Source organism: Streptomyces sp. NPDC005799 (genome assembly GCF_040630525.1).
GTDB classification, from domain to species: domain Bacteria; phylum Actinomycetota; class Actinomycetes; order Streptomycetales; family Streptomycetaceae; genus Streptomyces; species Streptomyces griseorubiginosus_B.
On record NZ_JBEXXQ010000001.1, the window covers coordinates 57,672 to 173,014 of the forward strand.

Below are 115,343 nucleotides of genomic sequence, written 5' to 3' on the forward strand. Positions count from 1 at the left end.
CGGGCGCGGCCGAGCTGATCCGCCGCAGCGCCGCCGAGGCGAAGGCGGTCGGCGGCCGCATCGCCTGCGGCGTCGGCACCGACCAGATCACCGCCGGGTCCCTCGTGGAGGTCAGGGCGGCCTACGAGGAGCAGCTGGCCCTCGTGGAGGAGTCCGGCGCGCAGGCGATCCTGATGGCCTCCCGCGCCCTGGCCGCCGCCGCGTCCGGCCCCGAGGACTACCTGGAGGTCTACGGCCATCTGTTGCGCCAGGCCGCCGAGCCGGTGGTGCTGCACTGGCTGGGCCCGATGTTCGACCCGGCGCTGGAGGGCTACTGGGGGTCGTCCGACCTGGACGCGGCCACCGACACCTTCCTGGAGGTCATCGCCGCGCACCCCGACAAGGTGGACGGCATCAAGGTGTCACTGCTGGAGGCCCGGCGGGAGATCGACATCCGCCGCCGCCTCCCGCAGGGCGTGCGCTGCTACACCGGCGACGACTTCAACTACCCCGAGCTGATCGCCGGCGATGAGCAGGGCTTCAGCCACGCGCTGCTCGGCATCTTCGACCCACTGGGCCCGCTGGCGGCCGAGGCGGTACGGGTGCTGGACACCGGCAACGTTGACGGTTTCCGTGAACTCCTCGATCCCACGGTCGAGTTGTCCCGTCATCTGTTCCAGGCACCGACCCGTTTCTACAAGACGGGAGTGGTCTTCCTGGCCTGGCTGGCGGGCCACCAGTCCCACTTCACCATGGTCGGCGGCCTGCAGTCGGCCCGCTCCCTCCCGCACTTCGCCCGCGCCTACCAACTGGCCGACGGACTCGGCCTGTTCCCGGACCCGAAGCTGGCGGAGGAGCGGATGCGGAACCTGCTGTCCCTGTACGGGGTGGACCGGTGACCGACCTGACGCGTTTCTCCATCAACCAGATGACGGTCAAGCAGCTGTCGATGCCGGAACTGGTCGACGCCTGCCTGGAGTTGGGCGTCCCGGGCGTGGGCCTGTGGCGGGAACCCGTCCAGTCGTACGGCGTGGAGGCGACGGCCAAGCTGGTCCGCGACGCCGGTCTGACCGTCACCACGCTGTGCCGCGGCGGCTTCTTCACCGCGATCGACCCGGCCGAACGGGCCGCCGCCCTGGCGGACAACCGGCGGGCGATCGACGAGGCGGCCACGCTCGGCACCGAGGTCCTGGTCCTGGTCTCCGGTGGTCTGCCGGCCGGTTCCAAGGACCTGCACGGCGCGCGGGAGCGGATCGCCGACGCGCTGGGGGAGCTGGGGCCGTACGCAGAGCGGCACGGGGTCCGGCTGGCCATCGAGCCGCTGCACCCGATGTACGCCTCGGACCGCTGCGTGGTCTCCACCCTCACCCAGGCGCTCGACATCGCGGAGCGCTTCCCGGCGCACCAGGTGGGCGTCACGGTGGACACGTACCACATCTGGTGGGACGACAACGCGCCCGCGCAGATCGCCCGGGCCGGCGCGGGCGGTCGTATCCACACCTTCCAGCTCGCCGACTGGACCACCCCGCTGCCGGCCGGCGTCCTCAACGGCCGCGGCCAGATCGGGGACGGCTCGGTCGACATGCGGGAGTGGCAGGGGTACGTGGAGGCGGCCGGGTACACCGGCCCCATCGAGGTCGAACTCTTCAACGACGACCTGTGGGCCCGCGACGGCCGCGAGGTGCTCGCCGAGACCGCCCGGCGCTTCGTGGAGCACACCGGTTGACCCCCGACGCACACCTCCGCCCCGCACCGAGCGGCGAACGGTGCGGGGCGGAGCCGTGGGGATCAGGCGGTTCCCCGGATCCTGGCGAGTCGCGCTCGCCGTTCCTCGATGAGCGGGACGATGTCGTCGACCGTCTCCAGAGTCAGGTCCCCCGGCGTACCCCGGCCGTTGACCAGGATCTGGTGCTCGCCGACGGCCGTCCGCAGCTGCCACACCCCGGAGCCGCGGCGCAGCAGGGCGGGGACCGTCCGCTCGTCGACGCCGACCCGCAGCTCCTCCTCCGGGGCGGCGGCGAGGCCCGGCAGGACCTCCGGCTCGAAGTTCTGGCCGGGTAGCTCGCGCCAGGTGGTGACGCGGATGTGGTCCTCGCCGGTCTTCCACGAGCCGTGGACGATCGTCGCGGACTGCCAGACACCGTTCACCTGGTGGCTCTCGGCCAGGGCGCTGGGCGTGTGCCACGGGGAGCGCAGGCGGTGGAGCACCAGCCGGCCTTCCCCGAACGCCTCGGTCATTCTGCGGTACAGGCGCTCCTGCAGGTCCTGCGCGCGATCATCGGATTCGACGCGATGCATGACCGCGAGTCTGGCAGGCATCCGCGGCGGAGGGCAGTGGCCGAGCCCGGAAAAAAAAATTCTCGCGGACCGTACAACCCTTCCCTGACCTCGCGGGTCGTACTTGGTGTCAGGACCGCTGGAGGGGGATCCGGGGGGATCGCGGGGGTTCTGATGTTGGAGGGGAAAAGCCGAGGGGGCCCGGTCGACGGATCGGGCCCCCTCGAATTTGTCCGCCGCGGCGGCCGGGCCGCTCGGCGATCGCACCGGAGAGATGCCGGTTCAGGATCCCTTCCTTCTTCACAGCGCCTCGACCTCCTCGGCCGTGGGGAAGGACACCTGCGCCCCCTCCTTGGTGACCGCGGCCGCGCCCACCCGGGCCGCGTACCCCGCCGCCTCCGCGAGCGACGCGCCCGACCCCAGCCGGAACGCCAGCGCCGCCGTGAACGCGTCCCCCGCACCCGTCGTGTCCACCGCGTCGACCTTCACCGACGGCACCCGGGTGACCCCGGCCGAGGAGGCGACCAGCGCGCCCTCGGCGCCCAGGGTGACCACCACCGACCGGGGGCCCTTGGCGAGCAGCAGCCGCGCCCAGTCCTCCGGCCGGTCCGACACGCACGCCTCACCGAGGATCACCCGCGCCTCGTGCTCGTTGACGATCAGGGGATCGCAGGCCGCCATCACCTCGCCCGGCAGCGGCCGCGGCGGCGACGGGTTCAGCACGAAACGGTTGTCGGGAGTCAGCTCGCGCACGACCTCCACGACCGTCTCCAGCGGGATCTCCAGCTGCGTCGAGACCACCCGGGAGGCATGGAAGAGACATGCGGCGGCCTTGACGTCCCCCGGTGCGAGCTTCCCGTTCGCTCCCGGCGACACCACGATGCTGTTGTCCCCGGACGGATCGACGGTGATCAGCGCGACCCCCGTCGGCGCCCGGCCCACCAGCACCCCCACCGTGTCCACGCCGGCCGCCCGCTGGGAGTCCAGCAGCAGCCTGCCGTACGCGTCGTCCCCGACGCGGGCCAGCAGCGCCGTACGGGCGCCGAGCCGGGCCGCCGCGACGGCCTGGTTGGCGCCCTTGCCCCCCGGATGGACGGCCAGGTCGGAGCCGAGCACCGTCTCGCCCGCCCCCGGCCGCCGTTCGACGCCGATCACGAGGTCGGCGTTGGCCGAACCCACGACCAGCAGGTCGTAGTCGTACAAGAATAAGACTCCCCAGATGAGTGCCCCGGGGCGGGCGGTCCCCCTGACCGCCCGCCCGTTCCCCTGTGCCGGCCGCTGACGACCGTCTCCTCGACCTTCTTGCCCTGCAGCGCCCTCAGCGCGTTGTCCACGGCGATCCTGCCAAGTTGTGAGGGCTGCTGTGCCACGGACGCGTACAGCGTGCCCCTCTCAACCGCCTTCTGGCCGTCCGGGGTGCCGTTGAACCCGACGACCTGGACCGACTTTGGAGAATCAGCGGTGGTCGACGTAGGCGACGAGTCCGCCGATGGTCAGGCCCACCGCGCATCCGAGGCGGAGGGCTTCGCGGCGCATGCGCGGGGTGTGCTGCGCGTCGGTCATCCCGTACGGGGCGCGGACTCCCAGTGTCACGCCGCACAGGCACACGACGTAGCCGTAACGCAGGGCGGCGGCCGCCCACTCGGGGTCGTGTGCGACCCAGGTCCGGGAGTAGATCTCACCGAGGGGCGTCCGCAGTTCCAGCCGGGAGTAGGTGTATCCGAGGCGCTCCGCCAGTTTTGGCTGGTCATCGGGTATCTCGTGCAGCTCCCATCCAGGGATCGAGAGCAGGTCGACGTGGCCGGACAGCCGGCGTCGCATGCAGAAGCAGATCTCGTCGAGGCAGCCCCCGTCGTCGTCGGGCTCTGGGCGGTAGGGCAGGCGCAGGTCGGCGAAGTCGGGCGGTAGGCGCCTCATGCCGAACAGGATGGCGCCTTCGATCTGCGGTTCCTCGGGTATGCCCTCGGTCGAGGCTCTCTCCGGCACGACGTACCCGAAGTCGCCCACGCCCACGGCCTGCCTGAACTCGAAGAGGGCGGTGGGCATGTGACAGGTCTGCGTGGGATCGAGCATGACCGTGCCGTCCGTGGTCTGCAGACCCATCAGCACGCACTGGAGCCGCAGCGCGGGGTCGTTGCTGAACAGGATCTCCCCGAGGTCGTCGACGTCTTCGAACTGATACCGGCTCATCTCCTGCAGCCCTCCGGTTGGTTACCGTTCCGCGTCCGCGAAGCGACGGCTGGATGTTCAACCATTCTATTGAGGGATCGTTGAACAATCTATACGTTGGGGCAGGGCGGAGCGGGGCTACTACGCCGCCGCGAGTTCGCACCACACGTACTTGCCCCGGTTGCCGTGCCGGGACAGTGGGTGCCAGCCCCAGACCTCCGAGCAGGCCCGCACCAGCACCAGCCCCCGCCCTTCCTCCGCCTCGCCGAGCCGCCCCAACGGCACCGGTGGCTCAGGCGGTTCGGGGTCGGCGTCCCACGCCCCGATCCGCAGCGTGCCGGGCGGCGCCCAGCGGACGCGCAGGGCGGCGGGTCCCTTCGTGTGCCGTACGGCGTTGGTGATCAGCTCGGTGGCGAGCAGTTCGGCGACGTCGACGAGGCCGATCAGTCCGTGCGCGGTGAGGATCAGCCGGAGGGTGCGGCGACTGATGGTGACGGCACGGGGGTCGTTGGGGATGGAGAGGCAGTACTCCCAGGGTTCGGGGGTGTTTTCGGGCATGCGGCAACTCCGGTGGGGTGGTGGGAGGTTGGCGGTGGCTTCGCCGCGGCCGTCCGGGTGGGCAGGACGGGGCGGTGCGCTTCCGCAGAGTGTGCGTTGCGTCACCGACGGTAGACCTTTGATTTAAGACGCGGCAAGTCGATCCCGTAATCTGACCTCGAACGAGGCGCTCTCGTGGGCGCGTTGAATCGAGGAGCAGTTGATGGGGACCAGGCGCGAACCAACTGCACGACAACTGCGGCTGGCGGCCGAACTGCGCAGGCTGCGGGAGGCGGCAGGGCTCAGCGCTCGCCAAGCGGCGGCGCTGCTGGGCGTGAACTCCGTGCAGATCAGTCAGATCGAGTCCGGCATCTCGGGGGTGAGCGAGGAGCGCCTACGTCGACTCGCCTCCCACTACGGCTGCATCGACGGAGACTTCGTCGACGCGCTGGTCGCCATGGCCGTTGGCCGGACACGAGGCTGGTGGGAGGAATTCCGCGGAGTGCTTCCCAATTCCTTCTTGGACCTAGCCGAACTGGACCACAACGCCACGTTCTTGCGTGAGGCGGCGATCCTGTACGTGCCTGGCCTGCTTCAGACGGAGGAATACGCCCGTGAGGTGTTCTCGGCAAGGATCCCCGAACTCACGCCTGCCGAGCTTGAGTTGCGGGTGCGACATCGAATGGCACGCCAGAGCGAGGCCACCTTCCCTCACGAGGTAGTGATCCACGAATCGGCCCTGCGCATCAGGGTCGGCGACCGTGCCGGCGCTCGGGCTCAACTCGTTCGGTTGCTTGACCTGTCGGAAGCGGACCGCCTCACCTTGCGCGTGGTCCCTTTCGACCTGGACGGTTTCGCCGCGGCTTCCAGCACCATGGCATATGTGGGCGGCCCGGTGCCCAAGCTGGACACAGTGGTGCGCGACGCGCCTCATGGCTCGCTCTTCATCGACTCCGAGGCTCAGCTCAACGTCTATCGAACACGCTTCCGTAGAATTGCGGCTCTATCACTCGAACCCGAGCGGTCGCGTGACTTCATCCACAGGCTGGCGAAAGAGCTGTGAGGCACCCAATGGACACCTGGCGGAAGTCGTCTTACTCCGGCGAAGGTGACGGCAACAACTGCGTGGAGCTCGCCCCCACCCCCACCTACATAGCCCTCCGTGACTCAAAGGCCCCCACCCGAGCCACCCTCACTTTCCCCGCCCCGGCCTTCACCGCCTTCCTCGAAGCCCTGAAGAAGTCCCCCCACCCCCAACCCTGACGTGGGAGCTGTGAGGTACCCATGGACAACTGGCGGAAGTCGTCCTACTCAGGCCCCGACGACGGCAACAACTGCGTAGAGCTCGCCTCCACCCCCACCCACATAGCCCTCCGTGACTCAAAGGCCCCCACCCGAGCCACCCTCACCTTCCCCGCCCCCGCCTTCACCACGTTCCTCGAAGCCCTCAAATCCACATCCCTTCGCTGACTGTCAGTCCCCACCAGTACCGTCGGATCATGGCTGAACAGGCTGGGAACGCGACGGGTGAACGGCGGCTCGCCGTGCTCGAAGGCGTGCTGGAGCGCATCACGTACGCCAACGAGGACAACGGCTACACGGTCGCCCGCGTCGACACCGGCAGAGGCGCCGGCGACCTCCTCACGGTCGTCGGCGCGCTGCTCGGCGCCCAGGTGGGGGAGTCCCTGCGGATGGAGGGCCGCTGGGGGTCGCACCCCCAGTACGGCAAGCAGTTCACCGTGGAGAACTACACGACCCTGCTGCCGGCCACCGTCCAGGGCATCCGGCGCTATCTCGGCTCCGGCCTGGTCAAGGGCATCGGGCCGGTCTTCGCCGACCGCATCACCCAGCACTTCGGCCTGGACACCTTGAAGATCATCGAGGAGGAGCCCAAGCGGCTCATCGAGGTCCCGGGCCTCGGCCCCAAGCGCACGAAGAAGATCGCCGACGCCTGGGAGGAGCAGAAGGCGATCAAGGAGGTCATGCTCTTCCTCCAGACCGTGGAGGTGTCCACGTCGATCGCCGTGCGCATCTACAAGAAGTACGGCGACGCGTCCATCTCGGTCGTCAAGAACCAGCCCTACCGCCTGGCGGCCGACGTCTGGGGCATCGGCTTCCTGACCGCCGACAAGATCGCCCAGTCCGTCGGCATACCGCACGACAGCCCGGAGCGGGTCAAGGCAGGCCTGCAGTACGCGCTGTCGCAGGCCACCGACCAGGGCAACTGCTATCTCCCGGAGGAGCGGCTGATCGCGGACGCGGTGAAGCTGCTGCAGGTCGACACCGGGTTGGTCATCGAGTGCCTGGCGGAACTGGCGGAGGTGCCCGAGGACGGCGAGGACCCCGGTGTCGTACGGGAGAAGGTGCCCGGGGAGCACGGCGAGCAGGTGACCGCGATCTACCTCGTCCCCTTCCACCGCGCCGAGCTCTCCCTCTCCGCCCAGCTGCTCAGACTCCTGCGCACCGGCGAGGACCGGATGCCCGGCTTCCGGGACGTGGCCTGGGACAAGGCGCTGGCCTGGCTGAAGGGCCGTACGGGGGCCGACCTCGCGCCCGAGCAGGAGGCGGCCGTCAAGCTGGCGCTGACCGAGAAGGTGGCTGTCCTGACCGGTGGTCCCGGCTGCGGCAAGTCCTTCACCGTCCGGTCGATCGTCGAGCTGGCACGGGCGAAGAAGGCCCGCGTCGTCCTCGCCGCCCCCACCGGACGGGCCGCCAAGCGGCTGGCCGAGCTGACCGGCGCCGAGGCCTCCACCGTCCACCGCCTGCTGGAGCTCAAGCCCGGCGGTGACGCGGCCTACGACAAGGACCGGCCGCTGGAGGCCGACCTGGTGGTGGTCGACGAGGCGTCGATGCTGGACCTGCTGCTCGCCAACAAGCTGGTGAAGGCCGTACCGCCCGGCGCTCATCTGCTCTTCGTCGGGGACGTCGACCAGCTGCCCAGCGTCGGCGCCGGCGAGGTGCTGCGGGACCTGCTGGCCGAGGACAGCCCGATCCCCGCGGTGCGCCTCACGCGCGTGTTCCGGCAGGCCCAGCAGTCCGGCGTCGTGACCAACGCGCACCGGATCAACTCCGGGCAGCATCCGGTCACCGACGGCATGAAGGACTTCTTCCTCTTCGTCGAGGACGACACGGAGGAGGCCGGGCGGCTGACCGTGGATGTGGCCGCTCGTCGGCTTCCGGCCAAGTTCGGGCTGGACCCGCGCCGGGACGTGCAGGTCCTCGCACCGATGCACCGCGGACCGGCCGGCGCCGGCACCCTCAACGGACTGCTCCAGCAGGCCATCACCCCGGGCCGCCCGGAGCTGCCGGAGAAGAGGTTCGGCGGCCGGGTCTTCCGGGTCGGCGACAAGGTCACCCAGATTCGCAACAATTACGAGAAGGGGGAGAACGGTGTCTTCAACGGCACCGTGGGCGTGGTCACCTCGCTCGACCCGGTCGACCAGCGCCTGACGGTGCTGACGGACGAGGACGAGGAGGTGCCGTACGAGTTCGACGAGCTGGACGAGCTGGCCCACGCGTACGCGGTGACCATTCACCGCTCGCAGGGGAGTGAATATCCCGCCGTGGTGATCCCGGTCACCACCGGAGCCTGGATGATGCTCCAGCGGAACCTGCTCTACACGGCGGTCACCCGGGCCAAGAAGCTGGTGGTGCTGGTCGGTTCGCGCAAGGCGATCGGTCAGGCGGTGCGCACGGTGTCGGCGGGCAGGCGCTGTACGGCGCTGGACTTCAGACTCATCTCGAAAAATGATCGATCAAATGAGTCGTGAAGGTCACAGAGCACTTCCGGATCGGGAAGACAGGGGGCAGGATGGGCAAGTTGGCGGCACTCAGTGCCGCCGATAGGCCCGATGGTCGACCCCGAGTGCACTCTCCTGAGCCAATTGGGGGAAGGTAGAGACAGTCAGGGCAACCTCGAAGATGAGGCACTACGTCGGTGAGGGAAGACGTGAGCGACAACTCTGTAGTACTGCGGTACGGCGACGGCGAGTACACCTACCCGGTGATCGACAGCACCGTCGGCGACAAGGGCTTCGACATCGGGAAGCTCCGCGCCCAGACCGGGCTGGTCACCCTGGACAGCGGCTACGGCAACACCGCCGCCTATAAATCCGCCATCACCTACCTCGACGGCGAGGCGGGCATCCTGCGGTACCGCGGCTACCCGATCGAGCAGCTGGCCGAGCGCTCCACCTTCCTGGAGGTCGCCTATCTGCTGATCAACGGGGAGCTGCCCACCGTCGACGAGCTCACCGTGTTCAAGAACGACATCACCCAGCACACGCTGCTGCACGAGGACGTCAAGAACTTCTACCGGGGCTTCCCGCGCGACGCCCACCCGATGGCGATGCTGTCCTCGGTGGTCTCCGCGCTGTCCACGTTCTACCAGGACAGCCACAACCCCTTCGACGAGAAGCAGCGCAACCTCTCGACGATCCGCCTGCTCGCCAAGCTTCCGACGATCGCCGCGTACGCGTACAAGAAGTCGATCGGTCACCCGTTCGTCTACCCGCGCAACGACCTCGGCTACGTCGAGAACTTCCTGCGGATGACCTTCTCGGTGCCGGCGCAGGAGTACGACCTCGACCCGGTCGTCGTCTCCGCCCTCGACAAGCTCCTCATCCTGCACGCGGACCACGAGCAGAACTGTTCGACGTCGACGGTGCGCCTGGTGGGTTCGTCGCAGGCCAACATGTTCGCCTCCATCTCGGCCGGCATCAACGCCCTGTGGGGCCCGCTGCACGGCGGTGCGAACCAGTCGGTGCTGGAGATGCTCGAGGGCATCCAGGCCGGCGGCGGCGATGTCGACTCCTTCATCCGCAAGGTGAAGAACAAGGAGGACGGTGTCCGTCTGATGGGCTTCGGCCACCGGGTCTACAAGAACTTCGACCCGCGGGCGAAGATCATCAAGGCCGCCGCGCACGACGTCCTCTCGGCCCTCGGCAAGTCCGACGAGCTGCTGGACATCGCGCTGAAGCTGGAGGAGCACGCGCTCTCCGACGACTACTTCGTCTCGCGCAGCCTCTACCCGAACGTGGACTTCTACACCGGTCTGATCTATCGCGCGATGGGCTTCCCGACCGAGATGTTCACGGTCCTGTTCGCCCTCGGCCGGCTGCCGGGCTGGATCGCCCAGTGGCACGAGATGATCAAGGAGCCGGGCTCGCGCATCGGCCGCCCGCGCCAGATCTACACGGGTGTCGTCGAGCGCGACTTCGTTCCCGTCGAGGAGCGCTGACGCCTCCGGCGGGAGAGCCGATCGCCGAGGAGTTCGTTGCTGAAGGAGCGTGGGCGGCTGCGGGCCGGTCGTGGCTGGTCGCCGCCCACGCGGCGGAGCCGCATATGGAGACAGCCCCGCGCCCCTGGCGGGCGTTGCGCTTGGCGAACCTCGGAATGTGACGCAAAAGCGGAAGGCGCCCCGACGCCGGTCCCCCCACGGGCCGACGACCAGGGCGCCTTCCCATGTCCCGGTGCGGATTCCCCCCACGGGATCCGGCCGGGCGCCTGAGAGACCAGCGCCTGAATCGCTGTTCTTTCGGTACTGCTGGTACTGCGGTTGAGCAGAACGAGCAGGACTCGTCGTACTCATGGGTGATGTGCGGTCTGCCGGGACAGCGCACCCTCGGGAGGGCCGCTCAAAGCTTCCCGAAGTACGTGCCCCGGCAACGCATCTCTGGAGAAGTCCCCCAAGACATCCCCAGATGCCGGTTCGCGCCCCCCAAGACGCTCTCCGACATCGCCAACTTAGACCTTCGAACCCCTTCGATGGTTACGTTCACATCACTGTGATCTGGGTCTCTTGCATTTGTCCGTTTGATACGCAAGAGCCCCGACGCGTTGATCGGGACCCCAGCGTAAGGATGATGCGCGAGCCTTGTGAAGAGCTTATGTGAGCCCGGCGCCGGACTCTAGGGGTGCTCTTACTTCGACTGCCGGTAACCGGCAGTAACTTGGCCGGAGTTCAGTGAAACGTCCGCAATCTGAGACTGTTGGTGACCACGAAGACGGATGAGAAGGCCATCGCGGCCCCGGCGATCATCGGGTTCAGCAGCCCGGCGGCGGCCAGCGGCAGCGCCGCGACGTTGTATCCGAACGCCCATACGAGGTTTCCCTTGATCGTGGACAGCGTCCTGCGCGACAGCCGGATGGCGTCCGCGGCCACCCGCAGATCCCCGCGCACCAGCGTCAGGTCGCCCGCCTCGATCGCCGCGTCCGTCCCGGTGCCCATCGCCAGCCCCAGATCGGCGGCGGCGAGCGCGGCCGCGTCGTTGACGCCGTCGCCGACCATCGCGACGACCCGCCCCTCCTCCTGCAGCCGGCGTACGGCGGCCACCTTGTCCTCGGGCAGGACCTCCGCGATCACCTGTCCGATCCCGACCTCCCGGGCCACCGCCTCGGCCACCGTCCGGTTGTCCCCGGTCAGCAGCACCGGCGTCAGGCCGAGCGCGCGCAGCCCGCGCACCGCCTCGGCGCTGGTCGGCTTCACCGCGTCGGCGACGGCGACGACACCGCGTGCCACCCCGTCCCAGCCGACCGCGACGGCCGTACGACCGCCCCTCTCGGCCTCGTCCCGGGCGCGGGTAAGTTCCTCGGACAGAACGTCGTAGAGGCGCCCCACGGCCACGTCACGGCCGTCCACGCGGCCGCGCACGCCCCGCCCCGGCACGTTCTCGAAGCCCTCGACCTCGGGGAGCCGTCCGAGCCGCTCCTCGGCGCCCGTGGCGACCGCCCGGGCGACCGGGTGCTCGGACGCGTGCTCGACGGCGCCCGCGAGCCGCAGCACCTCCTTCTCGTCTGCGCCGTCGGCGGCGTACACCTCGTGGAGGGTCATGCGGCCCGTGGTGACCGTGCCGGTCTTGTCGAGGACGACCGTGTCGACGCGGCGCGTGGACTCCAGCACCTCGGGGCCCTTGATCAGGATGCCGAGCTGGGCGCCCCGCCCCGTGCCGACCATCAGCGCGGTCGGCGTGGCCAGGCCCAGCGCGCACGGGCAGGCGATGATCAGGACCGCGACGGCCGCCGTGAACGCGGCGGCGGTGTCACCGGTGACGCCGAGCCACGTCCCGAAGGTGGCGAGGGCGATGAGGATGACGGCCGGCACGAAGACCGCCGAGATCCGGTCGGCGAGCCGCTGCACCTGCGCCTTGCCGTTCTGCGCGTCCTCCACCAGCCGCGCCATCCGCGCGAGCTGCGTGTCCGCGCCCACGCGCGTGGCCTCCACGACCAGCCGTCCGCCGGCGTTGACCGTGGCCCCGGTGACCGTGTCGCCGACGCCGACGTCCACCGGCACCGACTCGCCGGTCAGCATGGACGCGTCCACCGCGGAGGCGCCCTCGACGACGATGCCGTCGGTCGCGATCTTCTCCCCGGGCCGCACGACGAAACGATCCCCCACGGCCAGCCGGGACACCGGGACGCGCACCTCGCGCCCGTCGCGCAGCACGGACACGTCCTTGGCGCCCAGTTCCATCAGCGCCCTGAGCGCGGCCCCCGAGCGCCGCTTGGCGCGGGCCTCCAGATAGCGGCCCAGCAGGATGAGCGCGATCACTCCGGCGGCCACCTCGAGGTAGATCGAGGAGGCGCTCTCGGTGCGCGAGACGGTGAACCGGAACTCGTCGTGCATGCCGGTCATGCCCGCGTCGCCGAGGAACAGCGCCCACAGGGACCAGCCGAACGCGGCCAGCGTGCCGACCGAGACCAGCGTGTCCATGGTCGCGGCGCCGTGCCGGAGGTTCGTCCAGGCGGCCCGGTGGAAGGGCAGACCGCCCCAGACGACGACGGGGGCGGCGAGGGTGAGCGCCAGCCACTGCCAGTTGTCGAACTGCAGGGCGGGAATCATCGACAGCGCGACGACCGGGACCGCGAGGAGGACGGAGACGGTGAGGCGCTGACGCAGGGAGACGAGTTCGGGATCGTCCTCGGCGGCCTGCGGCTCCTCCTCGACGGGCTGCGGCGGCGCGGGCTCCTCGGCGGTGTAGCCGGTCTTGACGACGGTGGCGATCAAGTCGGCGACCTGGATGCCGGCGGGATAGCTGACCTTGGCCTTCTCCGTCGCGAAGTTCACCGTGGCGGTGACCCCGTCCATGCGGTTGAGCTTCTTCTCGACGCGGGCCGCGCAGGAGGCGCAGGTCATGCCGCCGATCAGCAGTTCGACCTCCGCCGCGTCGGCCGGTGGTGTCTCGGTGGGCGTACTGGTCATGTCCGGACTCCAGACATCGGACCGGACCACGCGGAGCCAGTATCAGCTGGTCGGTGCGGCCCGGTCGGAGAACAGAACGGAAGAGCGGCCGCTCAGGCCTGGCCGACGAGCTCGAAGCCCGCCTCGTCCACCGCGGCGCGCACCGCGGCCTCGTCGAGCGGGGCCTCGGAGACGACGGTGACCTCGCCGGCCGAGGCGACGGCCTTGACCGAGGTGACACCGGGGAGCTCCGAGATCTCGCCGGAGACGGAGCCCTCGCAGTGTCCGCAGCTCATCCCGCTCACCTTGTAGACGGTGGTGACGGAACCCTGGGTGTCGGACTGGGCGGTCATGTCGTTCTCCTCGTGGAGGCGTGTGGGGCCTGCGGGACCCACGGTGGGGCCCCGCCCCTCACACTATACCCCTAGGGGGTATGACTCAATGAGGGGTCGCCCGTGGTTCGGCCCAGCCGGTCGCCCACCAGCGGCTCGAGATAGCGGATCAGTACGTTCTTGATCTCCCGGGTGTACGCGTCGCGCTCGGCGCCCTCATGGGCCAGGACCAACTCCAGTCCCGCCTTGTACATCCCGAGGCAGACCTGCGCGGTGCGGGTGAGGTCGGCGGCGGAGGCGTCGGGCAGGAGGCTGGAGAGCAGTTCCTCGATCCGGCCGAGCAGGGTCGCGTGCAGCGCGTCGTGCTCCTCGGCGATCCGGCCGGGCACGTCCGGGCCGTGCATCAGCGCGAAGAAGACCGGGTGGTCGCAGTTGAACGCGATGAACCGGTCGACGGCGGCACCGACCGCCTGCTCCAGGGGGGTCGCGGGGTCTATCGGGGCGAGCGCCTCGCCGTAGGTCTCCCGCATCTCGTGCATCAGCCGGTCGCCCAGCTCGATCGCGATCGCTTCCTTGTTCGGGAAGAACTGGTAGAGCGTGCCGGGTGAGACGCCGGCCTCGCGGGCGATGGCGTTGGTGCTGGCCGCCGTGTAGCCGGTCGTGCTGAACACGGTCGCGGCCGCTTCGAGGAGCTGGGCGACCCGGCGCTCCCCGCGGGCCTGCCGACGGCGCGGCTGTTCCTGCTGCTGGTTGTCGGGCACGTGTTATCCCCAGCTCTCCGAACACGATTGACAAACACGAGCGGTCGCTCGCATTCTGGGGGTGGATCAAATGCGAGCGATCTCTCGTGTTTGTCAGTTTACGGTTTCCACGGTGAAGGGGACACCGCACCATGACCGAAGTCAACAGCCCACCCAGCAGCACACCCCGGCCCGGCGGATGGACCCGGCTCGTGACCGCCCGACCGCGACTGTCGCTGCTGGTCGCGCTGGTGATCACCGCTCTCGCCGTGCTCGCCGGCAGCGGGGTCGCCGACCGGCTGGGCAGTGGCGGCTGGGAGGACCCGGCAGCCCAGTCGACCTATGCGACCAAGGCCCTGGAGCGCGAGTTCCCGGACTCCCAGCCCAACCTCCTGCTCCTCGTCGACTCGGGCGGCGCCTCGGTGGACGCCCCCGCGGTCGCCGCCGAGGCACAGCGCCTCGCCACCCGCCTCACCGCCGAGAAGGGCGTCATCGGCGTCGGCTCCTACTGGCAGACGAAGTCGCCCGCCCTGCGCGCCGAGGACGGCCATGAGGCGCTGATCGCCGCGCACATCAGCGGTGACGAGAAGACGGCGAGTGACACCCTGGACCGCATAGCGCCCCACTACCGCGGCACGCACGGCCCGGTTCAGGTCAAGGTCGGCGGCATGGTCGCGGTACGCGGCGAGATGCAGACGATCATCAAGGAGGACCTCGCCCGCGCCGAGATGATCGCCCTGCCGGTCACGCTCCTGCTGCTGGTGATGGTCTTCGGCTCGGCGATAGCGGCCCTGCTGCCGCTGGGCATCGGCATCGTCGCGATCCTCGGCACGAACGCGGTGCTGCGCGGCCTGACGGAGTTCACCGACGTCTCGGTCTTCGCCCTGAACCTCACCACGGCCCTCGGCCTGGGCCTCGCCATCGACTACGCCCTGTTCATCGTCCGCCGCTTCCGGGAGGAACTGTCCGCCGGGGCCGAGCCGCCCACGGCCGTCGCCACCACCCTGCGCACCGCCGGCCGCACGGTCCTCTTCTCGGCCCTCACGGTCGCCGTCTCCCTCGCCGCGATGCTGGTCTTCCCGCAGTACTTCCTGCGGTCCTTCGCCTACGCCGGGATGGCCGTGGTCCTGCTGGCCGCGGCGGCCGCCCTGATCCTGCTCCCGGCGGCCCTCCTGCTGCTCGGCCACCGCGTCAACTCCCTCGACCTGCGCCGGGTGTTCCGGCGCGGGCGCCCGGCCAGGACGTCCGGCGAGGAGGGCACCGCCTGGGCGCGCACGGCGGCCCTGGTGATGCGCCGCGCCCCGTTCTTCGCGCTGGCGACGACGGCCGTGCTGGTCCTGCTCGGACTGCCCTTCCTGGGCGTGAAGTTCGGCACCGCGGACGACCGCCAGCTCCCCTCGACCGCCGAGTCGCACGTCGTCCAGCAGCACATCCGCGACGGCTTCCCCGGCAACCCCGGAGGCGGCCTCGAAGTGCTCGCGGAAGGCCGGGCGACAAAGGCGCAGTACGCCGCCTACAAGGACCGGATCGCGAGCCTCCCCGGTGTGCTGAGGGTGGACGGCCCGCTGGTCAGGGGCGCCTCCGCGTACTTCACGGTGCTGCCCAAGGGCGAGGCCGTGGACGACACGGCCCAGCGCCTGGTGGGTGAGGTGCGTGCCGCGGACGCCCCGTTCGCCACCAAGGTGACCGGCACGGCGGCCGTACTGGTCGACTCCAAGCACGCGATAGCCGAGCGTCTGCCGTGGGCGGCCGCCGTCATCGCGGTCGTCACCCTGCTCCTGGTCTTCCTGCTGACCGGCAGTGTGCTGATACCGGTCCAGGCCGTGCTGCTCAACGCGCTCAGCCTGACCGCGATGTTCGGCGCGGTGGTCTGGGTCTTCCAGGACGGCCACCTCTCGGGGCTGCTCGGCTTCACCAGCCCCGGCTCCATCGAGACGACCCTCCCGGTCCTGATGTTCTGCGTGGCCTTCGGCCTCTCCATGGACTACGGCGTCTTCCTGCTCTCCCGCATCAAGGAGGAGTACGACAGAACGGGCGACCACAACGCCGCGGTCCGCCACGGCCTGCAGCGCACCGGCGGCCTGATCACGGCGGCGGCGGTGATCCTGGCGGTGGTGATGGTGGCGATCGGCACCTCGCGCGTCACCAACACCAAGATGCTGGGCCTGGGCATCGCACTGGCGGTCCTGATGGACGCGATGATCGTCCGCAGCCTGCTGGTACCGGCGGTGATGAGACTGACGGGCGCGGCGACATGGTGGGCACCGGCCCCGCTGCGAAGGTTCCACGCACGGTTCGGACTGACCGAGGGCGAGAATGAGCGCCCCGACAGGGGCGCGGGGCTGTGTCCAGGTGCGGCTCCGCCGCGGGGCGCGACCAGCCACGATGGACCCGCAGCGAACGACGGCGAGGGGATGGCAGATGCGAGCGGTGGTCTTCGAGCAATACGGTGAACCCCCCGAGGTGCGTGAAGTCCCCGACCCCCACCCGGCGCCCCACGGAGTGACCGTCCGCGTGGAAGCCACCGGCCTCTGCCGCAGCGACTGGCACGGCTGGCGGGGCCACGACCCGGACATCACCCTCCCTCACGTTCCCGGCCATGAACTCGCCGGTGTCGTCGAGTCCGTCGGCGCCCGCGTGAGCAACTGGCACCCCGGCGACCGTGTCACCGTCCCCTTCGTGTGCGCCTGCGGAACCTGCGGCGCCTGCGCGGCGGGCGACCAGCAGGTCTGCGAGCGCCAGACCCAGCCCGGCTTCACGCACTGGGGCTCCTTCGCCCAGTACGTGGCGCTGGACCACGCGGACGTGAACCTCGTGGCCGTGCCGCGGGAGCTGTCGTTCGCCACGGCGGCGGCGCTCGGCTGCCGGTTCGCGACGGCGTTCCGGGCGGTGGTGCAGCAGGGCCGGGTCGCGGCGGGGGAGTGGGTCGCGGTGCACGGCTGCGGTGGCGTGGGACTGTCCGCGGTGATGATCGCGGCGGCGTCCGGGGCACGGGTGGTCGCCGTCGACGTGTCACCGGCGGCGCTGGACCTGGCGCGGAAGTTCGGGGCGTCGGAAGCGGTGGACGCCACGCGGGTGCCGGACACGGCGGCGGCGATCCGCGACCTGACCGGCGGCGGCGCCCATCTGTCCCTGGACGCCCTCGGCTCACCGGTGACCTGCGCCGCATCGGTGAACGGCCTGCGCCGCCGCGGCCGCCACGTCCAGGTGGGCCTGCTGCCCTCCCCGGACGGCACGACCCCGGTCCCCATGGCCCGTGCCATCGCCCTGGAACTGGAACTCCTCGGCAGCCACGGCATGGCCGCGCACACCTACCCGCCGATGCTGGAGCTGGTCCGCGCGGGCGTCCTGCGTCCCGACCTCCTGGTCACCTCCACCATCACCCTGGACGCGACCCCGGCCGCCCTGACGGCGATGGGGAGGGCACCGGCAGCCGGCGTCACGGTCATCGAACCGTGGGGCTGACGGCGGCGGGCCGTCCGCGGTGGGCGGCCCATTCACGGTCGAGGAGACCCATGACCACCTCGTCGACCCACACCCCGTCCCGCCACGCGGCCTCCCGCCGCACTCCTTCCAGCACGAACCCGACCTTCTCGTAGACGTGCAGAGCACGGCGATTGTGACCGTAGGCCTCCAACTGGATGCGATGCAGTCCCAGTTGCTCGAATCCGTGTGCGACGACGAGCCGGGTGGCCTCCGTGCCGACACCCCGACCACGCCCCCGGGGCCCGATGAGCGTGCGGAACGTACAACTGCGGGCCCCTGGGTCCCACTCGTACAGGACGACCTCGCCGAGGAGTTCGCCGGTGACGGGGTCGGTGACGGCGAGGTCGAGGCGGTCGGGGGCGGTGGCCCGGGAGCCGTACCAGGACCGCAGCCCGCTCAGGGTCAGCTCGGTGGACGGTTCGAAGGTGAATCGGATGATCTCGGGGTCCTGGACGATCTCCCGGACGGCCTCGGCATCGGCCTCGGTGAAGGGGCGCAGGACGGCCTTCTCACCGGCCAGGACGGGTTTCGTGGAGAAGTCGCTCATCGGACGACTGTGCCCCACGGGACGGGGTGGGGCACAGGCTGGTTTTCGTAGGAGAGGGGGGTCAGCCCTCTCGGCGGCCCCGGTTGCCGGGGCGGGAGGCGACCCAGGCTCGGACCGTGTCGGCGTACCAGAAGGGCTTTCCGCTCTCGACGTGGTCCGGCGGGGGCAGCAGCCCGTGCTTGCGGTACGAACGCACGGTGTCCGGCTGCACCTTGATGTGCGCCGCGATCTCCTTGTACGACCAGAGCCGTCGGTCGGTCATGAGGTGCACCTCCCTGCGCGCACCACGGGGGCGGCCGGGGGCGGCCGTCGGGGGAGCCGGGCGCTGCGCTGGCGATCACAAAGCCTGTGACCCGTGAACGACATGGCTCGGGAACGGGTCAGGGCCTGTGCGCGGGGTGTGACGCAGGACCCGCGTACACGCGACATGTGTGACATGAGGGGGGCGTTTGTGACACGAATGCCACAAACGCGTACGCGGGCTCACAGGCGCGGCGCGTTGACTTCACCGGAGTTTTCCGTGCCCCGCGCGAGCGGTCTGCGCGAGGTGGGCCGGACCCGCTGCGCCGGGCCCGGCCCACCGGCTCCCCCGCTTCCCCCTCTGCGGGTGCCGTCGGCGGTGATCTCCCCCCGAGGACCGGTCGCCGGACGATCAGCGTGCAGTCAGCGCACCCTGCCGGTCTTGGAAAAAACCGAACTGCGGGCCGACGTCAGCAACAGACTCGTCGCCTCGCCGGTCATCCGGTCGGCCGTCGGAACCCCGGGCTGCGACACCGGCGGCAGTCCCCGGGCCGTCGTGAACTCACGCGGCGTGCACCCGGTCATCGCCCTGAACTCACCGCTGAGATGGGCCTGGTCGTAGAACCCGCAGATCGCCGCCGTCTCCGCCTGCCCGCGCCCCTGCGCCAGCAGCCGCCGCGCCCGCTGCAGGCGCAGCACCCGCGCCGCCACCTTGGGCCCGAGCCCGATCTGCTCCCGGAAACGGTTCTCCAACTGCCGTACGCTCCAGCCCACGTCGTCGGCCAGGTCCCGTACCGGCATCGCACCGCCCGTCCGCACCAGCTCCGACCAGGCCCGCACCACCCGTGCCGAACTCGGTGTCCCCGCCCCCGACCAGCGGACGAAGCTGTCGTCCAGCAGCCCGAACCGGGCCTCCCAGGTCGGCAACGAGGCCAGTGCGGCGGCCAGTTCGGCGATGGTGTTGCGCCGGCCGCCCACCGCGCGCGTGCCCAGCACATGCGGCAGCTCGTCGGGATCGACGGTGCGGTCCGTCAGCTCGTACTGCGGGGTCCCGAACAGCGTGAACGCCGCCCAGGGCGTCAACAGCACCTCGATCCCCGACAACCGCCCACCGTGCTCCCCGACGGCCGGCGTGGTCGTGGGCCCGCAGTACACCGACACGAGCGTCGACGTCGGCCGCCCGGCCCGCGTGATCCGCACCGGCTGCTCGAACCCGAGCAACAGGGTCGCGGCCCCGATCGGCACCTCCAGCCGCCGCCGGGGCCGGTCAAGGGCGAGCCGCAGGCCCCGGTAGCTGATCACCCCGGGCCGCAACGACGGATGCGGCCGAGCAAGAACGGTTTCCCACGACCCCCAGGCCCCATGCCCCGACCGAACGGCTCTTGTCATGCCCCCATGCTGCAACCCCTTCAGGGGTGCGGGACAGTGTCAATTTGCGGCTACGCCGCGTGGGCGCGACAACCACAAACAGCCTGCAGCCGCGAACGGACCCGAGCCGGCAGACGAGCAGGCGCTCCCTACGCCCCGCACGACCTCAAAAACGCCCTGGTCCGCTGGGCGATCGGCAGCGGCTTGTCCGGATCGCACGGGTACATGTCCTGCTCGACGATCGCGAACAGCTCCACGTCCAGCTTCTGCGCCGCCTCCAGCACCGGCCCCAACGCCGGTACGCCGGCGGGCGGTTCGCACATGACGCCCTGCGCCACGGCCGGTCCGAACGGCGTCCCCTTCGCCCGTACGTCCGCCAGGATCTCCGGATCCACCTGCTTCAGATGCAGGTATCCGATCCGCTCCCCGTACGTCTCGATCAGCTTCACGCTGTCGCCGCCGCAGTACGCGTAGTGCCCCGTGTCCAGACACAGCGACACCAGCGAGGAGTCGGTCCCGTTCAGGAACCGCTCCACGTTCTCCTCGCTGTCGATGTGCGTGTCGGCATGCGGGTGCACCACGATCTGCAGCCCGTACCGCTCCCGCACCTCACGGCCCAGCCGCTCGGTCAGAGTGGTCAGATTGCGCCACTGCTCGGCCGTCAGCGTGTCGGACTCCAGCACCTCGCCGGTCTTGTCGTCCCGCCAGAAGGACGGGATGACCACCAGGTGGGACGCCCCCATGGCCTGCGCGAGCACCGCGTTGTCCGCGACGTGCGCCCAGGTCTTCTCCCACACCGACTCGCCGTGGTGCAGGCCCGTGAACACGGTTCCGGCGGAGACCTTCAGGCCACGCCGTGCGGTCTCCTCGGTGAGGACCGCGGGGTCGGTCGGCAGGTACCCGTACGGGCCCAGCTCGATCCACTCGTAGCCGGAGTCCGCCACCTCGTCGAGGAACCGCTGCCACGGAACCTGCTTCGGGTCGTCCGGGAACCAGACGCCCCAGGAGTCGGGAGCCGATCCGATCCGGATGCGGGACAGTGAGGACTGGGGTGACAGGGAGCTCATGCCGGTCAGCTTCCGGGGACCGGTAAGCGCTGTCAAGGTCTCGTCCGAATGTCTGGACAAAACATTGACAGGGCTCCTCGCGCGGGGCTACAAACGCGGGGAGAGCCGCAACGAAGGGAAGCCGATGGCGTACGACCTGATCACCATGGGGCGGATCGGTGTGGACCTGTATCCGCTCCAGACCGGCGTACCGCTGCCGCAGGTGACGAGCTTCGGCAAGTTCCTCGGCGGCTCGGCGACGAACGTCGCGGTGGCCGCCGCCCGCCTGGGCCGGAACACCGCGGTGATCACCCGCACCGGCGACGACCCGTTCGGCACCTACCTGCACGAGGCCCTTCAGGGCTTCGGCGTCGACGACCGCTGGGTCACCCCGGTCCCTGGTCTGCCCACGCCGGTCACGTTCTGCGAGATCTTCCCGCCGGACGACTTCCCGCTGTACTTCTACCGGCAGCCCAAGGCGCCCGACCTGGAGATCGACGCCCATGAGCTGGACCTCGACGCCATCCACGAGGCGCGCGTCTTCTGGGTGACCGGCACGGGCCTGAGCGAGGAGCCGAGCCGTACGGCGACGCTCGCGGCCCTCGCGCACCGCGCCAAGGCCGGCACGACGGTCTTCGACCTCGACTGGCGCCCCATGTTCTGGACGGACCCCGCCTCCGCCCGCCCCTTCTACCAGGAGGCCCTGCGTCACACGACCGTCGCGGTCGGCAACCTCGACGAGGTGGAGATCGCGACCGGCGTGCGCGAACCGCGGGCCGCCGCGCAGGCGCTGCTGGACGCCGGTGTGGAGCTGGCGGTCGTCAAGCAGGGCCCCAAGGGCGTCCTCGCCGTCAACAGCAAGGGCGAGTCCGCCGAGGTCCCGCCCCTCCCGGTCCAGGTCCTCAACGGCCTCGGCGCCGGTGACGCGTTCGGCGGCTCCCTGTGCCACGGGCTGCTGGAGGGCTGGGACCTGGAGACGATCATGCGGCACGCCAACGCGGCCGGCGCCATCGTCGCCTCCCGCCTGGAGTGCTCCTCCGCCATGCCGACCCCGGCCGAGATCGAGGCCGCGCTCACCGCGGGAGCCGTCCTGTGACCGTCGACGTGACGGAGCTGGTCCGTCTGCGCACCCACCGCCCCGAGGCGATCGCCGAGGCCGCCGCCCGCCGTGCGCGGCGGGAGCTGGTGGGGGCGAGCGGCCGCCTGATGATCGTGGCCGCCGACCATCCGGCCCGCGGCGCGCTCGGGGTGGGGGACCGCAGGTTCGCCATGGCCAACCGCGCCGAACTCCTCGAACGTCTGTGCCTTGCGCTCTCCCGGCCCGGCGTGGACGGAGTCCTCGCGACCGCCGACATCCTGGACGACCTGCTGCTGCTCGGCGCGCTGGAGGGCAAGGTCGTCATGGGCTCGATGAACCGCGGGGGCCTGCAGGGCGCCAGCTTCGAGCTCGACGACCGCTTCACCGGCCACCGCCCCGAGGACATCGAGCGGCTGAACTTCGACGCGGGCAAGCTGCTGCTGCGCATCGACTACGACGACCCCGGCTCCCTGACCACGCTGGAGTCCACCGCCCGCGCCATCGACGCCATGGCGGCCCGTCGGCTCCCCGTGTTCGTCGAGCCGTTCATCAGCCGCCGCACCGACGAGGGCCGGCTGAAGAACGACCTGTCCGCCGAGGCCGTCACCAGGTCCATCGCCATCGCCTCCGGCCTCGGCGGGACCTCGGCCTACACCTGGCTGAAGCTCCCGGTCACCGAGAACCCCGACGACATGGCCGAGGTCATGGAGACCTCCACGCTGCCCGCCGTGCTGCTGGGCGGCGAGGTCGGAGACGACCAGGACGGGGCGTACGAGAAGTGGCGCGGCGCCCTCCAACTGCCCACCGTGCAGGGGCTGGTGGTCGGCCGTTCGCTGCTGTACCCGGCGGACGGCGATGTGGCCGCCGCCGTGGACACCGCCGTAGGACTGCTGTGAGGGCCGCATGAGCAGCAACGGGCTGTACATTCCGCGGGGCGCCACCGCCGACGCCGACTACGCGTTCGACGTGGATCCCAAGCGCGCGGGCTGGGATTACTGCAGCCTGCGGATCGTGGAGCTGGCGCCGGGCGGTACACACACGTTCACCACCGGTGACAGCGAGTGGATCGTGCTTCCGCTGGAAGGCGGATGTACGGTGCAAATGGCGGATGAACAGTTCCAACTCCTGGGCAGGGCAAGCGTTTTCGAGTCGGCTACCGACTTCGCGTACGTTCCCCGTGACGCCCGGGTCCAGATCGCCTCCGGCGCGGGAGGCCGCTTCGCCCTGGCAGGAGCGAAGTGCGAGCGACGACTCCCCGCCCGCTACGGCCCCGCGCCGGAGGTCCCCGTCGAAGAGCGCGGCAGCGGCACGCAGCTGCGGCACGTCCGCAACTTCGCCTCCGCCGACGCCTTCGACTGCGACAAGCTCATCGCCGTCGAGGTGATCACCCCCGGCGGCAACTGGTCGTCGTATCCGCCGCACAAGCACGACGAGCACCGGCCCGGCGTGGAAGCGGAGTTGGAGGAGATCTACTACTTCGAGATCGCCGGCCCGAACGGTTTCGGCTATCAGCGCGTATCTCCCTCCCGTGAGGGCGGATCCGACGTCCTCGCCGAGGTCCGCTCCGGCGACGCCGTCCTCGTCCCCGACGGATGGCACGGCCCGTCCATCGCCCAGCCCGGCCACGACATGTACTACCTCAACGTCATGGCGGGACCGGGTGAGACACGGGAGTGGCGGATCTGCTTCCACCCGGACCACACGGAGGGGTACCGATGACGATCCGGCTGACCGTGGCACAGGCGCTGGTCCGCTTCCTGTCCGCCCAGTACACCGAACGCGACGGCGAGCGGCGGCGGTTGATCGGCGCCACCTGGGGCATCTTCGGCCACGGCAACGTGGCGGGCATCGGCCAGGCGCTCCTCGAACACCGCGAGGACATGCCGTACCACCAGGGCCGCAACGAACAGGCCATGGTGCACGCGGCCGTCGGCTACGCGCGTCAATCGGGCCGGCTGTCCACCCACGCGGTGACGACGTCCATCGGCCCCGGCGCCACCAACCTCGTCACCGGCGCCGCCCTCGCGACGATCAACCACCTCCCGGTCCTGCTGCTGCCGGGTGACGTCTTCGCCACCCGCCCCGCCGACCCGGTCCTCCAGCAGCTCGAAGTGCCGTACGCGGGCGATGTGTCGGTCAACGACAGCCTGCGCCCGGTGTCGAGGTACTTCGACCGGGTCACCCGGCCGGAAGCCCTGATCCCGTCGGCCCTCAACGCCATGCGGGTGCTCAGCGACCCCGTCGAGACCGGCGCCGTGACCCTCGCCCTCCCGCAGGACGTCCAGGCCGAGGCCCACGACTGGCCCGAGGAGTTCTTCGCCGAGCGGACCTGGGCCGTACGCCGTCCTGGTGCCGATCCGGCCGAACTCGCCGAAGCCGTCCGGGCGATCAGGTCCGCGCGCCGGCCCCTCGTCGTCGCCGGCGGCGGTGTCCACCACAGCCGGGCCGAGCGGGCCCTCGCGGAGTTCGCCGAGACCACCGGCATACCGGTCGCCTCCACCCAGGCCGGCAAGGGCTCCCTGCGGTACGACCATCCCCAGGACGTGGGCGGGATCGGCCACACCGGCACGGCCACCGCCAACGAACTCGCCCGCACGGCCGACCTGGTGATCGGCGCCGGCACCCGCTACACCGACTTCACCACCGCCTCCGGCACCCTCTTCGGCGGCGAGGGCGTCCGCTTCCTCAACCTCAACATCGCGCCCTTCGACGGCCACAAGCTCGCCGGACTGCCGCTGATCGCGGACGCCCGCAGCGGCCTGGAGGAGCTGACCCAGGCCCTGGAGATCCACGACCACCGGGTCGCCGCCTCCTACGTCACCGAGTACACCGAGGACAAGGAGCGCTGGGAGCAGCGCGTCGACGCCTGCTACGAGGCCGACGAGCCGGACGTACGGCCGACGCAGCCGCAGGTGCTGGGCGCGCTGGACGCGATCGTCGACGAGAGCGACATCGTCATCAACGCGGCCGGCTCCCTCCCCGGCGACCTGCACAAGCTGTGGCGGGCGCGCTCGCGGGACCAGTACCACCTGGAGTACGGCTACTCCTGCATGGGCTACGAGATCCCGGCCGCGATCGGCGTGAAGACGGCCGCCCCCGACCGGCCCGTGTGGGCGCTGGTCGGCGACGGCACCTATCTGATGATGCCGACGGAGATCGTGACCGCCGTGCAGGAGGGCGTCGCGATCAAGGTCCTGCTGATCCAGAACCACGGGTACGCCTCGATCGGCGGCCTGTCCGAGTCGGTCGGCGGCGAGCGGTTCGGCACCGCCTACCGCTTCCCGTCCGACGACGGCACGTACACGGGGGCGCCGCTGCCCGTGGACCTGGCCGCCAACGCCGCCAGCCTGGGCATGCGCGTCCTGCGCGCGAAGACCGTCGCGGGCCTGCGCGAGGCGCTCGCCGAGGCCCGCGCCGCCGACACGCCCACATGTGTCTACGTCGAGACCGCAACGGCAGACACAGTGTCGGGGGCGCCTCCCGCGCAGGCCTGGTGGGATGTACCTGTGGCCGAGACCGCGACCCGACCGTCGGCGGTCAAGGCACGAGAGCTCTACGAACGGCACGTCTCCACCCGACGCCGCCATCTGTGAAGGAGAAACCGGGCATGACGAAGATCGTCAACCACTGGATCGGCGGCAAGACCGTCGAAGGTGCGTCGGGCAACCACGGGCCGGTCACCGACCCGGCCACCGGCGCGGTCACCACGCAGGTCGCCTTCGCCTCCGTCGAGGAGGTCGACGCGGCGGTCGCGGCCGCCAAGGACGCCTACGCGACCTGGGGCCAGTCCTCGCTGGCCAGGCGCACGGAGATCCTGTTCAAGTTCCGTGCGCTGCTGGACGCCAACCGGGACGCGATCGCCGAGCTGATCACCGCCGAGCACGGCAAGGTCCACTCCGACGCGCTCGGCGAGGTCGCCCGCGGTCTGGAGATCGTCGACCTGGCCTGCGGCATCAGCGTGCAGCTCAAGGGCGAGCTGTCGACGCAGGTCGCCACCCGGGTCGACGTGGCCTCGATCCGCCAGCCGCTGGGTGTCGTCGCGGGCATCACGCCGTTCAACTTCCCGGCGATGGTCCCGATGTGGATGTTCCCGATCGCCATCGCGTGCGGCAACACCTTCGTGCTGAAGCCGTCCGAGAAGGACCCGTCGGCGTCCCTCAAGATCGCCGAGCTGCTGGCCGAGGCCGGTCTGCCCGACGGCGTCTTCAACGTCGTGCACGGCGACAAGGTGGCCGTCGACCGGCTCCTGGAGCACCCGGACGTCAAGGCCGTCTCCTTCGTCGGCTCGACCCCGATCGCCCGCTACATCCACACCACCGCCTCCGCCAACGGCAAACGGGTGCAGGCCCTGGGCGGCGCCAAGAACCACATGCTGGTCCTCCCGGACGCCGACCTGGACGCGGCGGCCGACGCCGCCGTCTCCGCCGCCTACGGCTCGGCGGGCGAGCGCTGCATGGCCATCTCCGCGGTCGTCGCGGTCGGCGCGATCGGCGACGAGCTGGTGGAGAAGATCCGTGAGCGCGCCGAGAAGATCAAGATCGGTCCCGGCAACGACCCCACTTCCGAGATGGGCCCGCTGATCACCGCCGCCCACCGCGACAAGGTGGCCTCCTACGTCTCCGGCGCCGCAGCCGAGGGCTGCGAGGTCGTCCTCGACGGCACCGGCCACACCGTGGACGGCTTCGAGGACGGCCACTGGATCGGCATCTCCCTGCTCGACAAGGTGCCGACCACCGCCAAGGCCTACCAGGACGAGATCTTCGGCCCCGTGCTGACCGTGCTGCGCGTGGACACCTACGAGGACGGCGTGGCCCTCATCAACGCCTCCCCGTTCGGCAACGGCACCGCGATCTTCACCCGGGACGGCGGCGCCGCCCGCCGCTTCCAGCTGGAGATCGAGGCCGGCATGGTCGGTGTCAACGTCCCGATCCCGGTCCCCGTCGGCTACCACAGCTTCGGCGGCTGGAAGGACTCCCTCTTCGGCGACCACCACATCTACGGCAACGACGGCACGCACTTCTACACCCGCGGCAAGGTCGTCACCACCCGCTGGCCCGACCCCTCCGAGGCTCCGGCGGGCGTCGACCTGGGCTTCCCCCGCAACCACTGACGACGCCGTCCGGCACCCCCTGCCCGGGATCAGCCCTGCTGCTCCCGGGCCTTCTTCATCTGCTCGGTGAGATCGTCGAGCCGGACCGGAAGGTCCGGCAGTGAGTCGGCCGGGTTCCGCCGCTGCCGGCGCCGCTGATGGCCTGTGCGCCCTTCTCGCCGAAGGGCGCCGAGGTGTCGATCCGCATCCACTCCTTGCCCTTGAGCGGGCCGGAGCGCTGCGGGTCGAGGTCGTAGTAGTAGGCGCTGTCCGCCATCCGTACCCGGGTCGTCGGCGCGGCGTGCAGTTGCTGCACCTCATCCTCACCTCGGCCGACCCACCCAGGCGACGGTGTGGCCGCACTGACAGCCCGGCCGGGCCGTGTCCCCACGTTTTTTTCGCCGCGGCATTGCGGTTCCCGTACGGCTCATTACTGCGGAACGAGCCGCATCGGAATGCCGTATGCGCACGTTGGAAGGCTTTCGATCTACGGATTTCGTAGGCAAACGCCTATTGACGCGTCGGTTTTCGTTGGGATTCCATTCAGCGCAATCTGCTGCCCCTGGCGATCGGAACCGCGCATGACCGACACGCTCCGCCCCGTCGACACCGTCGTCGACGCGCCCCACGGCTCACAGAAGCTCAAGCGCTCCATCGGCGTGGTGGGCGGAACCCTCCTCACCCTCTCCTGCGTCACCCCGGCCTCCACGCTGTTCGTGGTCGTGCCGGACCTCTTCGGCTCGCTCGGCACCGCCACCGCCCTGACGATCGCCATCGGCTCCCTCCTCTGCATCGCCGTGGCGTTCTGCTACTCCGAGCTGGGTACCCTCGTCCCCAGCGCGGGCGGCGAGTACGCCATGGTCTCGACGATGGCGGGCCGGCTCGCGGGCTGGCTGGTCTTCGTCCTGTCGCTGCTGGTCGTCATGATCGTGCCGCCGGTGATCGCGATGGGCACGGCCGACTACCTCGCCCCGGTCGTCCACCTCGACCCTGCCATGACCGGCGCCGGTGTGATGCTCCTGGCCACCCTGGCGGGCCTGCTCGACCTGCGCGCCAACGCCTGGATCACCGGCATCTTCCTGGTCCTGGAGGTCATCGCGGCCGGCGTCGTCGCCCTGCTGGGCTTCACCCACAGCCACCGCGGCCTCGGCAGCCTCACCTCGATGCAGGTGACGGGCGCGCACGGCCACACGGACACGGTGACCGCCATGCTGGTGGTCTCGGGGCTGGCCATCGCCCTCTTCGTCACCCAGGGCTTCTCGACGGCCGTCTACCTCTCCGAGGAGCTGGAGCACCCGCGCCGCAACGTCGCCCGCACCGTCCTGGCCACCCTTGCCATCTCGACGGTGATCATCCTGGTGCCGGTGGTGGCGATCACCCTGGGCGCCTCGGACCTCTCCGAGCTGACCGGCGGCGACATCAGCTCCATGGTCACCGCCTGGTCCGACTCCGCGGTCGGCACCTTCGTCAGCCTCTGCGTGGCCCTCGCGATCATCAACGCGGGCATCGTCATGGTCATCCAGAACTCCCGCGTCCTGTTCGCCTCGGCCCGTGACAAGGCCTGGCCCCAGCCGGTCAACGACGTCTTCGCCAAGCTCGGCCGCTTCGGCTCCCCCTGGGTCGCCACGCTCGCCGTCGGCGTCCCCGGCGCCCTGCTCTGCTTCGTCAACCTGGACACCCTGTACGGCGTCACGGGCGTCTCGGTGACCGGCATGTACCTCCTGGTCGCGGTCGCCGCGCTGCTCTCCCGCCGCGGCGCCCACCAGCACACCCCGGCCTGGCGCATGCCCCTGTGGCCCGCGATGCCGGTCCTCCTCATCGCGGTCCTCGCCTACATCCTCACCCAGCAGGAGACGACCTACCTGCTCTGGACGGGCGGCATCACGGCGGCCGCGACCCTGTACTGGGCCCTGTACCTCCGCCCCCGCAAGGAGACCCGCTGGCTGGTGTCGATCCCGGAGGACCAGCGGACCTGATCGCCCCCCAGGATCGCCCCGCAGGTGCGTCCCAGGGGCGCGGGGACCTGCGCGACAAGCCACGACGCACCCGCAGTCGGCGAACCGCACAAGGTCCCGAGCTCTTCCGCACGGCTTCGGCCGCAGCAAGCAGGACATACGGCAGCAGGCGGAGGACCTCGCCAGGGGCGGCTACGCGGTACCGACCAGGTCCGCCCGGGGCTTCGGCAGGCCACGGGCAGGATCCGCAGCCGCCGGGCACCTCCCCGGCAGGGGCGAGCGTGTGACGGGCCGTGCGCTTCAGGGAGCGGGCACCATCTCGTCGCAACTCACGAGGGGTGGTTTGGCGACGCGTTCCCACAGGACCAGAGGCGGAACGCTGAGGGAGCGTCGGTGCCGCCCGGTCGGTGAACTCGCGGACACCAGGGCGGTCCATCGCGCGTCCCAGGTGCCCGGGACCATCCGGCCGCGGGCCCGCCACTCTCTGACCAGGGCGGCGTAGATGGGTGGGTCTTCCTGGCCCGCCCGGGGCCGTTCACGGTACGGCGGCTGGTCTTCCCACTCGAGGAAGAGACATCCGGTGGTGACGGTGTAATCCATGCATCGGCAACGCGCCGGCGTATGCCGGTGGTACGCCCTGTGTACGGGCATCGCCCGTATTGGATGAGATTGCATCCCCCGTTCGGGGCCATGCGGTTATCGGACAGAGCCCTGCGCCGCGCCGTTTCGACGAAGACGGTCAGCGTGATCCGGTCGGCTGGACGAGGCGGCGAGCGGGCAAGGTGGCGGTGGACATCGGGAGGCTGTCGCGCCAGGTGCCGCGCAGGTTTCGCACGTACTGCTCGCGCGGTACGAGAGTGGCGCCCAGGCCGCGGACGTGCGGGCTGTCCCGCTGTGCGTCGAGCAGTACACCGCCGGCCTGTGCGAAGCGCGCCGCGAGGTCGGTCACCGCGACCTTCGAGGCATCGGAACGGTGGAAGAACATCGAGTCCATGCTGAAGACCGCTCCGATCTGGAGGCCGAAGACGCCGCCGATCAGATCGCCGTCCTCCCACACCTCGACGCTGTGAGCATGCCCCAGCTCGTGCAGGCGGACCAGGCTTTCGATCAGCTCGTCGGTGAGCCACAGGGGGACGCGGCCGGCGCGGCATTCGCGGACGACTCGCTCGAAGCTCCGGTCCAGGCTGGTCGACCACGGCAGCCGGTTGCGCAGCCGTCGGGCGAGGCTGCGACCGAGGTGAGTGGTCGAGACGGGCAGCACTGGCCTGGGATCGGGAGACCACCAGGAGACGGCGTAGGGATCGGCCGAATCCGCCCCCACGAGCCGGATACGGCCGGCCTGGACCTGATCGTCGAACAGCACCTCGTTGAGCGCGCGGGTGTATTCGTCGGCCGCCGGGAACGGATAGACCCCGGCGCGGTAGGCCGCCAGGAGGCCGGTGGGACTGAGGTCGGCGGAGAAGGCCACCGGACGGTCGGGTGCTGCTTCCAGCACGTCCAGCGCCTCCCAGTCGGGGCATCGGCTCACCACCGTGACCCTCCGCGTTCTCGCCTGAGCACCGGCTGGACGTCGTCGTGTTGGAGGTAGTCGACGTAGCGGTCCAGCATCTCCGCGTCCACCGGAGGAACGTCGATCCCGGCGTCCCTCAGCCCCCGTTCCGCGTTGTTGCGGGTGAACTCGGGGAAGACGTCCTGGAAGTACATCTCGCTCACGGTGATGTCGGCGCGCGCGCAGCGGTCGACGAAGAGCGGGACGAACGCGGTCATCGGGTCGGTGGGGTGCCCCGCCGCGTACCTCACCAGCATGGCGATCCACTCGGTGTACGGGATCTCCTGGATCGGGTAACCCCGTCCGCGCAGGCGCTCGACGAGCGAGGCCAGCAGCGTGGAACGGGGGTTGGTGAGGTGGTAGACCTCGCCGCACGCGGGATGCCGGGTGGAGATGTGTCCGATGGCGCGGGCGAGGCAGTCGGCCGGCAGGAAGTCCAGCGGCAGCCGGATGTCGGGGCACAGCCCGGTTCGCGCGATGAAGTCGATGAGGGCGGCCATCTCGCTGCTGGTGTTCATCACGCCGGTTCCGCTGCCGCCCGTGATGTCCATCAGGCGGTAGACGGTGACCGGCAGGCCCGCGTCGGAAGCCTTCTTGAGCAGCGCCTCGCCCACCCATTTGGTCTCCACATATCCCACCGACAGGTACTCCGGGAAGCGCAACGGCGTGTTCTCTGTCACCTCGCGCACCCCAGCCGGCCCGAAGCCGGCGAGCACGGCCATGCTGGAGGTGAAGTGGACGGGGACCGCCCGTCGGGCGGCGAGGCGGATGATCTCGTATGTGCCGTCGACATTGGACGCGCGCAACTCGTGGTACGGGTAGATGAAGTTGACCTGGCCGCCGAAGTGGTAAACAGCGTCGATGGTCGCTGCCAGCTCCTCGAACCGGCCTGAAGACAGCCCCAGTCCGGGCTTGGCCAGATCGCCGACGACCGGCTGGACGCGCTCGCTGGACAGGTCGCTGAGGACGTACCGCTGGTGGCTCGCGCGGATCCTCTTCATTCCTTCCTGTTCGTCGGAGGCCCTGACCAGGCAAAGGACCCGTCCCGTCGTCGTGCGCAGCAGTTCGTCGATCATGTACGCGCCGCAGAACCCGGTCGCCCCCGTGAGAAGCACGTCCCCGGGGTGTTGGGGATGCGGAGTCGGCCTGTCGCTGCCGACCGCCGGAACGGGCCGATCGGTCTCGGCGGCGAAGTCGACACTCCCGCCGTCCGGGTGCGCCAGCGTGCCGGCGCGCGCCTGGCGCACCGATTCGGCGAACGCGGCGAGCATCGGTTGCCGCAGCAGTGACCGGGTCAGGTCGCGGATCTGTGTGACGCCGATTCCGAAGATGACGCGGGTCCGGGCGAGCATCTCCATGGCCAGCAGCGAGTTGCCGCCCAGTTCGAAGAAGTCGTCGTGCGGACGGACGTAGTCCACACCCAGGATCTGACACCACAACTGGGCCATTCCCTGCGGCACCGGACGCTCGTGGGTGTCTGTGACGGCCGTGGTCGCCGCGATTCCGGGTTCCGGCACGGCCCTGCGGTCGAGCTTTCCGCTGGGCGCGACGGGCAGCCGTTCCATCACGCGGAAGGCTGCCGGGATCATGTAGCCCGGCAGGACCTCGGCGAGTGCCGACCGCAGCCGTGCGGGCAGCGCCGTCTCGGCGCCGGCGGACGGCGAGGCCGGCGTGCAGTACGCGATGAGCTCCAGCTCGCCGTGGTCGCGTGCCCGGGCCACCACCATCGCTTGGCCGACCTCCGGGCGGGAGACGAGCGCGGCCTCGATCTCGGCCGGGTCGACCCGGAATCCGCGGATCTTCATCTGGTCGTCGACCCGGCCCAGGATTTCCAGATTGCCGTCCGAGCGCAGGCGGCCCAGGTCCCCGGTCCTGTACATCCGGTCGCCCGGCGCGGAGCCGTGCGGGTCGGGGAGGAACTGTTGTGCGGTCAGGGCGGGTTGCCGCCAGACACCGCGTGCCAGCCCCCGGCCGCCGAGGTAGATCTCGCCGCGCTCGCCCGGCCGCACAGGGTGCAGTTCGGCGTCGAGCAGATGGATGTGAGTTCCCTCCAGGGGCCTGCCGACCGGGGCGACCGCGCTGTCCGGCGCCGCGAGCACCTCCTCGTTCAGTTCGCAGAGCGTGGAGGTGATGGTGGTCTCGGTGAGCCCGTAGGCGTTGACGAGCCGCGCGCCGGGGATCCGGCGCAGAACGGCGCGGCAGTCCTTCGCGGTGACGATCTCGCCGCCGACGATGGCGAGCCTCAGCGACGCGAGGCTCTCGCCACGGTCCGCTACGGAGAGGATCTGCTGCCAGTAGGCGGGGGTGAGGTCGGCGACGCTGATCCCGTACTCCGGGAGGCGGTGCAGCAGTTCGGTGGGCGCCCACGTCCGGGTGCCCGCGAGGACCAGCGTCGCGCCGCTGATGAGCGTGGCGAAGATCTGCTCCAGGGAGGTGTCGAAGCCGAGCGCCGCGGCGTGCAGCACCCGGTCGCCGGGCCTCAGTTGGTATGCCCGGGCCACCGCCGTGAGGGAGTGGGCAAGTGAGCGGTGGGTGATCATCACACCTTTGGGAGGGCCGGTGGATCCGGAGGTGTAGATCACGTAGGCGAGGTCGTCCGGGCGGGAACCGTATGCCGTTCGAGCCGGGGTTCGCGTCGCCGGTTCCCCGGCGGCCCCGGGGTCGAGGATCAGGGCCCCGCAGTCGGCGAACATCGGGGCATGCTCGTGGCTCGAGACGATGAGACGCGAACCGGTCTCCCCTACCAGCCCGACGATCCGTTGCCGCGGAGTCGCCGGGTCGAGGGGCAGGAACGCGCCGCCGGAGCCGAGCACCGCCAGCAGCGCGACGATCAGCTCGGGCACACGGTCGAGGCACACGGTGACGACGGACTCCGCCTCGACGCCGGACTCCCGCAGTTCCTGGGCCAATCGGTCGGCGCGGTCGGTCAGTTCGAGGTAGGTGAGCCGGCCCTCGTCCGAGAGCACGGCCAGATCGGACGGGGCCCGTCGGGCCCGCTCCCGGACCAGTTCGGGCACCGTACCCGGCCCGGATCCCGGGGGCTGCCGCTCGGTGCGGGCGCTCAGGGGCCGCAGGTCGGTCCACAGGTGCTCGACCAGCTGTCCACATCTCGCGGCGGACGCCGGTCCGTCGATCTTGCACCACCCGGCGGGAATACGACGCCCGGCGGGCCAGATCGCGTACTGGTCCTCGTCGTTGCGCAACACGAGGCACAGCTCAGCCGGCTCTGCCGACGGGTCCTCAGGTTCCAACACCTTGGGTCTCCTGCCTCGCGCGGCGTTGTGCTGAGCACGACCCGAACCCCTCGCGGGAGAGGCCCCACGCCATCACGGGTTCCGTTCCTCGGGCACCGCGGGCAGCGCGGCCAGGCGGCCGAGCGGCGGTGCGAGGACGAGCTGTTCCGCCTCCTCGGCGCTGATCGGCTCGGCGAAGAGGTATCCCTGGCCGAGCGGGCAGCCCATGGAGATCAACAGCTCCTGCTGTCTCACGTTCTCCACCCCTTCGGCGATCACCGTCAGGCCGAGCGAGTCCGCGAGATGCGTGATGCCCTCGACCAGGGCGTAGTGTTCGGGCGAGTGCCCTAGTTCGTCCACGAACGACTTGTCGATCTTGAGGATCGAGATGGGGAACTCACGCAGATAGCTCAGTGACGAGTAGCCCGTTCCGAAGTCGTCGATCGCGATGCGGATCCCGAGGTCGGTGAGCGAACTCATCTCCCGCAGGATACGTTCGTCGTTGTACAGCAGGACACTCTCGGTCAGTTCCAATACCAGGGACGACGGTTCGATGCCGGAGAGATCCAGGGCGCGCCGGACGACGTTGTAGAACTCCTCGTCCCGGAACTGACGCGGTGACACATTCACGCTGACGTAGGGTTCCTTGCGGCCGGCTGTCAGTTCGCGTCGCACGGAGCCCCGCCACCGGACAGCCTCGGTCGCGGCCTGATCGAGCACCCAGGCGCCGAGCGGGACGATCTGCCCGCTCTCCTCGGCCAGTGTGATGAACTGCTCCGGCAATATCATGCCGTGCGGGGAGTGGGGCCAGCGAACGAGCGCCTCGAAACCGGCGATCCGACCGCTGGTCAGTTCCACGATGGGCTGGTAAAGCACCATGAACGACGTCTCGATCGAGGAACTGTCCAGCCCTTCCTGCAACCTGGCCCGTTCGGCCATGCCGCTCTGCAGTTCCGGGCGGTAGTGACGCCACTGGCGTTTGCCTGCCGTCTTCGCCGCGTACAGCGCGAGATCGGCGTGGGTGAGCAGTTCGACCGAGTCGATGCTGTCCTCCGTCGTCGCCACGCCGACGCTGGCGTAGGTGCTCACCGGCCCCACGCTGAGCCGGAACGGCTCGACGAACACGGACATCAGGTTTTCGGTGAACCGCTCCACGCCGTCCTGGCTGGCGGAACCCTCCACCAGGAGTGCGAACTCGTCTCCGCCGACGCGCGCGGCGGTGTCGGAGGCACGGACGGCGGTCTGCAGCCGGAGCGACAGCGCGACCAGGAGCTCGTCGCCCACACCGTGGCCGTGTATGTCGTTGACGACCTTGAAGTCGTCCACGTCGAGGAAGAGTACGCCGACCACCGTGCCATCGCGCTGAGCCTGTACCAGGGCATGGTTGACCCGCTCCTGGAAGAGCACGCGGTTGGCCAGGCCGGTGAGCGAGTCATGGAAGGCCTGGTGGGTGAGCTGGCGTTCGAGCTTGCGCTGTTCGGTCACGTCCCGCAGGGTGAGCACCACCCCGCCTACGGTCGCCTCCTCGCGCAGGTCGCTCCACCTCACCTCGACCTCGATGGACGCCCGGTCGACGCGGATCATGCGCCAGTGCTCGCGCCTGGTCTGGTACTCGCCGCTGCGTATCCGGCCGAGCGTCTCGACCACCCTGCGGCTGTCCTGCGGCGGCACCAGGCCGATGAGGTGGGTGCCCTCCAGCTCCGGAACGCCGAGCAGCTGGTCGGCGGAGGGACTGGCGTAGCGGACCCGGTCGTCGTCGTCGAGGATCAGGATGACGTCAGAGGCGTTCTGCACCAGCGTGCGGAAGTACGCCTCGCTGTTGCGCTGGTTGACCTCTTCGGCGAGGGAGATCCGTGCCACGGTAAGTGCCGCCTGCGCGGCGAGAGTGGCCAGCGTCTGACGGACCAGGAGCAGGTTCTGCTCGGGCCCGGCCAGGACGAGCGCCCCGATCAGCGGATCTCCCGAAGGGTGATCCTGCGAGATGAGCGGGCAGACGAGCGCGGGGACCGTGTGGGGCGGCTCCTCGCCCAGATCCGTGAGGCGGGCGGCGAGATCGGGCCCCACACCGTCCAGGGCCACCAGGCGGCTCTCGCCGGGCGCGGTCAGTTCGCGTACGGCCGCGGTCACCTGCTCGGACACGGGCCCGGCCGCGCCGCCGGGCTCCCCGTTCACCCAGAGGGCGTCGTCCGGCACGATGAGGAGCGCCGAACGCGGCGGACCGTGCGGCACCAGTTCCGTCACCGCGGAGTGGACGACGGCTGCCACGTCCCCCAGATCGCTCGCGCCGCCCAGCGACGACACCGTGATACGCAGTACCTTCTCCCGGCCGACCGCCTGCCGGTGGGTCGTCGCCACGCCTGCCAGCCGGTAGAGCACGAGAAGGAAGAGCACTGCGGAGAACACCCCGATGACGCCGATGTTGGCTCTCTCCCCCCGCACCGCCTCGACCAGGAGGATGGCCGGCGCGATGAGCGATGCCAGCGTGAGCAGGCTGAGTCGGCCGCCCACGCCGGTCTCGGCCCGCCATGGCACGAACCGCGTCACCGACCGCATGGAAGGATGGAGCGCGGCGGCCGCCCAGGCGCCGTACAGGACGACCCAGCCGAGTTCGACCGCGGTACCCGTGCGCCACGTCCCGTGCAGCTGAATCAGGCCGTACAGCACGTCCGCGGTGAGCAGACCGACGGTGCCCGCGGTCAGGAGCACGAGTGAGGGGCTCTTGCCGCCCCGGCCGGCGAGCAGGCGCAGCAGCATCGCCAGGACGAGGATGTCGCCCAGCGGATAGGCCATGGAGAACGCCTTCTGCACCCAGGTGAGGCCTGCCGCGTGGGCGTACGGCTCGATGAGGAAGAGCCACGCCAGCAGTGCCAGGCCGACGGTCAGCGTCAGCGCGTCGACGAGGCTCCCGCGGTCGCGACGCCCCGTGCGCCAGTGGATGAAGCCCAGCAGCCCGGCCGCATAGAGCGGATATGCCGCGAGATAGAAGCCGTCGGCGACCGACGGGAATGCGGTCTGGTTGAGCTGGATGAGAATGACTTGGGTGGCCTCGCCCGCGGCGAAGGCGAAGTTTCCCGCGGCGAGCAGCAGCCAGGGGAGTCTATGCGGGGGATCGTTGATAACGACACCAAGAATAATGCCGATGACACCGGCCGCGCCTATGGCGACGAAGATCATCCGTTGCCCCGGAAATGCGTAATAGAACGCTGTCAGCGCGACGATGGATGCGCAGACCGCGGCCGCCACGGCCTGGCCTCGCAAGTGCGGGGTCACCCCAACTCACCTCCCGGTAGGGCAACGTGACGGGGCGGACGGAGCTGGGCGAACAGCACCCGGCTGCGACGGAGAAACCCGTAGGACCAACTGGCAATTGAGAATTCTCTGGGTCCGGGAATCGGTACGCGCCGCCTGCGAATCGCGGGCGCCGGTATCGCGGGCGCCGCTTGGTGCGGGCTCCTTCTCGCCGAGACATCGACGTGTCTTCCATCAAGCTAACCCGGCTCGCCATTTCACGCACTCTCACGCGCACCGGGACGGCCGGATTCCGGGTCGCGAGTCACCGTCGCATGCCTGAAGATGGAGGCCGCACAAACCGCACCGGATCGCTCAGTGACGATCGGCTCCTGACGGAGCGTGGAGTCTCATGCTCTCCGATTACCGTCGGATCTTCTCTCCTGCGGGCAGTCTTCTCTTCTCTGCCGCGGGCTTCATTTCACGCCTTCCGTTGTCGATGATCGGCGTCGGCATCGTCACCATGCTGTCGCAACTCGGCGGTGAGTACTGGCTCGCCGGCTCCGTCTCCGCCACGCAGGCGCTCGCCGCCGCCGCTGTCGGACCTCAGATCTCCCGGCTCGTCGACCGGCATGGTCAGCGTCGCGTCGTCCTCCCGGCCATGGCCGTGACGGTAGCCGCCATCTGCGCCCTCCTGCTGTGTGCCCACTTCGCCGCCCCGGCCTGGACGCTGTTCGTGGCGGCGGCGGTGGCGGGCTGCATGCCCAGCATGGGTGCGCTGGTCAGGTCCCGCTGGGCGGAGATCCATCGGGACTCACCGCGGCTACTGCACACCGCGTACTCGCTGGAGTCGGTTCTCGACGAGTTGATCTACGTCGTCGGCCCGATCCTGGCGATCACACTGTCCACCAGGGTCCGTGCCGGGGCCGGGCCGCTGGCGGCCGCGGTCCTGCTCGCCGTCGGCGTGTCGCTGTTCGCCGTCCAGCGGCGTACGGAACCGCCGGTGCGCTCCGGGCCGCGACACACCAGGGGCTCGGCGCTGCGCACTCCGGGCCTCGGCCTGCTGGTGCTGACGCTTACGTCGGTGGGCGTGTCCTACGGTTCGGTGGACGTCGCGACGGTGGCGTTCGCCGGCGCGCACCACCACAAGGCGCTCTCCGGACTGTTGCTGGGCCTGTACGCACTCGGCTCGGGCCTGGCAGGCGCGGTCGTCGGCGCGATCGGGCCGCGGGGGACGCTCACGCTGCGGCTGCTGCTCAGCGTCGGCGCGATGGCGGTGACGACGGCGCCGCTGCTGTTCGCGCCGAGTCTCGCTGCCCTGGCGGGGATGCTCTTCGTGGCGGGCATGGCCGTCGCGCCGACCCTGATCACCGCAGTGGGTCTGGTGGACCACCTGGCGTCGGCAGCCCAACTCACCGAGAGCATCACCTGGATCGTCTCCGGGCTCTCCGTCGGTGTGGCGCTGGGCTACGCCACGGCCGGGTGGGTGGTGGACGCCGCGGGGGCCGCCGCGGGCTACCGGGTGCCGTGCGCGGCGGCTCTGCTCGCCGCCTCGACGGTCGGTCTCGCCCTGCCACGGCTGACCCGTGCAGGCGCACGGTGAGCAGGCCGAGCACAACCGCTCGGCCAACGCATATGTGGTGGAAGTCGACTATTGACCCTAATTTGTCTATGACGATCTGATCCACCCCCTTCCGGCTGCCGGCCGCGGTGCGCCCCCCGGGGTCGTACCGGAGTTCCGTGGCCCAGGAGCCCCAGGGAGAACAATGGCGCATGTCCTGATAGCCGACGACGACGCGGACATCCGGGATCTGGTGGCCTTCAAGCTGACGCAGAACGGTCACCGGGTCACGGCCGTCGAGGACGGCATGGCCGCGCTCCGCGCGGTGCGCGAACAGCCGGTTGAACTGGCCCTGCTCGACATACGCATGCCGGGGATGTCAGGTCTGGACGTCTGCAGGGAACTGCGCGCCGCCCCCGAGACCGCCTCGCTCCCCGTCATCATGATCACCTCCCGGTCCCAGGAAGGAGACATCGAGGTCGGATTCGCGGCGGGTGCCGACGACTACATCATCAAGCCGTTCAGCCCACGGGAGTTGTCCAGCCGGGTCATCGCCGTGCTCAGCCGGGTTGAGCGATGATCCCCACGGGGTTCGTCATCAGGGCGCTGCTGTGCCTCACGGCCGTCATCCTGACGATGTGTCTGCTGATCGTCTGTGTCCGCGGCATCCGCAAGCACCGGCAGGCCAGACGTCGGCGGGTCGTGGCACCTGTGCGCGGTCTCCTGCTGCGGCTCCTGTGTGCCGAGGAGGACGAGCAGCCCGAGCTGCTGCACCAGCTGACTGAGATCGACAAAAGGACCTGGATCGCTCTGGAGCCGACTTTGACGGCGCTGCTGGAGAAAGTCTCCGGAGGAGCCCGCACCGCGCTGATCCGGCTGTACGAGCTGCGTGGGGCCGCCGTGGACGCAGTCGCCGACCTGGGAAGCCGCAGTGCGGTTCGGCGGGGGCGCGCAGCACAGGTGCTCGGGCAACTCTCCCACCGCCCGGCGGCCGAGTCGCTGTGCCGACTGCTGACCGACCGTGACCCGGATGTACGCCTGGCCGCCGCACGGGCGCTGGGCCGGTGCGGGGGACCGGTGGCGGTCCCGCACCTTCTGGAGTCCCTCTGCGGCGCGCGGAGGCAACCCCCCGGTGTCATCACCATGGCGCTGGTCTGCCTGGGCCCGGAGGCACAGCGGAATGTCGCGGCTGGACTGGAGCACCGGGAGCCGCTCGTCAGGGCCGTGGCGATCGAGGTTCTCGGCGCGACCGGCGCGGTTTCCCACACCTCCCGGATCGCTCGCGCGCAGCACCAGGACCCCTCCATCGAGGTGCGGATCAAAGCCGCACGGGCGTTGGGCAGGCTGGGCATGCCCGAGGGCCTGGAGCCGCTGCTCGCGGCCGTCCGGCCGGGACGGCCGGCCGCCCTGCGCATGGTGGCCGCGGGGGCACTGGGCAATTTGGGTGCCGTCGCCGCGACCGGCCCGCTCGCGGACCTGCTCGACGACCCCGACCCGCATGTGGCCGGCACCGCGGCCCGAGCGCTGCTACGGCTCGGCCCGACAGGTCGTGCGGCGCTGCGCGCGGCGGCGGACGATCCATCCGGTGGTCCGGCCGCCGCCCAGGCCAGGGCCGTGCTGGCCGAATCGGCGGTCGGTGGGGCACACCACGACGTCCGTGCGGAGGTGGCGCTGTGAGTACGGTGGCCGCGGACCTGTGGGCGTGGCTGACCGGCCCGGCGCACAGCCTGATCGCCGTCTGCGACGACGTAGTGATCGTCTACTTCCTGACCATCAACACCTCCTACCTGGTGCTGATCCTGATCGCAGTCGTGGAGTTCGTCAGACGGCTGCGGCGGGCGTCCTTCGCCGGGTACGACGACGCGTCCAGCAGCCCCTTCACCCCGCCCGTGTCCGTGATCGTGCCCGCCCACAACGAGGCGGTCGGCATCGTCGAAGCGATCCGGGCCATGCTGCTGCTGCGCTACCCCATGTTCGAGGTGGTCGTGGTCGACGACGGCTCCACCGACGGCACGCTGGACGCCCTGCGGGACGCCTTCGACCTGGTTGAGGTGGAGTACGTGGTGCCCGACGACGTCCCCGTACGCGGCAGGATCACCTCGGTCCATCTGCCCAGAGGCGGGCCGGTGCCCCTGGTGGTGGCCCGCAAGGAGAACGGAGGCAAGTCCGACGCGCTCAACCTGGGGATCAACCTGGCACGCTATCCGCTGCTGTGCATGGTGGACGCCGACTCGATCCTCGACTCACAGGCGCTGCTCGCGGTTGCCAGACCCTTCAGCGACGACCCCATGCGGGTGGTGGCCACGGGCGGTGTAGTGGGCCTCGCCAACGGCTGCACCGTCATCGCCGGACGGGTCGTCGAGCCGCATGTGCCCCCGAACCTCCTTGGACGGGTTCAGGTCGTCGAGTATCTGCGCGCCTTCTTCCTCGGCCGCACCGGATGGTCCAAGGTCGGCAGCCTGCTGATCATCGCCGGCGCCTTCGGTCTCTTCCGCAGGGACGCGGTCGTGGCGGTCGGCGGGATGGACGGGGACTGCATCGGGGAGGACGCCGAACTGGTCATCCGTCTCCACCGGTACATGCGCGAGCAGCGCCGCGACTACCGCATCGTCTTCGTCACCGAGCCGATCTCCTGGAGCGAGGCGCCCTCGACGCTGAGGGTTCTGGGCCATCAGCGGCGGCGATGGCACCGGGGCCTGACGGAGATCCTGCTCAAGCACCGTGGCATGATCTGCAACCCGCGCTACGGCCGTATCGGCCTGGTGGCCCTGCCCTTCTACGTGGTCTTCGAACTGCTGGCCCCGGTGGTGGAGCTCGCGAGCCTCGTCCTGGTCCCCCTCGGCGTGCTGATCGGCGCGGTCGACGTGGGCTTCCTGTGGCGCTTCCTGCTCGCCGCCTACGCCTACGCCATCGTGGTCAGCCTGGTCTCGGTCGCGGTGGAGGAGTACGCCTTCCACCGCTTCACACGATGGCGGGACGTCTGGGGCGCCCTCGTCGGGGTGGCCGCGGAGAACATCGGATACCGCCAGCTGACGGCGTGGTGGCGGTTGCGCGGCCTGTGGGACGCGCTGTGCCGGACTCCCCAGGTGTGGGGCTCGATGACCCGCTCCGGATTCGACACCTCCGGTCCCGTGAAGGAGCGCGGAGGCGATCGCGCGTGAGCGGTCCGCGGAACTGAATCACCGCCAGGGAACTGGTCCACGACGCCGCGGGCAAGGGCGGGGACGGGCAACCAGTCACCCGAATGCCGCAGCCGGCCGGTAACTCCTGGCCGGGGCCACCCACTCCGCCCAAGGGCGCGGCCCTTGGCTCGATTTGCGATCTTCCCTCGTTCGTCCTTGTCTTGAAGAGTCCGACGCAACCGCTGGGCAGGTGGCTGACCTTGTGATTCGGGGTCGTCCACCGTGAGCGGACGCTGCTGGTCACACGTCGCTCGCAGACGCCGTACCGACGAGATCGCGACCGGTCTGTCGGCAGTCCCGGCCGCAGCATGCGGTCGTGCACGACATGTGGAGGCGGATGATGGAACCCAAGCCCCCGGACGCGCCAGGACAATACGCGGCGGACGACGAGGAGCGGTTTCGGATTCTGGTGAAGAACTCCGCGGACATGGTCTTCCGCCGCACGGTACCGGGCGTCTACCAGGAGGTGTCCGCGTCGGCGTCGGCGTTGTTCGGGCGGCCGGCGGAGGAGATCGTGGGGACGGCGGTCGGATCCTGGGTGCATCCGGGCGACGTGGAGGAGTTCGAGTGGGCTGAGCGGGATCTGCTGCGCGACGGCCGGGTGGTGGTGTGTCTGCGGCTGCGTCGCGCCGACGGGCATTGGGTATGGACCGAGACGACGTCCTGGGTGGTGCGGGACGCCTCGGGCGAGCCTCTCGAAGTGCGCGGGTTCGTCCGTGAGGCGGAGGGCCAGCGGCGCAGGGAGGAAGCCCTGCGGTTGTTGCAGGAGCAGGCCCGCTCGGTCATCGAGACCGCCCGAGACGCCTTCGTCTCCATCGACGAGGACGGCTTGGTCATCGACTGGAACCACAGTGCCGAGCGGTTGTTCGGGTTCAACCATCGCGAGGTGATGGGGCGTCCGCTGAGCGAGACGATTCTCCCTGAACGGTACCGCGCTGCGCACATCGCAGGTCTGAAGCGGGTGCTGGCCGGTGGTGAGGCTCATGTGCAGGGCCGCCGCATCGAGCTCAGCGCCCTGCACCACGACGGCCACGAGATCCCGGTCGAACTGACGGTGTGGCGGATGAAGTCGGCGAAGGCGCGCTGCTTCAACGCCTTCGTCCGTGACATAAGCGAGCGCAAGTATGCCGAAGTCGCCCTGGCGGAGGCGCGCGACCAGGCGATCGCCGCGTCCCAGGCGAAGTCTCAGTTCGTCGCCTCCATGAGCCATGAGATCCGTACCCCCATGAACGGCGTCATCGGGCTGAGCGACCTGCTGCTGGGGACCACGCTGGATGCCGAGCAGCGCCGCTATGCCGAGGGCATTCAGGCCGCCGGCTCGGCATTGCTGTCGCTCATCAACGACATCCTGGATTTCTCCAAGCTGGAGGCGGGCAAGATCCAACTGGACAGCGTCGCCTTCAGCCCTCAGGCGCTGGTGGAAGAGGTCGTCTCACTGGTGGCGCAGACCGCCCAGGCCCAGGGCCTGGAACTGCTCAGCGACTGCCATCCCGAACTGCCCGCGACGGTGCTCGGGGATGCCGGCCGACTGCGGCAGATACTGCTCAACCTGGCATCCAACGCGGTGAAGTTCACCGAAGCCGGCGAGGTCGTACTCAGCGTCCGCCCCGACCGGCCCCGGCCGTCCGCAGGGCCCGTGCCATGGCTGCGCTTCGAGGTGGCCGACACCGGCATCGGCATCGCCGAGGCCGATCAGGAGCGGATGTTCGACGCCTTCTCCCAGGCCGATGCCTCAACCACCCGCCGCTACGGAGGCACCGGTCTCGGCCTGGCCATCTGCCGCAGGCTCACCGAGGCGATGGGCGGCTCCATCGGCGTCAGCAGCCGGCCCGGACAGGGCAGCAACTTCTTCTTCGACGTACCCGTGCGCACACCGGACACCCCCGAACCATCCCCGGCCCCTCTGGACTCCGGCACGCTTCGCGGGCTGCGGGTTCTGGTCGTCGATGACAACGACACCAACAGGCTGATCCTTGATGCTCAGCTGCGCAGATGGCACATGCAGCCGACGACGGTCTCCAGCGGCCCCCAGGCCCTGGTGGCCCTGCATGAATCAGCGGCTGCGGGCCGCCCCTTCGCCCTGGCCCTCCTGGACATGCACATGCCTGGCATGGACGGCCTGGAACTGGCCCGCCGGATCACCACCGATCGGACCTTCGCCCGTGTGCGGCTGATGTTGCTCACCTCCGGCGCCCAACTGCCCGCTGCCGAACTGCAGGCTGCCGGCCTCGCCCGCAGTCTGGCCAAGCCCGTCCAGCAGTCCCAGCTCATGGATGCCCTGGTCGAACTCACCACCCGGACACTTCCCGTGACGACCGCAGCAACGGCGCCCGCTCCCACCACCCCCCGGCCACCCCGGCGCGGCCATCTGCTGCTGGTCGAGGACAACGAGATCAACCAGTTGGTGGCCCAGGGCATGCTCGCCCGCCTCGGCTACAGCACGGATACCGCTGCCGACGGCATCGAGGCCCTGCGGATGGCCGAGGAACACTCCTACCAGGCTGTGCTGATGGACTGTCAGATGCCCCGGATGGATGGTTACGCCGCCACCCAGGAACTGCGTCGCCGCGAGGCACGGGGAGACCCGCACCTGCCGGTGGTCGCGATGACCGCCAGCGCTCTCGCCGAGGACCGCGAGAGATGCCTGGCCGCGGGCATGGACGACTACGTATCCAAACCCGTCGCTGCCGACGAGCTGGAAGAAACCCTCGCCCGCTGGGTCAACCCGGCCGACCAGCAGACAGACGACGAGGCGCCGCGCGACTGCATCGAGCAGCGGCTGAACGAACTGCGCGGCGTCGGCTCCCCGGCCGAGAACGAACTGGTGGACCGGCTGGTGGACCACTTTCTCGTCCGTGCCCCCGAGATGACCAGCGCACTTTTCCACGCACTGGACCGCCACGACAGCGAGGAGATCGCAGAGGTGGCACACAGTCTCAGAGGCGCTGCCGGCAACATCGGAGCCCAGGGCCTCGCTGACTGCTGCACAGAGTTGGAACAGTACGCCGAGGCCGGAGACCCGGCCCCGCTGACTCGGGCCGCCCCCCGCCTTCAGGAGGAGCTCGACCGAGCCTGCCGCACCCTGGAGACGCTCCGCTCCCGTCCTCGCCGACGCGGACCTGGATGAGGACGTGGTCAAGGTTCAGGCCGGGCTGCTCGCCGGCCGTGAGGCTGCGGCCTGGACGTACGCGACAACGGGGACCGCAGTGATCGTCACCTTCCTGCTCACCTCCTCCTCGGCGCGTTACATGCTGGCCGTGTTGATATCTGCCTCGGTCGTCGTCGCGATCCTGGTGGGCGTGGCCAGGAACAGGCCGCCGTCGGCCCTTCCGTGGTACCTGTTCGCGGCAGCCATGGCGCCGTACGCGGTGGCGGACACGATCTGGGGTCTCTACCAGGTCCGCGGCGCCGACGTTCCGTTCCCCGGCGTGGCCGACCTGCTCTACCTCGGCAGCTACGTGCTGTTCACCGCCGGTCTGGTGACCCTGGCCCGGAAGCACGCGGGCCGGCTGCACTGGGCGGGGCTGCTGGACGCGGGAATCGTCACGTTGGGATTCGCCACTCTGGCATGGACGTTCATCATCGCCCCCTACCTGCGCAGCCGGCTTGCCGCGTGGCCGATGGCGGTGTCCATCGCCTATCCCGTCACCGACCTGGTGCTGTTGTCCCTGGCCGCGTGGCTGATGTTCACCACCGGCACCCGCACACCGTCGTTCCTGATGTGCATCGGATGGCTGCTCGTCCTGCTCGCCTCCGACGGCCTCTACTACGGGACCGAGGCGACGCATGGGACCGCGCTCGCGGAGAACGTGTCCGAAGTGGGGTGGATGGTCTCGTCCCTCCTGCTGGGGTCGGCGGCGCTGCACTCCTCCGTTGCCCGACCGCCGCAACTCGCCGAGACCCAGGAGAGGATGCCCCGGCGGCGACTCTCGATCCTGATCGCGCTCATCCTGATGGGGCCGTTGATCGTGCTCGCCGACATCGGTGGCATTCGGGATCAGCCGATGCATGTCACCGTGATCGTCGGCATGATGGCGGGGCTGTCGCTGCTGCTGGTTCTGCGCATCGCGTTCCTGGCCCAGTACGCCCAGGAGACGGCCACTGCCGCGAGCACGCGAGCCTTGGCACTCACCGCCTCGTTGCAGGAGCAGGCGGAGCTCCAGAAGCTTCTGAGTCATCAGGCGACCCACGACCCGTTGACGGGTCTGGCCAATCGAGCGCTCCTGAACGAACGTCTGGAGACCGCCCTCGAGCAGTGCTCCACCACTGCCTGCGCAGGACTGCTGATGCTGGATCTCGACGGCTTCAAGGACGTCAACGACACGCTGGGACACTCGGTCGGAGACGAACTGCTGGTGGACATCGCACGGCGGCTGACGGGCAAGGTCCGCGAGCAGGACCTGGTGGCCAGACTCGGCGGCGACGAGTTCGCGCTCCTCGTGGAAGGCGTGGACGCGAGCACGCTGCACGAATACACCACGCGGATTCTTGACTCCATCACGGCCCCCTTCACCCTCGCCCACGGCCATTCGGTGCACGTGACGACGAGCATCGGAGTCAGGAGAATCACCAGACCGATCACGCCTGCAGAAGCGTTGCGGGACGCCGACACCGCTCTCTACAGAGCCAAGACGGCAGGCAAGAACCAGGCCGCGTTCTTCGAATCGACGCAGTAGACATTCTCATCCCCGGGCCTGACCGCGGACCACGACGCGGCCGGACTGCCGGACTGCCGGACTGCCGGACTGCCGGACTGCCGGACTTCACGAGTCAACCTGATAGGCCGTTCGGACCGACTTTCCCACCACGTGGCGCGGTGAAGTTTGCAACGGTCTCAGTGACTGTCATTACTGATCCAATCCAAATGCTTGGTTCCGGTGGCCCCTTCGATTCATGGGTAGGCAATGAAGGCAGGGAAGGCAGGGGAGGCAGGAAAGGATCCGGGTCGCAGCCGGAAGGGCGCTGTGGCGAGGGCGCGGGCATGCGCCGCCGTGATGCTACGACGCCGCCACCGAACCCTCCTCTGGGGTGCCGGAGCTGTCGGTCTGTTGTCCGCCGCGTCGGCCGGTTTCCTGGTGTGGGAGGTCCGCGCGGTCCAGAACAACCTTGCTGCGGCTCAGGTGGCCACCGACCGACTGCAGACGGAGATGGCCGCTCATCGTCAGCCCTCGGCCGAGATGCTGGGCGACATCCGGAAACACACGGCGGCCGCCCGGAGCGCGGCCGGCACGCCGGTGTGGAGCGCAGCCGAGAGCCTTCCACTGATGGGCCCCCCGCTCCGTTCTGCCCGGGGGCTGAGTGTCGCCGCCGACGAGATGGTCACCGGGGTGCTGCCGGAGGCTGTGCGACTGCAACAGATGCTCGCGTCCGGCCAGATGATGTACCAGGGGCGCGTCGACCTCCGCCGACTTTCGGCTGTCACGGACCTGCTGGGGGGCGTGCACCGTCAACTGGCCGGAGTCCGGACGACGTTGAATGGCCTGCCCGGCTCGACGGTGGTCAGTCGCCTCGACCTGGCACGGCAGCGGCTGTCCGACCGGGTGGCGCGCCTTTCCGACTCGGTCTCCGAGGCGGAGTCGACGACGCGGCTGCTGATGCCTGTTCTGGGGGGTACGGCGCCACGCTCCTACTTTCTCGCCTTCCAGAACAATGCCGAGGCCCGGGGGACCGGTGGCCTCGTAGGCGCCTTCGGTATCCTGACCGTCGACCGTGGTGGCATCACTTTGCACGACTTCGCGTCGGACGACACGCTGCCGCGTACCGACACCCCCGTGGCGAACTTCGGACCGGCGTTCGACCGCCGGTACAGCGGTACCGAGAGTACCCAGGGGCTGGCCAATTCCAATCTGTCCGCTCATTTTCCGTACGCGGCGCAGATCTGGGTGGGCCTGTGGCAGCGACTTACGGGACAACGTCTCGATGGGGCCATCGCAACCGATCCTGTAGGACTCGCCCGTGTCCTCAAGGCCACGGGCCCGGTCCGACTTCCGGACGGAAAGAAGCTGACGGCGGAGAACACCGTGGAGCTCACCGAGAGCACCCTTTATGCGTCGTACAGTAATATCGAAAGAAAACGTTTCCTGGTACAGGTCGCGCAATCAGTAGCTGCTGCCTTGCTGCGCCACGGGCACGATTCGGTGGCCCTCCTCCACGCACTGGGGCAGAACGCCGGCGATGGCCGACTACGTGTGTGGAGCAGAGATGCCTCCACCGAGTCGGCACTCGGAAAAGCCGGGCTGGCCGGCGACGTCCCCGAGAGAACAGGGCCCTTCGCCTACCTCGTGGTCAACAATTCCGCGGGCAATAAAATGGACTACTACCTGGGGCGGTCGCTGGCCTACGAGCTAGGCCCTTGCCATGGCGGTGCCCGTTCCAGCGTGGTGCGGATCAGACTGAATAACGGCGCTCCCGCTGTGGGCCTGCCTCCCCTCGTCGCTCTCCGTTCCGACGATCCCCGGCACTCACATCCCCCGGGATCAACAAGCATCTGGCTTTCGCTGTACGCCAGTTCCGGTGCGCGGTTCACCGGTGCGACGCTGGACGGGCGGCGACTTCTGTTGTCGTCGACCGAGGAGCGGGGTCACCCGGTGCTCGGGACGCAGGTGGAGCTTTTGCCCGGTCAGACGCGAGAAGTGGACGTTCGTCTGCTGGAACCGGCTTCGGAGCGGCCCCCCGTGGTGCCCTCGCAGCCGTTGGCACGGCCGCAGACCACCAAGGTGCGTATGCAGCCGTGCGTGAAGTAGTCAAGGGGAGTCGTTCAAGCGGGCGGCGAAATCGTTACCCACGGAAAATCAGGTCCGTGAGATCGCAAGAAACATTCTGATCCACCCAGAAGGACGCGGCGGCGTCCGTGGACATGCCGTCAGTGAAGTGCCGAAATAGGTCTTCGGCAATTGACGTCCTGCTGATCGGGGTTCACCTTGCGTGGGGAATGCGCGGGCAAAGAGAAGCTGACAGCGGTTCATCCTGCGGTGCTCCACACCGCAGAGAAAAGCCGCGCCCGGCCGGGTGGCTGGTCCGGCGTTGCCGCCCGGTGTCGCCGACCGGCGGTGGCCGCCATGGACGCGGTCGCCTGGACATGCGGCCTCCTGATCGCAGGCATGACCAGCAGCGGCGCTTCCGACCTGCTCGTCGGACCCGGCGATCTGGTCGTCGGCTGTGCTGTCACGGGGGCAGCAGCGGTGCTGGCCGGGGCCGTGTGCGGGCTCTACTCCGGGCGCTATCAGGCGGAGACCGGCCCGGAACTGAGCGCGGTACTGGTCTCCGCGGGGCTGACCGGGCTCCTTCTGGTGGGTATTGGTCAGGCGGGACTGCCCCTGGTGGGCGACAGGCCGGCCGTGGCCGGACGGGCCGCTCTGGTCGGCGTGCTTGCCATGATCACCGTCAGGGCCGCGGCGGCGACCGTCCGGCGCAGGCCTCGGCGGCCCGCGCCGAGCGCCATCAAGGTGATCGTGTTCGGCGCGGGCAGTGCCGGAGCGCAACTGGTGCAGCGGCTGATCGGTCAACCTGGCGCGCAGTACCAACCGGTCGCCCTGCTGGATGACGACCCGGCCAAGCGCCGGCTGCGGATCTGCGGGATCCGAGTGCGCGGCGGGCGGGAGCGCCTGGCGCAGGTCGCCGCGGAGACCGGGGCGACGGTCATGGTGATCGCGATCGCCGGCGGGTGCCGGGACGGCCGGGTGATCCGCGATTTGATCACCCTGGCCGAGTCGGTGGGTCTGGTCACCAAGGTGATTCCGCGCATCGAGGAACTGGTCGCCGGACCGGCGCGGATCGACGACGTCCGCGACCCGCGGATCACCCAGCTGCTGGGTCGCGATCCGGTCCGCCTGGACCTGAAGTCGGCCGCCGCTCAATTCACGGGACGCCGCATCCTTGTCACGGGCGCCGGTGGCTCGATCGGCGCGGAGCTGTGCCGCCAGCTGCACCGTCTGGATCCCGCGTCGCTTGTGATGCTCGACCGAGACGAATCAGCTCTGCACGCGATTCAGCTCGCGCTACACGGCCGTGCGCTGCTCGATTCCGACGAGGTCGTGCTGGCCGACATCAGGGATGCCTCCCGCATCCGCGATGTCTTCGCGCAGGCCCGCCCCGAGATCGTGTTCCATACGGCGGCGGTGAAACATCTGCCGCTGCTCGAGCGGTATCCGGCCGAGGCGCTGAAGACGAACGTGACCGGCACGTTGAACGTGCTGCGAGCGGCAGCGGATTGCGGTGTGCGGTCGTTCGTGAACGTCTCCACGGACAAGGCGGCCGACCCGGTGAGCGTCCTCGGTACCTCCAAGCGGATCACCGAGCGGCTCACCGCGCACATGGCCGGTGAGTTTCCCGGGACCTGGGTGTCGGTCAGGTTCGGCAACGTCCTGGGCAGCCGGGGTTCGCTGCTCGGCTCGCTGTCCGCGCAGATCGCCGCGGGCGGCCCCGTCACCGTGACTCATCCGCACGTCGCCCGCTACTTCATGACGGCCACCGAAGCCGTCCAGCTGGTGCTGCAGGCCGTGACGGTCGGGGAGAGCGGCGAGGTCCTCGTCCTCGACATGGGAGACCAGGTCCGTATCGTCGACCTCGCCCGCCGGATGGCCGCCGCAGCGCCACGGCGCGTGGAGATCGTCTTTACGGGGCTGCGGCCCGGCGAAAAGCTGTCCGAGGATCTGCTGGGCGCCGGGGAACGTGATCACCGGCCGAGGCATCCGCTGGTCAGACAGGTGCCGGTGCCCGCACTCGATGCCGCTGAGGTCACCGGCATCGCTCACCTCACCGATCCGGAAGAGGTACGCGCCGCGCTGGCGCTCCTCGCCGCGGCGGTCGGTCCCGAGGAGTCGGCCGACCAGGCCGTGCTGCCCGGCCAGCCCGGAAGAGCGGAGGCCAGCAGGTGACCGCCCCGCCCGTACCGGGCCGGCACCGGGCGGGCCCGGCGACCGCGAAGGTGTCCACCGCGCGGCCCGGCGACAACCAGGTGCCTCACCGCAGGCCGTACCGCGGCAAGCGACTACTGGACCTGGTCGTGCTCGGCCTGATCATCGTGCCGGCCGCGCTGCTCTGCGCGGTCGCCGCGCTGACGCACCTGCTCGCGCACGGCAGACCCGTCCTGTTCCGGCAGCAGCGCGTCGGCCGCGGCGGCCGCCCGTTCGTCCTGCTGAAACTGCGCACGATGCGGAACGTCCCGGACGGACCGGACACACCGGATGACGCCGACGTCACCCGGGTGACCGCAGTCGGACGGGTACTGCGCCGCACGTCTCTCGACGAGTTGCCCCAGCTGGTCAATGTGCTGCGCGGACAGATGAGCCTGGTCGGGCCCCGGCCGACGCTGCCCTACCAGGTACGCCGGTACACCGATCGTCAGCAGTTGCGGCTGCTGGCCACCCCGGGCCTGACCGGCCTGGCGCAGGTGCACGGGCGGCAGCGGCTGAGCTGGCCGGAGCGCATCGAGTGGGATCTGCGGTACGTCCTGCGCCAGAGCTTCCGGCTCGACCTGGCCATCTTGTTCCTCACCGTCTGGACGGTCCTGGCCGGGCGTGGAGCCACCGCCAGCCACGACAACGATCCCATCGCCCGCAGATCAGAAAGGATGCTCTCAGGTGCCTGACAGCAACGTCCGGATCCGGCTTGCCAGTCCCGACCTCGGTGAGGAGGAGGCGGAGGCGGTATGCAGGGTCCTGCGCAGCGGTGTTCTCACCAACGGCGCGGAGAACGAAGCCTTCGCGCAGGAGTTCGCCGACCGGCATCAGGCGCGGTTCGGTGTGACGTTCTGCACCGGCACTGCCGCGCTGCAGGCGATGTTGCTCGCCGAGGGCATCGGTCCCGGCGACGAGGTGATCGTCCCGTCGATGACCTTCGTCGCCACCGCGACATCGGTGTGCCACGTCGGGGCCTCCCCGGTGTTCGCCGACATCGACCCCCGGACCTTCAACCTCGACCCGGTGTCGGTCGCCGCCCGCATCACCGGGGCCACCCGGGCCGTCATGACCGTGCACTACGCCGGGCAGCCCGGGGACCTCGACGGGCTGGCGCGGGTGTGCGCCGCGGCCGGCGTGCCGTTGCTGGAGGACGCCGCACAGGCGGCCGGTGCCCAGTACCGCGGCAGACCGGTCGGCACCGTCGGCCGGTCTGCCATGTTCAGCTTCACCCCGGCCAAGAACATCACCACTGGTGAGGGCGGCATCGTGCTGACCGACGACCCGGGGGTCGCGGAGCGGCTGAGACTGCTCCGCAACCATGGTCAGACCGGCCTCTACCAGCACGAGAGCCTCGGCTACAACTGGCGGTTGACCGAGATGCAGGCCGCGATCGGCCGAGTGCAGCTGCGCAAGTTGGACGGCATCCTCGCGCGCAAACAGCAGATCGTTCGATCGCTGACCCGGCGGCTGACCGGGCTGCCCGGCCTGACCACGCCCCATCAAGCATCCGACACCAGGGGCACCTGGGCGCTCTACACCTGCCTGCTTCCCGGCATCCGGGACCAAGTGCTCGCCGACCTGCTGGACCGGGGCATCGAAGCACGGATCTACTTCCCGCCCGTTCATCGGCAGCCGCTCTTCGCCCGACGGGGCGGCGACACCGGGCTCGCCGCGGAACTGCCGGTGACCGAGGCCGTCGCCCAGGCGATGCTCTCGCTGCCGGTGCATCACCGGCTGACCGAGGCGGAGGTGGCCGAGATCACCGACGCGGTGAGCACCGCCGTAGAGCGGGCGACCATGGCGCCTAACGCACTGGACCGGCCGATGCCGGTCGGTGCCCGCTGACCGTGCAATCGTGTGCCGGCCCGCACGACTTGGGCGCGAGGTCCACGACGGCGCCCGGGGCCCGGCCGCGATGCTCGGGGTGGTCCTGGTCGCGTCGGCGCCGGATGCCCGGGAGCCCTTGACCGAACCGGAGGGTCAGGGCTGCCGGGCCCTGGCGGGCACGCCCACGACCACCTGACCCGGTGTGACATCGCGGGTCACCAGTGCCGCGGCGCCGACCATCACGGACGGCCCGATCCGCCGGCCCTGCAGCACGGCGGCGTTGCTGCCCACCGTGGACCCGGCGCCGACGGTCACGTTTCCGGCGATGTTGGCCCCCGGCAGGATCGTCACGAAATCCTCGAGCACCGTGTCGTGACCGATGCTGGCCTGATAGTTGACCTGGACGTGTGCGCCGATGACGGTGCCGGTGGAGATGAACGCCTGGCCGAGCACAACACAGCCGCGCCCGATCCGTGCGCCGGGGGAGACCACCGCCCGTGGGTCGATCACGGTTGCCGCTCGCATGCCACGATCCTCGAACTCCCGGGCCAGCCTTCGGCGCGCGTCGGCGTCGGCGATCGCCACGACGAACTCGTTGCGCTGTCCGTCGGGCGGGGCCAACTGCCCGGGAATGAGCACCGGACAGCCCTCCACCGCAGCGGCTGCCGGGTGCTCGTCCACGAAGACCACCTCTGGTGCCGCGGCCGTCGCGCGCACCGCGTCCAGCGTCTCCCTGCCGAAGCCGCCCGCGCCCACGATGTGCAGCGTCACGGCCGCACCTCCGGCACCGGCTCCTCGCGCCGCGCCGGTGCCGAGACCGCGTCGAGGAACGCGCCCGCCAGGGCGGTCATGCCGTGATGCCGGTACACCCAGCGGCGGCCGCGCTCACCCATCCGCTTCCGTTCGGACTGGCTCATCCCGGCCAGCCCCGCCAGCCCGGCCGCCATGTCCGCCGGTGACTCGGCGGGGACGCACACGCCGCCGCCGGACTCGCGTACCGGGCCGCCGGGCGCGTTGCTCGCGAACAGCACCGGCTTGCCGGACGCCAAGTAGTCGAACAGCTTGTTGCTGCTCAGGCCGTAATTGAAGACCGCGACATCGCGCAGGCAGAACAGCGTCACGTCCAGCTCGGCCAGCACGGCAGGCACGGCCCGTTTCGGCACCGGTGGCCAGAACAGCACGTTGTCCAGGCCGTGTCGGTGCGCAAGCTCCTGGCAGGCGGCCTTCTCCTGGCCGTCGCCGACCAGCACCACAGCGACCCGTGGATGGCCGGCGGACCGCAACTCCGCCGCGGCCGCGACAATGGTCGCCACCCCGTTGGCCGGACCGTGCGAGCCGACGTAGCCGGCGGTGAGAAAGCCATCCTTGCGCAAGCGGCTGATCCGGTCGATCAGGTCGGCGGCCTGGTCCGCGGAGTCCGCACCGTCCAGGCCGGCAGGCAGGCTCGGATCCCCCGACGGCGGGAGGTCGGGGATCCCGTTCGGCACATACTGGATCTTGTCGGCCGGCACACCGCGGGCCTGTAGGTAATCGGAGGCCCCGGGCAGGAGGCAGATGACTGCGGAGGCCTGCCGGCAGCAGAAGGACTCGGCCAGCCGGAGCAGCCGGGCAGGCAGCCCGTTCGCGCGCAGCGCGCCCATGTCGATCAGGGTCTGCGGCCACAGATCGCGCACCTCGAAGACGAAGCGGGCGCGGCGGCCGCGGGCCGCCAGCCAGGCGGCGAGCACCGCGGGCAGGTGCACTGAGGAGCCGACGATCACGTCCGGCCGGTTCAGACCGCGTTGCACCGAGAGCACCCGGGCCGCGTAGTAGGCCATGTTCAGCGCGCGGCGATATCCGTTGCCGGTGTACGGCGGCGTGCGGACCCAGACGAAGCGGACGCCGTCGAAGGTCCGGGTGGCCACCTTCTCGCCGGGTGCGAGCCGCTCCTCGCGCCTGCTGAAATGGCTGAAGCTGCTGGCGAAGACGGTGACCTCGTGCCCCTTCGCCGCCAGCACCCGTCCCAGCTCGTAATGCCGGGTGCCGGCGGCGCAGTCAGGCGGCGCCGCGTAGTGGTTGAAGATCCAGATCCTCATGTCCTCACCTCCGCCGAAGCCGCCCTGTCGTAGTCGACGGCGTGCTGAGCAACGGGCTCGTCGTGGGTCGTGACGCCAGTACGTCGATGATCCGGACGGTGGTCTCACCGTCACCGAAGGGTGCGCGCGGCTCGCCGGCCGGGCCGCGGCCGCCGACAGTTCTCAGGGGTCGGGCACCAGCACGTCCATTCCGTCTCGGCGCACGGGGCACCGAGCGCCAGCCCCTCCTTCTGCAGGTCGCCGGAGTCGGTGATCCGTCCGTGGGCCCCGGCCAGCTCGGCGATCACTTTCCGGTAGGGCAGCGGGCCGACCGCTGCGGGGAGCCGCCCGACAGGTCGATGCCGAACTGCCGGACTCGGGCGGCGAGTCGTGGGTGGGGGGCACCAGCAGCCGGGCGGGATGCGGGCCTGCGGCGAGCGCGGCAACCATTGCGACCTGCCGCTCCGGATGGTCGGTGGTGGCCTGCTCGGTGCACGGCGGCGAGCAGGTACTGCCCCGGATGCCCGCTGCGGAACGGTGAACGCCGTTCTCCACCCGGCCCCGCCCACTGCTCCCTGGTCACCCGCGGCGTGGCCATCGCCACCGCGGTCGGAGCGAGCAGCAGATCGGCCAGGCGATCGGCCATGATCCGGTTGCCTTCCTCGGGCACCGTCCGGTCGAAGGACTGCAGGTCCACTTCCACATGCCCGAGGGGCAGGTCGCGGGCCACCGCCGCGAGCGTGCCGGCGAGGGTGGAGTTGGTGCCGCCGTAGGTCAGTAACGCAGTCCGGGCGCTCCCGCCCGAGGACTGGATCGAGCGCCACGAGCATTCTGGAGGTCTGCTCTGCCTGACTGGCCGGGCAGACCTCCAGGTTGACGTCCGGGCGCGGGATGCCGAGATCGTCGAAGAAGGACGGGGACAACAGGTGGTCGTGGTGCTGGCCGGTGTGCACGATCAGCTGTTCGTCGCCGCGGCGGGCGAGCTGGCACGCGACCGGTGCAAGCTTGACGAACGGCGGACGTGCACCGACCACACTGAACACTTTCACAACGGCGTTCCCCTGTCAGGCCGGGTCGTCCACGCCGGAACAGCCCTGTCCGGCGTCTGCTAACGCCAGCGGTGACCGGCCCGACGCCGAGAAACGCTACTACTCTGTGTGCTCAACATGCCACTTTGGGTTACTGGTGCCGCTACATTGTGCGCGTGCCGAGGCGGTGACGACATCCGCCGTCCCTGCGGTACCGATCCCGTTTCGCGACTCCGGAGGCCGTGTTCGTGGTGCAGTCGATCATGAAAGGCCTCCGCGTCCGACTGCCGGGAGTGAGCCCGGCGGCCATCGGAGGCTCATTGGCCGCGCGACTGCTCGCCACGGCGATGAGCTTCGCGGCGGGCGTCATCGCGGCGCGGGACCTGGGGGTGCACGGCCGGGCCACGTTCGCGGTCATGATCTCGGTCCCCACTGTGCTGAGCATCGTCACGGTCCTGGGCATGGACAACGCCAACGCCCGGTTCGCTGGAACCTCGCACACCGCGTACCGTCAGATCGTCCGGTGGAGCGTGGCGTTCTCCCTGGTTCCCGGTTCGGCACTGGCGGGGCTGTGGTTGCTGCTCGGTCATCTCTTGCCGGTCGTGCTGCTCGGTGTGCCGTTTCGGCTTGCGCTGGTCGCGGCCACCATGTGCCCGGTGACCCTGCTGACCACGCTGCTCGGCACGGCCGAGATCGGCCGCGGCCGGGTCAGGACGTACACCCTCGCGAGCACCGTCCCGGCGGCCTGTCACCTTGTCGGAGTCTGCGGCCTGTTCGCCGCAAGATCACTGACCCCCACTAGTTGCTTTCTGTCCGCGCTGGCCGGGCAACTGCTCTGCGCCGGGGTGCTGCTGATGGCGAGCACGGCCCGGGTCCACGACGATGGTGAACGGGTGTCCGCCCGGACTTTCGGCAGCTTCGCCCTCAGGGCCTATCTCCCGAATCTCATCCACTACGGAATGCTGCGTCTCGACGTGCCGGTGATCCAGTTGCTCGCCGGGGCGACGGCCGTGGCCATGTACGCCGTGGCACTGCCCGTGGCCGAGGCGATGTTCCTGCTTCCGACGGCGGTCGCGCTGGTGATGTTTCCCGCGGTCACGTCGGGTGCCGTCGACGCGCGGGCGGCGGCCAGGATTGCCCGGACCGTGTTCGCTGCCGCCGCCGCGTCGGCCGCCATGGTGGCGGCAGCCGCACCCGTCCTGATCCCGGCGGTCTACGGGCGGCCGTACTCCGGTGCCGTGCAGGTGATCTGGGCGATGCTCCCGGGTCTTGTGCTGTTCAGCACGGGCCGCTCGCTCCAGGCCTATCTGGCGGCCACCGACCTGCTTCGGCCGGTGATCACGGCCACCGTGATCGGCGGGATGGTCAACGTCGTTTTGCTCGGAGTGCTGACCCCCCACTATGCGGCAGTCGGTGCCGGCGCGGCCGACTCGGCCGGATACCTGGTGTTCGCGATCCTGATCGGCCGGGGTGTGCGGTGGGGCGTCCGCGCCGGCCGGCACCCTCTGGCTCGGCCTGCTGCCGAGGACGGGCAGCCCGCCCCTGCACGCCGACCGGTCGGTCGACTGGTGGCCAAGTGGGTCGGCGACAGCCGGCAGATCGTGTATCCGAGGTATGTGAGGTCCATGATGCTCAGGCGAGCCCACCTGGTCGCGGCGGGGCTTGTGACCACGGCAGGTGTCGGCTACCTCGCGATGGCGTACGGCCCCGCCGTCAGCTTGGTCGGCGCCGCCGTCGGGATTGCGGTCCTCGTCGTGGCCTGCCTACTTATCCCAGACGCGGGTCTCTATGTGCTCGCAGCCGCGATCCCGCTCTCGCAGTCAAACGTCGGGACATCGCTCATCAGCCCGAGGCGCCTGGTCGCCCTGATGCTCGTCTGCCTGCTGGGTCGCCTCGTCGCCGGCACGGGGATCGTGTGGCCGAAGCTGATCGGTGCCCTGATCACCACCGGCACGGTCGGTTATATGGCGGCCGCCAGCGCCGTGGTCGGCGACACCGGGCCAAAGGGCACCGGAAACTGGCAGTACCTGTTGCTGACGTGCGCGCCGCTGTTGCTTGTACCACTGATCGCCCCACCGGGACCCGCTCTTGACCGGGCGCTCACGGTGTTCTGCTACGGCAGTGTGATTCTGGCCGTGATCGAAATCGCCCAAGCCGGGTCCATCTTCGCCATGAAGGCGGACCTCACCCCTGCCGACACCGCTGTTCTGGCCATCACCCAGGAGGGCACAGCCAACCACAACGCCGTGGGGGCCCTGCTCGTCATGGCGGCCGCAGTCCTGCTCAGGCGCTGCCCGGCCGTCCGGGGGCGCCTGACGCGACTGGCAACCGCCGCCTCGGTCGTAGTGCTCGGCCTGGGGGTCGCTTACTCGCTGAGCCGCGAGGCATATCTGGCGGGCATCGCGGTGATCGCGCTCTATACCGCCCGTAGATCACTGCGCGGTGCCCTGGCCCTGGGTGCCGGCGCGGCCTGCATACTGCCGCTGCTGCCCGAGGCGATCGCGGCCCGGTTCGACTCGATCCTCGGCGGCGCCCCGGACGCCAACTCTGCTGTACGGCTCGACCTGTGGAGCAGCGCCCTGCGGATGTTCGAGGCACACCCGGCTTTCGGCGTCGGATATTTGAATTTCGCCGACCAGTTGCCCGCCTATTACCAAGCCACCGGTGATTACGAGGTCATGTTCCTACAGTTCCCGCTCCTGGAATTCGCGCACAACACCTACCTGACCGTGCTCTCGCAGACAGGGCTTGTGGGCGCGCTCGGGATCGGCGCACTTGCCGTGCTCGGCGCCCGCCGGGCCTGGAGTGCGATCCGCTCCGGTGATCCTGCGGGTGAGGCGGCGCTGCTGGCCATGGTCGGTGCCGGGGTCTGCTCGCTGTTCGGTGAGGTCCTGCTGGTGCCCCCTCTGCTGGCCGGCCTGATGCTGATCATTCTGGCTGCGAAGCCGGTTCCGGTCGGCCCATCACGGGGGCCGACACCAGTACCGGTGCCGGCAGCGGCACCGGTACTGGCGTCGGCGTCTGCGCCGGTGGCGCGATGAGTACGTTCGGGAGCGGGAAGCCCCCGCGGCGGCTGCGCATCCTCCAGATCACCTCGACCGCCGTCGGCGGGAGCTGGTTCCACGATCAGGTGCGGGGGCTGGCCGAGCTTGGCCACGAGGTCTGCGCGGTGCTGCCCCGGGAAGGCCCGCTCGCCGACCGGCTGCGCAAGGTCGGGGGCGTCCGGGTGGAGATCATCGGGTTCGGACTGTCCCGTCGTGTCAGGCAGTTGCCCGGGCTGATGGCCGCGCAGTGGCGGCTGATGAAGTTCGTCAGGGAGTACAAGCCGGATGTCATCCACTCGCATCTGATCATCGCCATGCTCGCGGCACGAGTGGCGTCGTTTGCCCATCGGCCGGCGCTGGTCGTGTCGCAGGTTCCAGGACTGGTGCATCTACGGATGGCTCCCTTCCGGATCCTGGAATGGCTCTCGCTGCGTCGGGATGACCTGGTGCTCGGGTCGTGCCGGGCGATCGCGCACCGCTACCAGGCCATGGGAGCGCGGTCGGTCGCGGTCAGCTACTACGGCTGCGACGTGCACCGGTTCGATCCGGCGACGCCGCCGGGGCCGTTCCGCCAGGAGTTCGGGCTCGGCGGCGACACGCCGGCCATCGGCATGGTCGCCTACATGTATCCGAGCAAGCTGCGCGAGTTCCGCCAGGTCGGCGTCAAGGGGCATGAAGTCTTCATCGACGCCGTCCCGCTGATTCTGCGGCAGAACTCCGACGCCAGGTTCTTCGTGGTCGGCGACGAGCTGGTCGGCGACGGAGAGTACCGGAGAGAGCTGGAACGCCGCGCTGCCCGGCTCGGCGTCGCCGACCGGATCCGGTTCACCGGCTTCCGGTCCGACATCAGCTCGGTCATGGCCGGGCTGGACGTACTGGTGAACCCCTCCATGGACGAGTCCGCCTGCTACACCGTGGTGGAGGCGCTGCTCATGCGCAAGGGCGTGGTGGCGACTGAGGTCGGTGGCCTGCCGGACACCGTCCAGCACGGTCGTACCGGCCTGTTGGTCCCACCCGCCGACGCGGCAGCACTGGCACAGGCCGTGAACGCACTGGTCGCCGACCCCGCAGCACGTCTCCGCATGGCCGGCCGCGGCCGCGAACTCGCGCTCCGGCAGTTCGACATCGCCGGGACAGTGAGCCAGGTGGACGAGCTGTACCACCAGGCGCTGGCCGCGCGGGGGCGACGCCGGCCGCTCCGCTGGAGGAAGGCGTGAAGGACAGGACGTGGCCCACAGCAACCCTTGCCGGCATGGTGGGGAAGGCGGTACGCGACCTGCGGCGGCCGAGCTTCCCGGTCGACGTGACGGCACCGCCAAGTGACACGTCGACCGACCAACCGGCTAGATACCCGCTCGACCTGCGGCCGATGACCGCCGGGAGCATGCTCGACCACGAGCACGTCGTGGTGACGCGTGCCGTGACCGGCTCAACCTACCGGAACCCGGTCTCGGTCAGCCTGTATGCGCTCGCCCAGCACACCCGCGCGCTCGCCGCCGGACGGTCCCCGGCCACTTCGGACGAACGGCCGCCGGGCATCCAGGCTCTGCTGACTCAGGCCGGATGGCTGCGTGCCGCCCAGGACAGCAATGGCGGCTGGCGCTATCCGGTACCGGTGCCGCGGTACGGCGTACGCCCGGGCTGGTACTCCGCCATGGCTCAGGGCCTGGCGGTGTCCGTGATGCTGCGTGCATACGCCACGACCGGCGAGCGGTCCTTTCTCGATGCGAGCGAGGGTGCGGTGGAACTGATGCTTCGGCCGCTGGAGGCGGGCGGCTGTTCGCACTACGACCAACTGGGGCGCCCTTTTCCCGAGGAGTGCCCGTCGGACCCGGTCAGTCACATTCTCAACGGTGCGGTCTTCGCCCTCTTCGGTCTCTGCGAGCTGAGTGGGCATCAGGGCGGGACTGTCCACGAGCGCGTGGCGGACCGGCTGCGCGACTCGCTGCCCGACTTCGACCTGGGGTACTGGACCAGATACGACCTGCGGCACCACGCGCCCGCCAGTTTCGCCTACCACTGCCTGCACACCGCTTTGCTGACCGCGGCCGGACGCGTGCTCGCCGACCCGCGATGGCTGGCGGTGGGCACCGCGTGGGACCGCTACACGCGGAGCCCGACCAGGCGGGTGCGAGCTGCGGCCGGCAAGGGCCGTTTCGTACTCAGGGAGCACCGTGCAGGATCATGATCATGTCCCGCTACGGCGGCGCACGGACGATGTGCCGGCCGCGCCGCTGCGCGTCGTCCTGCTCGCGCCGGCCACGTCGGCGCACACCCGGCGTTGGGCGGACGACCTGGCCGTGCGGGGCCATCAGGTGACGGTCTGCAGCTGGCACGAGCCGGGCCTGTCTCCCGATGGCTGGCGAGCCGCATCCGCCCCCACCGGAGGGCGCCGGCCGTTGCGGGTGCTGCGCGCGGGGCACTGGCTGCGCCACGAGGTGCGCGGGGCGCGGCCGGATGTCATCCACGTGCATTCGCTCGGTGCGCACGGGGCGCTCTCCCTTCTGCTCCCGGCCCGCCCGACGGTGCCGCTCCTTGTCACGCCGTGGGGCTCCGAACTGCGCGCGGCGGACCGGCATCCCGGCCGGGCGCTGGTCGCCCGGCTGGCGCTGCGGCGGGCCGTGCGCGTGGTACCGACCTCCCGGGAGGTGGCTGAGCTGGTCGCGACCCGGTACCGGGTCCGCCGCTCACGGATCACGGTCCTGTCCTGGGGGGTACCGGACGTGCTGCTGGATGCCGGACACGACGCAGATCCCCGGTTGACACGCGCGAAGTACGGCATTCCGGCCGAAGCCACGGTCGCGCTGTCGGTCCGCAGTACGTCGGAGGTCTACCGTACACACGAGATCCTCACGGCCTTCTCCCGCGCCGCGCGGGTCCGGCCGGACCTGTTCCTCCTGCTGGTGGCAGGTCACCAGCCGGTTCACGCGGCCGCCAGACACGCGCAGCAGGAATATCTCGGGCTGGTGCGCGCATGGGCACAAGACCTGTCCGGCCAGGTCGCCCTCGTCGATCAGCCACTCGGCCAGGCCGAGATGTTCAGCCTGATGCGCGCGAGCGATGTGGCGATCTCGGTCCCCCGGTCCGACCAGCGAAGCTCCTCGGTGCTCGAGGCCGCGGCTGCCGGGTGCCGGCTGCTGCTCTCCGACATCGCGCCCTACCGGGAACTGCTGGCGGACGGCCTGCTGGCGGACCTGCTTCCCGATCCGCTGGTCAGCACGTTGGCTGATGCCCTCTCAGGCACGGGGCCGCTGGATGCCGCCGATCGCCTTGCCAACAACCAGCTGATCGGCCAGACCGAGCGAGGTTCCCTGAAAATCGCCGAACTCGAACGGCTGTACAGGGAGGTGGCCCGTGCGGGGGCGATGTGATCCCGCAGGATGCCAGGGGGCCGCGAGGGGCACCTCATGCCGGAACCAGGGCGACGCGGAACACCTTGGGCCAGAACCTGCCCGTGAGGCGGAACCGTCCGTTCCGAGGGTGGCCGCGATGCCGTTCGAAGGGGAGCTGGGGGCGACTTTGCCGGCACGCAGGAGGCCCGAGGCGAGGCCGGCCCGCCAGGATGGTCCCCTCGCCGAAACCTGGGGGTGAAGGTCCTCGAAACCCTCACCCACGCCCCCGGGCCGCGATCGGCTCGGATCGGGTGAGCAGCGCGGTGGCTCCGTCCGGAGGAAGCCGGTGGCCAGGAGCGCCGCCATGTCCGACAGGGGCGTATTCCGGTGTGCGGCGACGGCGCGCAGTCCGGTTGCCCGGAACGGCTGGTTCCGGGCAGACGGACGGCGTCCCGGCCGGGGCCGGGACGCCGTAGTCGTGCTCTGGGCACGCCCTGATCCGTCAGGAACTGCGACGACGGCGCACGACCAGCATCGTGCCACCGCCCGCCATGAGGAGGGCGGTCGCGGTGCCGCCGATCACCAGGGCCTTGTCACTGCCCGTCGCGGCGAGCTTCTTGGCCCTCCCGTTCACGTCCGGGTAGCTCATCGGGTCGACGGCTGCGGCGAGTTCGTGGGAGTCGCCGCGTCCGACGCCATCTCCGTTGTGGCCACCGTGTCCCGGCGTGCCGTGGTGCCCGGGCTTGCCCGGGTGGTGGGGCGGCTTGGGGGTCGGGGTGGGCGTCAGACTGCCCTGCACGTAGATGCTGACGCCGACACTCGGGTCGGGGTGGCGCGAGGTGAGCCGGAACACGTGCCAGCCGGTGATGGTGTTCGCCGGGATGGTCACGGTCCCCGAAACCGATCCGTCGGCCCGGGCGCGGAAGTGGCCGAGCACGACCGGGGTGGATTCCAGCAGTGCCGTGACGCGCGCCCCGGGGGCGAACACCCCGGAGACGGTGCTGAAGTCCAAGGAATCCCCGGCTGTCACCGTCGTGGTACTGACGGACAGGGGCGGGGGCGGCGGCGGGTACGGCTGCGCGGAGGCGGCCTGCGCCCCGATCAGCGGTGCTCCGATGAGAATGGCAGTCGATGCCGCCGACACCAGAGCGGCCCGCCATCTGCGCGATGCTGTCATCTTCTTCGATCTCCTCGACTTGGGTCCGGGCCTGGTCGTGCGGCGGCCGTCAATCGGTGTGGACACCAAGACCTGGATACATGGCGCAAAGAGAACATAACGACACTCGTTGGTCCGATGGCGCGAGAAGTCACCGGATTGGTCCAGTCCCGGTTCGCGCGGTGCAGGTCGCAAGCGCCGTTCGAGGGGGCGACACAGGGGGTGGCTCCCTCTTTCGAAGAGTCCGAGTCCCTATGGTCGACATCGTCCATAGGGAACAGAAAGCCCCACTTCGGGTGGTTCCCTCAGTCCCGTGAGGGGTGCAGCTTGGATCTCCAAGGATTCCTGAAGGCTCTTGCCAGGCGATGGCCGACGGTCGTGGTCTGTCTGGTTCTCGCGGTCGGGACGGCGCTCGCCGTGACAAGCGCGAGCACCCCCGTCTACGAGGCGAGGACGCAGCTCTTCGTCGCCACCCGCGCCGGTGAGAACACCATCGATCTGAACCAGGGGCAGACGTTCTCGCAGGCGCGCGTCCAGTCGTACGCCGAGATTGTGAGGACCCGTCAGGTCACCGCTCCCGTGGTGAAACAGCTGCGGCTGCACACCACTCCGGAGGAGCTGGCGTCCCGGATCACCGCCGGCGTTCCGCTCAAGACCGTGCTCATCGACATCACTGTCCGGGACACCGCGCCCCGGCGCGCGGCGCGCATCGCCAACGCCGTGGCAAAGCGGTTCAGTTCGGTCGTCGAGCGGTTGGAGACCCCCAAGCGGCCGGTCTCCTCGACATCCAAGACGGGCAACAGGGCCGAGGACGACGCGCGCGTACCCCCGGTCTCCCCGGTCTCCTTGGGCGTCACCGAGGCAGCCGTCGCCCCGACCTCTCCCGCAGAGCCCCGCCCGTTGCTCAACCTGGCCGCGGGTGTGGTGGGCGGCCTGCTGCTCGCTGCCGGGCTGGTCGCCCTCCGTGAGACGCTCGACACCACGTTCAAGACGAGCGAGGCACTGGGTGCATTCACCGCCATGCCCGGCCTCGCCACCATCCCGTACGACAGGAACGCCCCAAGGCAGCCGCTGATCAGTACCGACGGGCACTCCGCGCGTGCCGAGGCGTTCCGCAAGCTACGGACCAACCTGCAGTTCTCACAGGTCGACGATCCGCCGCGGATCATCCTGGTGACGAGCTCGGTGCCCGGTGAGGGCAAGACGAACATCGCGATGAACCTCGCCCGATCCCTCGCCGAGGCCGACGTCTCCACCTGCCTCGTGGACGGCGACCTCCGCCGCCCGTGCGTGGCACCGGCCTTCGGCCTCGTCCAGGACGCGGGTCTGACCACGGTGCTCATCGGACAAGCCCGTGTCGAGGATGTGATGCAGCAGGTCGCCGGCGGGCTCTCGGTGCTCGCCAGCGGCGCTGTGCCGCCGAACCCCGCGGAACTGCTCGCTTCGGCGCGTATGGAAGAGGTGCTGCGCGAGCTCGCGGACATGTACGACGTCGTGGTCATCGACACGGCGCCGCTGCTGCCGGTCGCCGACACCGCGGGGCTCGCCTCTCTCACCCAGGGCGCGCTGCTCGTCGTACGGGCCGGGAAGACCAACCGGGATCAGGTGCGCACCGCCACGGAATCGCTGGAGCGCGTGGGCGCGCGCGTGCTCGGCACCGTGTTCAGCATGGCTCCGGTTCCCAAGGGCGGCCGTTACGGCCGTTACGGCGCCTACGGGCCGTACGGCGAGCTGCCCGCTCCGCGGACGTCGGCCACGCCGGAGGGGGCGGCCGCCTCGGCGGTGACGCGTACCACGGACGGGACATGACTCGGATCCTGTTCGTCTGCACGGGCAACGTGTACCGCTCGGTGCTCGCCGAGCGCCTTCTGGCGGCGAGGCTGCCGCCGGGCTCGGCACTGCGGCCGGAGAGCGCCGGTACGGAGGCGTGTCACCGGCCCCGCATGGACGACACCGCCCGGGAGGTCCTGGAACAGCTGGGCGGCGACGGCTCCGGATTCATCTCCCGGCCGCTCACCGCACAGCTCATGGCGGGTGCCCCACTGGTCCTCGGACTCGCGCGCGAGCACCGCGAGGCGGCCGTCCGCCTCGCCCCGGCGGCGATGCGGCGCTGCTTCACCCTGAAGGAGTTCGTGCGGCTCGCGAATGGGGGAGCCGCCGGGGCGGGTGGGGGCGGATTCGAGGCCGTGGTGGCAGCGGCTGCCACCCGTCGCGGTACCGCGGCCCCGGTCCCGCAGGCCGAGGACGACATCCCGGACCCCTGGGGCGGGCCCCGTGAGGAGCTGTACGAGTGTGCCCTGGAGATTGACAGGGCGGTGAGCGGACTGGTGCAGCTGTTCCTGAATCGAGCGATGTGCAACTCCTCTGATCAGCCATAAGGGTGGATACGCGACGCGCAGGAAAACCGGACGGGGCGAGCAGAAGTTGATCGTGGGTCGACTCTCTTTCGCCCCCCGAACGGAGAAGTCCAGTGACCTGCTCCTTTCCATCGATCCCGGTGACCAGACCCGTGATCGGTGAAGCCGAGATCGCTGCGGCCGTACGCGTTCTGCGTAGTGGCCGTGTCGTCCAGGGCCCGGAAGTGGCCGCGTTTGAAGACGCGTTCTCCGAATTGGTCGCCGGCCGCGCCTGTGTAGCGGTCAACTCAGGAACCTCCGCCCTGCAGCTGAGCCTCATGGCCCTGGGCATCGGACCGGGAGACGAGGTCGTGGTGCCCTCGTTCTCGTTCGCGGCGACCGCCAACGCAGTACGCCTGGTAGGTGCCGATCCAGTCTTCGCCGACATCACGTCCAGCACCTACTGCCTCGACCCGCTCGCCGCATCAGCGGTGATCGGTCCGCGCACCGCCGCCCTCATGCCGGTGCATCTGTATGGGCACCCCGCGCCCATGGACCAGCTGATGCAACTCGCCGCACGCCATGGGCTCGCCGTACTGGAGGACGCCTGTCAGGCGCACGGAGCCACGCTGCACGGACGCCCCGTCGGCACCTTCGGTGAGGCGGGATGCTTCAGCTTCTATCCCACGAAAAACATGCACGCTCTCGAGGGCGGCATCGTTTCGACCGCCGATCCGCACCTCGCCCGCACCCTTCGGCTCTTGCGGAACCAAGGCATGGAGCAGCGCTACGAGAACGAGATCGTCGGGGCCAACATGCGGATGACCGACGTCGCGGCGGCCGTCGGCCGTGAGCAGCTGAAGCAGCTACCAGCCTGGACGGAGCGGCGGAGAGCCAATGCCAAGGTGCTCGACTCCCACATCGAGGCGCTGTCCACTCCGCATGAGGCCGACGGTGCGCGGCACGTCTACCACCAGTACACGGTCCGCATCCCGGGCGGTCTCCGGGATTCCGTGCAGCGGGACCTGGCGCGACAGGGCATCGGCAGCACGGTGTACTACCCGACCCCGATCCACCGACTCAGGCCCTATCAGGATCAGGGCAGCCCGCCCCTGCCCGAGACCGATCGGGCAGCCACGGAGGTTCTTTCCCTCCCGGTCCACCCGACCCTGCGACAGGCCGAGCTGGAGCGGATCGCACAGGCCGTGAGCGATGCCGGAAGAGTCGGGTGAGCCGGCGCACCCTTCGGGCCGGGCTCATCGGCCTTGGAGCCATGGGACGCAACCACGCCCGGGTGTTGTCGTCGCTTGACGGCGTCGAGCTGGTGGGCGTCATGGACCCGGCAGGTGACACCACGGGTGCCAGCCGGAACACCCTTGTCGTCGCCACCCTGCATGAGCTGCTCGCGCGTGGACTCGACTACGCGGTGGTCGCCTGTCCCACGGCGTTGCACGAGGAGGTCGGCCTGGCCTTGGCCGACAACGGCGTGCCCGCGCTGATCGAGAAGCCGCTCGCCCACTCGGCGACGGCCGCACAACGGCTGGTCGACGCCTTCGACAGAGCGGGGTTGGTCGCCGGTGTCGGACACATCGAGCGGTTCAACCCGGCACTGCAGAGCCTGCGTTCCCGCCTCGAGGCGGGAGAGCTCGGGGACGTCTTCCAAGTGGTCACCCGCCGCCAGGGGCCCTTCCCGCACCGCATCGGCGATGTCGGGGTCGTCAAGGACCTGGCCACTCACGACATCGACCTCACCAGTTGGATCACCGGCCATTACTACGTCTCGCTCTCCGCGCGCACGGCCTCCAAGAGCGGCCGACTCCATGAGGACATGGTCTCCGTGGTCGGCGATCTCAGCGACGGCACCATGGTCAGCCACCTCGTCAACTGGCTCAGCCCCCACAAGGAGCGCTACACCGCGGTGACCGGCGAGCGTGGCTGCCTCGTCGCCGACACTCTCACGGCAGACCTGACCTTCCACGCCAACGGAGCGGTGGCCACCGAGTGGGAGGCCCTGCGAGCATTCCGCGGCGTGGCCGAGGGCGACATGGTCCGCTACGCCATCCCCAAGCGTGAGCCGCTCCTCGTGGAGCACGAGCGGTTCCGTGATGCCGTGAACGGGAAGGCCACGGACATCGTCACGCTCGATCAGGGGCTGAGGACGGTGGAGGTGGCGGAGGCGGTCCTCGACTCGGCACGGCGGAAGGCATCCGTGAGCCTGCGACGCCCGCGCACGCCGACCCTGGCGGTGGTCACCCAGCGGTCATGACGAGCACCCCTGCCGAGGACCGGGACCCAGCCTGGCGAGGTTGCCCGGAGAGCAGTATCCAGAGCAGTCGGTGCTCGTTGCTCAGCACATGAACCAAAGCGGTGAGGTGGCGTTTCCGCAGGTGCGGATCGCACCCGGTGCACAGGTCGACGAGTCAGCCGTGCTGAGCCCAGGTACGACTGTGTGGGAACTCGCGCAGATTCGCGAGGAAGCCGTGCTCGGCTGTGACTGCGTCGTGGGCCGGGGTGTCTATGTGGGACCCGGGGTGAAGATCGGTCACAGGGTCAAGATTCAGAACCATGCGCTGGTGTACGAGCCTGCCGAGCTGGCCGACGGCGTCTTCGTCGGGCCTGCGGTCGTCCTCACGAACGACCGCAATCCTCGCGCCGTCGGCGCGGACGGACGTCTGAAGCGCGCCGGTGACTGGGAAGCGGTCGGCGTCCGGGTCGCTGAGGGCGCGTCACTCGGCGCGCGTTCAGTGTGTGTGGCTCCGGTCGGCATCGGCCGCTGGGCGATGGTCGCCGCGGGGGCCGTCGTCACCAAGGATGTGCCGGATTTCGCCCTCGTCGCCGGTGCCCCTGCCCGTCAGATCGGATGGGTGGGACCTGCCGGCGAGCGTCTGCGCGCACTGCCGGATCGGGTCGGAGTCTGGGAGTGCCCGAGTAATGGGAATCTCTACTCGGAGAACGACGGAGTTCTGACGGAGCTTTCAGCTCAATACCGAGAAAAGTCGATCCCGTGAAGGTCATGAGCGTGGTCGGGGCGCGGCCCCAATTCATCAAGCTTGCCGCAGTCGCCGCAGCTTTCGGCAACACGGAGCACGATCATGTGATCGTCCACACCGGTCAGCACTACGACGCCGATCTGTCCGACGTCTTCTTCACCGGCCTCTCCATCCCCGAGCCCCGCGTGCACCTGGGCGTCGGCTCAGGCACCCACGGCGTGCAGACCGGTACCATTCTGGCGGCCCTCGATCCCGTCATCGCCGCCGCACACCCCGACTGGGTGTTGGTTTACGGAGACACCAACTCCACTCTTGCCGGCGCGCTTTCCGCTGCCAAACAGCACATCCCCGTTGCCCATCTGGAAGCGGGCCTGCGCTCTTTCAACCGGCGGATGCCCGAGGAGCACAACCGCGTCCTCACGGACCACGCTGCCGATCTGCTGCTCGCACCCACCGAGGAGGCGGTGCGCCACCTGGCAGCCGAGGGCCTGGCCGACCGTGTCGTTCTGACCGGGGACGTCATGGTCGACATGTGCCTGCGCATCAGGGACAAGGTGCTGAGGGGCAAAGCCACCGCCGCACTTCCGGCCTTCATCAACGCCCAGGGGCCCTACCTCTTCGCCACACTGCACCGGGCCGAGAACACGGATCGTCCCGATCGCCTGGCCGCTCTCGTGGATGCCCTGGCCAGTCTGCCGGTTCCTGTCGCCTTGGCCGCCCATCCCCGGCTGCTCGCACGTGCAGAGGACTTCGGCGTCAAGCTCGACAGCGGCTCTCTCCATATCAGCCGCCCTCTTCCCTACGCCGAGTTGATCCGCACGGTGCTCGGATCGCGTGGCGTGATCACCGACTCGGGAGGACTCCAGAAAGAGGCGTTCCTGTTGGAACGCGTCTGCACGACACTCCGTACGGAGACGGAATGGCCCGAAACGCTCCGGGGCGGCTGGAACGCACTCGTGCCGGATCCTTGTGAACTGGGCTCCCAGACATGGCGTGACACCGTCCTGCGTCCTGCGCCCAGGAGCTCACGCGGTGTGCCGTACGGCGACGGCGAAGCAGCACCCCGTGTGGTGCGGGCGCTGGAAGATCACCTGAGCGGATGTCAAGCCCGCTGAGCCGCCGTCCGGGACGGCGCACCAAGCAGGATCACCTCGGCCCCGGCCCATCGATCGGGGTCGGTGATCCGCCGCCCGTCGACCACGACGCGCACCTCCGGGAACCGGTCGGACCCGAGCTCTCGGTACTCGCCATGATCGGCTTGGACGACAGCGGCGGTGACTGTCCGGCCGCTGTACGGCGGCAGGCCGAGTGCCCTCAGCTCATCGGCCGTGTACAGCGGGTCGGACACGTACGGCTCGGCGCCGCGCGCCCGCAGTGCCTCGACGACGGGGAACACCCCGGAGAATGCGGTCTCCTTGACGCCGCCCCGATAGGCCGCGCCCAGTACCAGCACGCCTGCGCCGGTGAGGTCGCCGTACACCTCCGCAAGCCGCCGTACCGCGTACTCGGGCATCGAGGCATTGGTCGCGCGGGCCTCTTGTACGACTGTCGCGTCCGAGTCGTTCCACAGATACATCCGCGGATAGACGGGAATGCAGTGACCTCCTACGGCGATGCCAGGCTTGTGGATGTGGCTGTAGGGCTGCGAGTTGCAGCCGTCGATCACCAGCTCCACGTCGATGCCGATGCGGTCCGCGAACCGTGCGAACTGGTTCGCCAGCCCGATGTTCACGTCACGGTAGGTCGTCTCGGCCAGCTTCGCGAACTCCGCGGCCTCCGTTGAGCCGAGGTCCCAGACGCCGTTGGGACGAGGCAGTTCGTCGCGTACGTCGAAGTCGAGGAGGGACTCGTAGAACTCGACACCTCGGCGGGCGGAGGCGACGTCGATGCCGCCGAGCAGCTTGGGGTAGCGGCACAGGTCGGCGAACACGCGTCCGGTCAGCACCCTTTCGGGGCTGAAGACGAGAGCGAAGTCCCGGCCCGCGGTCAGCCCGCTGCCCTGCTCCAGCATGGGCGCCCAGCGCCCTCGAGTCGTACCGACGGGCAGTGTCGTCTCGTACGACACGAGTGTGCCCGGCCGCAGTCCGCGCGCCACCGCCTGCGTCGCCGTATCCATCCAGCCGAAGTCGGGCGTGCCATGGGCGTCGACGTATACCGGAACGACCAGGACGACCGCTTCGGCGTGCGTGACCGCCGCGGTCGTGTCGGTGGTGGCCAGCAACCGCCCCGCCGCGACGACGCTCTTCAGCCGCTCAGCGAGTTCAGCCTCGCCGGGGAACGGCTCAACGCCCTCATTGACCAGGCGCACGACTCGCTCGTCCACGTCGGCGCCGATGACGTGGTGGCCTTTTGCCGCGAACTGGACAGCCAGCGGCAGACCGATCTTTCCGAGCGCCACCACACAGATCTGCACGGCTACTTCCTCCGAGCGGCAACCAGCTGCGCAGGCGACCGAAGAAAGCCGACACGCATTGACAAAGCACTACGCACCTTATCTCCGCAGCTTCATTTCAGTGAGCCGACACGAAGGGTCCAACGCCCGGCCGAGGACGGCCGCCACTGCCCCGACTGCCGCACGGACCTCGCCCACCAGCCACCCGGTCTGCTCAAGGCGCTGTTCGGCAGGAACTCCGGCACGTGAGCGGCTGTTTGTAGGCCTGGATGAGGCGCAATGATGAGCGGGCCGGGAAGTCACCGTGGCTTCTCGGCCCGCCAATGATGCCCTGTTGTGGGGCGGTTCCGGTTGCTGTGGTGTAGCGGGCGGTGGCGTCGTCCCAGTCGCGTATGGCCGGCCCGGTCTGCGCCGGCCGGTCGGCGTGGCGGTATACCAGATATAGAGTAATTCGGGTAGATGTCTGAAATGACTGATAGTTACCTTCCTGGAGATGTCGCCGCGCATGACTGGTTCGTGCGTGCTCGGGTCCGCATCGGCGAGGAACATCGCGCCAACTCGCTGGAGGGGAAGTCGAGGGTTTTCCGGCCTGGGGAGGAGTTGGAGATGATGCAGTGGGGGCGGGCAGGCCAGGAGATCGATGCGGACGCGTGGTGGACGACACACCACTACATTCCCGCTGCTCACATCGTCCCGGCGGGCAAGATTCAGGTCCTTGAGATCCTCGAGGAACGGCGGCCCGAGGCGGACGTGTAGAAGGCTGGCGAAGGCACGACTTGTGATCATGCGAAGGCGCCTGTCGGCGGTCTCACGGAGACCGCTCGATCGTGCGACAATGCCGCAGGTAGTGAGAGCGGCGGGCGACTGCTTGGCGTCGGCGACGCCAGTTCGACCAGCTCAGCGCGTGGTGTCGTCCGCGGTGTCCGCTCAGATGCGGGGGCCGGGCACGACAAGCTGCCAGGAGTCGCCGAACCTCCGCCCCTGTGAGCCCGATGGCCCCGGGTGTCACGAGTGATGTGCCTATAGCAGCCCACGTAGCGACGGACCTCGTACTGATCCAGGCCGCACTCGTTCGTCGCGGCCTGGAAGCACTCCTCGATCGCCCAGCGCGCCCGGCGAGATGGCGGCAGGTCCGGGCCCACCGTGCTGGTTGCCCTTCGGGCCACTCATTCACAGTAATGGGAACCGCGGTACGAATTTCGTGCTCCAAACGCTTCTGACCTGGCGTTTTCTGTCGATCGCGGTCTCCTGGCGCCTCCTGCGGCCCGGGGCGAACAGGATGGCTGGATTGCCGCCGATCACGTTGCGGGGCTTCCTGAATCACGGGGACGTCCCCACCAGCTTCCTCATTCACACAGAGAAAGGCGCGGAATGCCATCCTTCAAGCGCTTCGGGTCCGCGGTCGCGTCGGCCGCGGTCCTGACCTCCCTGGCTATGGCTCTCTCCCCGGCAGCCACAGCGGCCACGACCCCGCAGATCACCAAGCATGTCCCTGTCGTTCAGGAAGTGAAGACCCAGGGGGCCAGGTCGCTGACCTGCGCCGCTCTGAGCGCTCAGCTTTCCACGCAGCTGAAGGCCGCCCAGACTGCTCTGGCCGCCACGCCGCCCGATGTCGTCGCGGCCCAGGCGGCAATCACCGCGGCCCAGGCCACGGTCGTCCAGCTCCAGGCTCAGCTGTGTCTCCCGACGCCCCCCGTGACTCCGATCTGTGCGGCTCTCGCTCTTCAGCTCCAGCAGGACCTCAAGGCCCTGGTCGCGGCGGTGACGGCCGTCCCGCCGAACCAGGCCCAGATCACTCTGGCGCTGAACGCGGTGCTCACCACCAGCGCGGCACTCAAGGCCAACGCTTGTGTGACCGCCGCCTGACCAAGCGCTCCTCGCGCAGTGCCGACCCGAGGAATTGTCCGGGAGGGCCGGTGATTCACTGAGCAAGCCCCACCTCGGTGTCTCCCAATGTGACGTTGGGGTGAAGGGTCTTCACAGGCGGCAGCCTGTGAAGACCCTTCTTTCTTCGAGTTCCCGATCCCACACAGTCACCGGCGCAGCGTGGCGCAAAGGGGCGCGGGGAACTGCGCGAGCAACCCCCACGAACCCGCACTCGGCAGATCGCGGGACCGATCGATCTCGCAGCCATACACCAACTGCGGTACGTCGACGGCCACAGTTCCCCCCAGGGTCTACCCCCACTGTCAGCGACGCCCCGTACCGTTGACGCATGGATCTTCGACTGCCCCACCGGCGAGGGCTGCTGCGGAGGCCCCGACGGCTGCTGGCCGCCGGGGCCGCCGTCGTCGTACTCGCGGGCGCGGGAACGTGGACGGCCGTCGCCTCGGACAGCAAGCCGCCGGTGCACGAGACCGACCGCATCATGGCCATCGACGGTGTCCGCGTCGACACCTCGTACTTCACGTCCGGCTCCGCCGGCCGCAGGCCCGCCGTGCTGCTGGCCCACGGCTTCGGCGGCAGCAAGCAGGACGTACGGCAGCAGGCGGAGGACCTCGCCAGAGACGGCTACGCGGTACTGACCTGGTCCGCCCGGGGCTTCGGCAGGTCCACGGGCAAAATCGGCCTCAACGACCCCAAGGGCGAGGTCGCGGACGTCTCCCGGCTCATCGACTGGCTGGCCAAGCAGCCCCAGGTCCAGCTCGACAAGCCCGGCGACCCGCGCGTGGGCGTCGCCGGCGCCTCGTACGGCGGCGCGATCTCCCTGCTCGCCGCCGGCTACGACCAGCGCGTGGACGCCATCGCCCCGGCGATCACCTACTGGAACCTCGCGGACGCCCTGTTCCCCAACGGCGTCTTCAAGAAGCTGTGGGCCGGCATCTTCGTCAACTCCGGCGGCGGCTGCGCGAAGTTCGAACCGCAGCTGTGCCGGATGTACGAGCGGGTCGCCGAGTCGGGCAGGCCCGACGCCCAGGCCCGCGAGCTGCTCCAGGCCCGTTCCCCCTCCGCCGTCGGCAGCCGCATCAAGGTGCCCACCCTGCTGATGCAGGGCCAGACCGACTCCCTCTTCCCGCTCGGCCAGGCGGACGCGGCCGCCAAGGCGATCCGCGCCAACGGCGCCCCGGTGGACGTCGACTGGATCGCCGGCGGCCACGACGGCGGCGACATGGAGACCGGGCGGACGCAGTCACGCGTGCGTGCCTGGTTCGACCGGTACCTCAAGGACGACAAGGGCGCCGAGACCGGCCCGGCCTTCCGCGTCACCCGCACCGGAGGCGTCGACTCCACCAGCGGCGCGGCCCAGTTGCGCGGCGCCACCGACACCACCTACCCGGGCCTGGAGAGCGGGCGGCGCCCGGTCGCCCTGCGTGGCACCCAGCAGCGCTTCGACAACCCGCCCGGCGCCACCCCGCCCGGGGTCTCGGCCCTGCCCGGCCTCGGCGGCGCGGGCGGCCTCGCCCAGCTGTCCTCGCTCGGCGTCGGTGTCTCGCTGGACTTCCCCGGCCAGTACGCCCGGTTCGAGTCGGCGCCGCTCAGCACCGGCCTGCGCGTCACCGGATCGCCGACCGTCACCGTGCACATGACGTCGACGAGCGACGACGCCGTGCTCTTCGCGAAGGTGTACGACGTCGGGCCCGGCGGCGGCACCCCCGTGCTGCCCTCGCAGCTGGTGACGCCCGTCCGCGTCGAGGGCGCCAAGGCCGGCAGGGACGTCACGATCACCCTCCCGGCGATCGACCACGAGGTCGAGCAGGGCCACCGGCTGCGCCTGGTCCTCGCCTCCACCGACCTCGGCTACGCCTCCCCGACCGCCCCGGCGAGGTACACCGTCTCGCTGAAGGGCGACCTCACGGTGCCGACGGCCCCCGGTGTGACGACCGCCGCCGCCCCGCTGCCGTCCTGGGTGTGGTGGCTGCCGCTGGCCGGCGCGGTCATCGCCCTGGCCCTGCTCCTGACGAGCCGTCGCCGCACGACCGCGGCACCGCCGCCCGACCCCGACCTCGCCGAGATCCCGCTGCAGATCACCGGCCTCAGCAAGCGGTACGCCCGCTCCGCCGACCGGTACGCGGTGCGGGAGGTGACCTTCCGCGTCGAGAAGGGCCAGGTCCTCGGCCTGCTGGGGCCGAACGGCGCGGGCAAGACGACCACCCTGCGCATGCTGATGGGCCTGATCAAGCCGGACGCCGGCGAGATCCGCGTCTTCGGCCACGCCATCCGCCCCGGCGCCCCGGTCCTCTCCCGGGTCGGCGCCTTCGTGGAGGGCGCGGGCTTCCTGCCGCACCTGTCCGGCCGGGAGAACCTGGAGCTGTACTGGCAGGCCACGGGCCGCCCGCCCGAGGACGCCCATCTGCAGGAGGCCCTGGAGATCGCCGGGCTCGGCGACGCGCTCGCCCGGGCCGTGCGCACCTACTCCCAGGGCATGCGCCAGCGCCTGGCCATCGCCCAGGCCATGCTGGGCCTGCCGGACCTGCTCATCCTCGACGAACCGACCAACGGCCTGGACCCGCCGCAGATCCGCGAGATGCGGCAGGTGCTGATCCGCTACGCGGCCGCCGGCCGTACGGTCATCGTCTCCAGCCACCTCCTCGCGGAGGTCGAGCAGTCCTGCACGCACCTGGTCGTCATGGACCGCGGCCGGCTCGTCCAGGCGGGACCGGTCGGGGAGATCATCGGCTCGGGCGACACCCTGCTCGTCGGCACCGCCGCGCCCGTGGAGGAGCCGGTCGTCGAGAAGGTCGCCACCCTGCCGGGCGTCGCCTCCGCGGTGCCCGCCGACGGCGGCCTCCTGGTCCGGCTCGACCCGGACGGCAGCGCGCAGCGCCTGGTCGTCGAGCTCGTTCGGCTCGAAGTGCCCGTCCAGTCGGTGGGCCCGCACCGCCGCCTGGAGGACGCCTTCCTCACCCTGATCGGAGGTTCCGCATGAGCACGCTCGTCGAGCGCACCGAGACCGCCTCCGGTTACCGGGCCGGCCGCACCCTGCCCCTGCGGGTCGAGCTGGTACGGCAGTTGAAGCGCCGCCGCACGCTCGTCATGGGCGCGATCCTCGCCGCGCTGCCATTCGTACTGCTGATCGCCTTCGCGATCGGCAACCCGAGCCAGGGCAACGGCCAGGTGACGCTGATGGACACGGCGACGGCGTCCGGCGCCAACTTCGCCGCCGTCAACCTGTTCGTGTCGGCCGGCTTCCTGCTGGTCATCCCGGTCGCCCTGTTCTGCGGGGACACGGTCGCCTCGGAGGCCGGCTGGTCCTCCCTGCGCTACCTGCTGGCCGCGCCCGTGCCGCGCGCCCGCCTGCTGTGGTCCAAGCTCGTCGTCGGACTCGGCCTCAGCCTCGCCGCGATGATCCTGCTGCCGGTGGTCGCCCTGGCCGTCGGCACGGCCGCCTACGGCTGGGGCCCGCTGCAGATCCCCACCGGCGGCGCGCTGGACACCGGCACGGCCACGCAGCGCCTGCTGGTGGTGGTGGCGTACATCTTCGTGTCCCAACTGGTCACCGCCGGGCTGGCGTTCTGGCTGTCGACCAAGACCGACGCGCCGCTCGGCGCGGTCGGCGGCGCGGTCGGCTTGACCATCGTCGGCAACGTCCTGGACGCCGTGACCGCCCTCGGCCACTGGCGGGACTTCCTGCCCGCGCACTGGCAGTTCGCCTGGGCGGACGCCGTCCAGCCGCATCCGGAGTGGTCCGGCATGATCCAGGGCACGGCGATTTCCATAACGTACGCGCTCGTCCTGTTCGCCCTGGCCTTCCGCGGTTTCGCCCGCAAGGACGTGGTCTCCTAGGTCAACGGAGGGTCACCCACCGGTCTCGGCGGGCCATGATCGTGGCCGCTTCGAGATCCATCCGCAACGGTTCGTCACGCACGTTCCGACCCCCTCCGCCGTCACAGTCACAGACGGCGACGCCAATACGGCCGTTCGAACCACCGGTCAATCGGCAGAGGGGGCACGGAAGATGAAGCAGCGGTATCCAACACCAGGGCCCGGCACGGCACACCGTCGTACCCGACGGCTGCGCGTCGCCCTGCTCGCCCTCGCGGCGACGGGCGGCCTGCTGCTCACGGCGTGCAGCGCGGGCCAGGACAGCAACACCGGTTCGGCGGACCGCTCGAACCGCACCGGCGGCCTCCCGGCCCCGGCCGGCTCGGCGGCGGCCGGGGAGCAGCGCGGAGTGAGCCCGGACGACAGCCCGTCCGCCGACCACCTCTCCACCTTCGCCCTCGACGTCGACACCGCCTCCTACGGCTACGCCCGCCGGGTCCTCGCCGACGGCCGGCTGCCGGACCCCTCGCAGGTGCGCCCCGAGGAGTTCGTCAACAGCTTCCGCCAGGACTACGACCGCCCCGACGGCAACGGCTTCTCGGTCACCGTCGACGGGGCCCGCACCGACAGCTCCGCCTGGTCCCTGGTCCGTGTCGGCCTCGCCACCCGCGCCGCCGACTCCGGCGAACGTCCGCCCGCCGCGCTCACGTTCGTCGTCGACGTCTCGGGCTCCATGGGTGAGCCCGGCCGCCTCGACCTGGCGAAGAAGTCCCTCGACACGATGACCGACCAGCTCGGCGACGACGACTCGGTCGCCCTGGTCACCTTCAGCGACGAGGCGCGGACCGTCCTGCCGATGACCCGCCTCGGCGGCCACCGCGGCAGGGTCCACGACGCCGTCGACGACCTCGAGACCGAGGACTCCACCAACCTCGGCGCGGGCGTCGAGAAGGGCTACGCCACCGCCACCGACGGCCTGCGCGAGGGCGCCACCAACCGGGTCGTACTGATCTCCGACGGTCTCGCCAACACCGGTGACACGCACGCCGACTCCATCCTCGAACGCGTCTCCCGCGAACGCCGCGACCACGGCATCACCCTCTTCGGCGTCGGCGTCGGCAGCGACTACGGCGACGCCCTGATGGAACGCCTCGCCGACAAGGGCGACGGCCACACCGCCTACGTCTCCGGCGAGGACGACGCCCGCAAGGTCTTCGTCGACCAGCTCCCGCAGAACATCGAGCTCACCGCCCGGGACGCCAAGGCCCAGGTCGCCTTCGACCCGGAGACCGTCGCCGAGTTCCACCTCGTCGGCTACGACGACCGCAAGGTCGCCGACGAGGACTTCCGCGACGACAACGTCGACGGCGGCGAGGTCGGCCCCGGCCACACCGTCACCGCCCTGTACGCCGTGCGCACCAAGCCCGGCGCCGACGGCCACCTCGCCACCGCGAGCGTCCGCTGGCTCGACCCGAAGTCCCGCGCCCCGCACGAGGAGTCCGGCCAGCTGGAGACCGACGCCCTGCACGACGACGTGTGGAGCGCCCCCAGCCGCTTCCAGGTCACCGCGATCGCCGCCTACTTCGCCGACACCCTGCGCACCCGCGCCTCCGAGGCCGACGACGTCGGCTCCCTCCCCGGCAACCCCGGCCTCGGTGAACTCGGTGAGCGGGCCCACGCGTTGGCGAAGAAGACCGAGGACCAGGACGTCGACCGGCTGGCGGAGGCGATCGACGAGGCGAGCAGCATGAAATGATCCGGCCCATTGACTCTTTCTTACTTGCGAGTAAGTTGTGCTCCCAGTCCGAGCCGACCGGGAGCCGTCATGGGCGTACGCAAGGATCTGAAGCGGGCGAAACAACGCGGTGACCTGGCCGCGCGCACCAGGGTCGAGGTCGTCAGGGACACGTCCGGCACGGTGTGCGAGGCCCGCACCGCGCCGATGGCGAGGACACCCACCACCGGAAGCACCGCCGACCTGCCCTACACCAACGCGGCCGAGGCCCCGGACGCCGTGATCCTGCGCCGCAAGCTGCACGGCACCTGGCAGCAGGTCACCGCGGCCGCCTTCGCCCGCGAAGTGAGCGCCGTGGCAAAGGGGTTGATCGCGGCCGGCCTCGAACCGGGCGGCCGGGTCGCGGTGATGTCCCGCACCCGCTACGAGTGGACGGTCCTCGACTTCGCCATCTGGGCGGCCGGCGGCCAGACCGTCCCGGTCTACGCCACCTCCTCCGCCGAGCAGGTCGAGTGGATCGTCCGCGACTCCGGCGCCCGCTTCGTCGTCACCGAGACCGCCGACAACACCGCCACGGTGACGACCGGAACCGCCGGCCACCAGACCCCGCCCCGCACCTGGGAGTTGGACGAAGACGCGCTCGCCGAGCTCACCGTCCTCGGCCGGGACGTCCCCGACGAGGAGGTCACCAAGCGCCGTACCGCCCTGACGCCCGACACGATCGCGACGATCTGCTACACCTCCGGCACCACCGGCCGGCCCAAGGGCTGTGTGCTCACCCACGCCAACCTGCACGCCGAGGCCGCCAACACGGTCGAGCTGCTGCACCCCATCTTCAAGGAGGTCACTCGTCAGCAGGCCTCCACCCTCCTCTTTCTCCCGCTCGCCCACATCCTCGGCCGCACCCTGCAGATCGCCTGTCTGATGGCCCGCATCGAGATCGGCCACTGCCCCAGCATCAAGCCCGACGAACTCCGGCCCGCCCTCAAGGAGTTCCGCCCCACCTTCCTGGTCGGCGTGCCGTATCTCTTCGAGAAGATCCACGACACCGGCCGCGCCACCGCCGAGAAGATCGGCCGGGGCGCCTCCTTCGACCGCGCCGACCGTGTCGGCGTCCGCTTCGGAGCGGCGTACCTCGACAAGTTCCTCGACCGGGGCAAGGGCCCGGGCCCCGCCCTGTACGCCGCCTGGGCCCTGTACGACCTGCTGGTCTACCGCCGCGTCCGCAAGGAACTCGGCGGCCGCATGCGCTACGCCATCAGCGGCGGTTCCCCGCTCGACCGCAACCTCAACCTCTTCTTCTACGCGGCCGGGATCATCGTCTACGAGGGCTACGGCCTGACCGAGACCAGCGCGGCCGCCACCATCGTGCCCCCGCTCAGGCCCCGCCCGGGCACCGTCGGCCAGCCCGTCCCCGGCACCGCGGTGCGCATCGCCGACGACGGCGAGGTCCTGATCAAGGGCGGCATCGTCTTCGGTGCCTACTGGAACAACCCGGCGGCCACCAACGCCGTGCTCCAGGACGAGTGGTTCGCCACCGGCGACCTCGGCGTGCTCGACGAGGACGGCTATCTCACCATCACCGGCCGCAAGAAGGACATCCTCGTCACCTCGGGCGGCAAGAACGTCTCCCCGGCCGTCCTGGAGGACCGGCTGCGCAGCCGCCCGCCGATCGGCCAGTGCGTCGTCGTCGGCGACAACCGACCCTTCGTCGCCGCCCTGATCACCCTCGAACCCGAGGCGGTCGCCCACTGGCTGTCCGTCCGCGGGCTGCCCGCCGACACCCCGATGTCCGAGGTGGTACGCGACCCCCGGATGCGCGCCGACGTCCAGCGGGCCGTCGACTACGCCAACGAGGCCGTCTCGCGCGCCGAGTCGATCCGCGCCTTCACGCTGGTCGAGGGCGAGTTCAACGAGGAGAACGGCCTGCTCACCCCGTCCCTGAAGGTGAAACGGCACGCCGTGCGGGCCGCGTACGCGGAGGAGATCGAGGCGCTGTACGCCAAGTAGCCGCCCGGGCACACGAAAGCGGGCCGCCGAGGTGCTCGGCGGCCCGCTTCGGCGGTGCTGCGGTCAGCTGTTGCTGGCGCCGTTGCCGGAAAAGACCGGGATGTTGTCCAGGATGTGCGACAGCGGCTCGTCGCCCTTGGCCTGGGTGGAGTTCTCGGTGCACTGCTGGTTCTGCGGGGCCGAGAGGATCGGGACGTCCTGGAGGGCGGTGGTGACCGACGCGATGGTCTGGGTGTTGACCTTCGAGGGCAGGGCGAGGCAGGGCTTGTTCAGCGAACCCTGCACGAGCGCGAGCTGGGGGCTCATGTCGCCGTGCGTGGCCTGGTTGCCGTACTTCTGGACGGAGCCGTTGCCGTTGACGGTGGTGACCCCGTTGTCGTTGCCGATCGCCAAGGCAGGGGCGGCGGTCGCGGCCGTGGCGCCGACGATGGAGGCGGCGATGGCCGCGCTTGCCCACAGCTTCTTCATGTTTCTTTCCCTTCGGAGAGCGGACTCCGGTGCAGAGTTTCGGAGAGCGGACCCCGTTGTAGAGCCGCGTTTTGACCAACCACCGAGTGGGGGTTTGGTTGCGCCGTTTGCCCCATTCGGACCAGTGTGGAGGAGAAAGTGTTATCTCGTTACCGACACGCGAGTGAGCTTCCCCGGACGGGCAGGGAGGAGCGCATGTCCGGCGGATCGCTGGGGAGGGGGTTCTGTCCCGCCGCGATCAGTGGCCGGTCCGCACGCAGGTCGGCGAACACCTGGTCGGACTTCTTCGTGTCCCAGCGCAGTGTCGAGCCGACGCCCTTGATGACCGGGTTGAAGCCGGCGATCGGCACCGTGGCGAACTCGGTGCCTGACAGCGGCACTCGGCTCAGTACGGACGCCAGCTCCACCAGGTCACCAGTCCCGAAGCCCTGGTCGACCGAAGCGGCGCCGAGGAGGGTGCGGCCGATGCGCAGCATCGCTTTCGGGTCGGTCAGCACATGCCGGGACACGAGTCCGCGCAACGCCGCGACCAGGAACCGGTGCTGGCGTTGAATCCGGCCCAGGTCCGCCGAACCGTCCACATGACGTGAGCGGACGTACTGCAGGGACTGCCCGCCGCCGAGCCGGTGCCGGCCGGGCGCGAGGTCGAGCTTGGTGGCCGAGTCCTTCAGCGGGCGCGCTGTGCACACCTCCACCCCGCCGGCCTGGTCGACGGCGTCCATGAACCGGCGGAAGTCGATCTGCAGGAAGTGGTCGATCGGCACGTGCGTCATGTCCTGCACGGTGCGAATGGTGAGCTGGGCCCCGCCCTCGGCATAGGCGTTGTTGAGTTTCGCCGGATGCGCCGGAAGCTGTTTCCCGGTGAAGTCGTCGCGCCGGGCGGGAATCTGCGCGAGGGAGTCGCGCGGCAGACTGACCACGCTCACCCGGTCCCGGCGTTCGGAGAGATGGACGAGCATCATCACGTCCGTGCAGTCGCAGGCGACACCACCCGCGTGGAACTTCCGCTTTTCCTCGGGTGTGATGGTGTCGCGGCCGTCGGTTCCCAGCAGCAGGATGTTCGTTCCGTGGTCCGCTTTCGCGGGAGCCCGGAACGCGGAGTTACCGAGAAGAGGGACGGCAGCCAGCAGCACCATTCCCGGAATGAGCATGCGCCGCAGTGACTTCCGGAAACGGAAAGGGTTTTTCGCCATGCGAGGAAGGTAGGCGAGCGGGCCGCCGAGAATTCGGCGGCCCGCTGCGTGCGTCACCCGATCAGCTGTGGCGGGAACCGTTGCCGGACAGGACCGGGATGTTGTCCAGGATGTGCGACAGCGGCTCGTCGCCCTTGGCCTGGGTGGAGTTCTCGGTGCACTGCTGGTTCTGCGGAGCCGAGAGGATCGGGACGTCCTGGAGGGCGGTGGTGACCGCCGTCAAGGACTGGGTGTTGACCTTCGTGGGCAGGGCGAGGCAGGGCTTGTTCAGCGAACCCTGGATGAGGGCCATCTGCGGGCTCATGTTCCCGTACGTCGCCTGGTTGCCGTAGATCTGCGCGGCACCGTTGCCGTTGGCGGTGCTGACGCCACCGTCGTTCCCGATGGCCAGCGCCTGGGGCGCGAAGACCGCCGAGGCTCCGACAACGGAAGCGGCGACCACCGCGGCAGCCATAACCTTCTTGATCACTTGCTGGTCCCTTCTGGAGTAACCCCGTCCACCGGAGCGCTCTGAACAACTCCGCCCGCACCGCGTGGTTGCTCCCCTTCACCCCAATGGCCGCAGGTGAATCCCGGCGGGGCGGAGCGTTCTCCGGGGTCGCTTCGTGCGCACCCCCAGCCGGCGCCGTCTCCAGCGTCGCGCGGTGCGCGCACAGGTGTGGCGGCCTGCTCCATCCGGGAAGGAGAACCTGGCGGACCGGGAGTGTGCACTGCCCAGTTGACCTGGGATTTTTGCCGGGGGCTCGAGCACACTGCATTTCTTGCGCTTGCGCTGCTGGCTGGGTGAGGGCTTCCTGAAAGTGCGGGAGCAGTAACGTCGCCGACGTTGGTCAATAGGGAGTCATGATGCAGACGTCCATGTCCGAAGCAGTCATCGCTGGTGCCGAGGCAGCGGACCTGGAAGGCCTGCCGGTCCCGGACTATTTCCCGGCGGCCACTGTGCGCGAGGAAGACACCGATGTCTTTCAGTCCATGGAGGACAAGGACGTACGCAAGTCCATTGTCATTGACAAGGTACCCATGCCCGATCTGGCGCCCGATGAGGCATTGATTGCCGTCATGGCCAGTTCGATTAACTACAACACTGTGTGGACGGCCATGTTCGAACCGATCCCCACATTCCAGTTCCTCAAGCAGATGGGCAAGGCCGGCGGCTGGGAGAAGCGTCACGACTTGCCTTACCACATCGTCGGATCTGACGCATCGGGAGTCATCGTCAGGACAGGTTCCTCCGTACGAAAGTGGAAGGTGGGTGATCATGTTGTGATTTCTCCCGCCTACGTCGACGAGCAGGACCACGACACCCATCGGGACGGAATGCTTGGAGAGGGACAGAAGGCTTGGGGTTTCGAGACCAATTTTGGAGGACTGGCGCATTATGCAGTGGTGCGGGCCAGTCAGCTGATGCCTAAGCCCGCTGCTCTGACCTGGGAGGAGGCGGCGGTCAATCCGCTATGCGCAAGCACTGCTTACCGAATGTTGGTGAGCGACCGCGGAGCGCAGATGAAGCAAGGAGACGTTGTCCTTGTCTGGGGCGCTACCGGAGGGCTGGGATCCTACGCCGTTCAGCTGGTCCTCAACGGCGGCGGGATCCCTGTCGGCGTTGTCAACTCGGCTGAAAAAGCAGAGCTGTTGAAGGCGCTCGGATGCCATGCGGTCATCAACCGCGCCGACCTCGAGGATGGTGACCCCGCGATTCTGCAGCAGCCCGAGGGGTGGAAAAGGATGGGACGAGCCATCCGCGACATGGTCGGAGAGGACCCGCACATTGTGTTCGAGCACGTCGGTAGGAAGACCTTTGCCGCTTCCGTCTTCCTTGCCAGGCGTGGGGGCACCGTCGTGACCTGTGGATCGAGCACAGGTTACGAGCACCTCTATGACAACAGATACCTTTGGATGCGCCTGAAGAGGATCATCGGGAGCCACGGCGCCAACCTCTACGAGCAGTGTGAGGTCAATAGACTCATCGCGTTGGGGCATGTGGTGCCGGCTCTTTCCGCAACATACACCCTGGATGAAGTCGGGGTTGCGGCCCGCAGCGTTCAAACAAATCAGCACATCGGCAAGGTAGGCGTGTTGTGCCTCGCCCCTCATTCGGGCCTGGGTGTTACCGATCCGAACGCCCGGGAGAAGATCGGTGAGCACCGCCTCAGGGCGTTCCGTAGATAAAAGTTCGAATCGACCTTGAGCGGGCCCGACCGGAAAGGGAGACAGTCGGGCCCGCTCGGCAACTCCACGCGAGGATCCGGTCCGATGAAGCACCGGCCGGTCCATTTGCATGGAGTCAGACATGGTTAGCGCGATTAACCGGTAAGCTACATATCTCTTTAGGGAGCGTGCTGCGGCCACCATATGCCCGCGTGTAACACTGCAAGTGTACCCGTAAATTCCGAACCGTTGAACACGCTACGCACCGGAACGCCATGTGCGTCCCATGGTGTGGGAATTCGCATCGCGATAGGTCACGTAAACCGGCACTCGCTCGAGTTCGCGAGACCTGCGGCGCTCAACGGCCTTCACCGCCTGGAACCTCGCGAGCACAAACCGGGGCATCATGCGACATTGCCGATGTTCTGGTTGCCTGCTGTCACCCACAACGGTGATCCCCGAAGCGCCAGGGTTCGCCACCCTTCCCCCGGCCTTCCGGCAACCATCAGCATGATCACCGTTTGACCTGCAGATACGTACTCGGTGCACAGCCATGGGTATGGCGCGTTCTCGACGAGGCCTTTCAGGAGATCACATGTGGAACTCAGCATGGATGCGCAGTGTGGAGTGGCTTGCCGCGGCCTCCTCCGACCCCCGAGCGTGCAAACGGCAATGGGACTCCGGAACGGGCACGACCCTGCTGGAAGCCGGGCGCTACTGGAACGTTCTCAGTGTCCCCGAAAGCCTCGGGCTGCTTGCTCTGAACGTCCTGTGGGAGGACCCGCTGCACACTCCCGGCCCCGTCCTCAGGCACAGAAGAGCTCGTAGGGTGGGCTTCTTCCTGCCTCCCGGCCAGGCCGGCCAGTGGATCGGCGTCGGTGTCCGCCACGTCGGCAAGGGATGCTGGGTTGCGGTTCCGCCCCCTTACCGTGACACCGGACATCTGGAATGGGTCATTCCACCGAATGGAACGGGGACTTTGCACTCCCCGGACCTGCTGGAAAGAGCCCTGCAGGCTGCCGCGCTTGCCGGGTCACCATCCACGACCAGGTAGTCAGCGTTGCACCTGGACGGGAACCGATGTCCGGCAAAGACAGGAAAATGGGCGCAGCATGTGCTCCTCCGTTCGGCGGCGCACCGCTGGCGCCGGGGCGGCGCCGCTTGCAGGGTTGCGGTGTGGGCTCATCCGGTCCTTCCCACGTCGCCGCCTGGGCCGGAGGCTCCCCGGTGCCGCCGCTGTCGGCGAAGCAGTGGCGGCACCGTTTGGGTCCTGTCCGGGTGACTGCTTCTGGCGCTGGTGGCGGCCACCCTCCCGCGTGAGCTGAGCGCGGTGACCCACTCGACGCGTGCCTGGGGCAGGTCGCATGGGCCACGGTGGCAGTGTCACCTGACGGAGGTCTGAGGCCCGCTGTTCGACGGCACTCCATCAACGGGTGCCTCCGTCGGCTGCAGTCGGTGTCGGCGCAATGGACGCCGGGGTGGCCTGGTCAGGGTGATCTGGCGTACCAACTGCTGGAAGCAGGTCAAGGACGCGAAGATCGGCATCGCAGCCGCCGCTCTGCCCATGAGGTCGTTTGGGGCCTGGGCGACACACAAGGCCATGGCGATGGACGAGAACACCAAGACCACGCACCAGGAGTGCAAGGACCGGCTCCGGTGCAGCGCGTGACGCAGGATGGACAGCGACGCCACCAACCAGGGGCCGAAGATCAGGAGAGGCCACCAGGAGACGACGCTGCTGGCGGTGGGGCCCGCGGCGATGAACAGCAGCGGATCGTAGGCAATCACCCCACCGAACACGCTGACCGTCGCCGCGATGACGGCCACCACTGCGCCAATGCAGTAACTGAGAGTAAGGAACTTGTCTCTGCGTGGTGCCCGAGTCCTGCGATGGCCCGGGGCCGCGGCCTTGACGGGTGGCAACTCTGCGGTGATCTGTACCAAGTTCTCCCGATGGGACCTCGCATCCGCAGGTTCCCCGCCTCGTGCGGCCGGAATTCTGGCCTGCTCCGCCTCGACAGCATCGCGCAGCATAAAGGCCAGCTCTTCTGCAGGATCCCAGCCTGACTCCGGCGGCGTCAAAGGAGGATAGAGAATTCCAACTGGATTCTGATATTCGTTGACATCCTTATAGCCGTGCAAAAATTCGGCGGAGAAATCGGAATAGGGGATTGGTCCTTCTTCGTGCATGGCGTGGTGGCCCGTCTTTTCGTGTCGACACTCAGGCTTCCAGCTTCATCCAGCGTCTTGAAAGACCACATTCCAGAACACTCAAAGCCTGCACGAAATCATGCAGGTCCTCATCGATCAGATCAAGCGTGATGGACAGTCCCCCCTTTGCGAGAACCCCGTTCATCGTTTCGTCGCTGGCGGGTTTCGGAATGTAGGTGAAAGAGCCCAGTCGTGTGACGCGGACATCGTTCGGGCGAGTCCGCTTCGGGAGAGGGCCGATGGTCTGTTCCTCGATTGCCTTCGTCATGTAGCGACTAACGGCGTCCCTCGTTGGCGGATGCGCCGCGAACGGGTGAATGATTAGCCAGACAAACATGTTGTGCAGGTATCGGGCAGACCTACAGGCCATCGTATGAGGCGGGGAATGCCGATCAACCACAACACTTACGTATTGCTTTATGGGCATCTCGGCCGACTGTGATTTTTATGGTAACCCCGACCGAAACGGTGAAGGGCGCGTCTCGTTTCGAGTGAAGTTCGTGATCAAGGGATGGCGGGTGCGCATCTCCGATGCTCCACTCTGCAATCGCACCTGGGCGACGTGACCTGCGATTACTGTGCCGTCCTGGCTCTGACTGACGCCGAGGCGATCAGACTGTCGGGCCGGTCCGCGGCCGTCGTCGCCTGGGAATGGCGTGCCACGCACTACATCCGGAGAAGGATGAGACCCGTCCGGGCGCAGGGGGGCTGCCGCCCGGACGGGTCATTGCCTTCGCTCAGCGAAGGCCGGGGAGGGTCAGATGCCGGGGCCGGCGACGTAGGTGAACGCGGCGGTCGCGGTGGCGGACCCTGCGGGGTTGGTGACGACCACGTCGACCGCCCCGGCGGCGCCGGGCGGGGTGACCGCGGACAGCGTGGTCGTGTTGATCACCGAGAACGGCGCCGGGGTGCCGCCGAAGGTGACCGACTCGGTGCTGTCGAGGTTGGTGCCGGTGATGGTCACCGCCGTACCACCGGACGTGGGACCCGAAGTCGGGCTGAGCGTGCCGATCGTGGGGTCGTCGATGTAGGTGTAGGTCAGGCCGTTGTTGGTGCCCCCGGCGGTGGTCACGCTGACCGCCACCGGCCCGGCCGCCGCCCCTGCCGGCACCGTGACGCTGAGCGAGCTGTCGGAGTTCACCGTCGGCGTGGCGGTCACGCCGCCGAAGGACACGCTCGTGGCCGTGGACAGGCCGGTGCCGTTGATGGTGATGCTGTTGCCTCCGGCCAGCGCCCCGGAGCTTGTACCCAGGGAGGACTTGAACGGGGCGCCGACGTAGAAGAACGGCACCGGGTTGCTGGTCCCGCCCGGGGTGGTCACGGTCACCCCGACCGTGCCGGTCCCCGAGGGGGCAACAGCGGTGACCTGGGTCGGCGAGACGTTGGTGACGCTTGTGGCCCGCTTGCTGCCGAAGGTCACCGCGCTGGTGTTGGACAGGTTTGTGCCGGTGATGGTCACCAGGGTTCCGCCACCGGTGGAACCCTGATTCGGAGAAATGGGCATGAGGACACTCCTCGCTGATCGATGGGGACATGCGAGGAACCGGCATGGGGGACCTGACCACCGGGGCGCAGCATCGCGGAGCCGGGCCGCAGGCGACAAGCACCTGCTCTCTTCCCGACGCCTTCAGGCGCCGTCAGTGCCGGGCCCAGAGTGAAGGAAGAGCCGCCCGCCGCGGAATGGCGGCAAGCACAGCAGCCTGCGTCATCTCCCTGGGCAAGGAGAAGACCGGCAAGGGCTGCCTGTCTCAACGTTCACCCCGGCACGGGATGGGCAGCCCGCCGGTTCACACTCTCAGTGACCCACAGCCCCAAATGGGTGACAAGAGGCCATCCCGCACATCACCCGAATGGAGTACATCTCATGCGTGTGCCGGCCGCAGCGAGTCCGGACTGATCGGTTCTGTTGGTGCCGGGCAACTGCCCTGCTTCGATAAGGGGTTGGCACCACAGGAACGAGTTCGTCTGGTCGCTGACGTTGGACAGTTGGGCGCTCCGCGGCCCTTACTTCTGGATGCCCGATTCCGCGGATCCGGGGCATAATCCGCGCTGCGTTCGACCCACTGGGGTCAGGCCGGTCGCAGGGCAGGCGCGCAAGCCGGTGGTACACAGGCGCCCGCAATGAACATGCTCAAGCATCCATTGAGTTGTATCGCCCCCTTGCGAAAGGCGGTTCCCTGTGGAGTACTTGAAACAACGAACCGGCGGGCCGCCCATCCCTTGACCGGAGATCACGTCACGGGCGGCATGTGCCGGTTCTTTTCTGTGCACCGACGGCGGAACTCCGCCACCCCGGCTGCACAGTTCGGATGCCGACTCCCTCCGTGGGTCTTCCGCGCAGGACCTCCGTGGTCCCCGGGGATTCGATGTGTCTGGCCTTGTTCTGTCAACGAGGAGCCTTGTCATGCCTGTCTCTTCGCACCAGGCATCCACCGGCGACGGTGCTCTGGCGACCATCACTCCCATACGAACCTGTCTGGCACCGCAGTGTCGCGCTCGGGTGCCGGCAGTGCCGGCGAGAGGATGACCAGCGCGGACGGCACGGGCAACCCGATGCCGTTCTTCTGCGTCGGTGCTTCGCTCAAGTCCTCGCTCGGGCCGGCTACCGGCGCTTTTCCCGGCGGCAACGCGGTCACGACAAACGGCGTTGGGCCAGCAGTGGCCGCCGGTATGTCGTTCGGGCATTCGACCCTCACATACGGTGCCAGGTCCTCACGGGACCGAAGCTGCCGTAGGAGCCTCCCCCTGCTGACGCCAAGCCGCGGCCGTCGCGGAGCACAGGGACCCGCTGAATTCACGAATGATCATCTCGAGGCCTGCAGAAAGGCAGGGCATCGTCATGCCACCCACGATCAGCACCATCAGTCCCGCGCAGGGGCCCACTACCGGGAGCACCACGGTCACCCTCACCGGCACTGGGATGACGGGGTCCACCGCCGTACGGTTCGGCAGCACTAATGCCACCTCCTTCACCGTCAACTCGGCCACCCAGATCACCGCCGTGAGCCCTCCCCACGCCGCGGGAGCCACGGCGGTGACCGTCGTCAATCCAACCGGCACCAGCAACTCGGTGACGTTCACCTACGTGGCGGCGCCGACACCGGTGGTCACGGGCCTGACCCCGAGCAACGGCCCGACGTCGGGTGGCACCAGTGTCACCCTCGCAGGAACCGGGTTCACCGGGGCCACCACGGTCACTTTCGCCGGGGTCCCGGCGACGTCGTTCACCGTGAACTCGGCCAGCCAGATCACTGCCGTGACACCTGCAGGAAGCGCCGGGGCCGCCGTCGTGACCGTCACGACACCGGGGGGCACCAGCGCCCCGGACGCCTTCTTCTTCTACGCGGCGCCTCCCGTCCTGAGCAGTGCCGAACCCGCCCGGGGCCCGACGGCCGGAGGAGTGACCGTCACACTGACCGGGAACAATCTGCTCAACGCCGGCACCGTGTGGTTCGACAACACCAACGCCGCCTCCTTCACCGTGGTGTCGGCGACGCAGATCACGGCCATCGCCCCGCCAGGCACGGGCAGTTCACCGATCACGGTGATCACCCCGGGGGGCGCGAGCAACCCTGTCGCCTTCTCCTACATCCCCAGCCCCGCCCTGACAGTACTGGTGCCCAGTAGTGGTCCAACGTCCGCGGGCACCGTAGTCACCCTCACCGGGACGAACCTGGCCACCGCCTCAGCCGTCGTCTTCGGGGCTGTGACCGCGCCGTTCACCGTCGTGTCGAACACGCAGGTCACGGCGGTCGCACCCGCAGGACCGGCAGGTCCAGTCACCGTGACCGTCACCACAGCGGGCGGTACCGCCCCCGGGCTGACCTACACCCGCAACGCCCCGCCTGGCATCTGACATCCAAAGATCCCGGGGCAGCCGCCGCCGCCCACACCTCGTACGTGGTGGAACATGACCGCCCCCACGCTCGTCTGTACGACGACCGGGTTCATGCAGATGATCCAATCAGGTTACTTACGGGCGCTCCTTCCAGGGACGGCAACAGAGATCCTCCTAGCGTGAGGCTTTGCACGGCATCCGCAGTCCGCGGATCCGGCGAGTACAAGGAGCCGAACCAGTGAGGATCACACCGCGTAGAGGGCGACTGGTCGTCGCCACAGCCCTGGCCGCCGTGCTGGGCCTGGCATCGCCTGCCTGGGCCGTAGCCTCGAGCACCACGGTGACGGCCATTCCATCGTCCGCGGTGGCGGGTTCCCAGGTGCTGCTGACGGCCACGGTCGACTGTACCGCCGACCCCAGCGGCGGCCTCGGCGTGACGTTCTTCGACGGCCCCACCCTGCTCGACACCGTGCCCGTCAGTGCGGACGGCCAGGCCAGCTACACCACCACGTTCACCACCACGGGCTCGCACGACATCACCGCCGCCTACAACGGCAACGCGGAGTGTGACGCCTCCAGCAACACCACCACCGTCCAGGTCACGCCGCTGGCACCAGGCCCCACTCCCGGCGGGTGTTTCCTGCTGTGCAACGGGCTGATCAACTTCTCCGTGAGCGACTCCGGCAACACCGTTGACATCGACAAATAAACGATCACAAAGCAGAGATCCGCACGGCCTTCGGCTCCGTCCGGGTCCGTCAGATCAGCGGCCCTGGCTCACCTTCGGTGACAGCGGGCAGCGCCATGTCGACGCGCCTCGGGACATCCTGCTTGTTCGGGTAGTGCCCACAACTGTCACCGCTCGCCGGATGCGCGCGTCCACCGCGGTTCCAGCGTCTCGCGCAGGGTGCACGGCGCGTTGACCAGTACGGCGGAGCTGGGCCCCTTGTGAAGGCAGCGCGGCAGCCGAGACGACAGTCTGCACGCTTCGGCTGCTCGCGCATCCCATCGCGAGGGCTGTCCCGGATGGCCCGGGCCGTGCCACGCCCTGCTGATAGCCGTAGGCGACAACCCTTGCGAGTCATCGCTCGACCTGGTTGAGCCAGAAGTCGTTGGTGGGGGTGAGGTGCGATCACCTCGCCGTGGCGGTGCAGCACCGGCACCGACCGTCCAGCCACTGGATCTGCCATTCCAGCACGATCCGGCACCGCAGAGCCAGCGCCTTGGAAGACGTCCGGCGTCTCGCCCAAAGCGCCTGACACTAGGGCGTGCGCTTGATGGGGCGAAGGGCCCATACGGCCACGGGTGCTCCGGTTGCCACGAGTGCCGCTGCCACACAGAGACCGAGCTGGTAGCCCGTCAGGAATGCCTGCCCCTGTGTGGCTCCCCGAGCCACGGACGCATAATCTCCAACGGTCACTACTGCACCTACCAAGACAATACCGAGCACGCCAGACAGTTCGCGGGTAGCGCTGAACAGGCCGGCGGCGAACCCGGACAGGTGGACGGGTGAAGATTCCAGGGCGCGGGTTGTCAGAGGAAGAGCCAAGGCGGAGCCCGCTCCTACCGCTGCCAGGCCGGGCATGAGGCCGAGGAGCTTGCCCTGAAGACTGCCGAGGGCGATCAGCAGCAGTCCCGCGGCAACTGACATCAGACCTGTAGCGGCGACTTGACCATCTCCCCACCGCTTGGCCATGACGGAAACGAATGGGGCCGTGAGGAAGAGAGCCGAAACCACCGGAGTGAATGTCAGCCCAGCCTCTGTCGGGCTGAGGTGTAGGGCACTCTGCAGGAACTGGGACGTATAGAAGTACACACCGGTCACTCCCAGGCCCCACAGGAGTTGGGTGATGAGCCCGCCCGCAAAGGGTCGGGCTCGAAGAAGTTGCCCCACCGCGGGGCTACTGCTGCGCCTGCTGCGCTTCTTGCACGCCAGCACGATCGCACCGCTGACGGCGGCGATCCCAGAGACCATCACGGACGGCTCACCGAGCCCCGTGGAAGGCGCTTGGATCAGGCAGTAGACGAAGGAGGCGATGGACAGGCACGCCAGTGCGATATGACGATGCAACCCTTCGGCTACATCATGTGTGCCCTGTTGTGGACGAGAAGGGCCGCTGGGCAGGGCGAGGGCACCGACAACGAAGCTGGCTACGCCGAGCGGGACGTTCATGACGAACAGCCACTCCCATCCAAGGTGCTGCGTGACGACGCCGGAGATCACAGGTCCGAAGGCCAAAGCAGAGGCCATCGCGGCAGTCGTTGCGCCAAAGCCCGCAGTCCGTACCCGGCTTGGGAGATCGTGCGACATCATGGCAAGTGACGCGGGCAAGATGAACGCGGCACCGCCGCCCTGGACACCGCGGAGGCAGGCCAGCATCACTCCCGTGGTCGACAAAGCGCAGCAGGCCGACGACACCGTGAATACGGCGACACCTGTCAGCAGGGACCATCGTCGACCCTTTCCGTCCGTCAGGCGCCCGGCAAACAGTAAGAAGCTGGCAAGGGCCAGAGGGTATGCGGTCGCCACCCACTTCACATCAGTGTCTGTCAGGCCGAGTTCAGTGCGCATCTGCGGGAGGGCGAGATTCACTACGGTGTTGTCCAGGGCCGTCAAGAAGGTCGAGAGAACGACAGCTGTGACGATGCTTAGTACACGTAGTCGACCCATGATTCCCTACCTGTCACGATGCTCCTGACATTTGTGTCGGCAACCAATCCGTCGAGACGGTCAGCTACTGGCCTTTCTGCCTCGCCGCGGTGAGGCCGGTTTCGCTCAGATATTCATCAACGAGATTGCCCCGGCACTGGATATTGCGCTGGCCCCGGCCGATGGGCGCAACAGGCGGTCGGGGCGTGTCGAGGCGCTTGCATCTGGGCGTCTTTGTGCCACGTTCAGGTTGTCTCACAGGGGCACGATCGGCGCGGCGAGCTGCTCTCGGCAGGTCGCGGTCATGGGGTCAGGAGAAGCCGGGGTCTGCCCCACTTGTCTGGGGAGCAGCGGGTGCCATCTGCGAGGAGCCGCCGTCGTCTTCGAAGCGCAGCCCTTCGGAGCGCCGCCACGACAGTTCATTCGACTGGCCTACCGAGACGACCGCAGTGTTGCGGGCCCCGCGATTTCACGCCCTCCGAGGCCGGCAATTCGAAACAACTGGCCCGGCACCTGGGGGCGTTGCTATAGGCGCGCTCTCAAAACCCGCTGGCCGGTGTACGGGCCGCCCGCCGTCCAGGTGGCGGCGTGTCATGTAGAGAAGGGGTCGGTGTCGTGTTTCACTCTTTGTGCTGCTTTGCATTCCCAATCAGGCAACTGCAGCGTGTGATATCCCGTTCGGCTGTGCCCGACTGATCCCGGGGCTCTTTGCCATGCTGAAATGAAGGTCGGTGAGTCAGTGCCATCGTCGGTGACAGAGACACTCAGCCAGCAGCTCGCCCACACGGCCGCATGCACGCCGGAGGAAACGGCTTTCACGTTCGTCGACCACAGCACTGACAGCCGGGGAACAGTCACATCGCTGACCTGGAAGCAACTGAATACCCGGGTACGCGTCACAGCCTCAGGCCTGCGACACATGGGTGCTGCCGGTGAGAGGGTCGCGATCGTCGCGCCGCAGTCCCTCGAATACATCGTCGGCTTCCTGGGTGCCATCTGCGCGGGAGCGATCGCCGTCCCGCTGTTCACCCCGTTCCTTCCAGGCCACAAGGACAAACTTGCCGCCGTCCTTCAGGACGCGGCCCCCGTCCTGATGCTGAGCGTGGAGGACCACCGCCGGCCACTCACGGATTTCTGCGCCGCCCAAGGAATCGTGTCCGGCTGCGGTGTCGTCACTGAATCGGATGTGCAGGAGGCCGCGCAACAGCCTCCTGTCGAGGATCGAGACCCCCAACCCGGTGATGTGGCCTACCTGCAGTACACCTCCGGCTCCACCCGGATTCCGTCAGGCGTGGAGATCACACATTCCAACGTGTGCATCAACGCTCGGCAGGCGCTTGATGCTTACGACATCCGCCGGGGGCGCAACTGTACTGTGGGATGGCTGCCGCTTTACCATGACATGGGCCTCGTGCTTGCGGTCGCCTTGCCCATCATGGGGCATATCCCTTCGGTGCTCATGGATCCCCTGGCGTTCATCCAACAACCGGGCCGTTGGTTGAGCCTGCTCTCTGAGCACAAAGGGGCCATCACCGCGGCACCCAACTTCGCCTATGACTACTGTGTCGAACGGGTGACTGCCGAAGAACGGGCCGCTCTGACACTCGGCTCCGTTGCAGCCATGGTCAACGGAAGCGAGCCCATCGCGCCGCGAACCCTGGATCGCTTCCAGGCGGCATTCTCGGCGGTCGGCATGAAGCGCATGACCATGCGCCCCTCCTACGGGCTTGCCGAAGCCACGGTCTTCGTTTCTGCTTCTCCCGTCGGGGAAGAGCCGACGGTCACCGCCTTCGACAGGCAGTCCCTGCGGGAGGGGGTTGCCCGCGTCGTGGAGGACAGCGACCAGGAGGCGGTCGTCGAACTTGTCGCATGCGGCCGGCCGACCGGCCAGGAGATCGCCATCGTGGATCCCTCGACGCACAGGCGGCGAGAAGACGGGCAGGTCGGGGAGATCTGGCTTCGTGGACCGAACATCGGACGCGGTTACTGGGGCTGCGCCGAAAGCAGTGAGGCCGCCTTCCGCGCGGTTCTCGAGGAAAGTGAGCCCTGGCTGCGTACCGGAGACCTGGGCGTGTGGCACGACAAGCAACTCTACGTGACTGGTCGTCTCAAGGATCTGGTGATCGTCGACGGCACCAACCACTATCCGCACGACATCGAAGAGACGGTCCAAAAGGCACATCCGGTGATCCGGCCTCACCATATCGCCGCGTTCGCGGTGGCCACTGCCGGCGGGGAACGCCTGGTCGTCGTCGCTGAGCATGGCCGGGACCTTACGGACGCCGACTCCGTTCTCGAGGAAGTGACGCGCGCCGTCCGGGCGGCAGTCGCCTCCGAACATGGACTTGCCCTCCACGACTTCCTTCTCGTGCAACCCGGGGCGGTTCCCCACACCACCAGCGGCAAGGTCGCCCGCAGCGCATGCCGTGACCTGTACCTGGCCGGTACCTGGGCGGCACCCACCGGCGACTAGGCGCGCGGGCGGGCCCTACACGACGGAGCACCCGGGGAGAGACCATGCAACCCAACACCGAAGCGGCCACGGAATCCGAGGACGACCCGATCTCCGCACCGGGGCTGCGGGCAGCCCTGCGCCAACTCGTCAGTGACCTCTGCAGGGTGCCGGAGGAAGAAATCGACCCCGCCGTTCCGCTGGCGACCTACGGCCTGACCTCCCGTGCCGCTGTCGACTTGGCCGGACGTCTGGAACGGCTGCTGAAACGCCCGCTGCCCGCCACCCTGGTGTGGGAACACCCGACCATGGAACGTCTCGTGCAGCACCTGTGTCCCGTCCCACAGGATGCTGTCGAAAGCGGGGAGCCACGAGCACGTCCTGAGCAGCCCCTCGCTGAGGGGCTGCGCCCGGACAGCGACCACGTTCGCGTGGCCCCTTCGGCACCATGCTCTGTCGCGGTGGTCGGCATTGGCTGCCGCCTGCCCGGTGGTATCAGCGGGGCGGACACCTTCTGGAGACACCTTCTGACGGGGAGCGACCTTACTGGGCAGGTGCCGAGCAGACGGTGGCGAGATTTCGCCACCGGTCCCGGCGCCGCGAAACTGGTCGAGGACACCAGCCCTTACGGTGCCTTCCTCCACGACATCGAGGCCTTCGACGCCGACTATTTCGGCATCACCCCGCGCGAAGCCGAGGTCATGGACCCTCAGCAACGACTGCTGCTGGAGGTGTGCTGCGAAGCCCTGGACCACGCGGGAGTGCCGGCGCACGGGATCGAAGGCACCAACTCCGGTGTGTTCGTCGGACTGAGCGCCGTCGAATACGGTCATCTGACCACGTCTGATCCCTCGCGACTCACTCCCTGGACCAGTACCGGGGCGGCCGGGAGCATCGCCGCCAATCGACTGTCGTACGTCTTCGATCTGCACGGACCCAGCCTCACGATCGACACGGCCTGCTCATCGTCCCTGGTCGCCGTGCACAATGCCTGCCGGAGCCTGGGGAGCGGTGAGTGCGACACCGCCCTGGCGGCGGGTGTGAACGTCCTGCTGTCTCCTCTGGTCACAGCCTCCTTCGAGCAGGCTGGGGCACTGGCCGCCGATGGACGCTGCAAGCCCTTCGACGGCCGCGCTGACGGCATCACCCGAGGAGAAGGCTGCGGCGTTGTCGTGCTCAAACGGCTCGCCGATGCCCAGCGCGACGGCGACAGGATCCTGGCGGTCATCAAGGGCACCGCTGTCAACAGCGACGGACGCTCTGCGGGGCTCATGGCCCCCAACCCCGCAGCTCAGGAGAGCCTTCTGCGCACAGCGCTCGACCACGCACAGGTTGAGCCCGACAGCATCGACTACGTCGAGACACACGGTACCGGCACCCTCCTGGGCGACCCCATGGAAGCCAGTGCACTGGGTGCTGTGCTGGGCTGCGGCCGGCTGGTCGACCAGCCGCTGCTGATCGGGTCGGTCAAAAGCAACCTCGGCCATCTCGAGGGAGCCGCGGGCATCGTCGGTCTCATCAAGACGGTCCTGGCATTGCACCATCAGCGCATCCCGCAGAGCCTGCACTTCCACACCCCCAACCCGCACATCGACTTCCCGGCCCTGCGGCTGCGGGTCGTCACCGCCGCCACCCCCTGGCCCAAGCGGCCTTCGCGGCCTGCGCGGGCCGGTGTCTCCGCGTTCGGTTTCGGCGGCACCAACGCGCACGTCGTTCTTGAACAGGCACCCGTCACCAAGCGTGTCCTGCCGCTTCCCGGAGTGCAGACGGAAGACGGTTGCCACGACGGCCCACACGTACTGATCGTCTCGGCTCGGTCAACGGATCGCCTCGCTGACGCGGCAGCCGGCCTTGCCCGATTGACCGCGGCCGAGGACGCACCTGCCCTGGTGGACATCGCGCACACGCTTGCCCGCCACCGGCGGGGCCCCAAGTGCGCGGCCATTACCGCGCGCACCGGCCAGGACGCTGCAGCACTACTGGCCGCTCTGGCGCGCGGCGAGGAGCTGCCCGGCATCGTCTCTCCGCCACCTGACGACCCGGCAGGACGATCATCGGCCGCTACCCGCCGGCCGGTCTTTGTGTTCTCCGGATACGGATCCCAGTGGCAGGGCATGGGCAGGCGACTCCTCCAAGAGGACGTGTTCTTCGCCGCAGCCGTGCGCGACCTCGACCCGGTCTACCTGGCCGAAACGGGGCTCCCCTTCAGCAGCATGCTGACCCCGTCGCCGTCCCCCACCCACGTCGACCACGTCCAGCCTCTGCTGTTCGGCATGCAGATCGCACTGGCGCGAACCCTGGAAGCCTACGGTGTGCGCCCAGCGGCCGTCATCGGTCACTCGATGGGAGAAGTCAGTGCTGCGGTCACCGCGGGAGCACTCGACCTGGCTGACGCTCTGCGCGTGATTCTGCGCCGGTCCGAGGAACTGGCCGCCATCGACGCACAGGGCCTCGGGGCGATGGCCGCCGTCGAGCTTCCGCTCGAGACCCGCACCGCGGTCCTGTCGCGTCACCCCGGCGTCGGCATCGCCGTGCACTCCTCTCCCCTCAGGTGCACCGTGGCTGGACCCGCACAGCCTGTGCGGGCACTGGTGGAAGAACTGGTGGCCCAAGGAGTGTTCGCCCGGCTCCTTGAGGTAGCGGGAGCAGGTCACTCGGCGGCAGTCGATCCCGTGCTGCCGAGGGTCCACCACGCGCTGGCAGCACTGCGTCCCCGACGGGCGGACCTCCCTTGGTACACCACCGTGCACGAAGACCCCCGCGCAGACGTCCACGCCGATGCCGACTACTGGTGTGCCAATCTCCGCCGCCCCGTTCGCCTCCACCAGGCGGTCGAGGCGGCCGCGGCAGACGGGCACGACCTCTTCCTCGAAATCTCACCCCACCCCATCGCACTCGTTCCGTTGAACGAGACGCTCCACGCCCACGGGGCACCGGTCATCCCCCTGCTGCGCAAGGAGGGAGATGAGGCAGTCGACCTGCGCACGGCACTCACCCGACTGCACCTCGCCGGAGTCGATCTGAACGAAGACCGCCTGTGGCCTGTCGGGACGCGCGTCGCCCTGCCCACTCCGGCGTGGCGGCACAAACGCTACTGGTTCGGCCGCCCAGGACGGGCAACCGCTGCCTCCGACGTCGGCCACGGCCTGCTGGGCACGCGTACCGACGATCCCCGCAACGACACCATCCTGTGGCAAACCGACCTGGGAGCCGGCACTGCCCCCGCTCCCGAAGGCCACCTCCACGGCTGTCCGGTCCTCACCCTGCCCGCAGCCGCCGCCATCATGATCGCGGCAGCCCGGGAAGCCCAGGACTGCGACGCGAGCGCTTGTGTGCGGATCGAGGACCTGGCCCTGCACGGATGGCTGCCGATCGCCGGCAGCACACCCGTCACTGTGATGTGGGAACCCGGCGAAGAAGACGCCGTCGCAACGATCAACGCCCGCGCCACCGACGGCACCTGGCATCGCTATGCATCAGCTCAGGTCCGAGTCCTGGGGGAACCTCCCCAAGACACACCCGAAGACACCCCCGGAACGCAGCCAGCCCTCACCGGCCACTGGACACCCACCACCGAGGGGGAATCGGTATCCAGGGCCGTCGAAGAAGCGCTCACCGCAGTGCTCTACGCGCCGGCCGGAACAGACTCAGCTGATGCGCGCGACGCCGTTCCCGGCATTGACCCTTCCCAGACTGTCCCTGTAGCCGTGCACCGTCTGCACGTTCACAACCTCACGGCAGACGGGCCCCTCAGCATCCAAGCACACCCCACCGCACCGAAGCCTGCGCCATCTGCCGGCGCACCGACGCCCCCGGCCGACACCCTGCCGACCTGGAACGTGGTCGCGAGCGGGTCAGGAACGCGCATCACGGCCCAGGGTGTCCAACTGCACCGCGCCGAACGCGCAGAGGTACCGGAGCCACTGGAAGCGTTCACCTACGAGATCGAGTGGCAAAAGTCGCCCGCCCCGCTGCCCGGCCGACTCGACAGCGCGCTCGTGCTGAGTGACGAGGCCTCAGCGCGTTCGAACGCCACTGTGACCACGGCCCTGCACGCGACCCTGAAGCAGCGACGGGTACAGACCACAGCCGGTACGTATTCCGAAGACCACACAGACCAGGTACTCGCCGACTGGCTGGCCGGCACCGAGCAACATGCCGACCGGGCCGTAGTCCTCCTGCTGCCCTCTCCAGCACAGGCCAACCATGCAGAAGCGCTGCAGACAGCCACCCAGGTCGCCAGACACCTTGCGTCCCATGCCCCTGCCACACCACCACGACTGTGGCTGGTCACTGAACGGGCCGTGTCGACGTCACAGGCTGAAGCCGGGGTACCGAACCTGGCCTGTCTTCGCGGACTCGTCCGCGTCCTGCGCCTGGAGGAGCCCGGCCTGAGGGCGAGCCTGGTGGACCTCGACATGCATCCCGGCTCCGCCGACGACCTCGTCCAGGAACTGCTCGGCGACAGCCTTGAAGACGAAGTCGTCTGGCGTCTGGGAACCCGTCTCGTCGCCCGTCTGACCCGCGCCGACCTGACGGAACAGCAGCACAAGGCGCCGTTCGTCCGGCGCGGCGGTGCCTACATCATCACCGGCGGCCTAACGGGCCTGGGCCTGGCGACGGCGCGCCGCCTCGCCGAGCAAGGTGCGGGCCACCTGGTCCTCAACGGCAGGCGGCCCCCTTCGCCGGAAGCCCAGAAGACCATCGCCGAGATGTCGGGCGGCGCCACCTCGATCACCGTGGTGCAGGGAGACATCGCAGACCCTGAGGTAGCGGCACGACTGGTCGACAGCGCATGCGGCGAAGGGCACGCCCTGCGCGGGATCGCCCACTGCGCCGGAGTCCTCCATGACCGGATGATCACCGACCTCTCCCCAACCGACGTCGACGCGGTCCTGCGCCCCAAGGTCACAGGGGCACTGCAACTCGAGAAGGCACTCGGCAGCCACGCACTGGACTGGTGGGTCTCCTACAGTTCCGCAGCGGCACTTCTCGGCTCGCCGGGCCAGGCCGCCTATGCGGCCGCCAACGCATGGCTGGACGCGTTGGCGCACCAGCACCGAGCCCAAGGCAAGCGCGCCCTCTCGATCGCGTGGGGCCCCTGGCGCGACACCGGCGCCGCCCCTGCCCAGCGCGGCATGGCGCTGGAGGGCCTGAGCCTGTCCGAAGGCCTGGACGCATTGCACACTCTCATCGTCCGCAACCGCACTCACACAGGAGTCGTGCACCTCGACGCGCGCCGAGTGCTCGAGGCATTCCCCGGCATGCTCGACATCCCCTTCTTCCGCGAAACGCTCACAGACGACACCGCCGCCGACGACGACTGGGCCGGCCCCGACAGCGTCGCGGCACTCGGCGCCGACGCGGCCGAGAAGGTCTTCGAACGGCTGGTCAAACGCACAGCTGCCATCATGGGTTTCAGCGTTGCTGACCTCGACGAGACGGCCTCCCTTCCAGCGCTCGGCCTTGACTCGCTGATGGCCGTACGCATCCGTAACGCCGTCCAGCAGGACTTCGCTGTCACCCTGCCCACGGACCTCATGTTGCGGGGCGCAACGCTGCGGGAGGTCGCCGACGCCCTGCTGAGCGACCTCGGACTTGGCGCCGACAATGAGCAGGCGCCGTCCCCGTCCGAGAGCGGACCCACCTGTCGGCCGCAGCCCGTCCTGCCGTCGACGATCCAACCGCGGGATGCCGCCGAGCGCCTGGTTGCCAGCACCTGGACGGAGATCCTGCACAGTCCGCCCAGCGATGTACGCGCCGACTTCGTGACGGCCGGCGGCGATCGGGGCACCGCTGAGCAGCTCGTGAAGGCGATCCAGCGCCGAGTCGGTGATGTCCGCCTGGACATCACCGCGGCGGACATCCTGGCGCAGCGGACCGTGGCCGGGGTGGCAGACCTCATCAGGCCGGCAGTCAACCCGGCCGCCGAGTCCGTCATCACCACCTTGCGAAAGCCTGGCCCAGGCACGGCAAAGGCACCGCTGTTCACATTCCACCCCGCCGGGGGACCGACGTCCGTCTATCGGCCCCTGACCGAACTGCTGCCGCCTGACCAGCCTGTGTACGGGATGGAGCGGATCAGCACGCTCGACACGATGGAAGAGAAAGCGGCACACTATCTAGACCTCGTGAAAGACATCCAGCCGCGCGGACCGTTTCGACTTCTCGGCTGGTCTTTCGGCGGCTGCCTCGCCTACGAAGTGGCGCAACAGCTGCGGGCAGCAGGAGAGGACATCAGCTTTCTCGGCCTCGTGGACACGATCCTTCCCGCTGCTCTGCCCGGCCTGCACTCTCAGGACGTACTGCTGGAGCGGTTCGGCCGTTTCGCCGAGTACGTACGGAAAACCTATGGGCACGACCTTCAACTGCCGTACGACGAACTGGCCGCCACCCCCGAGGATCAGCAGATTGATCTGGTCATGCGCCTGGTGGCCGAGTCGGGCCTCGACATGAGCCCTGGGATCATGGAACACCAGCGGACCTCGTATCTCGACGCGCGCGTCGGTGAACGCTACACACCGAGGCCGTACAACGGTCCTGTAGTCCTCTACCGTGCTCAGCAAGCGCAACCGCTCACCACGGCCCTCGACCCGCGCTACCTCAGGTCGGAGGCGGATCTCGGCTGGGGATCCCTGTGCCCCGCCCTCGAGATCGTCCCGGTTGAGGGTGACCACCTCTCCCTCATCGATCCGCCACACGTTGCCACGATCGCTCGCCACCTGACGCAGTCCCTCAGGGCGGTCGAACACCGACGCGGTGACCACGGATGAATTCCGCCTGAGGCAGCTCAACCGACCAGTCGGTGCCACACGTGTGGCACCGACTGGCGATCCAACACCTCCCAGGGGGGCCCATCGCAGCTTGGCCACAGCCGTAGCCTCCTGCTTTGCTACAGCGACCGAAGCTGCACCCCCGAGAGGTATGGGCGGCCCACCGGTTGGATATCTCCAGTGACGCAACATTCGGCATATGCCGCAAGAGCCAGGGGCATATGTTCACCCTTTTGGTGGGGCAAGGGAACCGGTAAAACTGTTTATATGCCCGGAGTGCGCGAGAGCGTGGACCCTTTTCGCTCCGCCTCCGGTGTGTCCACTGGTACTTGGTAGCGCTATTCAGGCATGGTCTGGTTTGGGATACCTCATTCCCGGCACCTCCATGTCCTCTTGAGGAGACTTCGCGGCGTGACTCTTTTGACCAGACTTTTTGCCGGTCGCTTTCGGCTGCGCAGCCTCCGGCGCGTGACATATCTCTCGCTCCTTACTCTGCTGATGACCGCGGGAGTGTCGACGGCGGCGGCAGGCAATGACGGCCTGCCGGTCGTCCCGGAGGCTCACATTGTTTCCGTGAAAAGGATCGACTCCCGCACGCAGGACCTCATGGTGAGCTCGCCGGCCATGAAGAGTGTCATCCCCGTACGAGTCATTCTGCCCAAGAATTGGGCACAGAGTCCGAAGGTAAACTTCCCAGTCCTGTACATGCTGCACGGCGGTGATGACGACTACACTTCGTGGACTCGTGAGACCGATATCGAGGAATTGACACAGTCGTCAGATGTGCTCGTCGTGATGCCCGACGCCGGGAAAGCCGGGTATTACAGTGACTGGTACGCAGGTGAGCCGCGGTGGGAGACGTTTCATACGGGTGAGTTGGTGCGCCTCATGCAGAGGACGTACCGGGCCAGTTCCTCGAGGGCGATCATTGGTCTGTCCATGGGAGGCTTCGGCGCTCTCAACTATGCGGCACATCACCAAGGAATGTACCGGTACGTAGGCGCAATGAGTTCCTACGTCGATCTGAACGACCCCGCTGTCCGAATTTCCCTGGCACTCGGCTCCCAGAGGGACGGCATCGACATCAGACGTGTCTGGGGAGACCCCGTCAAGGATTCCGCTGTCTGGCAGGCGCACAACCCTTCCGCCATGCCGCATGCTTTCCGGGGCACGCACGTGCATCTCTCGTCAGGAAATGGCGTGCCGGGCCCGTTGGACCTTCATCGCAGCTATGATCAGGTACTTGTAGGCGCAGTGGCTGAAGCGATGCTTCCGAAGTCCATGGAAAAGTTCGCTTCTTCGCTCCGTTTGGCGGGCGTAGGGGTCACGACTCACTTCTATCAGCCGGGTACGCATGCCTGGCCGTATTGGCAGCGAGAACTACATGTCATCTGGCCTGCCGTGATGAGATCACTCAAGTAGTGCAGATTTCCGCGGAAATCCTGTCGGTCAGGGTGTAATGCAGACCCGGCCGAGAAAGGGATGGCATGGGGCGAACCGTGATGATCTTCGCCGCGGGTTCCCGCGGCGACGTTCAACCCTGTTTGGCGCTGGGTAGAGAGCTAATTCGCCAGGGGAATCGAGTCCGCATCCTCGCCAGCGTGCGCTACTCGCCTCTCATCAGTGAGGCCGGGATTGATTTTCACCCCCTCGTCGCGGACCCCGCAGAGATCATCGAGTCAGCAGCGGGAAGGGAACTTCTGGAAAAGGGGAGTAATCCGGTTTCCTTTATCCTCGGCATGCGAAGAGTACTGAGCCCCCACATCGCCGACCTACTGGAACAGACACAGGCCGGCGCGAAGGGGGCCGACTTGGTTCTGGCCCCTTCTTTTGGCTTCCTCGGCATTCACCTCGGCCAGTTCCTGCGGGTTCCGCACGCGATCATTCACTTCCAGCCCAGCCAGCCCACCAGAAAATTTCCGCACCCCTTGATGCCGGATGCCAAGCTGCTCGGCTCCTTGGGTAACCGCTTGAGTTTTGATGCGGTCGATGCCGGTTCCTGGCTCATGTTCCGTCCCTTCATCAACGAATGGCGCCGACGAGGCCTCGGCCTGCCGGCCTTGTCCTTGCGGGCTTCAATGCGTCGTATCCGACGCGCGCCAGTGCTCTGTGCGTTCAGTTCCTCGATTGTGCCGAGACCGCCCGACTGGGGCAGGAATGTCCATATGACTGGATTCTGGCATCACGAAGAGCCGTCCTGGGAACCTTCCCGTCAGCTGCTGGACTTCCTCGCCGATGGCCCACCACCCGTTTATTTCGGGTTCGGCAGCATGACGCCCAAGGATCCCGCGGCCACCAGCGACCTCGTACGGGAGGCGCTGCGACGGGCAGGACTGCGCGGAGTGCTTGCCGGCGTGCCCGGAACGAGTGAGCCCGACATGCTCGCGGTGCGGGAAACGCCCCACCACTGGCTGTTTCCGAGGATGGCCGCAATCATCCACCACGGTGGGGCGGGAACCACAGCAGCGGCGCTGCGTGCCGGAAAGCCGTCGCTTGTCTGCCCATTCTTCGGCGATCAATTCTACTGGGCAGATCGGGTGCATGGACTGGGCGCCGGGCCCAATCCGTTGCCGGCCCGCAGTCTGACGGCTTCCAACCTCACCCAACGTCTCCGCATTCTCACTGCTTCGGCTTACGCCGATGCGGCCTCGAGGCTTGGCCGGGCACTCAGTGCAGAAAATGGAGTCTCCCAAGCTTGCAGAGTGCTGAACACCCATCTATGGACCTGAGTGACTTGACGGAGCAGGCATCGCCATGGAACCACGCCGAACCAGAACCTTGATCGGGTGATGTTGGCCTGCCGGCGCCTGCGCGAGGGCCGGTCGAGGGCATGCGGATCACCTGCTTGGCCAGCAACACCGTCCTCGGCCGGCACCCTTCCAGGCGAGCCACCCCGGGCCGCTTTTCAGATTTCCGGTACCGCATGGGGAAGCGTCTTTTACTCCTCCCGGGTCAAATCGCGGATTCATAACGGGGCGTTCGAGTGAATTATCCCGCGGCGTGTGTTCCGTGGTTTCTTCGGCTGTCTATCCCTCGTTGTGCAGCCTGCAGGTCATGGTGCGAGCCGTTCAAGCTGTGCTCGCTCGGTTTCGGCCGTCACCAGGACATGACCGCAGAGAAGGGAAAGCTCATGAAGAAGACCGCTGCCGTCGTCGCGGGTGTGATCATGGCGCTCGGTACGGCCGCCCCGGCTTTTGCGGACGCCGAAGCCGAGGGTGTCGCGATCGGTTCCCCAGGGTTCCTCTCGGGCAACGTGATCCAGATCCCCATCGACGCTCCGCTCAACGAGTGCGGCAACGCGACCAACGTCACCGCTCTGCTGAGCCCCGTGATCGGTAACAGTTGCAGCAACGACTGACGACGTAAAGCTCAACGCACGAGCCGCTGCGGCTGTGTCGTGGCCGGCCCTTGGACCTCTTCTCCCCGTTCCAGGGCCGGCTTTTCCCACTTCTCCCAGCAGGAAGACAACGAGAGTGCGACAGACCCTGAGCAAGGGAATGGTCGCGGCCGCCGCCGCGACGAGCATCCTGTCCCTGTACGCCAGTCCCGCCCTTGCCGACTCGCACGCGGGTGGGGCCGCCAAGGGCTCGCCGGGCATCCTGTCCGGCAACAATGTCGAGGTCCCCGTCGAGGCGCCGGTCAACGCCTGCGGTAACTCCATCAACGCGGTCGCAGGACTCGATCCGGCGTTCGGCAACCGCTGTGCGAGCGACTCGGGTTCCCACAAGCATCGCGTACACCAGAGTTCACACGAGGACTACGGCGAAGACACGGGGTACGGCGACGAGGACTCCGGCTACGGTGACACGGGGTACGGCGAGACCGGTTACGGCGGTCACGGTGGCGGACACGGCGACCACACCCAGCCACCCGGGCATGTCGACAGCACGCCGCTTCCCGGACACGGCGACCACACGCCACCGCCCGATGGCGGGCACCACTCACCGTCGCCCAACGGCGGGGGAGACCACACCCCGCCCCCGTACGGCGAGACCACGCCCTCGTCCCACGGCGGAGGGGACCACACGCCGCCTGCGTACGGCGAGACCACGCCCTCGTCCCATGGCGGAGGGGACCACACGCCGCCTGCGTACGGCGAGACCACGCCTCCTCCCTATGGTGGAGGGGACCACACGCCGCCTGCGTACGGCGAGACCACGCCTCCTCCCTATGGTGGAGGGGACCGCACCCCGCCCTGCGACCATGGCGGAGGGGACCACACCTCGCCCCCCCACGGTGGTGACCACCACACGCCGCCCCCCTACGGCGGCGATGAGAGCACTCCGCCTCCGCACGGCGGTGGCGACCAAACGCCGCCCCCCTACGGCGGCGATGAGAGCACTCCGCCTCCGCACGGCGGCGGCCACCACACCCCGCCGCCCCAGCTGCCTCACACCGGCAGCAACAGTGAGGCCATGCTCGCCGCCTCCGGCGCGAGCGCCGCGATGATCGTGGCCGGGGCCGTGCTGTACCGACGGGGCCGGGCCGCCGCGTCCCGGCGGTAGTGCCGAGGGAATCGCACCGGTTGCCGGACGGGTTCCCGTCCGGCAACCGCGCCCGTGCCGGGAAGGGCGATCAGCGGTACGCCCGCGTCGGGGTCTCGCTCGATGAGGGCCGCCGGGGCGCCGGGATCGCCCCGCTGAGCGGGCGGACCCGCAGATGACGCCGCACCCCCCGCACCAACGCGCCCGCCGTGTAGGTCGCCCCGTGCACGAACCGCATCGCCGGGCCGAACCCGGAGGCCGTGACCAGACCCGCCAGGAACAGGCCGGGGTACGACGACTCGAAGTCCCGCCCGACCTCCGGGGAACCGTCGATCATCGTGCCCAGACTGTCGCGCAGGTCGTCGGAGAGCAGGGTCAGCCGGTCGAGCGAGGCGGTGAACCCGGTGGCGGCGATCACGTGCTCGGTCTCGACCGAACGCAGCGGAGGATGCGAGCCGTTCGCCCGGCTGAGGACCTCCAGACGCACCCCGCCCGGCACCGCCCGCGCCGAGGTGACCTCGTGGGCGAGCAGGACCTCGACGCCACGCTCGACCCGGTCCCGTACCCACCAGGCGCCCGCCGGCCCCAGGGCCGAGGCCGTGATCCGGGTCCGCGTCCGCTCCGGCAGACGGCGGAAGGCGCCGGGGCGTTCGGAGTAGAACCAGTTGCGCCAGCCGGGACCCAGACCGCTGTGCGGTGAGCGGGCCGACTGCCACCAGGGGCGCTCCCACGGCGGCGGCTCGTCGTTCCAGCACAAGCGCGCGCCGCGTACCAACACTCGTACCCGGGTGCCCTGTTCGGCCAGCAGGGCCGCCGTCTCCAGGGCCGCCTGACCGGCGCCGATCACGGTGACGTCCTTGCCGTGGAAGCGGATCAGGTCGCTGTGGTGGCTGCTGTGCGAGACCAGGGAGGCGTCGAGTCCCCGCAGAGCGGCCGGGATCTCCACGAACGGCATCACCCCCACTGCCAGCGCCACCGTGCGGGCGTGCAGCACCTGGCCGTCGTCCGTGACCGCCTCGAAACCGCCGGGGCAGGGGGCCACCCGGGTCACCGTGCGCTCGTCGACCTCCGGTACCGCGTGCCGGGCGAACCACAGGCCGTACTCGGCGAACAGCTCCACCGGGACCGGTTCCCCGTGCCGGGCCGAGACGCCCTGGCCGGCGCAGTAGACGTCGAGGCGCCGACGGCCGCGCGGATCCGAGAGATGGGAGGCCCAGGGCTCCGACTTGAGGAACATCCCGCGCGGCATGTGGTCGCGCCAGGAGGCCATCGGCCTGCCGAAGACGCGCAGGTTCAGTCCGGCGGCCGCGGCGTGGGACGCGATGGACAGGCCGTACGGGCCCGCGCCCACCACCAGCAGGTCGTACATCAGCAACTGCTCGCTTTCTCGTCGTCGGACCGGTCGCTCACGTCCGACAGGTCGGTCGGGGGGACACCACAGGGGGAGGGCGCCTGACGCACCACGTGCGCGTGAGGCCGTACGGCCTGTCCGGCCGTCGCGGGGCCGCTCACGCGATCGCCCACGCGGTCGCGGAGGCGGCGGGCGACATGGCGGGTCCACAGGGGCCACAGGGCGCGCCCGGGGCCGCGGTCGTCAGGGGCGTGCCAGGCGTGTTCCCGGCCGGCGGACGCGGGCCGCAGCGCGGCGAGCGGGGCGTAGGGCTCCACCACGAACTCCCGTCCGGCCAGCGGCACCGCGTCCGGCAGCGGACGGTGGGTCAGATCGAGGTGCTGGGCGCGTACGACGTCCAGGCCGGCCGCGTCGGCGAAGAGCCGGAACTGGGCGCCCGGGCGGGGGTTGAAGTCCAGGAGGTGGTAGCGGCCCGTGCTGCCGCAGCGGCGGAAGTCGAGGTCGAGGATGCCCCGGTAGCCGAGTTCCGTCGTGAGGCGTTCGGCGACCGCCCGTACCGTGGGGTTGGGGGCCCAGCGGCCCACCGCCGTCAGGCCCGCGTCACGCGGCCAGGACCGCAGCTTGACGCCGGCCCCGCCGCCGCGGACACGGCCCGTCCGGTCGACGTACCCGTGGAAGAACCAGTCCCGTTCGGGGCCCGGGGGCAGGAAGGCCTGCAACAGCAGGCGGCTGCCCGCCTCCTCGGCGCGCAGGTACAGCTCACGGGCCTGGGACGCCGAGCGCACCAGGACCGTGCTGCGCAGTCCGGTTCCGGTCGGCACCAGCCAGGGGCGGCTCCACTTCGCCACCACGGGCAGCCCCAGACGCCAGGCGGCGCCGGCTGCCTGCGCGGGGCTGTCGGGCACCAGCGTCGAGGGGTGCGGGACGTCCAGGGCGGCGCACAGATCGGCCAGTTCGGCCTTGTCCGCGACGAGCTCGGGCAGCGCGTCCGGCATCGCCGGGAGCAGATAGGCGGGGGTGAGGTCGTCGCGCATCCGGTTCACGGCGACGGCGCTCGCGTCGTCCATCGGGATCAGCACGGCCGGACGGGTGACCCGGGCGGCCACCCGGCGCAGCGACAGGGCGATGTCGCGCGCGGATGAACCGGGCGGCGGCGGGGGATGCAACTGCCGTACAAAACGCGATCGGGAAACGGGACTTCCCGTCGAATCGGCGACCACATGCACCTCGACTCCCGCTCTGCCGAGCGAGCGTACGGCCCCGAGCGTGCCGTGATGAAAGGGATTCCGGTCGATCCGCAGGAGCACGGCGGGGACGCGGATGTCAAACAGCGACACGGTCATGAATGTCTTCTCACTCGTCGGCCGTAACGGCGGTGGCGGAATTCCTGTCCATATGACTGAGTGTCAGTAACCGGACTTCAGAATCCGGATTCCAGAAAGGAGCGGGCATGGACCGAAAGAAGCGACGTCCCAGGTCCCGGGTGCCGGCCGTCGTGGCGGCGACCGTGGCCGCGTCCGCCGTGCTGGCCTCGGGCACCGGATTCGCCGCGGGGGTGGCGCGGGTCGGCGACCCGCCCGCTCCCACGCCGGCGCTCCCCGCGACCTCGCCACAGCCGTCGATGGCGACGCCTCCGGCCGTCGTCACCACACCGCCCGCCGTCACCGGCCCGTCGGCCCTCGTCACCCCACCGGCCGTGCAACCCCGCCCGGACACGCCCGCGTTCGGCGCCTTCCTCGACTCCGGTGCCAGTGGCATCGCCCGTATGGCCGAGCTCAGCACCTGGCTGGGCGGCGCCGACCTGCGCGTCGGCCACACCTACCTGCCCGGCAACCACTGGAGCGACATCGAGGGTGCCCCCGGTTTCCTGGACGTGTGGGCGGACTGGCGCACCGAGCGGGACGACCGGATGCTCGTCCTCAACGTGCCGATGCTCGACCACAACGAGGACGGCGTCTCCGACGCGCGGGTGGGCCGGCTGCTGCGGCTGGGCGCGGCCGGCACGTTCGACCGTCACTTCAGGGCCCTGGCCGAGCGGCTGGTGGAGCTGAAGGTGCCCGACACGGTGATCGTGCTGGGCTGGGAGATGAACGGCATCACGTACACCTCCCGCTGCGGGCCGGACCCGGAGGCCTGGAAGACGTACTGGAACAGGATCGTCACCACCATGCGCTCGGTGCCGGGCCAGAAATTCCGGTTCGATTTCGCACCGACCCGCGGCCGGGACGCCATTCCCTGGACGCAGTGCTATCCGGGGGACGACACGGTCGACATCATCGGCATGGATTCGTACGACCAGCCCTCCGGACTGTCGTTCGACGAACAGGTGAAAGAGCCCTACGGCCTGCAGGCGCACGTGGACTTCGCCAGATCGCACGGCAAGCCCATTTCCTATCCGGAATGGGGACTCTTCCGCAACGGCGACAACGCGGAGTACATGAAGCGGATGCTCGCCTGGATGGACGAGCACAAGCCGCTCTACAACACGCTCACCGACTACTGCCCGCACGGCGTCTTCGAGTGCGGGCAGAACCCGCGGTCGTCCGCGGTCTACCGGTCCGTCCTCTTCGGCCGCACCGACGACGAGGCGACCCCGACCCCGCAGCCCACCGAGCCGACCCCGGTCCCGACACCCACACCCACGCACCCGGCCAACTGTTCGCCCGTCGAACTCGGCGACTGGGTCGAGTACTGGCTCGGCGGAAAGCTGTGCCTGCGCTTCGACTGGTGGTCGCGCAGCCGGTGACCCGGAGGCGGCGGGTGTCTCACGGCCCGCCGCCACCGCGCTCCCTCCACTTCCGCACGGCCCGCACGGCCTCCTTGCCCCGCTTTCGCGCGGCCACGTCGCACAGGGTCGCGGCCAGCAGCGGGGCGGTGCGCCGCCGGGCCAGCAACAGCCGCTGGTTGACGGCGGGTTCGGGGCGCCAGTGGTGCTTGTACGGCTCGTCTCCGCGCAGCAGGCTCAGCGTGCCGCGGGCGTGCCGGGTGCACGCGTCGAGCAGCATCACCGCCACGTCCGCCTTGCGTTCGCGCAGACACGGATGGGCGCCGTACAGATAGCCGCCCGCCAGCAGCGGGGACAGCAGGGTCAGATCGACGGCCACCACGTCGTCGTCGAGCCGGAACTCGGTGACGACCGCGTCCCCCGAGCGCACCATCGGCCCGACCGCCCGCACCAGATGCTCACGGAACCGCTCCCGCACATGCTCGGACGTCACCTTCCGCCCCTGCCACTGCAGTTCGTGCAGCTCCAGCAGCCGCCGCAGTGCCTTGTCCACCTCGTCCGGCCCCACCCCATGCCGTTCGACGCCGAGCGCTTCCAGCTTGCGCAGCTTGGCGCGCACGCGCTGGGCCTTCGACGACGGCAGCCGGGCCACCAGTTCGGCCATGGGTACGGCGGGCAGCTCCAGGCACAGCGAGTCGGCCACCCGGCGCCGGGGGCCCTGCCAGCGGTCGTAGACACGCTCGGCCGCCCCGCCCGGCCGCACCTCGCGCAGGTCGATCAGCGAGGTGCGGGCGCAGACGGACAGGCCCTCGGTGAGCGCGGCGACCGCGTCGTCGCCGCGCCCGTCGTCCAGCAGGACGTCGCCGTAGTCGGAGATGGCCCCGCCGAGCGGCACCAGCGCGGGCACGGGCCGGCGCACCCGCATCAGGGGCGCGGCGGCGACGAGCTCACCGCCGTCCCGCACGAGCAGCAGGCGCAGCCGCCCGCGTCTGCCGTACGACAGCCACCAGGAGTGCAGCCAGGCATGGCTCTGGAAGGGGGTCGCGGTGGCGCACCGGCCGTGCAGCCGCCCCCAGTCCGGGCCCAGCCCGGCGAAGACGGCCTCGTCGGTGATCAGTTCGGTCGTGTACGTCACAGCTGGCCGTGGGCTTCGGCGGCGACGGCGGGGGACGGCACGGAGAGGGCATGCCCGGATCCGTCGGCGTTGCGGCGGGGCCGGACCAGCAGCACCAGACCGCCGAGCAGCCCGCCCGCGCTCGCGCCCACCAGGCCGGTCACCGCCGGGGAGGCGGAGGAGGGCGCGGTCGGCTTGGTGGCCCGGGCGAACTGCTGGAGTTCGACGTTGGTCTCGCTCCTGGTGTCCGTGGAGTGCTGGGTCAGCGCGCGGGAGACCGCGTTGGCCATGTCGGCAGCCAGGTCCGGGCGGGAGGAGGTGGCCGTGATGGCGACCATCGGCGCGTCCGGCGAGGTCGCCGCCTGCACGCTGGACTGCAGCGTCCGCACCGGTACGCCCGCCCACACCTGCGCGTCCCCGAGCACCGCGAGCTGGGTGGCGACCCGGCCGTAGGCCTGCGCGAAGCCCAGCGCGGACGCCGGGTCGGACTTCGAGGTCGGTACGGCGACGACGTAACTGGTGGCCGTGTACGTCGGCGGCTTCGCCAGGCCGTAGCCCCCGCCGAGGAGGCCGCCGGCGAGGACGCCGGCCGCGATCAGGGTCCAGGGCGGCAGGGTCCTGGAGCGGGCGACGGCCGGGCGGCGGTGGGCGGTGAGGGTTTCGGTCATGACGAGGGGGCTCCCTGGAGTGACGGGGACGACGAAGGGGACACCGCGGCCGTGTACACGCCCATGAGCCGGGCGGCGCTGCGGGTGATGCAGTAGTGGCGGGCGGCCTCGGGGGCCGTCCGTGGAGCGGGGCCCCGCCCGCGGGTCGCGGCGACGGCGGCCGCGAACTCCTCGACGCCGCACGGGACTCGACGCGCGGAGGCGGCCTGGTGCGGGGGCAGGTCCTCGATCGCCGGGCAGGAGGCGTAGAGCACCGGCAGTCCGGAGGCCAGGGCCTCGACGATCGCCAGGCCGAAGGCCTCCTCCGGCGACGGCGAGGCGAGCACGTCCATCGCGGCGGCGAGTGAGGGCAGGTCGGGGCCCGGGGTGCCGTCGGGCACGTAGGGGCGTTCGCCGGTGAACAGGACCCGGTCGGCGACACCGGCCTCGTGCGCGGTACGGCGGAGCACGTTCTCCTCGCTGCCCCCGCCGACCAGCAACAGCCAGTGGTCCCGGGGGAGTCGGGCGAGGGCGTGGACGAGGACGTCGAAGCGTTTGCCGGGGGCCAGGCGTCCGATGCCGCCGACGACGTAGGCGTCCTCGGGCAGGCCGAGGCGGCGGCGGGTCTGACGGCGCCGGTCGGGGTCGAAGCGGAAGCGGGGCAGGTCGATGCCGTTCGGGACGACCTCGATCCGGGGGGCCGGGACGCCCCAGCGGCGCAGGCGCTCGGCGACCGTGGGGGAGACGGCGACGGTCGAACGGCCCAGCCGCTCGCTGGCGAGATACAGGGAACGCACCCCGCGCGACAGCCGCCGGCCCTCCATCTGCGAGTCGCCCAGGGAGTGTTCGGTGGCGACGATCGCCCGGACCCCGGCGAGACGCGCGGCGAGCCGGCCGTAGACGCAGGCGCGGTAGAGGTGGGTGTGGACGAGGTCGTAGCCGCCCGAGCGGATGAGCCGGACCAGCCGGGGCAGCGCGGCCAGGTCACGGTTGCCGGCCATGCCGAGATGGGTGACGCGCACCCCGTCGGCGGTCAGACCGTCGGCCACCGCACCCGGGTTGGTGAGTGTGACGACATCGCAGTCGACGGGCAGATGCCGTACCAGCAGCCGCAGTTGCTGCTCGGCGCCGCCCACTCCGAGACCCGTGATCACATGCAGCGCCCTCATCGCGTCCCCCCGACGGGACGGCGGCGCAGCCGGTGCAGCCGGTGCTTGAGGAAGAGGCGCACGGCGTGGTCGTTCTGCCCGACATGGACGCGCGGGAGGGCGTGCGGGCCGGTCAGCGGGCCGGGGTCGATGGCACAGGCGTACGCGTAACCGGCGTCCCGGACGGCGGCGACGACCCGCCGGTCGATCGTCCCGTACGGATAGCAGAACCCGGCGACCGGACCGCCGGTCAACTCCTCCAGCAGGGCCCGGCTTTCGAGGACCTCGGCCCTCAGCGTCTCGTCGTCCGCCTTCGTCAGGTCGAGGTGGGTGAGGCCGTGCGAGCCGATCTCGACGCCCTCGGCGGCCGCGTGCCGGATGCCGTCGGCGGTCAGCAGCGCCTTGCGTGGGCCCCTGGGGTCCCAGACGTTGCTGCCGCCGAGCCGGCCCGGCAGGACGAAGAGGGTGGCACCGCAGTCCCAACGGCCCATGATGGGAAGGGCGTTGTCGATGAAGTCCGCGTACCCGTCGTCGAAGGTCAGCGCGATCAGGTCCCGGCCCTCGCCACGGGCGCGCGCGGCGAGCAGCTCGGCCAGGGAGACGGCCCTCAGGCCCCGCCGGTTGAACCACCGCAGCTGGCTCTCCAGCCGCTCGGGGGTGACCGTGATCCGGTACGGGTCGTCCTGGCATTCGGCCACCGAGTGGTACATCGCCACCCACGGAACGGGGTCCGGGGCGAGTCGTCTGCCGGTGTCTTGGGAGTCAACGGCCATGCGAGAGCCTTCGTGTGACGGTGCGTACGGAGTGGAGCGCGGGGTCGAGGCCCTGGGCGCCGAGAGCCAGGCCGAGCAAGAGGAAGACCGTGGTGGCGGTGAGGCAGCCGGCGGCGAGGGCGGGCACGGGGGCGGCGATGTGGTGCGCGACGAAGGCGCCCGCCACCGTCGCCACCGCCGCCGCGCGCAGCGGCTTGGTCAGCTCCGCCAGCACCCGGCGGGTGCGGATCGGGATGCCGCCCCGGCCCATGCCGGCCAGCAGCAGGGCTGCGGTGACGGTGATGCCGGCGGCGTTGGCGGTCGCGATGCCGTCGACGCCCCACGGCAGCACCGTGAAGGCGCCGATCCAGGCCGTCACGACGATGCCCGCGGTCATCGCGCCGACCGGGTACCAGCTGGGGCGGCCCGCGGAGAAGTAGGACCGGACGAGGACGCCGACCAGGGTCTGGCCGAGCAGCCCGAGGGCGTACACGCGCATGACACCCGCGGTCGCCGCGGAGTCCCTCGGGGTGAACGCGCCGCGCTGGAAGAGGAGTTCGACGATCTGCGGGGCGCAGGCGATCACCACCGCCGTGCCCAGGAGCACGATGCACGCGGCCAGCGACAGGTCCCGCTCCACCCGGATGCGGGCCCGTTCGGTGTCGCCCTCGGCCAGGGCGCGGGCCACCACCGGGAAGGTGACGGTGCACAGCATCAGCGACAGCACCATCGGCATCTGGGCGACCTTCTGCGCGTAGTTCAGGTGCGAGATGGCGCCGGCCGGGAGGTGGGAGGCGAGGAACCGCTCGATGAGCACCTGCGACTGCCGGCACAGGGCGAAGAGCAGGACGGTGGCGACCAGGGCGAACTCCATGGGCCGCGCCTGATCGGGGGCGGAGGCGGCCACCGTCTCCGCCCGCTTGCGCAACTGCCGCCACAGGGAAGGCAGTTGTACGGCGACCATCAGGCATCCGCCCACCGCGACGCCCACCGCCGCCGACCGCACGCCCAGGCGGCCGCCGAGGGCGAACATCCCGGTGACGATGCCGGTGTTGTAGGCGACGTAGATCGCGGCGGGGGCGAGGAAGCGGCGGTGGGCGCGCAGGG

General features: G+C 69.3%; 87 protein-coding genes and 2 pseudogenes (2 of these 89 cut by a window edge). 53 read left to right on the plus strand and 36 right to left on the minus strand.

Annotated elements, in window-relative coordinates; translation table 11 throughout:
* Window positions 1–878, plus strand: the 3' portion of a protein-coding gene (locus ABZ453_RS00250; protein ID WP_359009995.1) for a dihydrodipicolinate synthase family protein. Its footprint begins 274 nt before the window's first position; only the last 878 of its 1,152 coding nucleotides appear in the window; its start codon lies off the left edge, out of view; the stop codon is at window positions 876–878.
* The gene (locus ABZ453_RS00255; RefSeq protein WP_359009997.1) at window positions 875–1,705 is read left to right on the plus strand and encodes a sugar phosphate isomerase/epimerase family protein; all 831 of its coding nucleotides are present in this window, start codon (window positions 875–877) and stop codon (window positions 1,703–1,705) included. The genes ABZ453_RS00250 and ABZ453_RS00255 overlap by 4 nt, the downstream gene beginning before the upstream one ends.
* Window positions 1,706–1,767: 62 nt before the next feature.
* Here the strand turns inward: ABZ453_RS00255 and ABZ453_RS00260 are convergent, their stop codons facing one another.
* The 5 genes and pseudogenes from ABZ453_RS00260 to ABZ453_RS00280 form a co-directional block, all read right to left on the minus strand.
* Window positions 1,768–2,277 (minus strand): hypothetical protein, encoded by a 510-nt coding sequence (locus ABZ453_RS00260; protein ID WP_359009999.1) that lies wholly within the window; start codon window positions 2,275–2,277, stop codon window positions 1,768–1,770.
* A gap of 279 nt (window positions 2,278–2,556) precedes the next feature.
* Entirely contained in the window at window positions 2,557–3,459 is a 903-nt protein-coding gene (locus ABZ453_RS00265; RefSeq protein ID WP_359010001.1) for a ribokinase, read from the minus strand.
* A gap of 80 nt (window positions 3,460–3,539) precedes the next feature.
* Window positions 3,540–3,701, minus strand: a pseudogene (locus ABZ453_RS00270) (substrate-binding domain-containing protein); the annotation flags it as partial.
* A 10-nt stretch (window positions 3,702–3,711) separates the two neighbouring features.
* Window positions 3,712–4,446: a hypothetical protein gene (locus ABZ453_RS00275; protein WP_359010003.1), complete on the minus strand. Its 735-nt coding sequence runs from the start codon at window positions 4,444–4,446 to the stop codon at window positions 3,712–3,714.
* Between the two features lie 120 nt (window positions 4,447–4,566).
* Window positions 4,567–4,983, minus strand: coding sequence for an ATP-binding protein (locus tag ABZ453_RS00280; RefSeq protein ID WP_359010005.1), 417 nt, complete (start codon window positions 4,981–4,983; stop codon window positions 4,567–4,569).
* 202 nt (window positions 4,984–5,185) lie between these two features.
* On the opposite strand from ABZ453_RS00280, the gene ABZ453_RS00285 reads away from it, so the two are divergent.
* From ABZ453_RS00285 to ABZ453_RS00305, 5 genes are all read left to right on the plus strand, one after another.
* Window positions 5,186–6,025 (plus strand): helix-turn-helix transcriptional regulator, encoded by an 840-nt coding sequence (locus ABZ453_RS00285; RefSeq protein WP_359010007.1) that lies wholly within the window; start codon window positions 5,186–5,188, stop codon window positions 6,023–6,025.
* A gap of 8 nt (window positions 6,026–6,033) precedes the next feature.
* Window positions 6,034–6,225 (plus strand): DUF397 domain-containing protein, encoded by a 192-nt coding sequence (locus ABZ453_RS00290; protein WP_359010008.1) that lies wholly within the window; start codon window positions 6,034–6,036, stop codon window positions 6,223–6,225.
* A 21-nt stretch (window positions 6,226–6,246) separates the two neighbouring features.
* On the plus strand, window positions 6,247–6,432 hold the full coding sequence (locus ABZ453_RS00295) for a DUF397 domain-containing protein (RefSeq protein WP_359010010.1): 186 nt from the start codon (window positions 6,247–6,249) through the stop codon (window positions 6,430–6,432).
* Window positions 6,433–6,461: 29 nt separating this feature from the next.
* Window positions 6,462–8,732: an ATP-dependent RecD-like DNA helicase gene (locus ABZ453_RS00300; RefSeq protein WP_359010012.1), complete on the plus strand. Its 2,271-nt coding sequence runs from the start codon at window positions 6,462–6,464 to the stop codon at window positions 8,730–8,732.
* A gap of 179 nt (window positions 8,733–8,911) precedes the next feature.
* Window positions 8,912–10,201 (plus strand): citrate synthase, encoded by a 1,290-nt coding sequence (locus ABZ453_RS00305; protein ID WP_359010014.1) that lies wholly within the window; start codon window positions 8,912–8,914, stop codon window positions 10,199–10,201.
* 723 nt (window positions 10,202–10,924) lie between these two features.
* On the opposite strand, the gene ABZ453_RS00310 is transcribed toward ABZ453_RS00305, so the two are convergent.
* From ABZ453_RS00310 to ABZ453_RS00320, 3 genes are all read right to left on the minus strand, one after another.
* Window positions 10,925–13,162 carry a heavy metal translocating P-type ATPase gene (locus tag ABZ453_RS00310; RefSeq protein WP_359010016.1) on the minus strand — a complete coding sequence of 746 codons (2,238 nt, stop codon included), beginning with the start codon at window positions 13,160–13,162 and terminating at the stop codon, window positions 10,925–10,927.
* Between the two features lie 92 nt (window positions 13,163–13,254).
* Window positions 13,255–13,494, minus strand: coding sequence for a heavy-metal-associated domain-containing protein (locus ABZ453_RS00315; RefSeq protein ID WP_359010018.1), 240 nt, complete (start codon window positions 13,492–13,494; stop codon window positions 13,255–13,257).
* A 71-nt stretch (window positions 13,495–13,565) separates the two neighbouring features.
* The gene (locus ABZ453_RS00320; protein ID WP_359010020.1) at window positions 13,566–14,234 is read right to left on the minus strand and encodes a TetR family transcriptional regulator; all 669 of its coding nucleotides are present in this window, start codon (window positions 14,232–14,234) and stop codon (window positions 13,566–13,568) included.
* Between the two features lie 131 nt (window positions 14,235–14,365).
* On the opposite strand from ABZ453_RS00320, the gene ABZ453_RS00325 reads away from it, so the two are divergent.
* Together ABZ453_RS00325 and ABZ453_RS00330 are read left to right on the plus strand one after the other, a co-directional pair.
* Complete coding sequence (locus tag ABZ453_RS00325) at window positions 14,366–16,666, plus strand: MMPL family transporter (RefSeq protein ID WP_359010021.1); 2,301 nt, start codon at window positions 14,366–14,368, stop codon at window positions 16,664–16,666.
* The gene (locus ABZ453_RS00330; protein ID WP_359010023.1) at window positions 16,635–17,678 is read left to right on the plus strand and encodes a zinc-dependent alcohol dehydrogenase family protein; all 1,044 of its coding nucleotides are present in this window, start codon (window positions 16,635–16,637) and stop codon (window positions 17,676–17,678) included. The genes ABZ453_RS00325 and ABZ453_RS00330 overlap by 32 nt, the downstream gene beginning before the upstream one ends.
* Here ABZ453_RS00330 and ABZ453_RS00335 read toward each other — a convergent pair.
* From ABZ453_RS00335 to ABZ453_RS00350, 4 genes are all read right to left on the minus strand, one after another.
* Window positions 17,659–18,246 carry a GNAT family protein gene (locus ABZ453_RS00335; protein ID WP_359010025.1) on the minus strand — a complete coding sequence of 196 codons (588 nt, stop codon included), beginning with the start codon at window positions 18,244–18,246 and terminating at the stop codon, window positions 17,659–17,661. The genes ABZ453_RS00330 and ABZ453_RS00335 overlap by 20 nt on opposite strands.
* Before the next feature lie 61 nt (window positions 18,247–18,307).
* Window positions 18,308–18,508, minus strand: a complete 201-nt coding sequence (locus tag ABZ453_RS00340; RefSeq protein ID WP_359010027.1) for a MerR family transcriptional regulator — start codon at window positions 18,506–18,508, stop codon at window positions 18,308–18,310.
* A gap of 401 nt (window positions 18,509–18,909) precedes the next feature.
* Window positions 18,910–19,875 carry a helix-turn-helix domain-containing protein gene (locus ABZ453_RS00345; protein WP_359010029.1) on the minus strand — a complete coding sequence of 322 codons (966 nt, stop codon included), beginning with the start codon at window positions 19,873–19,875 and terminating at the stop codon, window positions 18,910–18,912.
* A 128-nt stretch (window positions 19,876–20,003) separates the two neighbouring features.
* Window positions 20,004–20,921: a sugar phosphate isomerase/epimerase gene (locus ABZ453_RS00350; protein ID WP_359010031.1), complete on the minus strand. Its 918-nt coding sequence runs from the start codon at window positions 20,919–20,921 to the stop codon at window positions 20,004–20,006.
* A 124-nt stretch (window positions 20,922–21,045) separates the two neighbouring features.
* Here ABZ453_RS00350 and iolC point away from each other — a divergent pair, with 124 nt between their 5' ends.
* From iolC to mmsA, 5 genes are read left to right on the plus strand one after another with little or no spacing between them, the layout of a single operon-like run.
* Complete coding sequence (gene iolC, locus ABZ453_RS00355) at window positions 21,046–21,996, plus strand: 5-dehydro-2-deoxygluconokinase (RefSeq protein WP_359010033.1); 951 nt, start codon at window positions 21,046–21,048, stop codon at window positions 21,994–21,996.
* A complete protein-coding gene (locus tag ABZ453_RS00360) occupies window positions 21,993–22,874 on the plus strand; it encodes a deoxyribose-phosphate aldolase (protein ID WP_359010035.1) in 882 nt (293 codons plus the stop codon). Before iolC ends, ABZ453_RS00360 begins: the two co-directional genes overlap by 4 nt.
* A gap of 7 nt (window positions 22,875–22,881) precedes the next feature.
* Complete coding sequence (iolB, locus tag ABZ453_RS00365; protein WP_359010037.1) at window positions 22,882–23,697, plus strand: 5-deoxy-glucuronate isomerase; 816 nt, start codon at window positions 22,882–22,884, stop codon at window positions 23,695–23,697.
* Window positions 23,694–25,571 carry a 3D-(3,5/4)-trihydroxycyclohexane-1,2-dione acylhydrolase (decyclizing) gene (gene iolD, locus ABZ453_RS00370; protein WP_359010039.1) on the plus strand — a complete coding sequence of 626 codons (1,878 nt, stop codon included), beginning with the start codon at window positions 23,694–23,696 and terminating at the stop codon, window positions 25,569–25,571. The genes iolB and iolD overlap by 4 nt, the downstream gene beginning before the upstream one ends.
* 14 nt (window positions 25,572–25,585) lie before the next feature.
* Window positions 25,586–27,088, plus strand: a complete 1,503-nt coding sequence (mmsA, locus tag ABZ453_RS00375) for a CoA-acylating methylmalonate-semialdehyde dehydrogenase (protein WP_359010041.1) — start codon at window positions 25,586–25,588, stop codon at window positions 27,086–27,088.
* Between the two features lie 55 nt (window positions 27,089–27,143).
* On the opposite strand, the gene ABZ453_RS00380 is transcribed toward mmsA, so the two are convergent.
* Entirely contained in the window at window positions 27,144–27,383 is a 240-nt protein-coding gene (locus ABZ453_RS00380) for a hypothetical protein (RefSeq protein ID WP_359010590.1), read from the minus strand.
* A 265-nt stretch (window positions 27,384–27,648) separates the two neighbouring features.
* On the opposite strand from ABZ453_RS00380, the gene ABZ453_RS00385 reads away from it, so the two are divergent.
* Window positions 27,649–29,043, plus strand: a complete 1,395-nt coding sequence (locus tag ABZ453_RS00385; RefSeq protein WP_359010043.1) for an APC family permease — start codon at window positions 27,649–27,651, stop codon at window positions 29,041–29,043.
* Between the two features lie 718 nt (window positions 29,044–29,761).
* Here the strand turns inward: ABZ453_RS00385 and ABZ453_RS00390 are convergent.
* The 3 genes from ABZ453_RS00390 to ABZ453_RS00400 all read right to left on the minus strand — a co-directional run bounded on the left by ABZ453_RS00390 (window position 29,762) and on the right by ABZ453_RS00400 (window position 37,074).
* On the minus strand, window positions 29,762–30,550 hold the full coding sequence (locus tag ABZ453_RS00390; RefSeq protein WP_359010045.1) for a leucyl/phenylalanyl-tRNA--protein transferase: 789 nt from the start codon (window positions 30,548–30,550) through the stop codon (window positions 29,762–29,764).
* The gene (locus ABZ453_RS00395; protein WP_359010047.1) at window positions 30,547–33,825 is read right to left on the minus strand and encodes an amino acid adenylation domain-containing protein; all 3,279 of its coding nucleotides are present in this window, start codon (window positions 33,823–33,825) and stop codon (window positions 30,547–30,549) included. Before ABZ453_RS00395 ends, ABZ453_RS00390 begins: the two co-directional genes overlap by 4 nt.
* A 72-nt stretch (window positions 33,826–33,897) precedes the next feature.
* A complete protein-coding gene (locus ABZ453_RS00400) occupies window positions 33,898–37,074 on the minus strand; it encodes an EAL domain-containing protein (RefSeq protein ID WP_359010049.1) in 3,177 nt (1,058 codons plus the stop codon).
* 370 nt (window positions 37,075–37,444) lie between these two features.
* Between ABZ453_RS00400 and ABZ453_RS00405 the strand changes: the two genes are divergently transcribed.
* From ABZ453_RS00405 to ABZ453_RS00450, 10 genes are all read left to right on the plus strand, one after another.
* Window positions 37,445–38,635 (plus strand): MFS transporter, encoded by a 1,191-nt coding sequence (locus tag ABZ453_RS00405; RefSeq protein WP_359010051.1) that lies wholly within the window; start codon window positions 37,445–37,447, stop codon window positions 38,633–38,635.
* A gap of 163 nt (window positions 38,636–38,798) precedes the next feature.
* The gene (locus ABZ453_RS00410; protein ID WP_359010053.1) at window positions 38,799–39,173 is read left to right on the plus strand and encodes a response regulator; all 375 of its coding nucleotides are present in this window, start codon (window positions 38,799–38,801) and stop codon (window positions 39,171–39,173) included.
* The gene (locus ABZ453_RS00415; protein WP_359010055.1) at window positions 39,170–40,270 is read left to right on the plus strand and encodes a HEAT repeat domain-containing protein; all 1,101 of its coding nucleotides are present in this window, start codon (window positions 39,170–39,172) and stop codon (window positions 40,268–40,270) included. The genes ABZ453_RS00410 and ABZ453_RS00415 overlap by 4 nt, the downstream gene beginning before the upstream one ends.
* The gene (locus ABZ453_RS00420; RefSeq protein ID WP_359010057.1) at window positions 40,267–41,754 is read left to right on the plus strand and encodes a glycosyltransferase; all 1,488 of its coding nucleotides are present in this window, start codon (window positions 40,267–40,269) and stop codon (window positions 41,752–41,754) included. The genes ABZ453_RS00415 and ABZ453_RS00420 overlap by 4 nt, the downstream gene beginning before the upstream one ends.
* Before the next feature lie 358 nt (window positions 41,755–42,112).
* Entirely contained in the window at window positions 42,113–44,902 is a 2,790-nt protein-coding gene (locus tag ABZ453_RS00425) for a response regulator (RefSeq protein ID WP_359010059.1), read from the plus strand.
* A 4-nt stretch (window positions 44,903–44,906) separates the two neighbouring features.
* On the plus strand, window positions 44,907–46,451 hold the full coding sequence (locus ABZ453_RS00430; RefSeq protein ID WP_359010061.1) for a GGDEF domain-containing protein: 1,545 nt from the start codon (window positions 44,907–44,909) through the stop codon (window positions 46,449–46,451).
* A gap of 372 nt (window positions 46,452–46,823) precedes the next feature.
* On the plus strand, window positions 46,824–48,518 hold the full coding sequence (locus ABZ453_RS00435; RefSeq protein WP_359010063.1) for a DUF4012 domain-containing protein: 1,695 nt from the start codon (window positions 46,824–46,826) through the stop codon (window positions 48,516–48,518).
* A gap of 357 nt (window positions 48,519–48,875) precedes the next feature.
* Complete coding sequence (locus tag ABZ453_RS00440; protein WP_359010065.1) at window positions 48,876–50,651, plus strand: SDR family NAD(P)-dependent oxidoreductase; 1,776 nt, start codon at window positions 48,876–48,878, stop codon at window positions 50,649–50,651.
* Window positions 50,648–51,364, plus strand: a complete 717-nt coding sequence (locus ABZ453_RS00445; RefSeq protein WP_359010067.1) for a sugar transferase — start codon at window positions 50,648–50,650, stop codon at window positions 51,362–51,364. Before ABZ453_RS00440 ends, ABZ453_RS00445 begins: the two co-directional genes overlap by 4 nt.
* The gene (locus ABZ453_RS00450; RefSeq protein ID WP_359010069.1) at window positions 51,357–52,520 is read left to right on the plus strand and encodes a DegT/DnrJ/EryC1/StrS family aminotransferase; all 1,164 of its coding nucleotides are present in this window, start codon (window positions 51,357–51,359) and stop codon (window positions 52,518–52,520) included. Before ABZ453_RS00445 ends, ABZ453_RS00450 begins: the two co-directional genes overlap by 8 nt.
* A gap of 135 nt (window positions 52,521–52,655) precedes the next feature.
* On the opposite strand, the gene ABZ453_RS00455 is transcribed toward ABZ453_RS00450, so the two are convergent.
* The 4 genes and pseudogenes from ABZ453_RS00455 to ABZ453_RS00470 form a co-directional block, all read right to left on the minus strand.
* Window positions 52,656–53,273: an acetyltransferase gene (locus tag ABZ453_RS00455; protein WP_359010071.1), complete on the minus strand. Its 618-nt coding sequence runs from the start codon at window positions 53,271–53,273 to the stop codon at window positions 52,656–52,658.
* On the minus strand, window positions 53,270–54,577 hold the full coding sequence (locus ABZ453_RS00460) for a glycosyltransferase family 4 protein (RefSeq protein ID WP_359010073.1): 1,308 nt from the start codon (window positions 54,575–54,577) through the stop codon (window positions 53,270–53,272). Before ABZ453_RS00460 ends, ABZ453_RS00455 begins: the two co-directional genes overlap by 4 nt.
* A 283-nt stretch (window positions 54,578–54,860) precedes the next feature.
* Window positions 54,861–55,286, minus strand: a complete 426-nt coding sequence (locus tag ABZ453_RS00465) for a hypothetical protein (protein ID WP_359010075.1) — start codon at window positions 55,284–55,286, stop codon at window positions 54,861–54,863.
* Window positions 55,287–55,395: 109 nt separating this feature from the next.
* A pseudogene (locus ABZ453_RS00470) lies at window positions 55,396–55,509 on the minus strand (UDP-N-acetylglucosamine 2-epimerase (non-hydrolyzing)); the annotation flags it as partial.
* Here ABZ453_RS00470 and ABZ453_RS00475 point away from each other — a divergent pair.
* The 5 genes from ABZ453_RS00475 (at window position 55,483) to ABZ453_RS00495 (ending at window position 61,999) form a co-directional block, all read left to right on the plus strand.
* Window positions 55,483–55,668, plus strand: coding sequence for a hypothetical protein (locus tag ABZ453_RS00475; RefSeq protein WP_359010077.1), 186 nt, complete (start codon window positions 55,483–55,485; stop codon window positions 55,666–55,668). The pseudogene ABZ453_RS00470 and the gene ABZ453_RS00475 overlap by 27 nt on opposite strands.
* Before the next feature lie 164 nt (window positions 55,669–55,832).
* The gene (locus ABZ453_RS00480; protein WP_359010079.1) at window positions 55,833–58,625 is read left to right on the plus strand and encodes an O-antigen ligase family protein; all 2,793 of its coding nucleotides are present in this window, start codon (window positions 55,833–55,835) and stop codon (window positions 58,623–58,625) included.
* Complete coding sequence (locus tag ABZ453_RS00485; RefSeq protein WP_359010081.1) at window positions 58,622–59,845, plus strand: glycosyltransferase family 4 protein; 1,224 nt, start codon at window positions 58,622–58,624, stop codon at window positions 59,843–59,845. Before ABZ453_RS00480 ends, ABZ453_RS00485 begins: the two co-directional genes overlap by 4 nt.
* Window positions 59,842–60,816, plus strand: coding sequence for a D-glucuronyl C5-epimerase family protein (locus ABZ453_RS00490; RefSeq protein WP_359010083.1), 975 nt, complete (start codon window positions 59,842–59,844; stop codon window positions 60,814–60,816). Before ABZ453_RS00485 ends, ABZ453_RS00490 begins: the two co-directional genes overlap by 4 nt.
* Window positions 60,803–61,999: a glycosyltransferase gene (locus ABZ453_RS00495; protein WP_359010085.1), complete on the plus strand. Its 1,197-nt coding sequence runs from the start codon at window positions 60,803–60,805 to the stop codon at window positions 61,997–61,999. The genes ABZ453_RS00490 and ABZ453_RS00495 overlap by 14 nt, the downstream gene beginning before the upstream one ends.
* A gap of 463 nt (window positions 62,000–62,462) precedes the next feature.
* Here the strand turns inward: ABZ453_RS00495 and ABZ453_RS00500 are convergent, their stop codons facing one another.
* Complete coding sequence (locus tag ABZ453_RS00500) at window positions 62,463–63,137, minus strand: hypothetical protein (RefSeq protein WP_359010087.1); 675 nt, start codon at window positions 63,135–63,137, stop codon at window positions 62,463–62,465.
* A gap of 306 nt (window positions 63,138–63,443) precedes the next feature.
* Here ABZ453_RS00500 and ABZ453_RS00505 point away from each other — a divergent pair, with 306 nt between their 5' ends.
* The 6 genes from ABZ453_RS00505 to wecB all read left to right on the plus strand — a co-directional run bounded on the left by ABZ453_RS00505 (window position 63,444) and on the right by wecB (window position 69,557).
* Window positions 63,444–64,925: a polysaccharide biosynthesis tyrosine autokinase gene (locus ABZ453_RS00505; protein ID WP_359010089.1), complete on the plus strand. Its 1,482-nt coding sequence runs from the start codon at window positions 63,444–63,446 to the stop codon at window positions 64,923–64,925.
* Window positions 64,922–65,494 (plus strand): low molecular weight phosphatase family protein, encoded by a 573-nt coding sequence (locus ABZ453_RS00510; protein ID WP_359010091.1) that lies wholly within the window; start codon window positions 64,922–64,924, stop codon window positions 65,492–65,494. Before ABZ453_RS00505 ends, ABZ453_RS00510 begins: the two co-directional genes overlap by 4 nt.
* A 113-nt stretch (window positions 65,495–65,607) precedes the next feature.
* Window positions 65,608–66,684 carry a DegT/DnrJ/EryC1/StrS family aminotransferase gene (locus tag ABZ453_RS00515; protein WP_359010564.1) on the plus strand — a complete coding sequence of 359 codons (1,077 nt, stop codon included), beginning with the start codon at window positions 65,608–65,610 and terminating at the stop codon, window positions 66,682–66,684.
* Entirely contained in the window at window positions 66,681–67,718 is a 1,038-nt protein-coding gene (locus ABZ453_RS00520) for a Gfo/Idh/MocA family oxidoreductase (RefSeq protein WP_359010093.1), read from the plus strand. Before ABZ453_RS00515 ends, ABZ453_RS00520 begins: the two co-directional genes overlap by 4 nt.
* 88 nt (window positions 67,719–67,806) lie before the next feature.
* Window positions 67,807–68,460: an N-acetyltransferase gene (locus tag ABZ453_RS00525; protein WP_359010565.1), complete on the plus strand. Its 654-nt coding sequence runs from the start codon at window positions 67,807–67,809 to the stop codon at window positions 68,458–68,460.
* A complete protein-coding gene (wecB, locus tag ABZ453_RS00530) occupies window positions 68,457–69,557 on the plus strand; it encodes a UDP-N-acetylglucosamine 2-epimerase (non-hydrolyzing) (RefSeq protein ID WP_359010095.1) in 1,101 nt (366 codons plus the stop codon). The genes ABZ453_RS00525 and wecB overlap by 4 nt, the downstream gene beginning before the upstream one ends.
* Here wecB and ABZ453_RS00535 read toward each other — a convergent pair.
* A complete protein-coding gene (locus ABZ453_RS00535; protein WP_359010097.1) occupies window positions 69,545–70,855 on the minus strand; it encodes a nucleotide sugar dehydrogenase in 1,311 nt (436 codons plus the stop codon). The genes wecB and ABZ453_RS00535 overlap by 13 nt on opposite strands.
* 438 nt (window positions 70,856–71,293) lie before the next feature.
* On the opposite strand from ABZ453_RS00535, the gene ABZ453_RS00540 reads away from it, so the two are divergent.
* From ABZ453_RS00540 to ABZ453_RS00565, 6 genes are all read left to right on the plus strand, one after another.
* The gene (locus ABZ453_RS00540) at window positions 71,294–71,590 is read left to right on the plus strand and encodes a hypothetical protein (protein WP_359010099.1); all 297 of its coding nucleotides are present in this window, start codon (window positions 71,294–71,296) and stop codon (window positions 71,588–71,590) included.
* 615 nt (window positions 71,591–72,205) lie between these two features.
* The gene (locus ABZ453_RS00545; RefSeq protein WP_359010101.1) at window positions 72,206–72,700 is read left to right on the plus strand and encodes a hypothetical protein; all 495 of its coding nucleotides are present in this window, start codon (window positions 72,206–72,208) and stop codon (window positions 72,698–72,700) included.
* Window positions 72,701–73,049: 349 nt separating this feature from the next.
* On the plus strand, window positions 73,050–75,701 hold the full coding sequence (locus ABZ453_RS00550; RefSeq protein WP_359010104.1) for a CocE/NonD family hydrolase: 2,652 nt from the start codon (window positions 73,050–73,052) through the stop codon (window positions 75,699–75,701).
* A complete protein-coding gene (locus ABZ453_RS00555) occupies window positions 75,698–76,558 on the plus strand; it encodes an ABC transporter permease (RefSeq protein WP_133040866.1) in 861 nt (286 codons plus the stop codon). The genes ABZ453_RS00550 and ABZ453_RS00555 overlap by 4 nt, the downstream gene beginning before the upstream one ends.
* 172 nt (window positions 76,559–76,730) lie before the next feature.
* On the plus strand, window positions 76,731–78,293 hold the full coding sequence (locus ABZ453_RS00560; protein WP_359010106.1) for a von Willebrand factor type A domain-containing protein: 1,563 nt from the start codon (window positions 76,731–76,733) through the stop codon (window positions 78,291–78,293).
* 69 nt (window positions 78,294–78,362) lie between these two features.
* Window positions 78,363–80,282, plus strand: coding sequence for an AMP-dependent synthetase/ligase (locus ABZ453_RS00565; protein WP_359010108.1), 1,920 nt, complete (start codon window positions 78,363–78,365; stop codon window positions 80,280–80,282).
* Window positions 80,283–80,345: 63 nt separating this feature from the next.
* Here the strand turns inward: ABZ453_RS00565 and ABZ453_RS00570 are convergent, their stop codons facing one another.
* The 3 genes from ABZ453_RS00570 to ABZ453_RS00580 all read right to left on the minus strand — a co-directional run bounded on the left by ABZ453_RS00570 (window position 80,346) and on the right by ABZ453_RS00580 (window position 82,412).
* Window positions 80,346–80,750 carry a rodlin gene (locus tag ABZ453_RS00570; protein ID WP_359010110.1) on the minus strand — a complete coding sequence of 135 codons (405 nt, stop codon included), beginning with the start codon at window positions 80,748–80,750 and terminating at the stop codon, window positions 80,346–80,348.
* Between the two features lie 149 nt (window positions 80,751–80,899).
* Window positions 80,900–81,943 carry an LCP family protein gene (locus ABZ453_RS00575; RefSeq protein ID WP_359010112.1) on the minus strand — a complete coding sequence of 348 codons (1,044 nt, stop codon included), beginning with the start codon at window positions 81,941–81,943 and terminating at the stop codon, window positions 80,900–80,902.
* A gap of 61 nt (window positions 81,944–82,004) precedes the next feature.
* A complete protein-coding gene (locus ABZ453_RS00580) occupies window positions 82,005–82,412 on the minus strand; it encodes a rodlin (protein WP_359010114.1) in 408 nt (135 codons plus the stop codon).
* Window positions 82,413–82,789: 377 nt separating this feature from the next.
* Between ABZ453_RS00580 and ccrA the strand changes: the two genes are divergently transcribed.
* Together ccrA and ABZ453_RS00590 are read left to right on the plus strand one after the other, a co-directional pair.
* Window positions 82,790–84,112, plus strand: a complete 1,323-nt coding sequence (gene ccrA, locus ABZ453_RS00585; RefSeq protein WP_359010567.1) for a crotonyl-CoA carboxylase/reductase — start codon at window positions 82,790–82,792, stop codon at window positions 84,110–84,112.
* A gap of 574 nt (window positions 84,113–84,686) precedes the next feature.
* Window positions 84,687–85,145 (plus strand): hypothetical protein, encoded by a 459-nt coding sequence (locus tag ABZ453_RS00590; protein ID WP_359010115.1) that lies wholly within the window; start codon window positions 84,687–84,689, stop codon window positions 85,143–85,145.
* Between the two features lie 329 nt (window positions 85,146–85,474).
* Here ABZ453_RS00590 and ABZ453_RS00595 read toward each other — a convergent pair whose 3' ends face one another.
* The 3 genes from ABZ453_RS00595 to ABZ453_RS00605 form a co-directional block, all read right to left on the minus strand.
* On the minus strand, window positions 85,475–86,281 hold the full coding sequence (locus ABZ453_RS00595; RefSeq protein WP_359010117.1) for a DUF2637 domain-containing protein: 807 nt from the start codon (window positions 86,279–86,281) through the stop codon (window positions 85,475–85,477).
* Window positions 86,282–86,312: 31 nt separating this feature from the next.
* Window positions 86,313–86,570, minus strand: coding sequence for a hypothetical protein (locus ABZ453_RS00600; RefSeq protein WP_359010119.1), 258 nt, complete (start codon window positions 86,568–86,570; stop codon window positions 86,313–86,315).
* Window positions 86,571–87,059: 489 nt separating this feature from the next.
* Complete coding sequence (locus ABZ453_RS00605) at window positions 87,060–87,806, minus strand: IPT/TIG domain-containing protein (RefSeq protein WP_359010121.1); 747 nt, start codon at window positions 87,804–87,806, stop codon at window positions 87,060–87,062.
* Window positions 87,807–89,141: 1,335 nt separating this feature from the next.
* Between ABZ453_RS00605 and ABZ453_RS00610 the strand changes: the two genes are divergently transcribed.
* Both ABZ453_RS00610 and ABZ453_RS00615 read left to right on the plus strand, forming a co-directional pair.
* Complete coding sequence (locus ABZ453_RS00610; RefSeq protein WP_359010123.1) at window positions 89,142–90,158, plus strand: IPT/TIG domain-containing protein; 1,017 nt, start codon at window positions 89,142–89,144, stop codon at window positions 90,156–90,158.
* 220 nt (window positions 90,159–90,378) lie between these two features.
* The gene (locus ABZ453_RS00615; protein WP_359010125.1) at window positions 90,379–90,849 is read left to right on the plus strand and encodes an Ig-like domain-containing protein; all 471 of its coding nucleotides are present in this window, start codon (window positions 90,379–90,381) and stop codon (window positions 90,847–90,849) included.
* 552 nt (window positions 90,850–91,401) lie between these two features.
* On the opposite strand, the gene ABZ453_RS00620 is transcribed toward ABZ453_RS00615, so the two are convergent.
* Entirely contained in the window at window positions 91,402–92,811 is a 1,410-nt protein-coding gene (locus ABZ453_RS00620) for an MFS transporter (RefSeq protein WP_359010128.1), read from the minus strand.
* A gap of 700 nt (window positions 92,812–93,511) precedes the next feature.
* Between ABZ453_RS00620 and ABZ453_RS00625 the strand changes: the two genes are divergently transcribed.
* The 6 genes from ABZ453_RS00625 to ABZ453_RS00650 all read left to right on the plus strand — a co-directional run bounded on the left by ABZ453_RS00625 (window position 93,512) and on the right by ABZ453_RS00650 (window position 106,520).
* Window positions 93,512–95,263, plus strand: coding sequence for a fatty acyl-AMP ligase (locus ABZ453_RS00625; RefSeq protein ID WP_359010129.1), 1,752 nt, complete (start codon window positions 93,512–93,514; stop codon window positions 95,261–95,263).
* Between the two features lie 44 nt (window positions 95,264–95,307).
* Window positions 95,308–102,015 carry an SDR family NAD(P)-dependent oxidoreductase gene (locus ABZ453_RS00630; protein ID WP_359010131.1) on the plus strand — a complete coding sequence of 2,236 codons (6,708 nt, stop codon included), beginning with the start codon at window positions 95,308–95,310 and terminating at the stop codon, window positions 102,013–102,015.
* 411 nt (window positions 102,016–102,426) lie between these two features.
* On the plus strand, window positions 102,427–103,437 hold the full coding sequence (locus ABZ453_RS00635; protein WP_359010135.1) for an alpha/beta hydrolase family protein: 1,011 nt from the start codon (window positions 102,427–102,429) through the stop codon (window positions 103,435–103,437).
* 80 nt (window positions 103,438–103,517) lie between these two features.
* Window positions 103,518–104,744 (plus strand): glycosyltransferase, encoded by a 1,227-nt coding sequence (locus tag ABZ453_RS00640; protein ID WP_359010568.1) that lies wholly within the window; start codon window positions 103,518–103,520, stop codon window positions 104,742–104,744.
* Between the two features lie 401 nt (window positions 104,745–105,145).
* Window positions 105,146–105,373, plus strand: coding sequence for a chaplin (locus ABZ453_RS00645; protein ID WP_359010137.1), 228 nt, complete (start codon window positions 105,146–105,148; stop codon window positions 105,371–105,373).
* A gap of 115 nt (window positions 105,374–105,488) precedes the next feature.
* Complete coding sequence (locus ABZ453_RS00650) at window positions 105,489–106,520, plus strand: chaplin family protein (protein ID WP_359010139.1); 1,032 nt, start codon at window positions 105,489–105,491, stop codon at window positions 106,518–106,520.
* A 70-nt stretch (window positions 106,521–106,590) separates the two neighbouring features.
* Here the strand turns inward: ABZ453_RS00650 and ABZ453_RS00655 are convergent, their stop codons facing one another.
* Together ABZ453_RS00655 and ABZ453_RS00660 are read right to left on the minus strand one after the other, a co-directional pair.
* Entirely contained in the window at window positions 106,591–107,868 is a 1,278-nt protein-coding gene (locus ABZ453_RS00655; RefSeq protein WP_359010141.1) for an NAD(P)-binding domain-containing protein, read from the minus strand.
* Window positions 107,868–109,187, minus strand: a complete 1,320-nt coding sequence (locus ABZ453_RS00660) for an ATP-grasp domain-containing protein (RefSeq protein WP_359010570.1) — start codon at window positions 109,185–109,187, stop codon at window positions 107,868–107,870. The genes ABZ453_RS00655 and ABZ453_RS00660 overlap by 1 nt, the downstream gene beginning before the upstream one ends.
* 113 nt (window positions 109,188–109,300) lie before the next feature.
* Here ABZ453_RS00660 and ABZ453_RS00665 point away from each other — a divergent pair, with 113 nt between their 5' ends.
* Window positions 109,301–110,596: a glycosyl hydrolase gene (locus ABZ453_RS00665; protein WP_359010143.1), complete on the plus strand. Its 1,296-nt coding sequence runs from the start codon at window positions 109,301–109,303 to the stop codon at window positions 110,594–110,596.
* Between the two features lie 19 nt (window positions 110,597–110,615).
* Here ABZ453_RS00665 and ABZ453_RS00670 read toward each other — a convergent pair whose 3' ends face one another.
* The 5 genes in view from ABZ453_RS00670 to ABZ453_RS00690 are tightly spaced (each overlapping or abutting the next) and all read right to left on the minus strand, a layout consistent with a single transcriptional unit that may run on beyond the window.
* The gene (locus ABZ453_RS00670) at window positions 110,616–111,710 is read right to left on the minus strand and encodes a GNAT family N-acetyltransferase (RefSeq protein WP_359010145.1); all 1,095 of its coding nucleotides are present in this window, start codon (window positions 111,708–111,710) and stop codon (window positions 110,616–110,618) included.
* On the minus strand, window positions 111,707–112,357 hold the full coding sequence (locus tag ABZ453_RS00675) for a lipopolysaccharide biosynthesis protein (protein WP_359010147.1): 651 nt from the start codon (window positions 112,355–112,357) through the stop codon (window positions 111,707–111,709). The genes ABZ453_RS00670 and ABZ453_RS00675 overlap by 4 nt, the downstream gene beginning before the upstream one ends.
* Window positions 112,354–113,505 (minus strand): glycosyltransferase, encoded by a 1,152-nt coding sequence (locus tag ABZ453_RS00680; RefSeq protein ID WP_359010149.1) that lies wholly within the window; start codon window positions 113,503–113,505, stop codon window positions 112,354–112,356. Before ABZ453_RS00680 ends, ABZ453_RS00675 begins: the two co-directional genes overlap by 4 nt.
* Complete coding sequence (locus ABZ453_RS00685; RefSeq protein ID WP_359010151.1) at window positions 113,502–114,257, minus strand: polysaccharide deacetylase family protein; 756 nt, start codon at window positions 114,255–114,257, stop codon at window positions 113,502–113,504. The genes ABZ453_RS00680 and ABZ453_RS00685 overlap by 4 nt, the downstream gene beginning before the upstream one ends.
* A protein-coding gene (locus ABZ453_RS00690) for a lipid II flippase MurJ (protein ID WP_359010153.1) crosses the window boundary here: on the minus strand, window positions 114,247–115,343 show its 3' portion. 733 nt of this gene lie beyond the right edge of the window; 1,097 of the gene's 1,830 nt are visible here — the last part of the coding sequence; its start codon lies beyond the right edge, outside the window — the gene reads right to left on this strand; the stop codon is at window positions 114,247–114,249. The genes ABZ453_RS00685 and ABZ453_RS00690 overlap by 11 nt, the downstream gene beginning before the upstream one ends.

Coding starts and splice junctions, on each gene's coding strand:
- ccrA (WP_359010567.1), top strand. CDS start 82,790: ATGCAGACGTCCATGTCCGAAGCAGTCATCGCTGGTGCCGAGGCAGCG.
- ABZ453_RS00285 (WP_359010007.1), top strand. CDS start 5,186: ATGGGGACCAGGCGCGAACCAACTGCACGACAACTGCGGCTGGCGGCC.
- ABZ453_RS00610 (WP_359010123.1), top strand. CDS start 89,142: ATGCCACCCACGATCAGCACCATCAGTCCCGCGCAGGGGCCCACTACC.
- ABZ453_RS00620 (WP_359010128.1), bottom strand. CDS start 92,811: ATGGGTCGACTACGTGTACTAAGCATCGTCACAGCTGTCGTTCTCTCG.
- ABZ453_RS00415 (WP_359010055.1), top strand. CDS start 39,170: ATGATCCCCACGGGGTTCGTCATCAGGGCGCTGCTGTGCCTCACGGCC.
- ABZ453_RS00685 (WP_359010151.1), bottom strand. CDS start 114,257: ATGGCCGTTGACTCCCAAGACACCGGCAGACGACTCGCCCCGGACCCC.
- ABZ453_RS00325 (WP_359010021.1), top strand. CDS start 14,366: ATGACCGAAGTCAACAGCCCACCCAGCAGCACACCCCGGCCCGGCGGA.
- ABZ453_RS00595 (WP_359010117.1), bottom strand. CDS start 86,281: ATGCACGAAGAAGGACCAATCCCCTATTCCGATTTCTCCGCCGAATTT.
- ABZ453_RS00565 (WP_359010108.1), top strand. CDS start 78,363: ATGGGCGTACGCAAGGATCTGAAGCGGGCGAAACAACGCGGTGACCTG.
- ABZ453_RS00555 (WP_133040866.1), top strand. CDS start 75,698: ATGAGCACGCTCGTCGAGCGCACCGAGACCGCCTCCGGTTACCGGGCC.
- ABZ453_RS00460 (WP_359010073.1), bottom strand. CDS start 54,577: ATGAGGATCTGGATCTTCAACCACTACGCGGCGCCGCCTGACTGCGCC.
- ABZ453_RS00525 (WP_359010565.1), top strand. CDS start 67,807: ATGAACCAAAGCGGTGAGGTGGCGTTTCCGCAGGTGCGGATCGCACCC.
- ABZ453_RS00350 (WP_359010031.1), bottom strand. CDS start 20,921: ATGAGCTCCCTGTCACCCCAGTCCTCACTGTCCCGCATCCGGATCGGA.
- ABZ453_RS00275 (WP_359010003.1), bottom strand. CDS start 4,446: ATGAGCCGGTATCAGTTCGAAGACGTCGACGACCTCGGGGAGATCCTG.
- ABZ453_RS00655 (WP_359010141.1), bottom strand. CDS start 107,868: ATGTACGACCTGCTGGTGGTGGGCGCGGGCCCGTACGGCCTGTCCATC.
- ABZ453_RS00345 (WP_359010029.1), bottom strand. CDS start 19,875: ATGACAAGAGCCGTTCGGTCGGGGCATGGGGCCTGGGGGTCGTGGGAA.
- ABZ453_RS00560 (WP_359010106.1), top strand. CDS start 76,731: ATGAAGCAGCGGTATCCAACACCAGGGCCCGGCACGGCACACCGTCGT.
- iolD (WP_359010039.1), top strand. CDS start 23,694: ATGACGATCCGGCTGACCGTGGCACAGGCGCTGGTCCGCTTCCTGTCC.
- mmsA (WP_359010041.1), top strand. CDS start 25,586: ATGACGAAGATCGTCAACCACTGGATCGGCGGCAAGACCGTCGAAGGT.
- ABZ453_RS00625 (WP_359010129.1), top strand. CDS start 93,512: ATGAAGGTCGGTGAGTCAGTGCCATCGTCGGTGACAGAGACACTCAGC.
- ABZ453_RS00680 (WP_359010149.1), bottom strand. CDS start 113,505: ATGAGGGCGCTGCATGTGATCACGGGTCTCGGAGTGGGCGGCGCCGAG.
- ABZ453_RS00570 (WP_359010110.1), bottom strand. CDS start 80,750: ATGAAGAAGCTGTGGGCAAGCGCGGCCATCGCCGCCTCCATCGTCGGC.
- ABZ453_RS00600 (WP_359010119.1), bottom strand. CDS start 86,570: ATGACGAAGGCAATCGAGGAACAGACCATCGGCCCTCTCCCGAAGCGG.
- iolC (WP_359010033.1), top strand. CDS start 21,046: ATGGCGTACGACCTGATCACCATGGGGCGGATCGGTGTGGACCTGTAT.
- ABZ453_RS00330 (WP_359010023.1), top strand. CDS start 16,635: ATGCGAGCGGTGGTCTTCGAGCAATACGGTGAACCCCCCGAGGTGCGT.
- ABZ453_RS00605 (WP_359010121.1), bottom strand. CDS start 87,806: ATGCCCATTTCTCCGAATCAGGGTTCCACCGGTGGCGGAACCCTGGTG.
- ABZ453_RS00310 (WP_359010016.1), bottom strand. CDS start 13,162: ATGACCAGTACGCCCACCGAGACACCACCGGCCGACGCGGCGGAGGTC.
- iolB (WP_359010037.1), top strand. CDS start 22,882: ATGAGCAGCAACGGGCTGTACATTCCGCGGGGCGCCACCGCCGACGCC.
- ABZ453_RS00540 (WP_359010099.1), top strand. CDS start 71,294: ATGTCTGAAATGACTGATAGTTACCTTCCTGGAGATGTCGCCGCGCAT.
- ABZ453_RS00510 (WP_359010091.1), top strand. CDS start 64,922: ATGACTCGGATCCTGTTCGTCTGCACGGGCAACGTGTACCGCTCGGTG.
- ABZ453_RS00500 (WP_359010087.1), bottom strand. CDS start 63,137: ATGACAGCATCGCGCAGATGGCGGGCCGCTCTGGTGTCGGCGGCATCG.
- ABZ453_RS00300 (WP_359010012.1), top strand. CDS start 6,462: ATGGCTGAACAGGCTGGGAACGCGACGGGTGAACGGCGGCTCGCCGTG.
- ABZ453_RS00405 (WP_359010051.1), top strand. CDS start 37,445: ATGCTCTCCGATTACCGTCGGATCTTCTCTCCTGCGGGCAGTCTTCTC.
- ABZ453_RS00410 (WP_359010053.1), top strand. CDS start 38,799: ATGGCGCATGTCCTGATAGCCGACGACGACGCGGACATCCGGGATCTG.
- ABZ453_RS00340 (WP_359010027.1), bottom strand. CDS start 18,508: ATGACCGACCGACGGCTCTGGTCGTACAAGGAGATCGCGGCGCACATC.
- ABZ453_RS00295 (WP_359010010.1), top strand. CDS start 6,247: ATGGACAACTGGCGGAAGTCGTCCTACTCAGGCCCCGACGACGGCAAC.
- ABZ453_RS00665 (WP_359010143.1), top strand. CDS start 109,301: ATGGACCGAAAGAAGCGACGTCCCAGGTCCCGGGTGCCGGCCGTCGTG.
- ABZ453_RS00640 (WP_359010568.1), top strand. CDS start 103,518: ATGATCTTCGCCGCGGGTTCCCGCGGCGACGTTCAACCCTGTTTGGCG.
- ABZ453_RS00485 (WP_359010081.1), top strand. CDS start 58,622: ATGAGTACGTTCGGGAGCGGGAAGCCCCCGCGGCGGCTGCGCATCCTC.
- ABZ453_RS00545 (WP_359010101.1), top strand. CDS start 72,206: ATGCCATCCTTCAAGCGCTTCGGGTCCGCGGTCGCGTCGGCCGCGGTC.
- ABZ453_RS00290 (WP_359010008.1), top strand. CDS start 6,034: ATGGACACCTGGCGGAAGTCGTCTTACTCCGGCGAAGGTGACGGCAAC.
- ABZ453_RS00260 (WP_359009999.1), bottom strand. CDS start 2,277: ATGCATCGCGTCGAATCCGATGATCGCGCGCAGGACCTGCAGGAGCGC.
- ABZ453_RS00440 (WP_359010065.1), top strand. CDS start 48,876: ATGACCAGCAGCGGCGCTTCCGACCTGCTCGTCGGACCCGGCGATCTG.
- ABZ453_RS00575 (WP_359010112.1), bottom strand. CDS start 81,943: ATGGCGAAAAACCCTTTCCGTTTCCGGAAGTCACTGCGGCGCATGCTC.
- ABZ453_RS00425 (WP_359010059.1), top strand. CDS start 42,113: ATGATGGAACCCAAGCCCCCGGACGCGCCAGGACAATACGCGGCGGAC.
- ABZ453_RS00590 (WP_359010115.1), top strand. CDS start 84,687: ATGTGGAACTCAGCATGGATGCGCAGTGTGGAGTGGCTTGCCGCGGCC.
- ABZ453_RS00335 (WP_359010025.1), bottom strand. CDS start 18,246: ATGAGCGACTTCTCCACGAAACCCGTCCTGGCCGGTGAGAAGGCCGTC.
- ABZ453_RS00315 (WP_359010018.1), bottom strand. CDS start 13,494: ATGACCGCCCAGTCCGACACCCAGGGTTCCGTCACCACCGTCTACAAG.
- ABZ453_RS00280 (WP_359010005.1), bottom strand. CDS start 4,983: ATGCCCGAAAACACCCCCGAACCCTGGGAGTACTGCCTCTCCATCCCC.
- ABZ453_RS00385 (WP_359010043.1), top strand. CDS start 27,649: ATGACCGACACGCTCCGCCCCGTCGACACCGTCGTCGACGCGCCCCAC.
- ABZ453_RS00550 (WP_359010104.1), top strand. CDS start 73,050: ATGGATCTTCGACTGCCCCACCGGCGAGGGCTGCTGCGGAGGCCCCGA.
- ABZ453_RS00630 (WP_359010131.1), top strand. CDS start 95,308: ATGCAACCCAACACCGAAGCGGCCACGGAATCCGAGGACGACCCGATC.
- ABZ453_RS00675 (WP_359010147.1), bottom strand. CDS start 112,357: ATGACCGAAACCCTCACCGCCCACCGCCGCCCGGCCGTCGCCCGCTCC.
- ABZ453_RS00645 (WP_359010137.1), top strand. CDS start 105,146: ATGAAGAAGACCGCTGCCGTCGTCGCGGGTGTGATCATGGCGCTCGGT.